The sequence below is a fragment of the Microbacterium mangrovi genome (assembly GCF_000802305.1).
Taxonomy (GTDB): domain Bacteria; phylum Actinomycetota; class Actinomycetes; order Actinomycetales; family Microbacteriaceae; genus Microbacterium; species Microbacterium mangrovi.
Map to the genome: position 1 here is coordinate 171854 of NZ_JTDK01000010.1, position 112810 is coordinate 284663.

Consider the following 112810-nt stretch of genomic DNA (forward strand, 5'->3'; position numbering starts at 1 on the left):
CTGCCTGCGGCTGATCCTGCGCGAGGACACCCCCTCCGAGGGCCGCGTGATCGCGCTGGGACGCGACCTGCGCACGATGTCCACCCGCAAGGTCCCGTACTTCCGCCGCCACATCGGAGCCGTCTTCCAGGACTTCCGGCTCCTTCCGACCAAGACGGTCTCGCAGAACGTCGCCTTCGCGCTGCAGGTGATCGGCGCCTCGCGGCCCTTCATCCAGCAGGCGGTGCCGGAGGCACTGTCGCTGGTCGGACTCACCGGCAAGGGCAAGCGACTGCCGCACGAGCTGTCCGGCGGCGAGCAGCAGCGCGTCGCGATCGCGCGTGCGCTGGTCAATCGTCCTCAGGTGCTCCTCGCCGACGAGCCGACCGGAAACCTGGATCCAGCGACCTCCGCCGACATCATGCAGCTGCTCGCGCGCATCAACCTCGCCGGGACCACGGTGGTCATGGCGACGCACGAGGCGGGATTCGTCGATCAGATGCAGCGCCGCGTGATCGAACTGAGCGAGGGCGTCATGGTGCGCGACGAGAGCCACGGCGGTTATGGCGATCGCCGTCTGCCGGACCTCGCGCCCGGCCCCGAGAAGGGCGTCGAGTCCGTCGCGGCGTTGACCGCCGTGCTCGAACTGCACCGCGAGATCGTCGAGACGGGCGTCGCCGACCTGCCCTTCGCACCCGCACCGGTCCCGGCTTCGCGCCCCGCACCGCAAGCCGATGCGAAGGGTGCCGAGGAGCCTGAGGAAGCCGAGAAGGCACCCGAGGAGCCGGCACCGCGAACGGGGACGATCGAGGTTCAGGATGTCGACGTCGCCGAGCTCGGCCTCGCCGACAAGCTCGGCCTCGGCGACACGGACGACGACGAAGAAGTGGGGCCGACGCGATGAGGGCTGGACTCATCTTCACCGAGGCGCTCTCCGGCCTGCGGCGGAACATCTCGATGGTGATCTCGATCGTGCTGGTCACCTTCGTCTCGCTGACCTTCGTGGGTGCGGCGATCCTCATGCAGGGCCAGATCGGCAAGATGCGCGACTTCTGGACCGGGCGTGCGCAGGTGCAGGTCTCGATGTGCGTGAACGGCGCCCGCGAGGCATCCTGCTCGAGCGGGGCCGCGACGGCCTCCCAGATCGCCGCCGTCAAGAAGCAGCTCGACAGCGCCGCGCTGAAGCCCCTGATCGGCCAGTATCGGTTCGAGACGCCCAAGCAGGCGTACGAGAACGCTCTGAAGCTGCTCGGCAACGACTACCGCGACATCCTCAGCCCCGGCCAGTTCGGGGCGAGCTTCTACATCAACCTGGTCGATCCCGAGAATTCCGCCGTCCTGTCCGAAGCCTTCGCCGGAAAGCCCGGCGTCCAGGGCGTCCAGGATCAGATGAAGCTCCTGCAGCCGTTGTTCTCCGCCCTCACGGTCGCCACGTACATCGCCGTGGGAATCGCCGTGCTGATGCTCATCGCCGCCGTGCTCCTGGTCGGCACCACGATCCGATTGTCGGCCTATGCGCGAAGACGGGAGATCGGCATCATGCGGCTCGTGGGGGCATCGAACAGATTCATCCAGACGCCGTTCATCCTGGAAGGCGTGTTCTCGGCCCTGATCGGATCCGTCCTGGCGTGCGTCGCGGTGTGGGCCACGGTGCAGTTCGGGGTGGGCGGATACCTGGAGCGGCGGGTCGAGTTCGTGACGACCTGGGTAGACACCTCGGACGTGCTGTATGTCATCCCGATCCTCATCGGGCTCGGCGTGCTGCTGGCGGCCGTGTCCGCCGGCTTCGCGATTCGCCGGTGGCTGCGCGCTTGATAGACTGACGGGCTTGCCGCCGTCCGTCCGGGCCACCTGCGGCATCCGACCAAGGAGTGGACCATGCCTCGGGAACGTGGTGAGAAAGTCGTCGCGACAAACCGTCGCGCCCGCCACGAGTACACCATCGAGAAGACGTACGAAGCGGGCCTGGTGCTGACCGGCACCGAGGTGAAGTCGCTGCGGCAGGGCCGTGCGAACCTGTCCGACGGATACGCCTACATCGACGGCGGCCAGGCCTACCTCGATGCCGTGCACATTCCCGAGTACTCGCAGGGCACGTGGACCAACCACTCGTCCAAGCGCACCCGCAAGCTGCTGCTGCACAAGGACGAGATCATCAAGCTGTCGCACGCCGTCTCCGCGGGTGGGTACACGCTCGTGCCGCTGAAGCTGTACTTCTCGGACGGCCGCGCCAAGGTCGAGATCGCGGTGGCGAAGGGCAAGCGCGAGTACGACAAGCGCCAGACGCTGCGCGAGCGCCAGGACAAGCGCGAGGCCGAGCGCGCGATGCGCTCCCGCAACCGGCTGGGGGAGTGAGCGCGGGCTGACTCTCAGCGGGTGGACGCGTCGGCCGGCGCGGCCGGATCGGATGCCGCGGCGTCGCGGAATGCGTCCTTCGGCACGAACACGAGCAGCCCCGCGGCGATGAGGGCGGTGACGCCGCAGACGACCCACACTGTCACGTAACCGGTGAAGGAGCCGGCGGTCGATTGCGTCCCGCCGGTGGCCCCGTGCAGCAGGGCGATGCCGAAGACGCAGGAGGCGATCGCGCCGCCGACGGTCTTGACCGAGTTCGTCAGGCCGGTGGCGACACCGGTCTGGGTCGGCGGAGCGGCGGATGCCGCGGCGGCGGGCAGGGCGGCGACGAGCGCGCCCGACCCGATGCCGACGATGACCATGTTCGTGATGAGCTGGCCGTAGGCGGCGTGGAACGGCAGGAACAGGAGGAACCCGATGCCGACGAGGACGGCTGCGACGATGAGCGCCACGCGGGGCGTGAGCAGTCGTGCGACGGTCGGATAGGTGACAGCCCCGGCGATCATCGCGATGAGGTAGATCCCGATGATGAGCGAGGTCTGGAAGCCGCTCGTGCCGAGGCCGTAGCCGTACACGGCCGGGTCGGTGCGCGCGAAGGTCGACAACGGTGCCTGCGCGCCGAGGACGCTCACTCCGAACAGCCCCGCGGTGAGGAAGACCGGGCCGAGGCTGGGGGAGCGGAACATGCGGACGTCGATGAGGGGGTCCGGCTGGCGCAGCTCCCAGACCGCGAACGGCCACACCAGCAGGATGCCGAGGGCGACCACCGCCCACGAGAACGCGTTCTCGACCCCCGTGATCCGCAGCAGGCTCAGGCCGCCCGTGAGGGCCAGCAGCGCGAGCGAGATCAGCACGAGCCCCACCGTGTCGAGGCGCCCGCCGGTGGGGTTCGGCGACTCGCGCACACCCCACAGCACGACGAAGAAGCAGGCCACGACGGCGAGGGCGGGGATGAGCAGCACCACCGTGAGCGGCAGCACGTCGACGAGCGCCCCGCCGACGAGCGCGCCGATGATCGCGCCGCTTTCGAGGGCCGCGACCAGCAGGCCGGCGGCCTTCGCGGTGATGCCGGAGCGTCCGGGCAGGGACCGGGCACGCGACCAGATGAGCGCGATCTCCAGGGGCAGCCAGACGACGTAGAAGCCCATGAGCGCCCACGCGGCCAGGAAGACCGGGAACGACGACGTGAACGGCAGCACGAGCGCGGCGGCCGCCGTGATCGCGGTCGAGACCAGCAGGATGCGCTTGTGCCCGACCATGTCGCCGAGTTTGGCCAGCGCCGGGACGACCAGTGCCGACAGCATCAGCTGGGTGCCCTCGAGCCAGTTCACGTCGGCGTCGGGGATCTCCAGATGCCGCGCGATGTTCGTCAGCATCGGGGTGTAATACCCCTGGAGGATGCCGCTGGTGAACTCCACGAACGCGAGGAAGCCGACGACGCCGGCGAGGGTGCCGAGGCTGGTGCGCGCTGACATCGGGCTCCTTTGCACGGAAACGGGCCAGGCTACTGTAACCGCTCCAGGAGCGTGCGATGGAATCGGGCACCGCGCTCGAGCTCGGCGATCTCGACGCGTTCGTCCACCCCGTGGATGCTCGCGCGCAGCTGCGCGCTCATCGCGAGCGGCGCGAACCGGTACACCACGGGGCTGAAGCGATGGAAGTGCCGGGAGTCGGACGCCGCCATCATCACGTACGGAACGGCCGTGGCGTCCGGGTGGGATGCCGCCAGCGCCTCCCTCATGAGGGCGAACTGCGCGTTGTCGGTCGGCGACTCCGGTGACGGCTCGTCGCCGTCGACGACCTCGACCGCGATGCTGCGGTCGCTGATGCGCCGCGTGACGCGCTGCACCGTGCCGGCAACGGTCTCGCCCAGTGCCAGGCGCAGGTTGAGCGTCGCGGAGGCCTGCGACGGCAGCACGTTGGCCGCCGTTCCGCCGGACTGCATCGTGGCCGCGACGGTCGTGCGCACCATGGCCGCAGGCTCGCCGCCGAGGGCGGCGAACACGCGCGCCGACACCGCGGGCAGGGCGGCGAGCATCCGGTAGAGCGGCCTGGCCGGGCCCGTGCTGGTCCGCGAGAAGGTGTGCAGCATCCTGCTGACCGCGAGCGGCGTCCGCGGGCGGAAGGTTCCCGGCGTCAGGCGGTCGATGCTGTGCGCCAGAGTGCCGATGGCGGTGCGGGCCGGCGGCGCGGAGGCGTGCCCGCCGGCGCCGCGGGCGCCGAGTCGCAGGGTCAGGGTGCCCTTCTCGCCGACCCCGATCATGGCCGCCGTGCCGGTGACGAACGGGAGCGGGGCATCCACCACGGCGCCGCCCTCGTCGAGGACGAGCCACGGGGTGATGCCGCGCTCGCGGAGAGCGGCTGCGATCGCCTGCGCGCCGCCGCCGTGCGTCTCCTCGTTGCCGCCGAACGACAGGTAGACGTCGCGTGCCGGCACGTGGCCGGCTTCGAGCAGCTGCTCCACGGCCTCGAGCACCACCAGCAGTGGTCCCTTGTCGTCGAGTGCGCCACGCCCGTACACGAACCCGTCGGCGATGCGGCCCTCGAACGGGGGATGCGTCCAGGCGTCCGACGCGTCCACGGGCACGACGTCGTAGTGCGCCATGAGGACGACCGGGTCGGCGTCGGAGTCCCGGCCGGCCCAGCGGTACAGCAGCCCGAAGTCGGTGAGCCGCTCGCGGGTCAGCATCGCGGCGATGCGCGGATACAGCTCGCCGATCAGCTCCACGAACGCCTCGAACGGTGCGCGGCCCCGCTCGTCGACCTCGGCCGACACCGTCGGCAGCTGGATCATGCGGGAAAGTCGCTGCGCCATGGCGTGCTGCACGTCGTTCGTCATCGGGGCCTCCGGCCGTCCACCCTAAGCCACCGGTCGCCGGAATTGCCGCGCGTCGTTCGTCGTTGTAGTCTGTGATGCTCGGGTGCGGATGCTCCCGAGTGGCAACTCCACAGTGTGACAGCGGTCCCTTCATCTGAAGGACACGGGGCTGATCGGTTTCGACAGCGCCTGTGAACCCACGAGAAGCGGGCCGAGGATGCAGGGTTATCTCGTGAACGCTCCCTGCAAACCAATAAGTGCCAACAACAAGCGCACTGACTTCGCCCTCGCTGCGTAAGCGAGCCCGATAGTCCGTCAGGCCGTATGTGATTCCGATACGGATCCTGGCGTCATCTAGGAATCTTGCTGTGTGACGGCGTCTGGACGTCACGCGGGACTCTTCCCAGGCTGGGCCTGTCGACTTGGGTGTCTGTGACAAAGGTCGGGGCCGAGCAGAACGTCTGCACAGACTGCGCCCGGAGAATGCGTGGAATCTCAGCGCTGGACGGGGGTTCGATTCCCCCCAGCTCCACTGGCTTCCAGCCGAACCGCTGTCACGGAAGAGAGCCCCCTCGGAGCCCTGCGAACGCAGGGCTCCGAGGGGGCTCTCTTCGTCGCGGCAGGGTGCCAGCATCCCGGCTCTCGCGCAAGCATCGAGCGTCGCTCGCGGAAATCTTCCTGTCCGGCGGGGCGGATTCTCACGATCCGGACACGACCGGGTCTCGGGGTTGGCTCTTTTGAACCGGGTCCGATTACGCTTCATCGATACCCATGTCTGTGGGCCCCCGAACTCACACCGAGGTGAATCAATGCGAACCCGACGTTTCCTCGTCGCCGCGGCCGGTGCCGCTGCGGCCGCCCTCCTGCTCGCCGGCTGCGTGGACAACACGCCCACCGGCTCGTCCACCGGCGGATCCTCCGCCAGCGGCGCGGCCGTCACGAAGGATGCCGCCCTTTACAACGCCCTCCCGTCCTCGATCAAGTCCTCCGGCGTCCTCGCCGTGGGCATGGACGACACCTACGCTCCGAACGAGTTCAAGGACGCGAACGGCAACCCCACCGGCTGGGAGGTGGACCTCACCAACGCGATCGCCGCGAAGCTGGGGGTCAAGGCCCAGTACAACATCGCCAAGTTCGACAACATCCTCCCGTCGATCACCGGCGGCAAGGACGACATCGGCATGTCGTCGTTCACCGACACCAAAGAGCGCGAGAAGCAGGTCGACTTCGTCAACTACTACTCCGCCGGCATCGCCTGGGCATCGCTCAAGGGCAAGAACGTGAACCCGGACGACGCCTGCGGCCTGAAGGTGGCCGTGCAGTCCACGACCTACGAAGACACCGACGAGGTGCCCGCCAAGTCGAAGGCCTGCACCGCGAAGGGCAAGCCCGCCATCCAGGTCTTCCGCTTCGACGCGCAGGACCAGGCCACCAACGCCGTCATCCTCGGCCAGGTGGATGCCATGAGCGCGGACTCGCCCGTCACCGCGTACGCGATCAAGACGACCGGCGACAAGCTCCAGCCCGCGGGCAAGACCTTCGACGTCGCCCCGTACGGCATCCCGGTCGCCAAGAACTCGCAGCTCACGCCCGTCCTGCAGAAGGCCGTGCAGGCGCTGATCGACGACGGCACCTACGGCAAGATCCTCGACAAGTGGGGTGTCGCCGACGGTGGCGTGAAGACGGCCGAGATCAACCTCGCTTCGAAGAGCTGAGATGTCCTCGTCTGACACGCAGGCCGCCCCGAGCGCCGCGTCGCAGCACGAGGAGGCCGAGCCGATCAAGGCGGTCAAGCTGCGGCATCCGTGGCGGATCATCCTCGCGGTCGTGCTGGTCCTGCTGCTGGTCTGGTTCATCACCGACGCCCTGCATCGCGAGGCCTACGGCTGGCCGTACGTCGCGAAGTTCATCTTCGACCGGCGCATCAGCGCCGCCGCGCTGGTGACGCTCGAGCTGACGGTGCTGTCGATGGTCATCGCGATCATCCTCGGCCTGATCCTCGCGGTCATGAGGATGTCGCCGAACCCGGTCGTGAAGTACATCGCGTGGCTGTACCTGTGGATCTTCCGCGGCACGCCGGTGTACGTGCAGCTGGTGTTCTGGGGCCTGTTCTCGCTGATCTACAAGAACATCTTCGTCGGCGTCCCCTTCACCGACATCGGGCTGAACCTCGACCTCGGCTTCATGACGAACACGTTCATCATCGCCGTCGTCGGCCTGTCGCTGAACGAAGCCGCGTACATGGCGGAGATCGTGCGGGCCGGACTCCTGTCCGTCGACCAGGGCCAGGAGGAGGCGGCCACCGCGCTCGGCATGAGCTGGGGACAGACCATGCGCCGGATCGTGGTGCCGCAGGCGATGCGCGTCATCATCCCGCCGACCGGCAACGAGGTCATCTCGATGCTGAAGACGACCTCCCTGGTCGCGGCGATTCCACTCACGACCGACCTGTACGGTGTGTCGCGCGACATCTCCGCCGTGACGTTCACCCCGATTCCGCTGCTGATCGTCGCGTCCTGCTGGTACCTGCTGGTCACGTCGATCCTGATGATCGGCCAGTACTACCTCGAGAAGCGGTACTCGCGCGGGGTGGGCGACAGGCGTCCTCCGGAAGGACCCAAGCAGCCCGGGACGATCACGGAGACCGTCAAGACCATGCGCAACGCGGAAGGGGGACAGGCATGACCGAGGTGACCCCCATGGTGGAGGCCCAGCAGGTCTCCAAGAGCTACGGCTCCAACCAGGTGCTCAAGAGCATCTCGCTGACCGTGATGCCCGGCGAGGTGCTGTGCCTGGTCGGTCCGTCCGGTTCCGGCAAGTCCACGTTCCTGCGGTGCATCAACCACCTGGAGCGGGTCAACGCCGGCCGGCTCGCGGTCGACGGCAAGCTCGTCGGGTATCGCGAGGCGAACGGCAAGCTCTACGAACTCCACCCGAAGGAGGCGGCGCTGCAGCGACGCGACATCGGGATGGTGTTCCAGCGGTTCAACCTGTTCCCGCACATGACCGCGCTCGAGAACGTCATGGAGGCGCCGGTGCGCGTCAAGGGCGTGGGTCGCGCGCAGGCGAAGCAGCGCGCGCGTGAACTCCTCGAAAGGGTGGGACTGGGCGAGCGGACCGACTACTACCCGGCGCACCTGTCCGGCGGGCAGCAGCAGCGCGTCGCGATCGCCCGGGCTCTCGCGATGGACCCGAAGCTGATGCTGTTCGACGAGCCCACCTCCGCGTTGGACCCGGAACTCGTCGGCGAAGTGCTCGACGTCATGAAGGAGCTCGCACGGACGGGCATGACGATGATCGTGGTCACCCACGAGATGGGCTTCGCCCGCGAGGTGGCCGACGAAGTCGTCTTCATGGACGGCGGCGTCGTCGTCGAGTCCGGAGACCCGAAGGTTGTGCTCACCAACCCGCAGCACGAGCGCACGAAGGCGTTCCTCTCCAAGGTGCTCTGATCGCCGTCGACGATGCCCCGCTCCTTCCTGGGCGGGGCATCGTCGACTCCGGCGGTGCGGCGGCGGTCAGGACGGATCAGCGATGAGCAGGATGCCCTGCTTCGTGCTGGCGACCTTGACCCAGCCGTCGGTGAACAGGTACGTCATCCCGAACCCCTCGTCGTCGGGGTTCAGGATCATGTCTTTGCCGGCCGTGATGTACACGCCTTCGGGCGCGTCGATGCGCCGCCATCCCTGCGACAGGAGCTGTTTCTCGGCCTCTTTCGCCGTCGCGGCGTCGATCGGGCCCCGGCCGAAGACCTCGGCGCGCTCGCTCGACTGGCCGCCCCAGGTGCACTGCAGGCCTTTGGCGACGCGGATGTCGCCGACGTACAACGGCCCCGGCTCAGCGGTCCACCCCGCGGCCGTGAACGCCTTCACGGTCGCCGCGGGGATCATGCCCTCGCAGGTGAGCGCGACGGCCGTCGCGTGGGGAGTGGAGGATGCCGCCGCAGAGGCTGCTCCGGGGTGCTCCTGACCGGGGCCGCCGGTGCATCCCGCGAGGAGCATGCCGGCGGCGAGGAGCAGCGCGACCGCGGCCGATCGGCGCCGGATCATCCGGCCCCCTCGCCGTGCAGCAGGGTCAGATAGGCATCGTGCAGCACACCGTTCGTCGCCAATGACGAGCGGTCGCCGATCGAATCGGTGCCGTCGAACGCGGTGAAGCGTCCGCCGGCCTCGCGCACGATGGCGACGTGGGCCGCGATGTCGTACTCCTTCACGCCGAATTCGGCGACGAACTCGAGGCGCCCCTCGGCCAGCAGCATGTACGGCCACGCGTCGCCGTAGCCCCGATCGCGCCACACGCCGCGGCTGAGGCGGATCAGCGTATCGAGTTCGCCGGCCTCATCCCACTGCTGGATGCTCTGGAAGCTGACGCTCGAGAGGGCGACGTCGTCGACGGCGGAGACGTGGATGCTGCGCGGTGCGCTCTCCCCGGGGACGTTGGTCCACGCGCCGTGCCCGCGCGCCGCCCACCAGCGGCGTCCGATGGACGGCTGGCTGACGATGCCCACGACGGGGACGCCGTCGACGGCCAGGGCGATGAGGGTCGCCCACATGGGGATGCCCTTGAGGTAGTTGGCGGTGCCGTCGATGGGGTCGATGATCCACTGCCGCGCGGTGGAGCCGGTGCTCCCGAACTCCTCACCGAACACACCGTCGCCGGGCCGTTCGGTGAGCAGGATGTCACGGATCGCCCGCTCGGTCGCGAGATCCGCCTCGGTCACGTGCGTGGAATCCGCCTTGGTCCGGATGTCGAGGTCGGGGGCGTCGAAGCGCGCCATCGAGACGGCATCGGCCGCGTCCGCGAGCCGCAGCGCGAGTTGCAGGTCTGCGGCGAGATCGACGGCGACGGAGGGCTCGGCCGCGGATTCGGAGGCTGCGCTGTTCACCCGTCAAGGATATCGGGCGGCCCCGCAGCCCCGATTTCGTGTTGCGCGGATTCTCGGGTAATGTGATCTCTCGGTTCGCGGAACAGCGAACCGAGCACCTCTAGCTCAATCGGCAGAGCAACTGACTCTTAATCAGTGGGTTCTGGGTTCGAGTCCCAGGGGGTGCACCACCAGTGCGAAGGCCCTCGATCCCGTGGAAACACGGTGATCGGGGGCCTTCGTCGTGGCGGCGGGTTCCTCTCGATGTCGGAAGGGCGTGGCAGACTTCGGGCATGCTGCTGCACGAGGTCGTCGCCACGGTGGCCGCGGTCGGGGCGACCCGGTCGCGACGCGTCAAGGTCGACGAGCTCGCCGCACTGCTCGCCCGTCTGGGGCCGGAGGAGGTCACGGCCGCCGTCGGGTTCCTCACCGCGAGCCCCCGCCAGGGCCGGCTGGGCATCGGCTGGCGCAGCCTGACCGACCTCCGGGTCGAGCACGCGACCACCGCGACCCTCACGGTCGCCGAGGTCGATGCGGAGTTCGACCGGCTGGCCGTGGCGTCCGGGCCGGGGTCGGCTGCCGACCGCGCGCGGCTGCTCCACGACCTCGCCCGTCGCGCGACGCCCGACGAGTGGGGCTTCCTGGTGCGGGTCATCCTCGGAGAACTCCGCACCGGTGCGCTGGAGGGCGTGCTCACCGAGGCGGTGGCCCGCGCGGGCGGGCATCCGACCGACGCGGTGCGTCGCGCCGCGATGCTCTCCGGGAGTCTCGCCGAGACGGCACGCATCGCCCTGTTCGAACCGGACGGCGCCCTGCAGGAGGTCGGACTGGAGGTCGGGCGACCCGTGCTGCCGATGCTGGCGGCATCCGCCGCCACCGTCGCGGATGCCGTCGCAGTCACCGGGGAGTCCTCGGTCGAGTTCAAGCTCGACGGGGCACGGATCCAGGTGCACCGCCGCGGCCACGACGTTCGCGTCTTCACCCGGAGTCTCGCCGAGATCACCCATCGTGTGCCCGAGATCGTCGAGATCGTCCGCGGGTTCGATGCCGACTCCGTCATCCTGGACGGAGAGACGCTGGCGCTCGATGCGGACGGCCGCCCGCGGGCGTTCCAAGACACGATGGCGCGTTTCGGGGCGGATGCCGACCGCTCTGTGGTCCTGCGGCCCTGGTTCTTCGACATCCTGCACGTGGACGGGCGCGACCTGATCGACGCGCCCCTGTCGGAGCGCCGGGCGGAGCTGGCCCGGGTGGTCGGTGACAACCTCGTCCCGGCGACGCTCACCGGGCAGCCGGAGGTCGCCGTGGAGTTCTCGCGCGACGCGCTGGCCGCCGGCCACGAAGGCGTCGTCGTGAAGTCGCTCGCCGCTTCGTACGCGGCGGGCCGCCGGGGCTCGGCCTGGATCAAAGTCAAGCCGGTCCTCACCTTCGATCTCGTCGTGCTCGCGGCGGAATGGGGCTCCGGGCGCCGCACCGGGCTGCTGTCGAATCTCCATCTCGGCGCCCTCGACCCGGTCGGGGAGTTCGGGGCGGCCGGCGGCTTCGTCATGGTCGGAAAGACGTTCAAGGGCCTCACCGATGCGCTGCTGCGGTGGCAGACCGAGACGTTCCCGGAGTACGAGACCGGCCGCACCGCCCATGTCGTGCGTCTGCGGCACGAGCTCGTCGTCGAGATCGCCATCGACGGCGTGCAGCGCTCCTCGCGGTATCCGGGCGGCCTCGCCCTGCGGTTCGCGCGGGTCAAGGGGTACCGGCCCGACAAGTCGCCCGCGGAGGCCGACACCATCCAGGCGCTGCGCGCGCTCCTGCCGGCGGGCGACAGCGCATAACGACGCTCGATGCGTGGCATCGGCCACCCGTGGGGCACGAGGGGGTGTCGGGCGTTGTCCGACCCGTCCGCGACGCGTAGCGTCGTGCACGACAGCAAAGGAGTGTCACGTGATCGACAAGCAGGTGCCGGATGCCGCGACCGCGGTGGGCGATATCGGCGAAGGCGCGAGTATCGCCGTCGGGGGTTTCGGGTTGTCCGGCAACCCGATGGGGTTGATCGAGGCGCTGCATGCGCGGGGCGTCGGCGGCCTGTCGATCGTGTCGAACAACTGCGGCGTCGACGACTGGGGTCTCGGCATCCTGCTGGGGTCCGGGCGGATCCGGAAGATGACGTCGTCCTACGTGGGGGAGAACAAGGAGTTCGAGCGGCAGTTCCTGTCGGGAGAGCTCGAAGTGGAGCTGACGCCGCAGGGCACGCTCGCGGAGAAGCTGCGCGCGGGCGGTGCGGGGATCGCGGCCTTCTTCACCCCGACCGGGGTCGGCACGCAGGTCGCCGAGGGCGGCCTGCCGCAGCGGTACGACGGCTCAGGCGGTGTCGCACAGGCATCCGCTGCGAAAGAGGTGCGCACGTTCATGGTCGCGGGCCGGGAGCGGGAGTTCGTGCTCGAAGAGGCGATCGTGACCGACTACGCCCTGGTGCACGCCGCGGTCGGCGACCGCCACGGGAACCTGGTGTTCAACAAGGCCGCCCGCAACTTCAACCCCCTCGCCGCCATGGCGGGGCGCGTCTGCATCGCCCAGGTGGAGCGACTCGTGGAGCCGGGGGAGATCGACGCCGATCGGGTGCATCTTCCCGGCATCTACGTGCACCGGGTCGTCGAGGTCGGCCCCGGGATCGAGAAGCGCATCGAGCGTCGCACCGTGAAGGAGGCCTGAGATGGGACTGTCCCGTACCGAGATGGCTGCCCGCGCCGCCCGCGAGCTCGCGGACGGCGCCTACGTGAACCTGGGTATCGGGCTGCCGACCCTCGTGCCGAACTACGTGCCCGACGGGGTGACGGTGGTGCTGCAGTCCGAGAACGGCATCCTCGGCGTCGGACCGTATCCGGACGAGCAGCACGTGGACCCGGACCTGATCAACGCGGGCAAGGAGACGGTGACGACGCTCCCCGGGAGCGCGTTCTTCGACTCCGCGCTCAGCTTCGGGATGATCCGAGCCGGAAAGATCGACGCCGCCATCCTCGGCGCGATGCAGGTGTCCGCGGCCGGCGATCTCGCGAACTGGATGATCCCGGGAAAGATGGTGAAGGGTCCGGGCGGGGCGATGGACCTGGTCCACGGCGCCGGCACGGTCATCGTGCTGATGGAGCACGTCGCCCGGGACGGCAGCGCGAAGATCGTCGACGAGTGCACCCTGCCGCTGACCGGCAAGGGCGTCGTGGACCGGATCATCACCGACCTCGCCGTCATCGACGTCACCGCCGAAGGACTCGTCCTGGCCGAGCTCGCGCCGGGCGTCACCGTCGCGCAGGTGCAGGCCGCCACCGAGCCGACGCTGGTGATCCCGGAGACCTTTAGGCTGGAGGCATGAACACCGACGACGTCGTCATCGTTGCCGCCGCCCGCACCCCCCAGGGTCGCCTGAAGGGCGCGCTGTCGAGTCTCTCGGCGCCGCAGCTCGGCAGCGCGGCCATTCGAGGCGCGCTCGAGGGCGCCGGCATCCCCGCCGATGCGGTCGATGCCGTGCTGGTCGGACAGGTGCTGCCGGCCGGCTCCGGCCAGAATCCGGCACGTCAGGCGGCGATCGGAGCCGGGCTGCCCTGGAATGTGCACGCCGCGGGCGTCAACAAGGTGTGCCTGTCCGGGCTCACCGCCGTGATCGACGGCGCGCGCATGATCGCCGTGGGCGACGCCCGGGTCGTCGTGGCCGCCGGCATGGAATCGATGTCGCAGGCGCCCCACCTGCTCATGGGCTCGCGCAGCGGCTGGCAGTACGGGTCGGTCGAAGTGCTCGACCACATGGCCTACGACGGACTCACCGATGCGTATGACCGCGAGAGCATGGGCGCCTCGACCGAGCGCCTGAACGAGCGCTACGAGGTCACGCGCGCCGACCAGGACGCCGTGGCCGCGCGATCGCATCAGCGTGCGGCCGCCGCACAGGCCGCCGGCGTCTTCGACGGCGAGATCGTGCCGGTGTCGATCCCGCAGCGCAAGGGCGAGCCCGTCGTCGTGACGGCGGACGAGGGCGTGCGTCCCGAGACCACCGTCGACACGCTGGCCGGGCTGCGGCCGGCGTTCGCCCAGGGAGGGTCCATCACCGCCGGCAACTCGTCGCAGATCTCCGACGGCGCATCGGCCGTCGTCCTCACGACCCGCGCGCACGCCGACGAGCAGGGGTGGCCGGTGCTGGCCGTGGTCGGGGCATCCGGCCAGGTCGCCGGCCCCGACAACTCCCTCCACGCGCAGCCGGCCGGCGCGATCCGCAAAGCGTGCGACAAGGCGGGCATCCGGCCCGGCGACCTCGACTTCGTGGAGATCAACGAAGCCTTCGGCGCCGTGGTGGCGCGGTCGCAGCGTGAACTCGGGCTCAGCGACGACGTCGTCAACATCCACGGCGGAGGCATCGCGGTCGGGCATCCGATCGGGGCTTCGGGCAACCGGCTCGTCGTGCACGCCGTGCACGAGCTGGTGCGGCGCGGGTCGGGTTCGGCCGCCGTCGCGCTGTGCGGCGGAGGCGGACAGGGCGACGCGCTCATCCTCACACGCTGACGCCTTTCGCGGCGCCCGGCCGATGCCGTAGCCTCGGCGCATGAGGATCGCTCCGCTCGCCGAATCCGACCGCGCCGACTGGGAGCCGCTCTGGCAGGGCTATCTGACCTTCTACGAGACCGAGCTGGCCGACGACGTGTCAGATGCGACGTTCGCCCGGCTGGTCGCCGGAGACGGCATGCACGGCGCGCTCGCCCGAGACGACGACGGACGCGCCGTCGGCTTCGTGAACTGGCTGCCGCAGGCATCCACCTGGACGAAGGGCACGTACTGCTACCTGGAGGACCTCTTCGTCGCGCCGGACGTGCGCGGAGGCGGCGTCGGCCGCGCGCTCATCGCACACGTGCGGACCTGGGCGGAGGACGCCGGCTGCGACCAGGTCTACTGGCTGACGGCCGAGACCAACACGCAGGCGCGCAAGCTCTACGACAAGGTCGCAGAGCTCTCCGGATTCGTGCACTACCAGATCACGCTGGCTCCGCACGGGTCGAACTGAGCGGTCAGAGCGCTCCGTCGTCGCCGGCGGCCCGGATCGCACGCTCGGCGAGCACTTCGCGGCGCGTGTCGACGATGGCGCCGACGGTGAGCGCCACCGTGATGCCCCAGCTGAGCCAGATGAGCACGTGGCGCCACGTGAACGGCTGCTCCTCGTCGCGCAGGCCGCGCAGCAGCTCGAGTCCGGTGGTGATCGCCCCGATGAGGCCTGTGCCGAAAACGTACTTGCGCATGTCTTCACGGTAGCGTCTCCCACCCTCGATGGCACGCTTCGGCCGGTGGCCGCCGACCCGCGCGCTAGCCTGGAAGGTGCGCCCCCGACCCGGAGGAGGACAGCGTGAGTCAGGCAGAGTTCGTCATCGTCGCCAACCGATTGCCCGTCGATCGAGACGCGAACGGAGGGTGGCGGACCTCGCCCGGCGGCCTGGTCACCGCGATGGAGCAGGTCATGCGCGGGGTCGACGGCGCGTGGGTCGGATGGCCCGGTCAGCCCGACCTGGACATCGACCCGTTCGACTTCGACGGGATGCGGCTGGTGCCGGTGAAGCTGAGCGCCGAAGACATCGAGCTGTACTACGAAGGCTTCTCGAACGACACCATCTGGCCGCTCTATCACGACGTCATCGCGGCCCCGCGCTACCGTCGTGAATGGTGGAACGCCTACCGGCGCGTCAACCGCCTGTTCGCCACCGCCGCGGCCGACGCGGCCGCGGAAGGTGCGACGGTCTGGGTGCAGGACTACCAGCTGCAGCTCGTCCCGCAGATGCTCCGCGAACTTCGTCCCGATCTGACCATCGGGTACTTCCATCACATTCCGTTCCCGGCATATGGCCTGTTCTCGCAGCTTCCCTGGCGTCGCCAGGTGCTGGAGGGCCTGCTCGGTGCTGATGTGATCGGCTTCCAGCGCGTTGCGGATGCCGGCAACTTCGCCCGCGCCGTGCGGCGGCAGCTGCGGTACGAGACCAAGGCGGGCGTCGTGCGCGTCCCCACCGCGGACGACGAAGCGCGTCCGGCGGTGGTCCGCGCCTTCCCGATCTCGATCGACACCGCGCAGTACGAGGACCTCGCCCGGGACCCGAAGGTGAGAGCGCGTGCGGCGGAGATCCGGGCGAGCCTCGGCAACCCGCGCCACATCCTCCTCGGCGTCGACCGCCTGGACTACACCAAGGGCATCCGGCACCGCATGAAGGCGTTCGGCGAACTCCTCGAAGACGGGCGCCTGAACGTCGAGGACGTCACCCTGGTGCAGGTCGCGAGCCCAAGCCGTGAGCGGGTCGAGACCTACATCCAGCTGCGCGACGAGATCGAGCTCGCCGTCGGCCGCATCAACGGCGACCAGGACACCATGGGGCACACCGCGATCCGGTACCTGCACCAGTCGTTCCCACGCGAGGAGATGGTCGCGCTGTTCCTCGCCGCCGACGTCATGCTCGTCACCGCGCTGCGCGACGGCATGAACCTCGTCGCCAAGGAGTACGTGGCATCCCGCGTCGACAACCGCGGGGTCCTGATCCTCAGCGAGTTCGCCGGGGCCGCCGACGAGCTGGGCAGCGCGGTGCGGATCAATCCCCATGACATCGAGGGCATGAAGGACGCGATCGTGCGCGCGATCGAGATGCCGGCGGCCGAGCAGGGCCGCCGCATGCGGGCGCTGCGCCGGCGCGTGCACGACAACGACGTGCAGGCCTGGTCGCGATCCTTCCTCTCCGCGCTCGAGAAGACCCGCACGTCATGACGGCCGCCGACGACGCACTGCAGCACCTGGCGGCGACGCCCCGGCTTCTCGTCGCCCTGGACTTCGACGGCACGCTTTCGCCGTTCGTCACCGAACCGATGGACGCCCGCATGCTCGGTGTGGCCCGTGATGCCGTCGACGCCCTGGCCGCCGCGCCCGGCACCACGGTGGCGCTCGTGTCCGGACGCGCGCTGCCGGATCTGCGCATCATCGCCGAGCACGACGACGACTCGCCGATCCTCCTCGCCGGGTCGCACGGCGTGGAGTACTGGCTGCCGCAGCGCGGCCGGGTGGTCCCGGACGTGGATGCCGACCACGCCGCCACCCGGGCCGCCGTGATCGCCGCGGCCGAGGAACGCCTCGCCGACCTGCCGGGCATCCGGATCGAGCCGAAGAGCTTCGGGATGGCCGTGCACAGCCGCGGGGCGGATGACCGGGCTGCCGACGACTCGGTGCGGATCGCCGACGAGGTCGTCGGTGAGCTCGCCCCGGACTGGCGTCGCCGGCTGGGGCACAGCGTGGTCGAGTACTCGTTCCGGGACGAAGGAAAGGATGCCGCCATCGCCGTCCTTCGTGCGGAGACGGAGCCGACGGCGGTGCTCTTCGCCGGAGACGACGTGACCGACGAGGATGCGATCGCGGCCCTCGAGCCGGGCGACGTGGGGGTCCGGCTCGGTGCGGGGGATTCGGCGGCGCAGGTGCGGATGCCCGGCATCCCCGAATTCGCGGCCTGGCTCGCGGAGCTCGCGTACCGGCGCTCGGAGTCCCCGCCCGCCGCGCGCCCTCCGGGCGTCGGCGGTCGGGAATAGACTGCCAAGCATGAGTCAGGCCGACGACCCGATCGACATCAAGCCCCGCAGCCGCGTCGTCACCGACGGCATCGAGGCGACGACTTCCCGAGGGATGCTGCGCGGCGTCGGCCTCGGAGACGAGGACTGGGACAAACCCCAGATCGGCATCGCGTCGAGCTGGAACGAGATCACACCGTGCAACCTGAGCCTGGATCGACTGGCCCAGGGCGCGAAGGAGGGCGTGCACGCCGGCGGCGGCTACCCGCTGCAGTTCGGCACGATCTCGGTGTCCGACGGCATCTCGATGGGTCACGAGGGCATGCACTTCTCCCTGGTGTCGCGCGAGGTCATCGCCGACTCCGTCGAGACGGTGGTGATGGCCGAGCGCCTCGACGGCACCGTCCTGCTCGCCGGCTGCGACAAATCGATCCCCGGCATGCTGATGGCCAGTGCGCGCCTGGACCTGTCGAGCGTCTTCCTGTACGCCGGGTCCATCGCACCGGGCTGGGTGAAGCTCTCCGACGGCACCGAGAAGGAGATCACGATCATCGACTCCTTCGAAGGAGTCGGCGCCTGTCTCGCGGGCCGGATGAGCGAGGCCGATCTGAAGCGCATCGAGTGCGCGTTCGCCCCCGGTGAGGGTGCCTGCGGCGGCATGTACACCGCCAACACGATGGCCTCGGTCGCCGAGGCCCTCGGCCTCAGCCTGCCGGGATCGGCGGCGCCGCCGTCGGCCGACCGGCGCCGGGACTACTTCGCCCACCGCTCCGGCGAGGCGGTCGTCAATCTGCTCCGCCAGGGGATCACCACCCGCGACATCCTCACGAAAGAGGCGTTCGAGAACGCGATCGCCCTCGCGATGGCGCTCGGCGGCTCCACAAACGTCGTGCTGCACCTGCTCGCCATCGCCAAGGAGGCCGAGGTCGAGCTGACGCTGCACGACTTCAACCGCATCGGCGACAAGGTCCCGCACGTGGCCGACATGAAGCCGTTCGGGCGCTTCGTGATGAACGACGTGGACCGGCACGGCGGAATCCCCGTCATCATGAAGGCCATGCTCGACGAGGGACTCCTGCACGGCGACGCGCTCACCGTCACCGGCAAGACACTCGCCGAGAACCTGCGCGAGCTCGACCCACTGCCCGTGGACGGCACGGTCATCCACTCGTTCGACGACCCGATCCACGCCACCGGCGGCATCACGATCCTGCACGGCTCGCTCGCTCCCGAGGGTGCGGTCGTGAAGACCGCGGGGTTCGACGCGGCCGTGTTCGAAGGCCCCGCACGCGTCTTCGAGCGCGAGCGCGGCGCGATGGACGCGCTCGAAGCCGGGCGGATCCATGCCGGCGACGTCGTCGTCATCCGCTACGAGGGCCCCAAGGGCGGGCCGGGGATGCGCGAGATGCTCGCCATCACGGCGGCCATCAAGGGCGCCGGGCTCGGCAAAGATGTCCTACTATTGACAGACGGTCGATTCTCAGGCGGCACAACCGGACTGTGCATCGGCCACATAGCACCCGAAGCGGTGGACTCCGGTCCCATCGCATTCGTGCGCGATGGTGATCTGATACGGGTCGATATCGCGGCTCGCACTCTCGACCTACTCGTCGATGAGGCCGAGCTGAGCTCCCGCCGTGAGGGCTGGGAGCCCCTGCCCCCGCGCTATACCCGTGGCGTCCTGGCCAAATACTCCAAGCTCGTGCGCTCCGCTGCGGAGGGCGCGGTCACGGGGTAGCAGCCGACACATACTTCTCATTTCGCCGACCCCCCCTTCGGAGGATTTCTTACCATGCCCGCCGATTCCCCCGTGGCTGTGCCACGACCGCCGTCTCGAACCGCTGCCGCGCCCATGCTCACCGGTGCGCAGGCCGTCGTCCGGTCCCTGGAGCTGCTCGGCGTCACCGACGTGTTCGGCCTGCCGGGCGGCGCGATCATGCCCGTCTACGACCCGCTCATGGATGCCGAGTCGCTGCGCCACATCCTCGTCCGCCACGAGCAGGGTGCCGGTCACGCTGCGCAGGGCTACGCTTCGGCATCCGGCCGCACGGGCGTCGCGATCGCGACCTCCGGCCCGGGTGCGACGAACCTGGTCACGGCGATCGCCGACGCGTACATGGACTCCGTGCCGCTGGTGTGCATCACCGGCCAGGTCTTCTCGACCCTGATGGGCACGGACGCCTTCCAGGAAGCCGACATCGTCGGCATCACCATGCCGATCACGAAGCACTCGTTCCTGGTCAAGCGCGCCGAAGACATCCCGGGCGCGATCGCGGCCGCGTTCGAGATCGCCTCGACCGGCCGGCCGGGTCCCGTCCTCGTGGACATCACGAAGGACGCCCAGCAGACCGAGGCGCCCTTCGTCTGGCCGCCGAAGATCGACCTGCCCGGCTACCGCCCCGTGACGAAGGCCCACGGCAAGCAGATCCAGGCGGCGGCGCAGCTGATCGCCGAGGCCCGCCAGCCCGTGCTCTACGTCGGCGGCGGCGTCATCCGCTCGCACGCGTCCGACGAACTGCGCGAACTCGCCGAGGTCACCGGTGCGCCGGTGGTCACCACGCTCATGGCGCGCGGCGCCTTCCCCGACTCGCACCCGCAGCACCTCGGGATGCCGGGCATGCACGGCACGGTGCCGGCGGTTCTCGCCCTGCAGGAGGCCGACCTCATCGTCGCCCTGGGCGCGCGCTTCGACGACCGCGTCACCGGCAAGGCGTCTCTTTTCGCTCCGAACGCACAGGTCGTGCACGTCGACATCGACCCGGCCGAGATCTCGAAGATCCGGACCGCGGACGTGCCGATCGTCGGTGACCTGCGCGACGTGCTCGTCGACCTGAGTGCGGCCTTCCGCACGGCATCCGCGGGTGTGAAGCCCGACCTCGCCGAGTGGTGGACCCGCCTCGACGGGCTGCGCGCCGAGTTCCCGCTCGGCTACACGCAGCCGACCGACGGCCACATGTCGCCGCAGTACGTGATCCAGCGCATCGGCGAGCTGACCGGCCCGGAGGCGGTCTACGCTGCCGGCGTGGGCCAGCACCAGATGTGGGCCGCGCAGTTCATCAAGTACGAGCGCCCGAACTCCTGGCTGAACTCCGGCGGCGCCGGGACCATGGGATACGCGGTTCCCGCCGCCATGGGCGCCAAGGTCGCCGAGCCCGACCGTGTAGTGTGGGCGATCGACGGTGACGGCTGCTTCCAGATGACCAACCAGGAACTGGCCACCTGCACGATCAACGACATCCCGATCAAGGTCGCGATCATCAACAACTCGTCGCTCGGCATGGTGCGGCAGTGGCAGACCCTGTTCTTCGACGGTCGGCACTCGCACACCGACCTGAACACCGGGCACGGCACGGTGCGGATCCCCGACTTCCTCAAGCTCGCGGAGGCCTACGGCTGCCTGGGTATCCGCGTCGAGCGCGAAGAGGACGTGGATGCCGCCATCAAGCTCGCCCTGGAGACGAACGACCGGCCGGTGGTGATCGACTTCGTGGTGAGCGCCGACGCGATGGTGTGGCCGATGGTGCCGCAGGGCGTCAGCAACAGCTACGTCCAGTACGCCCGCGACCACGCGCCCGCCTTCGACGAGCAGGAGGACTGATCACATGTCGAGTCACGTGCTGAGCCTCCTCGTCGAGGACAAGCCGGGTCTGCTGACCCGTGTCGCGGGCCTGTTCGCTCGTCGCGGCTTCAACATCGAGTCCCTCGCGGTGGGCGTGACGGAGGTCCCCGGGCTCTCTCGCATCACCGTCGTGGTGGACGTCGAGGAGCAGCCGCTCGAACAGGTGACCAAGCAGCTGAACAAGCTGATCAACGTCATCAAGATCGTCGAACTCGAGCCGTCCGCCTCCGTGCAGCGCGAGCACATGCTCGTGAAGGTGCGCGCCGATGCGGCCAACCGCACGAGCGTGCTCGAGATCGTCAACCTCTTCCGGGCGTCCGTCGTCGACTACGCACCCGATGCGCTCGTCGTCGAGGTGACCGGTGACAAGGGCAAGGTCGACGCGCTGCTGCGCGCTCTCGAGCCCTTCGGGATCAAGGAGATCGCCCAGTCGGGCCTTCTCGCGATCGGCCGCGGCGGCAAGAGCATCACCGAGCGCGTCCTGCGCGGCTGACCCCGATTCAGGCTTCCTCGACTCCGGTCGTTGAGCGAGCGAAGCGATACAAGCGACGACAATCAAGGAGAAACACAAGAACATGGCTGAGATCTTCTACGACGACGACGCAGACCTCTCGATCATCCAGGGCAAGAAGGTCGCGATCGTCGGCTACGGGTCGCAGGGCCACGCCCACGCCCAGAACCTGCGCGACTCGGGCGTCCAGGTCGTCATCGGCCTCAAGGAGGGCTCGAAGTCGATCGCGAAGGCACAGGACGAGGGCTTCGAGGTCAAGACCGTCGCCGACGCCGCCGCCTGGGCCGACCTGATCATGATCCTCGCGCCCGACCAGCACCAGCGGTCGATCTACGCGGACTCGATCAAGGACAACCTGACCGAGGGCAAGACGCTCGCGTTCGCGCACGGCTTCAACATCCGTTTCGGCTACATCGAGGCCCCCGAGGGCGTCGACGTCATCCTCGTCGCGCCGAAGGCCCCGGGCCACACGGTGCGTCGCGAGTTCGTCGCCGGTCGCGGCATCCCGGACATCATCGCCGTCGAGAAGGACGCCACCGGCACCGCCTGGGCCACCGCTCTCTCGTACGCGAAGGCGATCGGCGGCACCCGCGCCGGCGTCATCAAGACGACGTTCACCGAAGAGACCGAGACCGACCTGTTCGGCGAGCAGGCCGTGCTGTGCGGCGGTGTCTCCCAGCTCGTCGAGTACGGCTTCGAGACCCTGACTGAGGCGGGCTACCAGCCGCAGATCGCCTACTTCGAGGTGCTGCACGAGCTCAAGCTCATCGTCGACCTCATGTGGGAGGGCGGCATCGCCAAGCAGCGCTGGTCGGTCTCCGACACGGCCGAGTACGGCGACTACGTCTCGGGCCCGCGCGTCATCGACCCGCGCGTCAAGGAGAACATGCAGGCAGTGCTCGCCGACATCCAGTCGGGCGCGTTCGCCAAGCGGTTCATCGACGACCAGGATGCCGGTGCCCCGGAGTTCTACGCGCTGCGCGAGAAGGCCGCCCAGCACCCGATCGAGGGCGTCGGTCGCGACCTGCGCGCGCTCTTCGCGTGGAAGCAGCAGGACGAGGACTACACCGAGGGCTCTGCCGCTCGCTGACCCGCGTCTCGGAGGAGCCCGGCCCCGATTCGGGGCCGGGCTCCTCCGGCGTCCTGGTGGGCGGCGACGCGCGCGTCGGGGCGAATACCGGATGAATACCGCGCGGCGCGCCGCGGATACCGGCCGGCGGGATGGTCGGGACATGAACACTACAACGAACCACCGCGGGGGCACGGCATTCGCCGCTGTGCTTCTCGCCCTCGTCCTTCCGCTCGCCGCCTGCCACCAGACGCGGCCGACGTCGCAGACCGTGTCGTCGAATGACTCGACATCCACTTCGACAGCGAACTCGGCGGCCGACCGCGATTGGCCGGACACCGTCTACCGGAGCAGCAACTACCACCCGGGCGAGAGCTTCGCCCGGTGAAGACCGTGCCGCGAGCGTGGGTCGTCGCACCGCGGGTGCGCGCCCGCGCTCGTTGCGCCGGAGATCACCGCCGGCCACACAGAGTCTGCTGCGACCCAAGGCTCGCGAGGTAAGTCTTCCATTCCTCCGCGGTGAGTTCGCGTCCGGCGAGCCGGCACGCCGCGGCGATCTCCGACTTCGCGTCGAGGCGATGGATGACGACTCCGGCGTCGAGCGGGGCGGTCGCCGCGAGGGTGCCGTCCGAAGACAGCGCGCCGGCGGTGTCCACGGCCGCCGGCATGCCGTCGCCGATCGGCGTGAGCGACCGGGTGTCGATGATCTGCGCTCCACCGTCTCCACTGCCGTACAGCAGTGCGGTGTGGGACGCCTCGGAGACGTCGATCATGAACGAGCCCTCGACACGAGCAATAGTGTGCAGGGACTTCAGTGTGGTGGCGTCGAAGATACCGGAATCGACCGTCGCGACACCGAGCAGTCGCTTGTCGTCCAGGAGCGCGGTGGCCGTGTAGGTGGGCAGCCCGGTGGCGAGACGCCGCCCGGTCCGCCCGTCGAACACGACGGTTTCAAGGGCGTTCGTGGTCATGTTGAACTGTGTGATCGCGACGCGGTGACGCGCGGAGTCGTCGCTGATGGTCACGACGGGTTCTTGCGTCGCGAAGACCGTGCTCGTCGGCACCAGAGTCCGCTCATCGATCACGACGACCCCGGTCGGTTCCGCTGCGTACAGCACCTTCGGATCGCGGGAGCGGGCGACGGGGTAGTTGCCGTCGACGAGTCCGGTCGGGCGCAGCTTTCCGGTTCGCACGTCGAGTGCGAGGTTCACCTGACGTCCATTGAACAGGGTCGGATCAACCGCGTCGACGACGAGCAGAGTGTGGTCGTCCGCCCAGACGGGGCCCTGCAGGATTCCGCGGTACGGGGTGCGAACGTCCTGCGGAATGCGGAAGACGGGCCGATCGGTGTCGACGTTCCAGACGGCGAACTCCTGTTGCACCCCCGGGTTCTGCGCGCGTGATGCCAGGAGCAGCAGATGACCGGACGAGTCGAAGTCGCCGGCGGGCTTGAAGCCCGACGCAATCGCCGTCGAGGCCGGCCCGCTGCCGTCCACGCGCAGGTGCCCGATCGCGGGTGCCAACGCGCTCATGAGTAGCAGTTCTTCGCCATTCCGGGAGAACACGAGATCGCCGCTTGCGCCGAGCTGGTAGTTCGCCGCCGGCATCCGCAGCAAGCCCGTGCGCAGATCCCGGACCTCAATGTGTCCGCGCTCGTCTCCGCAGGTGGCGACGTTCGACTCGGAGGAGGCCGCGCTGCGACTGCACTCTCCGGCGCGGTCGAACGGGTGCCTCCAGAGCTCTGTTCCGGTCGGCGACACCGTGAGGAGTCCGTCGCCGCCCTGGTGGAGAGTCGTCCCGTCGTCCGCCACCGAGACGTAGCGACCGAGGAACCCGGGAGCGTGGATCAAGCGGTGCGAAAGCGTCCGTAGCGTCTGCGGGTCGATGACGTCGATGGATCCGGTGCGCGACGCGAGGACGATGCGGCCTTTCGAGTCGAATGTGGATGCCGCGCTGTCTTCGAACCAGTCCAGCGGCGACAGGTCGTCCCTCGTGCGCACGGTCCCGCGGTCGCGATCGAGCACCACGAGGGGGCCGATGGTCGCCCAGGTGGCGAAGCGCCCATCGGCGCTCAGAGCGACGGTCTCGGCCAGCTCGTTCGGCACGGGGATCGCGCGACCGATCTGCCGTCCGGTGCGCACATCGAAGAACCAGGCACGCTCCGATTTGTCCTTGCCGGTTTGGGCGGTATCCGACCCGTCGAAGTGCTGCAGGATGAGGGCGGTGCTGCCGTCGGCGCTCACTCGCACCCACGGGCGCACCTGGGTGTTCGGGCGCGGCAGTCGGGTGGAGAATGTCCGAAGGCGCTTGCCGCTGTCGAGATCGTCGATCTCGACGTTCACCTGATCCCGCACGACCAGTGCTTGCCGCGTGCCGGGAATCGGCCAGGCGCTGATCCGCCACACGGCGTCTTTGATGTACGTCGGACCGGTGAAGCCGCCGGCGGCCGTGATGGTGCCGGCCAGCGCCGCCCGCGCCCGGGGGTCGTTCGGCCAGCGCTTCACGGCCGCGACCGACATCAAGGCCGCGACATCCCTGTTCGTCGAACGCAGCGCGAGCGAACGGGAGGTGATCGCCTGAATCATCTCCTCTCGCGCCGCGGCTGCTGCCTCCCGTCCCCGCACGGCGGCCACGGCCCCGGCTACCACGGCCAGCACCACGAGGATGGATGCAGCGAAGAGCGCGAGCCGCAGCGTCCGGTTTTGTCGGAGGTCGCGGCGCATCCGGGCTTCGAGCGCGCGCTCGCGATCCTGATGCTTGGACGCGGACTCGTCAACGAAAGCACGCTCGACATCCGTGAGGTCGGGCGTCGTCTGCTCGACCCACTCGCGTGTGAGTGCGAGTCGGGCGCCGCGCAGTAGCTGGTCTTCCGGGCGGCCATCCGCATCCCAGGCTTGCGCGCCGGCCGAGACGGACGCCAGGAGGCGTGCTCCGCGGGCATCCTCTTCGAGCCAGGCATCCAGGCGCGGCCACGCACCGGCGACCGCTTCGTGCGCGATGACGATCGCGTCGTCTTCCGTGGTGACCAGCCGGGCATCCGCCAGGCGGTCCAGCACGGCACGACGGACCGGATCGGAGCGCAACGGCGCGGCCGGCGGATGCCGTCGCAGGGTGGTGCCGTCCCCGTCGCGTGCCACCAGGCGTAGCATCAGGGATCGGCAGATGTGCTGCTCTTCCGGGGCGAGCTGGCGATAGGCGGCCTCTGCGGAGGCAGAGACGGCCCCGGCGATTCCACCGGCCGCCTCGTAGCCCGCGACGGTGAGCGTCGTGCCTTCCCGTCGCGCCCACGTCTCGACGAGGGCGTACGAGGCGAGCGGCAGGGAGGCCGGCCGGCCGGTGACGTCCCGGACGATGACCTCCACGAGTCCGGGCTCGCACCGCAGCCCCGCTCGCCGCGCCGGTCGCTCGATGATCTCGCGATACGCGGCGGGTGCGATCGGGGCGAGTGCATACACGCCTCGCCCGAGTGCCGCGCCGATTTCGGGAAGCGCCGTGGCAGCATCCAGGAAATCCGAACGGACCGTGACGATCAGGATGCCGCCGGACGCCAGGAACTGCGCGCAGACGGCGCAGAAGTCCTCGACTTCCGCGTCGCCTCGCCGGAGCAGCTCTTCGGCCTGGTCGACGAGGATGATCCGGGCCTCGCGGGCGACGGCAGCCCGCAGGGATGCGGAGCCCGCGCCGCTCGGACGGATGACGGCGCACCGGGAGGAGTCGGGGCAGAGGCGCGCGAGCAGACCGGCCTGCGCCAGCGACGACTTTCCCGAGCCCGAGGGGCCGGTGATGGTCAGCACCTCACCCGCACGTACGCGATCGACCAGGAGATCGAGGTCGGGGTCGCGGCCGAAGAACAGCTCCGCGTCGTCGGCGGCGAACGCCGCAAGCCCCCGATACGGGCATTCGGCACTGACCGGGACGGAGACGGGGTCATCCGCAAGTCCGGGATCCTGTCGGAGGATAGCGGCTTCCAGGTCCGTGAGGCGGGCGGTCGGCTCGAGGCCCAGCTCGTCGAGCAGTCGTTCGCGAGCGGTCCGCAGAGTCTCGAGGGCGTCGGCCTGGCGACCGGCGCGGTAGTTCGCCTCGGCGAGAAGAGCCCAGCGCTCCTCGCGGAGACCAGCATCGCGCACGAGCCGATCAGCCTCCGGGACCAGGCGCGCGGCGTCCCGGCCGTGCAGCCGGGACCGCAGCCGTTCCTCCTCGGCGTCCCGCCTGATCTCATCCAGGCGTCGTGCGGCCGCAGCGCCCGGCTCCCAGTCCGCGAGGTCGGGATAGGCCTCGCCGCGCCACAGCGCGAGCGCGCGGTCGTACTCGTCGACCGCCCGATCGAACTCGCCCTGCGCGACGTGGTCGCGGGCGGAGTCCACCAGGCGCTCGAAGCGATTGGCGTCGATGGCGTCCGCGTCCAGAGCGAACACGTACGAGCCGGCACGCGTCGCGATGGCGCCACTGCCCAGGCGTTGACGCAAGCGCGCGATGGCCGTCTTCACCTGCGCCGCCCACGTCTTCGGAGTGTCTTGCGGCCACAGGGCCTCAGCCAGTTCCGCGGGGGACACGGCGGCCCCCTGGCGCACCACGAGGACGGCGAGAGTCGTTCGCTCCCGCGGACTCAGCATCGGCCCGCCGACGTCGAGCGCCCCCAGAACGCGCACCGTCATGACTGGAGTGTCCCGCGCGCCGTGGGCGCGGTCAAGAGTGCCGGCGGCTCGCGCTCCTGCGCTTTTCGTCCTTCGCGGAACGCGCAACCGCTGCGTGAGGAAAAGTTCATCCTCAGATTCTTGTCAGGGAATGTTCAGCATGGTTGCATCGTGGCTCATGGGAGAACACACACCTCACGAACACCACCGCCACGCCGCCGCACCCGAACCCCGTTGGTGCTCCTGCGCGGTCCCCGACGACGTCGAACAAGAGCGACGATCCGGGGTCAGCCGACGCGGGTTCCTCACCGGCGTCAGCGCCGCGAGCGCGCTCGCGGCGGCGGGATGGGCGGCGAGCTCGGACAAGGCGTCGGCAGCCGACTTCAACGGCAAGGGCCCGACCGTGACGATCACGATCATGGGCACGTCCGACATCCACTCGCACGCGGTCAACTGGGACTACTACACGAACGCCGAGTACCACGACGCGGCGGGCAACGCCGTCGGGCTGTCCCGCGTCTCGAGCGTGGTCAATCAGATCCGCAAGGATCGCGGCCGCGACAAGACGCTGCTGTTCGACGCGGGCGACACGATCCAGGGCACCCCGCTCGGCTTCTACTACGCCACCGTCGAGCCGATCACGCAGACCGGGGCCGTCCACCCGATGGCCGCGCAGATGAACGCCATCGGTTACGACGCCGTCGCGCTCGGCAACCACGAGTTCAACTACGGACTCGAGTTCCTCGACAACTGGATCTCGCAGATGAAGGCGCCCGTGCTCGGCGCCAATGCGGTGCACGCCGGCACGAAGGTGCCCGCGTACCGTCCGTACACGATCAAGACGCTCAACCCGCACGGTGCGAAGCCGGTGCGCGTCGGCGTCCTCGGCCTCACCAACCCGGGGATCGTCATCTGGGACAAGGCTCACGTGAGCGGAAAGCTCGAGGTTCTCGACGTCGTCGAGACCGCCAAGCGGTGGGTACCGGTCATGCGCGACGAGGGCGTCGACGTGCTCGTGGTGAGCGTCCACGCCGGCGACACGGGAAAGTCGTCCTACGGACCCGACCTGCCGATCGAGAACGCGGCTGCGCTCATCGCCGAGCAGGTGCCCGGCATCGACGCGATCCTGTTCGGACATGCCCACGTCGACGTCCCCCAGCGTTTCGTCACGAACGCGGTGACGGGCGACACGGTCGTGATGAGCGAGCCGCGGTGCTGGGGCGAGCGCCTCAGCGTGTTCGACATCGGACTGCGGATCGAGAAGGGGCGGTGGAAGGTCGTGTCGAAGTCGTCGACGACGGTGAACACGAACACCGTCGAGGACGACCCGGCTCTCGTCGCCGTGGTGAAGGCCCAGCACGACGCCGTCGTGAAGTACGTGAACAGCCCGGTCGCGACCTCGACCGAGGAGCTGTCGGCGGCGGACTCCTGCTGGAAGGACACCGCCATCCTCGACTACGTCCACAAGGTGCAGACCGACACCGTGATCAAGGCGATCGCGGGTACGCCGCAGGCATCCCTGCCGGTCATCTCGATCGCCGCGCCGTTCAACAGGCAGGCCGTGTTCCCGGCCGGGCAGGTGACGATCCGGGATGTCGCGGGTCTCTACATCTACGACAACACCCTGCTGGCCTCCGTCCTCACCGGAGCCCAGATCAAGGACTACCTCGAGTACTCCGCGCGGTACTTCGCCCAGGTCGCGCCGGGCGCGCCCGTGGATCCCGCCTCCTGGACGAACGCGCTGAGCCTGCCGGACTACAACTACGACCAGCTGTCGGGCGTGACCTACGACATCGACATCTCGCAGCCGGCAGGCTCGCGGATCGTCGACCTCGCCTTCGAGGGCGCCCCGGTGGCGGACGGTCAGCAGTTCGTCGTGGCCGTCAACAACTACCGCCAGTCCGGTGGCGGCAGCTTCCCGCACATCGCGTCGGCGCCGGTCGTCTACAACGCGCAGGTGGCCATCCGCGAGGCGATCGTGGCGTACGCGTCGGCCGCGAAGGTGATCGACCCCGCCGACTTCCACGTCGTGAACTGGCGGCTCGTGCGCGGCGGCACGCCGGTCTTCTGACGCACCGGCGGCATCCCTCGGCGCGCGGGCGTCGAGGGATGCCGCCTCGGCGCCGATCGCGTCCCGTCGTCCGCGTTAGCCTGGGGGAGTGACCCCGGATCCAGACGACGAGGACGCCTTCACCTGGGAGGGGGACGAGCATCCGACGCGCGCGTCGCTGCATCGATCCCCGTCCGCCGATGAAGGCGCCACCACCGGCGCCCCTGTGCGACCTGCCCCGACGCCCGAGCCGAGCGCGCCCCCGGCGCCGGAACCGGCTGACAGCGGCGATGCCTCCGTGCCCGAGGCCGCGACGGCCGAGCGGGAGCCGATGGGCAACGTCGCGCTCGTGGCGTCCGGCATCCTCGGCGGCATCTACCTGCTCTACATCGTCGGATGGATCATCGGGGGCCTGCGGGTCTCGCGCGTCGCCGGGTACCTCGTTTCCACCACGGGGGAGCCGCCGGCGATGTGGGCGAGCGGGAACGTCGTGGGCGTCTGGCTGGCCGCCCTCGCGCCCGCCCTCTGGTTCGCCACCGTCTGGATCGTCTCGCGCCGGTCCCGGCCGTGGGTGCGCTGGGTCTGGCTCGTCGCCGGGGCCGTTCTGCTCGTGCCGTGGCCACTGTTCATGCTGGGGGTGCAGGGATGACCGAACAGGATTCCGCCGTCGCACGACGCGGGAGCGTCATGCCGGTGTGGCTGGTGTTCACGATCGCCGGTGTGCTGGGCCTCTTCTACGCCTTCGTGGTGTGGAACGCGGTCACGCTCCTCGTCTTCCAGGCCGGCGGCCGGCTCGGTTTGAACGGGCTCGGCTGGTTCGTCCTCCTCTTCGCGATCGTGTTCCCGATCGCCGCGTACGCTGGCGCGTTCGCCCTCGGCTGGCGGCGGCGTGCGGGGGAGTTCGTGCTGATCCTCGTGACCGGGCTCGCGCTGGTCGCCTGCTTCTGGCTCAGCATCCTCGCCTACGCGTATGCGTTCGGAGCGGGGCTGCTGGGTTCGTCATAATGCGTCCCCGAGACTTTCCGCGTGACGGAAGTCCTCGGCGCTCACGGTAAGCTGACAGCGTCTCGCCCCCATTGGCGTGCGGCGTGGCATCCCACCCGCATGTGCACTCCAAAGGGGAGACCTGTGTCGAAGCCCGTCGTCCTGCTCGCAGAACAACTCTCGCCCGCCACGATCGATGCGCTCGGTCCCGACTTCGACGTTCGCCACGTCGACGGAACCGACCGCCCAGCGCTCCTCGCGTCGCTCGCCGATGCGGATGCGGTGCTCATCCGGTCGGCGACGCAGATGGATGCCGAGGCCATCGCCGCCTCGAGCCGTCTCAAGGTGATCGCGCGTGCGGGCGTCGGCCTCGACAACGTCGACATCAAGGCGGCCACCACGGCCGGCGTGATGGTCGTCAACGCCCCGACGTCCAACATCATCTCCGCCGCCGAGCTGACCATCGGCCACATCCTGAGCCTTGCCCGTCGCATCCCGGCCGCGCACGCCTCGCTCGCCGGCGGCGCCTGGAAGCGCAGCTCCTACACCGGCACCGAGCTCTACGAGAAGACCGTCGGCATCATCGGCCTCGGCCGGATCGGCGCACTGATCACCGCGCGCCTCCAGGCCTTCGACATGAAGGTCATCGCGTACGACCCGTACGTGACGAGCGCCCGCGCCCAGCAGCTGGGCGTGCAGCTGGTGACGCTGGACGAGCTCCTCGAGCAGTCGGACTTCGTCACGATCCACATGCCGCGCACCCCCGAGACCACCGGCATGATCGGGGCGGAGCAGTTCCGCGCGATGAAGTCGTCCGCGTACGTGGTGAACGTCGCCCGCGGCGGGCTGATCGACGAGGCGGCGCTGCACGACGCGCTGAAGGCCGGCGAGATCGCCGGAGCCGGTCTCGACGTCTTCACCTCCGAGCCGCCGGCCGAGGGCGGCACCGCCCGTGCCCTTCTGGACCTGCCCAACGTCGTGGTGACGCCCCACCTCGGTGCGAGCACCGACGAGGCGCAGGAGAAGGCGGGCATCTCGGTCGCGCGCTCGGTGCGTCTCGCGCTCGGCGGCGAGCTCGTGCCGGATGCCGTCAACGTCGCCGGCGGTGCCATCGACCCGTACGTGCGCCCCGGCATCCCGCTCGTCGAGAAGCTCGGCCAGATCTTCTCCGCGCTCGCCCAGTCGCCGCTCACCAGCCTCGACGTCGAGGTGCACGGCGAGCTGCAGGACTACGACGTGAGCGTGCTCAAGCTCGCCGCGCTGAAGGGCGTCTTCACGAACATCGTCAGCGAGACGGTGTCGTACGTCAACGCCCCGCTCCTGGCCGAGCAGCGCGGAATCGACGTGCGCCTGCTCGTGGACGGCGACAGCCCCGAGTACCGCAACGTCATCACCCTTCGCGGCGCCCTCTCGGACGGCTCGCAGCTGGCGGTCTCCGGCACCCTGACCGGTCCGAAGCAGATCGAGAAGCTCGTCGGCATCAACGACTACGCCGTCGAGCTGCCGATCGAGCAGCACCACATCGTCATGCTGTACACCGACCGGCCGGGCATCGTCGCGGTGTACGGTCAGCGTTTCGGCGAGGCCGGGATCAACATCGCCGGCATGCAGATCGCCCGCGAGACCGCCGGCGGCCAGGCGATGTCGGTTCTGACCGTCGACTCGCCGGTCGATGACGCCCTGCTCGACGAGGTCCGGGTGGCGATCGACGCCGACGTCTTCGCGCAGATCGCGATCACCGAGGACTGACGCAGAGAAACTTTTTCGCGGGGGCTGTCGATTTCGGCAGCCCCCGCACGTCGTTTCGGTGTTCCATGAGAAGCGGGCCGAAGGCACCGCACGACGAAGGAGACCGACATGTCCGACGAGTACCTGATCGTCATCCGCGAACCCGAATGGGATCCCGCGGTGCTGTCAGCCGAGCAGATCGAGATGGACCTCGCGGGGCACCGCGCGTTCCAGGCCGCGGTGGCCGATGCGGGTCAGAAGGTCCTCGCCTCCGCGCCGCTGCGCCCGCAGTCCGAGGCGACCCGCATCACGCCCTCGCAGAGCGGTGCGGTGTTCACCGATGGCCCGTTCGGCGAGACCCGCGAGGTGCTGACCGGGTTCTACACGATCACCGCGGAGTCCGTGGCGCAGGCGCGCGAACTCGCCGCCCTCGTCCCCACCGGCGGGTGGCTCGAGCTGTACCCGGTGATGGAGCTGCCGGGCGCGTGAGGCGCCCTCCCGCCCGGGTGCGCGACCGCGTCGCGATCGGTTGAATGGGGCAGTGAGCTCCGCCATCGAATCCGCGTACCGAGAGGATGCCGGACGCATCCTCGGCGCGGTCGCGCACTACACCGGCGATCTGCAGGCGGCGGAGGACGCCGTCCACGAGGCGTTCCTCCGGGCGCTGGCCCAGGAGCGGGCCGGGACGGTGCTGCGCAATCCGGCCGCGTGGATCACGACGTCGGCGCGCCGCATCGCGGTGGACCAGCTTCGTCGTGCGCAGACAGCGGTGCGGGCGCTCCCGGCGCTGGCCGCGCAGGCACCGGCGGCGGAGGAGACCGACATGTCGGACTTCGTGTTCACGGGCGACGAACGCCTGGAGCTCATCTTGATGATGTGTCATCCGGAGCTCGCCGAGGAGGCGCGCATCGCGCTCGCTCTGCGGTTCGTGTGCGCCGTGCCGACGAGGGATGTCGCGGCGATGCTGCTCGTTCCCGAGGCGACCATGGCCGCCCGGCTCACCCGGGCGAAGAAGCGGCTGCACGACTCGCCCATCCGGTTCGGGATGGACGACGAGGCGGACGTCACGGCGCGGATGCCGGACGCCCTGACGGTGATCTCGCTGGTGTACACGGCCGGGTACGCGGCGCCGGCGGCAGAGACGAGCGGTCGCCTCCGCGCCGACGCGATCGACCTTGCCCGCGATGCGGTGCGCGTGCGGCCCGGAGACCCGGAGGCGTCCGGGCTGCTGGGGCTGCTGCTGCTCACCGAGGCGCGCCAGCCGACCCGTCTGGATCCTTCCGGCGATCTCGTCGAACTCGCCACCGCGAACCGGGCGCTGTGGGATGCCGGTCTCATCCGCGAGGGCCGGGACCGCGCCACCCGTGCGCTGCAGGGCGGCACCGGGCGGTTCGCGCTCATGGCGGGGATCGCGGGGCTTCATGCCACGGCGGCGCGCTGGGACGACACCGACTGGGTCTCCATCGCGCGGCTCTACGACGGTCTCGTCGCGGCCTGGCCGTCGCCGTCGGCGCGTCTGGCCCGGATCGTCGCGCGCGGCTACAGTCCCGACGTCGGTCCCGAAGCCGCCGGAAGCGAGCTCGACGGGGAGCAGGACCTGTTCACGGGTGTCCAGGCCGGGACGGCCTTCGCGGCCCGCGCCGATCTGGCTGCCCGCCGCGGCGACCGTGCCGAAGCCGCGGCGGCATACCGCGAGGCGATCGCGCGGGAATCGGATGCCGCGGTCGTGGCGTTCCTTCGTCGGAGACTGGCCGAGGTCACCAGGTCGTGAGGCCGACCACGCGCTCGATGAGCGTGTCGAGCGCTTCGCCGTGGGGGACCGAGCTCAGCTGTGCATCGCCACCCATCGTGCTGTTGAACGAGAGACCGTCGGCGAGGAGCATCACGAGGTCCAGCGCGAGGGCGTCACGTGTGTGCGGGCGGAGTGCGTCCTCCCACTGCAACCGCACCGTGCGGATGGCGTCTCGCGCGGGCTCAGAGCCCGACTGCGCGAGCCGTGCGACGGCGATCATCGCGCGATCGAGGTTGTCGTCCTCGGCCGCCGATGTGCGCAGGAAGTAGGTGACGGACCCTTCTTCGGCGGACTCGAGTTCGGCGAGGTCGTCGGCGACCAGCTTCAGAAGCCGGTCGACCATCGCCGACTCGAGCGCCTCCTTGGAGGCGAAGTGGTACAGCAGGCCGCCCTTGGAGACCCCCGCCTGGCGGGCGACGGCATCCATCGTCGCGGCGCGGGCGCCCTCATTGCTGAGGATCTGCTCGAACGCATCGAGGACGATCTCACGGGCACGGGGTGGGCGACTCATCCCGTCAAGGCTAGCCCGACCGGGGCGGATCAACGGATCGATGTGATACTGTACCGGCTAGACGGTAAAGAAATGAGCTGATACCCGTGTCCGTCGACACCGCCACACTGCACCTCGCCTCCACAGCCACGACCCCGGCCGCGCCGCAGCGCGTCGGCTGGCGCGGCTGGACGGCCCTGGCCGTGCTCATGCTGCCGGTGCTCCTCGCCTCGGTCGATCACACCGCGTTGAACTTCGCCCTGCCGCAGATCGCCCTCCAGCTGCAGCCGTCGAGCCTGCAGCAGCTGTGGATGGTCGACGTGTACCCGCTCGTGCTGGCGGGGATGCTCGTCACGATGGGCGTGATGGGCGACCGGTTCGGCCGCCGTCGGATGCTGCTCATCGGCGCGACGGGGTTCGCCACGATCTCGGCCCTCGCCGCCTTCGCCCCTTCGGCGGGATGGCTCATCGCCGCGCGCGTCGGCATGGGATTCTTCGGCGCCATGCTGATGCCCTCCACCCTGTCGCTCATCCGGAGCATCTTCACCGATCGCAACCAGCGACGCCTCGCGATCGCGATCTGGGCCGCGGCCTTCTCGGCCGGGGGTGCCCTCGGTCCGGTCGTGGGCGGATTCCTGCTCGCGCATTTCTCCTGGGGATCGGTCTTCCTGCTGGCCGTTCCGGTGCTGATCCCGCTGCTGATCCTCGCGCCGTTCCTCATCCCGGAGAGCCGCGACCCGCGCCCCGGCCGCATCGACGTCCTCAGCATCCTGCTGTCCATGGCGACCATGGTCGGCGTCGTCTACGCGATCAAGGAGATCGCGATCGAGGGCCTCACCGCAGCGAACGTGGGGCTGTTCGCTGCGGGCATCGCGCTCGGAGCGCTGTTCGTCCGGCGCCAGCTGCGTTCGCCCCAGCCGCTGTTCGACGTGCGTCTGTTCACCGTGGGCATGTTCAGCGGCGCGCTGCTGGTGAACCTGCTCAGCGTGGTCGCGTTCATGGGCTTCGAATTCTTCATCGCCCAGCACCTGCAGCTGGTGCTCGGGATGACGCCCCTCGAGTCGGCCTTCGCGCTGCTCCCGGGTGTTCTCGCGATGATGGTCGCGGGCCTCGTCGTCGTCCCCGTCTCGCGCCGGGTGTCGCCGCGGATCCTGCTGCCCATCACCCTGGGCGTCGCGGCCGTCGGCTACGCGCTCATCGCGTTCGTCGCGGGCAATCACGCGCTCGCGCTGCCCGTCGCCGCCTCGATCCTCATCGGCGTGGGCATCGGCATGACCGAGACGATCTCCAACGAGCTCGCCCTGTCCGCCGCGCCCGCCGAGAAGGCGGGCGCCGCGAGTGCGGTCTCCGAGACGGCGTACGAGGTGGGCGCGGTGCTCGGCACGACGATCCTCGGCGGCATCCTGACCGCGATGTACCGCACGGGGCTCGACCTGCCCGCGGGCCTGCCGCAGGATGCCGCGGACCACGCCCGGGACACGCTGGCCGGGGCCCTGCACGCCGCCGATCAGATCGCCGGGCCGGTCGGGGAGGCGCTGCGCGCCGCCGCGGCGTCCGCCTTCGACGCCGGTGTCACGGTGACGGCCGTCATCGGGGCCGCTTTCGTCGTCCTGGCCGCGGTGGTCGCAGCCGTTACGCTGGGAAAGTCGCGCGCGTCCGAGAAGAAGTGACGCGCCTGGAGGCGAGGAGTCCCATGTCGCGTGTCGTGAAGCTGGCCGTCATCCCCGGAGACGGCATCGGGCCCGAGGTCGTGGCCGAGGCCGAGAAGGTGCTGGATGCCGTCACCGCCGGCTCCGCGGTCACGTTCGACAAGACCCGCTTCTCGCTCGGTGCCGCCCGGTACTTCGAGACCGGCGACACGCTCACCGACGCAGACCTCGACGCGATCCGCGCCCACGACGCGATCCTGCTCGGGGCCGTGGGCGGCCAGCCGGGGGACCCGCGCCTGAAGGACGCGAACATCGAGCGCGGTCTGCTGCTGAAGCTCCGCTTCGAGCTCGACCACTACGTGAACCTGCGCCCGTCCAAGCTGTACCCGGCCTTCGGCGGCCCGCTGGCGAACCCGGGCGAGATCGATTTCGTCGTCGTCCGCGAGGGGACCGAGGGTCCGTATGTCGGCAACGGCGGGGCGATCCGCCGTGGCACGCCCCACGAGGTCGCCAACGAGACCTCGGTGAACACCGCCTTCGGCGTGGAACGCGTCGTGCGCTACGCGTTCGGCCTGGCCGAGCGCCGCCGGCAGAAGCTCACGCTGGTGCACAAGACCAACGTGCTCGTGCACGCCGGCGGCATGTGGAAGCGCATCGTCGACGAGGTGGCGCGGGAGCACCCGGACGTGGCCGTAGACTATCTGCACGTCGACGCGGCCACGATCTTCCTGGTCACGAACCCCGGTCGCTTCGACGTGATCGTCACCGACAACCTGTTCGGGGACATCCTCACGGACCTGGCCGGCGCCGTCACCGGTGGCATCGGCCTCGCCGCATCCGGGAACATCAACCCGGAGGCCGCATTCCCGTCGATGTTCGAGCCCGTGCACGGATCGGCGCCCGACATCGCAGGACAGCAGAAGGCAGACCCCACCGCTGCGATCCTCTCGGTCGCACTGCTGCTCGATCATCTCGGGCTGCAGGACGAGGCCGCCGCCGTGACCCGCGCCGTCGAATCCGACATCGCCCAGCGCGGGACCACGGCGCGCACCACCGCTGCCGTCGGCGACGCGATCGTCGCCCGTCTGCAGGCGTAATCTGAGATCACGGCGCCACCGCCGTCGCCTTCGAACCGTCAGGACACGAGAATCATGACCATCGAACTTTCCCTCCAGGCACCGTCCCCCGCGGGTCTCATCTGGCGGGTCACCCGCAACGAGAGCCCCGCCGGCGACGCTGAGCGCGAGGAGATCCTCGCGGAGCCGGGCTTCGGGCAGTACTTCACCGACCACATGGTCGACCTGTGCTGGTCCGAGAAGGGCGGCTGGCACCGGCCGCGCGTGCAGCCGTACGGCCCGATCCCGCTCGACCCCGCCGCCGCCGTGCTGCACTACTCTCAGGAGATCTTCGAGGGGCTCAAGGCCTACCGGCACGACGACGGCTCGGTGTGGACGTTCCGCCCCGACCAGAACGCCGCGCGCCTGCAGCGTTCCGCGCGGCGGCTGGCGCTGCCCGAGCTGCCGACCGACCTGTTCATCGAGTCCATCAAGCAGCTCATCGCGGTCGACGCCCAGTGGGTGCCGAGCAACCCCGAGGAGAGCCTGTACCTGCGGCCGTTCATGTTCGCCAAAGAGGCGTTCCTCGGCGTGCGGGCGGCCAAGAAGGTCGGCTACTACCTCATCGCGAGCCCGGCCGGGGCCTACTTCCCGGGCGGCGTGCAGCCGGTGAACATCTGGCTGTCCACCGAGTACGCGCGGGCCGGCCACGGCGGCACCGGAGCGGCCAAGACCGGCGGCAACTACGCGTCGAGCCTCCTCCCGCAGGCGGAGGCCTACGAGAAGGGATGCCAGCAGGTCCTGTTCCTCGACGGCGAGTACATCGAGGAGCTCGGCGGCATGAACCTCGTGCTCGTCAAGAAGGACGGAACGCTCGTCACTCCGGCATCCGACTCGATCCTCGCCGGCATCACGCTCGCATCGATCCTGCAGCTGGCGAAGGACCGCGGCCTCGCGGTCGAGCAGCGCAAGGTGTCGATCAACGAGTGGCGCGACGGCGCCGCGTCGGGCGACGTCGTGGGCGCGTTCGCCTGCGGCACGGCCGCGGTCGTGGTTCCGATCGGCAAGCTGATGGGCGAAGAGTTCGAGATCGTCCACGAGGGTCCGGAGTCGAGCGAGTTGGCGATGTCTCTGCGCGAGGAGCTCACCGGCATCCAGTACGGCCGCGTCGAAGACCGCCACGGCTGGATGCTGCGCCTGGACGCCTGACTCGTCGCGCCCTGAGCCTGTCGAAGGGCCCTCCCACCCCGGTCGTTGAGCGAGGCGCGCCAGCGCCCTCCCACTCCGGTCGTTGAGCGAGGCGCGCCAGCGCCGAGACGAAACGCAGTGACCCGCCGCGGTCACTGCGTTTCGGCGTATTCCTCGCGTTCCGGGTCATCCGGGTGGCGCAACCAGCCGATACTGAAGAACAGGAAGAATCCGCCGAAGAGAATCGCGCCGATCGCCCACCACAGGTCGCCGAACTTCGTGTCTTGGATCTGCGCCGGTGCGTCGTCGCGATACACAACGGAGACAGTCTCGCCGGTCTTCGGGGGAGAACACCATTCGGAGGAGGGGGCCAGGACCGTTCGCACGTGCGTCCCATTCGCGGCCGTGAACTCGACGATCGGGTCGTAGGCGAAATCACCGCCTGAGCAACCGCCGCGATCGTGGGACTCGCGCGTCTCATACCCAGTGATCGTCGCAACTGTCACCGTGGAACGTGCGTAGTCCACGATCTGCCAGATCAGGCCGACCACCCCGGCGAGAAACACACCCGAACAGAAGACCACGATGACGATCTCCGACACGCGACCCCGCGGCTTTGACATGGTGCGCTCTGCGCCATTTTCCACGTGCTCTCCCCGGTCGGTCGGTCGAGACGAAACGATACCGGTGCTGGATAGGCTGGGCGGGTGAGGATCGCTCGTTTCAGCCACCAGGACGCCATCAAGTACGGCATCGTCGACGACACCGATCTGGTGGTGCTCGCCGGCGACCCCATGTTCGCCGGATTCGACACCACGGGGGATCGCGTGCCGCTGGCGGATGCCGCGCTGCTGGCTCCGGTCATCCCGCGGTCGAAGGTCGTGTGCGTCGGCAAGAACTACCGTGATCACGCCGCCGAGATGGGCAGTGAGGCCCCCGCCGAGCCGCTGCTGTTCCTCAAGCCGAACACCTCGGTGATCGGGCCGGGCGACTCGATCGTGCGCCCGCCGCAGTCGCAGCGGACCGACTTCGAGGGCGAGCTGGCCGTCGTGATCGGCCGCATCACGAAGAACGTCCCCGTCGAGCGCGCGCTCGATCAGGTGTTCGGCTACACGATCGCGAACGACGTCACCGCGCGCGACCTGCAGGCGTCGGATGGCCAGTGGACCCGGGCGAAGGGCTTCGACACGTTCTGCCCGCTCGGGCCGGCCATCGAGACCGAGTTCGACGTGGATGCCGCAACCCTGACGACGCGGGTCGACGGCGAGGTGCGACAGCAGGCGCCGCTGACCGACATGATCCACAGCATCGCCGAGATCATCGCGTACGCCTCCGCCGTGTTCACTCTGCTCCCGGGCGACGTGATCCTCACCGGGACGCCCGCCGGCATCGGGCCGTTCGAGGCGGGGCAGTCCGTCGAGGTCGAGATCACCGGGCTGGGAGTGCTGCGCAACACCGCGCGCAACGCATGAACGCAGACGCCGTCATCGATCCGGGGGCCTTCGACCTCGGCGCGGTGCGGCGTCGCACCCTCTGGGTGCTGTCGATCGGACAGGTGCTCGGCGGACTCGCGTTCGGGGCGACGGTGTCGCTCGGTGCGCTGCTGGCGGCGCGCGTCTCCGGGAGCGACTCCCTCTCCGGCCTGTCGACGGCGGCGATGACCCTCGGCGCGGCGCTGGCCGCGGTCCCCCTGGCCCGACTGGCGCGCGCCCGCGGACGGCGCCCGTCCCTCTCGACCGGGATGCTGGTCGCGCTCGTCGGCGTCGTGCTCGTGGTCCTCTCCGGGGGCGTTATGTCGTTCCCCCTTCTGATCGCGGGCTTCGTGCTGATCGGCAGCGGGCAGGCGGCGAATCTGCAGTCCCGGTTCGCGGCAGTCGACCTCGCGACCGACCGCACCCGCGGACGCGACCTCTCCGTGGTGGTGTGGGCCACCACGATCGGCGCGGTCCTCGGCCCGAATCTCGTCGGCCCGGGGGAGGCCCTCGGCGAGGTGATCGGGATGCCGCGCCTCACCGGGCCGTTCCTGTTCACGGTCGTCGCGCAGCTGCTCGCGATCGGGCTGTACCTGTCGGCCCTGCGCCCGGATCCGCTGCGGCTGGCCGACCGGATCGCCACGGGCGTGGGTGCGGTGAAGTCCGCCGTGATTCACGCCGACCGCCCGCGCGTGGCGCGGTATGCGATCTTCGCCACGGCCGCCGCCCACGGGGTGATGGTGTCGGTCATGGCGATGACGCCGATCCACCTGATGGGGGAGGGCGCCACGATCGAGATCGTCGGCCTCACCGTCTCGCTGCACATCCTCGGGATGTACGGTCTGTCGCCGGTGTTCGGCATCCTCGCCGACCGCATCGGCCGCGTGACGACGATCCTCCTCGGACAGGTGCTGTTCGTCGGGGCCCTGGTCACCGCCGCCCTCGGGCAGATGTCGACGCTCGCCGTGACGGTGGGTCTGATCATGCTGGGCCTGGGCTGGAGCGCCTCCACCGTCGCGGGATCCGCCCTGTTGACCGAAGCGTCGTCCGAGGTCCTGCGCACCCGCCGGCAGGGGCGCAGCGACCTCGCCATGAACCTCGTCGGCAGCATCGGGGCCATCCTCGCCGGTGTCATCCTCACCCGGATCGGCTACGCCGGGCTCGCCTGGTGCGCCCTGGCCATCGTGGTGGTGGTCGCGGCGCTCTCGCCGTTCGGGCGTCACGCGCGCTCCGATGTCGAAGCGTCCGGCGCACCATCCACCTCCGCTTAGAGACGGAAGACCCATGGACGATCACACTCCGAGCGACCTGTGGACCGAGGCCCACGCTGCGGGCTACGACGACGCCGACGACCCGATGTTCGCACCGGCGCGGCTCGAGCGGACGACGACCTTCCTTGCCGATCTCGCAGCAGGCGGGCGCGCCCTCGAGTTCGCGATCGGCACCGGGCGCGTCGCGATCCCGTTGCGTGCCCGCGGGGTGGAGGTCACCGGAATCGAGTACGCCGAGCCGATGGCCGCGCGTCTGCGAGAGAAGGATGCCGGCATCCCGGTGCTCATCGGCGACATGGCGCGGGTGCGGGCACCGGGGGAGTACTCGCTGGTCTACCTCGTCTACAACACAATCGGCAACCTCTTCACGCAGGACGCGCAGGTGGAGTGCTTCCGCAACGCGGCGCGTCATCTGGCTCCGGGCGGCCGTTTCGTCATCGAGGTGGGCGTCCCCGCGGTTCGGTCGATGCCGCCCGGGCAGTCGGCCGTTCCCTTCGACATCTCGGCCGAGCACCTCGGCTTCGACGAGTACGACTTCGTCACCCAGCGCGCGGTGTCGCACCACTACTCGCGGACGTCCGACGGCGCTTTCCGGTATTCGCCGCATCACTACCGGTACGTCTGGCCGAGCGAGCTCGACCTCATGGCGCGACTCGCGGGGCTCGAGTTCGAGGCGCGCTACGCGGACTGGGATCGGTCGCCGTTCACGGCCGAGAGCACATCGCACGTCTCGGTGTGGCGCGCGCCCGGCGCCTAGAATCGAAAGGCTATGGCTACCGTTCATCCTCAGACCACGACCGCTTCCGGCGCCGAGGTCCGCGTCCGCTTCTGCCCGTCGCCGACCGGCCTGCCGCACGTCGGCATGGTGCGCACCGCCCTGTACAACTGGGCCTACGCGCGTCACACCGGCGGCAAGCTGATCTTCCGCGTCGAAGACACCGACGCGGCGCGTGACAGCGAGGAGAGCTACCGCCAGCTCGTCGACGCGCTCACGTGGCTGAAGATCGACTGGGATGAGGGCGTCGAGGTCGGCGGTCCGCACGCACCGTACCGCCAGTCGCAGCGCCACGACATCTACGAAGCCGTTCTCGAGAAGCTGCTTGCGACGGGCCTCGTCTACGAGAGCTACTCGACCGCCGAAGAGATCGATGCGCGCAACGAGGCGGCCGGCCGCGCCAAGCAGCTCGGCTACGACAACTTCGACCGCGACCTCACCGACGAGCAGAAGGCGGCGTTCCGCGCGGAGGGCCGCGAGCCCGCGTACCGGCTGCGCGTGCCGGACGAAGACCTGACGTACGTCGACCTCATCCGCGGCGAGGTGACGTTCCCGGCCGGGTCCTTCCCCGACTTCGTGATCGTCCGCGCCGGCGGCAAGTTCCTCTACACGTTCACGAACCCGGTCGACGACGCGCTGATGGGCGTCACGCACGTCATCCGCGGCGAAGACCTGATGCCCTCGACCGCGCGCCAGCTGTCGCTCTACGACGCGCTCATCAAGGCGGGCGTGACCGGCTTCATGCCCCGCTTCGGCCACATGCCGCTCGTCCTCGGTGAGACCGGCAACAAGAAGCTCTCCAAGCGCGACCCGCAGGCCGACCTGTTCCTGCAGCGCGAGCGCGGCTTCATCCACGAGGGCCTGCTGAACTACCTCGCCCTGCTCGGCTGGTCGATCGGCCCCGACCGCGACGTGTTCTCGCTCGACGAGTTCACGGCCGCGTTCGACATCGCCGACGTGAACCCCAACCCGGCCCGCTTCGACCAGAAGAAGGCCGAGTCGATCAACGGCGACCACATCCGCAAGCTCACCGAGAAGGATTTCGCGGAGCGGATGCTGCCCTACCTCGCCGACGCCGGCGTCTTCGGCGGCGAGCCCACGCACGAGCAGATCGTCCTCGCATTCCGTGCGGCGCCGCTCGTGCAGGAGCGCGTCCAGCTGCTGGGGGAGACGCCGGGGATGCTCGGGTTCCTCTTCACCGACGACGTCACGTACGCGGAGGACGCCCTGAAGTCCCTGCCCGAGAACACCAATGAGGTGCTGGTGGCATCCGTCGGCGCACTCGAGGTCGTCCCTGAGGCGTCGTTCGTTGCGGACGGCATCCAGGAGGCGCTGTCCGGTGCCCTGATCACCCCGGTCGCGGACGGCGGGCTCGGACTGAAGCCGCGCGTCGCGTACGGGCCGCTCCGCGTGGCCCTCAGCGGACGCCGCGTCTCCCCGCCGCTGTTCGAGTCGATGGAGCTGCTCGGCAAGGCGGAGACGATCCGTCGCCTGGGCGCCCTGCTCGACGCGCGCGGCTGACACCTCGGTTTGGCGGACTGGGCGGCGCCGGGTAAAGTAGTTACTCGTGCCGCCCAGTGCGACACGGACCTGGACCGCAAGGTTCAGACATCGGCGATACGCCGGTGGGGTATGGTGTAATTGGCAACACGGCTGATTCTGGTTCAGTTGTTCTTGGTTCGAGTCCAGGTACCCCAGCACTAAAGAACCCTCTGTTTTCTCGCGGAACAGAGGGTTTCATGTTTCTCCGGCGTCTCTCAATCGCTCACTGCGCGCTCGGTGGCGTCTTGCTCCTCGGTGATGTGTACGCGGGTTCCGTTGCGGTCGAAGAGGCTGAGGATCTCGGCGGGCGCGTTGCCGGAGGCGCCGAACCAGTGCGGCGTGCGGGTGTTGAACTCCGCGACCTCTCCCGGGCCGAGGAGGAGATCCTGCCTGCCCACGATGAGCCGCACCTGACCGGTGAGGACGTAGAGCCACTCGGAGCCATCGTGAACGCGGAGGGCGCCGGGTTCGGTCGCGAGGGGCAGGACGACCTTCCATGCCTGGACACCGCCGGGATTGCGTGTGAGCGGGATCACGATCCGCCCGTTGCGGGTTCGTGGTCGCAGCTGCACGCGAGGGTCTCCGAACTCGGGTGCTCCGACCAGGTCGTCCAAGCTGAGCCCATATGCCCTGGCCAAGGGGAACAGCAGCTCCAGAGTCGGCCGCCGAAGTCCGCTTTCCAGACGCGAAATCGTGCTCGAAGACGTGCCCGCCAGCTCCGCAACCTCCGCGAGTGTCAAACCTCGCCGCGTCCGGATCTGCTGCAACCGTGACCCGATCCCGTCCAGTGCCGCACCGAGCTCTTCGTTCGTCCCCATGGGCCCAGTCCACCAAGAGTTTGCAGTTTGTGCAAGATGGTTTGCAGTATCCGCCATTGGTCGAGATGGTGGACTCATGACTCCGGAACAGTTCGATGTCGCGATCATCGGCGGCGGCGCCGCTGGTTTGAGCGCTGCCCTCACCCTGGGACGATCCCGCCGCTCCGTCGTGGTGATCGATGCCGGCATGCCCCGTAATGCCCCCGCCTCTCACATGCACGGCTTCCTCTCGAGGGACGGGTTCCCACCCGCCGAGATGCTGCAACTCGCTCGGAAGGAAGTCGCGGGATACGGGGTTCGTCTCCTGCCCCACGCGGCCACAACCGTGCGCGGGGATGTCGAGAGCGGGTTCGCGATCAGGACGGGCGACAGCATCGAGGTCACCGCACGTCGGATCATCCTCGCCACGGGTGTGGAAGACCGACTCCCCGCAATCCCCGGTGTCCGCGAGGCCTGGGGACGCTTCCTGCTTCACTGCCCGTACTGCCACGGCTATGAGGTTCGCGACCGACCTCTGGCGGTCTTCGGCGGTCTTCCCGGTGCGATTCAATACGCACTCCTGATCCGCGAGTGGACCTCAGACCTCACCTATCTCACCAACGGGGTGACGCCGTCCGATGACGAGTCGCGAACGCTTCGCGCCCGCGGGATCAGCGTCCGAGACGGTCGGATCACTGCGCTGCTCACAGACGGGGACCGATTCGCGGGCGTGCGCCTCGACGACGGCCGGACTGTCGCCGCGGATGCCGTCTTCATGCGCCCCACGTCCCGGCCCCGGACAGAATTCGTCGCCTCCCTCGGTGGGGCGCTCAGTCCGGAAGGATTCGCTCACGTCGACCCCTCAGGGCGGACGACGATCCCTGGCGTGTGGGTCACCGGCAATCTGGTCGATCCCCGGGCCCAGGTCATCACGGCGGCCGGGCACGCCAACGCGGTCGCCATGGACGTCAACTCAGCCCTTGTCGGCGACGACACTCAGACCGCTCTGCTCACCCTCGACTGAACAACGGAAGGACCAACCGCTCATGACCGATTCCCGTCCCGTCGCCCCCCGGCCGCCCAGCCAGCACGAACTGGCCCTGATGATCTGGCTTGCCGTCACGCCGACGCTTCTGGTCATCAACATCGTCCTCGGGCCACTGATCGCCGCTCTGCCCGTCGTGCCGCGCACCATGGTCGTCGTCACCATCGCCGTACCGATCGTCATCTACGGGCTCATGCCCCTCCTGCACAAGCTCCGCCGCCGACTCCATGCGCGACGTGCAGCGCGCTCGTAGCGGCCCGTAATCACCTCTTGAGTTGATTTCAGACAGAAGAGCGCATAGAATCGACCTGACGTTGGGGCCCGAGGGTCCGTTCCTCACGCGATGACGCGCTGAGGGCACATCCGGTCACGTCGAAGGCCCGATCGATCGGGCGCACCGAATGCCGCTTTCACCGTTGAGGTTCCGCTTCCTCGTCATCTCCCTCCTGACCGTGTCGTTCCTCGGCGCGCTCGACAACACCGTCGTGACGACGGCCCTCGCCACCGTCGCCGGGCAGCTCGGCGCACTCGAGCACATGAGCTGGATCGTCGTCGGCTACACGCTCGCCAGCACCGTGCTGCTCCCGGTGTTCGGGAGCCTGGGCGACCGGGTCGGGGCGCGCGGAGTGTTCCTGGCATCCCTCGTCGTGTTCATCGTGTCGTCCGTGGCGTGCGGATTCGCCCACGACTTCGTCTGGCTCATCGTCGCCCGCGTCATCCAGGGCATGAGCTCCGCCGGACTCCAGCTGATGTCGCAGACGATCATCGCCGAGACGACCACCCCGCGTCAGCGGCCCAAATACCTGGCGATCATCGGGGCCGCTTTCCCCATCGCCATCCTCATCGGACCGGTGCTGGGGGGCCTCATCACCGACTACTGGGGCTGGCCGTGGGTCTTCTGGGTGAACGCCCCCGTCGGCATCCTCGCCCTCGCGCTCGCACTGGTCGCGATCCCGCATCTGCCGCGCACCGTGCGCGCCGGCTTCGACGTCGCCGGCGCGGTCACGCTCGCGATCGGCCTCGTCGCGCTCGTGCTCGCCGTCACGTGGATCGGCGTCGACGGCGGCGCGTGCGTCGCCGCCCTCGCGATCTCGGCGATCGGGTTCTCCGCGTTCGTCCTCGTCGAGCTCCGCGCCGCCCAGCCCCTCGTGCCGATCCGCCTCTTCGCCGACCGCACCATGGTCACGGGCACGGCGATCTCTGCGATCGTGGGCATCGGCCTGTTCTCGCTCACCGCGTACCTGCCGACCTACTTCCAGATGGCCTACCGCACCAGTGCGACGGTGTCCGGGTTCGTGCCGATCGCGACGGTGTTCGGGATGCTGGTGAGCAACCTGACCAGCGGCTGGCTGGCCAGTCGCACCGGGCACTACCGCGTGTTCGCCGTCGTCGGCACTGCGCTCGGCGCCACCGGTCTCGGCACGATGGCGCTTCTGCCGCCCGGGTTGCCCCTGTGGGCGCCGATGGCCGTGATGGCGCTCGTCGGCCTCGGGACCGGCGCCTTCATGAGCCTCATCGTCGCCGTGGTGCAGAGCGCGGCCCCGGCATCCGAGACCGGCGCGGTGACTGCGACCGTGAACCTCGTCCGTCAGGTGGGCGCCACCGTCACCACCGCGATCATCGGCACCCTCGTCGGTTTCGGCGTCGCCGCTGCGCTGCCGGCCGGGCTGGATGCCGCCACTCTGACGCCGGCGGTCGTCCATTCCGCCCCGGCCCGCCTCCAGGCCGATGTCGCGTCGATCTACAGCGACGTGTTCGCGCCGATCTTCGGCACCCTCGCCCTCGTCTACGTCGCCGGCATCGTCGCCTCCGTCCTGCTCCCGGCCGGGCGCCTGGCGGATGCCGCGGATGCCGCCCCCGAACCCACCGAACCCGTCGCCGTCTGAGCGCCAGAACAGGAGCCGTCATGTCCCCGAATCCCACGATCGCCGTCGTCGGCAGCGGCCCGATCGGCTCCGCGTACGCGCGCCTGCTGCTCGAGGAAGTGCCGGACGCCCGGGTCGTCATGTTCGAGGCCGGGCCGCAGCTGACCCCGCGCCCCGGCGCCAGCGTGCGCAACATCGCCGACCCGGACGAGAAGAGCCGCGCCCGCGAGATGTCGCAGGGACCCCAGGCCGGGGCGTTCCGCGAGTCCCTCGGCCTGCCCGCGGGCGCCGTCGTGGAGGGCATGTTCACCGCCCGCCAGGGAACCTTCCTGCTCGACTTCGGGGGAGACGGCTCCGCCCACGCTGCGACGTTCCCGGCGGTCGCGGCCGCGACGAACGTCGGCGGGCAGGGCGCGCACTGGACCTGCGCGACGCCGGCCCCCGCCTTCAGCGAGAAGGTCCGCTTCATCCCCGACGCGGAGTGGGACGACCTCATCGCCACTGCCCGCCGTCTGCTGCACGTGCAGGATGCCGCGTTCTCCGACTCGCCCATCGGCGCGGCGATCCGGTCGCTGCTGAACGACGAGTTCGGCGCCGAGCTCCCCGAGGGATACGGGGTCGGCACCCTCCCGGTGGCCGGCGACCCACAACCGGACGGCACGATGGTGTGGGCCGGCGCCGACGTCGTGCTCGGCCCCCTCATCGAGCCCGGATCGCCGGAGGCGGCCCGATTCGAGCTGCGCGACCTCACACTGGTGCGCCGCATCGAGCACGAGGACGGCGCCGTCACCGGAGTCATGGTCGAGGACCTCCGCACCCGCGAGACGGCCTTCGTCCCGGCCGACCTCGTGGTGGTGGCCGCCGACGCGTTCCGGTCGCCCCAGCTGCTGTGGGCATCCGGCATCCGGCCCGCCGCCCTGGGTCGCTACCTCACCGAGCACCACGTCGTGATCAGCACGGTCGCGCTGGACGGCGACCGGATGAGCGCCCTCGTGGGCGACGACCAGCTCGCCGCAGAACTCGCGCGACGCGCGCAGCACGCCGCCGATCCGGTCGCCGCGGTCAACCGCATCCCGTTCTCGGAGCCGGACCATCCCTTCTCGCTGCAGGTGATGTACGCCGAGAACCCGCCGTTCGCACTCGATCCGGCGCACCCGGCCGCGGGCAACCGCTGGGGGTACGTGAACATGGGCTACGGGGTGCGGAAGCTCCCGCGGGTCGAGGACGGCGTCACCTTCGACGACGACGAACCCGACTACCGCGGATTCCCGAACATGACGATCGAGTACGCGCTCACGGATGCCGAGAACACCGAGATCGCGGACGCCACCGCCCACCTGCGTCGCGCCGGGGGAGCGCTGGGCACCTTCGTCGCCGAGCCCCGCCTGCTTCCGAACGGTTCGAGCCTGCACTACATGGGCACCATGCGCATGGGCGAGACCGACGACGGCACCTCGGTCGCCGACCCGTATTCGCGGGTGTGGGGCACCGAGAACCTCATCGTCGGCGGCAACGCCCTGATCCCGACCGCCAACACCATGAACCCCACGCTGATGAGCGTCGCGATCGCCGTGCGCGGGGCGCGCCGGGCCGCGGCCGAACTCGCGGAGCGGTTCGCGGCCGCCGCGGCATCCCACTGAACGAACGGACGACCATGCTCGAAGAACAACTCATCCAGGCCGCCGGCTTCCGCAACGTCGGCGACGACGCCGGGGCTCCCACCGGCTTCCAGCTGCGCATCCGCAGCCCCTACTACCGAGGACTCTGGGGCAGTCTCATCGACAAGCCCACGGTGACGGTGGACGGCGAGGTGTTCGACGGCGCCGGCATCCGGTGGACCCTGCCGACCGGCGACTACAGCTTCGCCGAGCTGCAGGCATCCGTCGATGCGCGCTGGCCGATGGATGCCCCGGCGGTGCTCACCGTGCCCAGAGCCGGCGGACTCGCCCCCGGCATCCACGACGTCACGCTCGAGCTGCGCCTGCGGATGTCGTACATCCCCGAGGAGCTGCAGCCCTCGATCTGGACCACCACGCGAAAGGCGGTGATCGTCAAGTGACCGCCCACGACCTGCCGTTCGGCCTCGGCGTCTCCCTGTACAGCTACACCGAGGACCTCGGTGTGACCATGACCGTCGAGGACTGCATCGAGGACGTCGCCGACCTCGGCGCCACCGGCCTCGAGATCCTCGGCGAAGGACACATCGCCGACTACCCGAATCCGTCCTCCGCGTGGATCGACGCCTGGTTCGCCCGCAACGAGCGCCTCGGCCTCACCCCGACGCTGTACGGATCGTGGATCGACACCCGCCGGTTCCCGGGGCGCGGGATGACCGCAACCGAGGGTGCCGCACAGCTCGAACTCGACCTGCGGCTGGCCGCACAGCTCGGATTCTCGTTCGTCCGGCCGAAGATCGGCGTCATCACCGGAGACCTCCAGGTCGACCCGATCTGGCAGGAGGCCGTCGAGCGCAACCTCGAGCTGGCAGAAGATCTCAGCATCGTGATCTGCCCGGAGATCCACTGGCCGACCGTCATCAAGTCGCCGGTGGTCGAGGAGTACCTGGAGTTCAAGGATCGCACCGGCACGTCGCAGTTCGGCCTCCTCATCGACACCGGCGTGTTCGACGTGCAGCGGTACAGCCGCCGCGGCGGCAGCGCGTCGTTCCGGATGGGCGACGGCACCGCGCGTCCGCCGGAGGTGCCGTTCGTGCCGGTCGCAGACCTCGCCGAGGTGATGGAGCACACCGTCTACTTCCAGGCGAAGTTCTACGAGATCGAAGACGACGGAACCGACCTCTACATTCCGTGGCGGCAGATCCTCGACGTCGCGCTGGATGCCGGCTACACCGGCTGGTTCTCCAGCGAATACGAGGGGCACCACGAGCCGTACCGGGCCGCCGACCAGTTGCGCCGCCAGCACGCGCTCCTGCGATCGATCGCCGCCGAACGCGCGGCCGCACCCGCGAGCCGGAGCTGACGGCCCAGAACAGGCGATTGGCCCAGAACAGCAGGGTTCCGGCGGATTCTGCCTGTTCTGGGCCAACTGCCTGTTTACGGCCCGCGAGGACCCCTCCTCGGGTGTCAACTTCCGCGCCGGGCCACGCAGAAATTGGCACCTGAACCAGCCTCCAGTGGGCTCGGATGTGCCGTCGCGTGACATCACCGCACCGATTAGTGGGCATCACGCAAACTTAGGTACAAAACAAACATAGGACTGTTAGCGTGGATTCAACCCCACGACGAGAGTGAGCGACGATGCCCAACGGACTCATCGACGACGCGAGCCTGCGCGTCCACCCGGAGGGCGCCGCGATCGCCCTGACGATCCCGTGGTACCGGAGCCTCTGGCTCTCGTCGGTCACCACGATCCGGCTCACGATCGACGGGGTCGACGTCCCCGAGGCGGACCTCGCCTTCGAACTCGACGGAGTCCGGTACGCGATCGGCGACCTCCCGGGACAGAGCGACGTGCTCTGGGACCTGCAGACGCACCCGCTGCTCGTGGTGCGGCGCGACCAGGCGATCGCGCTCGGCGAGACGCATGATGTCGTGATCCACGGCGAGCTGCGCCTCCCGTACATGCAGATCGCGCCGGGGCTGGACGGCGGCCCCGGAGTCTACGTGCCGAACATCGTGCACCAGGCGCTCACCCTGACGGCGACCGATCGGGATGCCCCGCTGCCCGTGCTCGAGACCGGCATCGCAGCGCCGCCCCCGACGACCGAGGCGGATCCGTTCCGGCTCGGCCTCACCCTGTACTCGGCCAGCGCGGAGTTCCGCGCCGGATGGTTCGACTTCGACGGACTCCTCGACCGGGTCGCCGAGCTCGGCATCGGCCCCGGGATCGAGATCGTCGCCTCGCAGATGGTGCCGACGTATCCCGTCGTGTCCGACGAGTTCGCCCGCACGTGGCGGGACGCGTTCGACCGGCACGGATTCGATGCCAGCTCGTTCGGGGCGAACCTCGACATGGGCAAGCGGCGCGACCGTGACATGACACCCGACGAGGAGTTCGAGTTCAGCGAGCTCATGTTCCGCGGCGCGAAGAAGCTGGGCTTCCCGCTCGTGCGCATCCAGTCCGCGAAGCCCGAACTGCTGCGGCGTCTGCTGCCGGTCGCGGAGCGGCTCGGCCTGAAGCTCGCGTACGAGATCCACGCGCCCCTGGGCCCGAACGCCGAGCCGATCCTGCGTGTGCGTGAAACGTACGCCGAGCTCGACTCGCCGCTTCTGGGGTTCGTCGCCGACTTCTCCTCGACCATGCACGCCATGTCGCCGACGCTGCTGCGCGCCGTGCGCCGTGCCGGGCTCGACGACGAGGCCATCGACACCCTGCAGCGGATCTGGTCGACGGATGCCCCGATGCGTGAGCGCCAGGAGGAGTTCATCGGGTACCTCCGCTCGCGCGACTTCGACCCCGGACGCCTCGGCTCGTTCGCGCACTTGGCGTTCAACATGCACGGGCACGTCGACCCTCGCGAATGGGCCGACATCATGCCGCAGATCCTGCACGTGCACGCCAAGTTCTACGACATCGACGAGCACGGGCAGGAGCCTGCGATCGACTACCCCGAGCTCGTGCGGGTCTTCGTGGAGGGCGGCTACCGCGGCTACTGGTCCAGCGAGTGGGAAGGACACGCGTTCGCCGAACTCGGCGAGGTCGACCCGCTGGTGCTGGTGCGCAGGCAGCACGATCTGATCCGCCGCTCGATGCGAGCCGCGCAGCCGATGTGACCCCGTGACCCGAGGAGACGAGCGATGACCGACGCCCCCGACCTCTCACCACGCTGGCGCATCCACGGCGACCGCTTGATCCACTGCGACGCCCCCGCGCTGCTGCTCGGCGGGCAGCTGCACAACTCGACGTCATCGAGCATCCAGGGCATCGCGGACGGCTTCCGTCACGCGCGGGATGTCGGCGCGAACACCGTGATCGCTCCGGTGTGCTGGGATCTCAGTGAGCCGGTCGAAGGCCACCGCGACTTCTCGCTCGTCGGAGAGATGCTCGCGCGGGCCGAGGCACTCGACCTGCGGATCGTGCTGCTGTGGTTCGGTGCGTTCAAGAATGCCGCGTCGACGTATGCGCCCCGCTGGGTGCGTGCCGACCCCACTCGCTTCCCACGGGCGCGCGTCGAAGCCCGTGTCCGGCAGGCTTTCACGTACGACGGCGCCATGCCGAAGCCTGTGCTGAGCGTGTTCTCGCCGGAGCTGCGCGAGGCGGATGCCCGCGCCTTCGAGTCGCTGCTGGCGTTCGTCGCGGCCCATCCGCTGCGCGACCGCGTCGCGATGGTCCAGGTCGAGAACGAGGTGGGCCTGCTCGCGGACAGTCGTGACCGATCGTCGGTCGCCGAGCGCGCATGGTCCGACCCGGTGCCGGCGGCGTTCGTGGAGTTCTTGCACGCGACGGCATCCGGATCCGTCGCAGGACGCCTGTGGCGGGATGCCGGGTCGCCGGCAGCCGGCACGTGGTCGGAGATGCTCGGCGAGGGGTGGGAGGCGGAGGAGGTCTTCATGGCTTGGGCGTTCGCGTCGTACGCCGAGGCCCTCGCCCGTCGCGGCGCCGCTGTCTGGCCGGTCCCGATGTACGCGAATGCCTGGCTGGGCCCGCAGCCGGGGCAAGAACGCGCGGGCCAGTATCCGAGCGGTGGTCCGGGCACCCGCGTGCGGGACGTCTGGCGCGCGACGGCGCCGAGCCTGCAGATGATCAGCCCGGATATCTACATCGACGATGCGGCATCCGTCCTCGGGACGTACGCGTTCCCCGACAATCCGCTCTTCGTCCCGGAGTGCCGCCCGCGTGCCGGCGACCTCGTGCTCACGCTCGCCCGTGGGGCGCTCGGTTGGTCGGCGTTCGGGATCGACGATCTCCGCACAGGCAGTCAGGTCTCGCGGCTGCTCGAGCAGCTCACGCAGATCGGCAAGATCGTGACCACTTCACAGGCCGAGGGGCGCATCGCAGCGGTCGTCCTCGAACCGGGTGTGGAGTCCGCCGAGATCGAGCTCGGCGGCGTGCGCCTGGTTGCACGCGGCACACGGGAACTCTTCGCGCGGATGCTGCTCGATGCGGGCGTCGCGCATCTTCCGCCCGCCCCCGACCTGCCCGACGAAACCGTGGACGGTGCCCGCATACGCGCCCCGCACGACACGCGTCCGTTCGCGCTCGTCATCTCCGGACCGGATGACACGTTCCTGATCGTCGGCGAGGGCCTCACCCTCGACTTCTTCGACGACGCCGGCTCTGTCGAGATCGACGCGGTCGTCGAGGGGAGTTTCGCCGGGGGAACGTGGATGCCGGGCCGTGCGCTGAACGGCGACGAACGCCTCGAGCTGCTGCCGACGGATCGAGTCGGCGCGGTGCGGATCCGCCTCCTGCGTTTCGGGTAACCAGTGCCTCCCCCCGAGCAGCTCCTCCTCGAGTGCGTCTTCGAGGAATGTGAAGCCGCTACAGTTCTGCTGCCATCGCATCCGGCGACGGTCACCATCGAGTCGCCGGACGTTACGCGTGGGCGCCGGATTCCACGATCCGGCCGGCTTCGGCGAACAGCGCCCGCATCCACTGGTGCTCGGGGTCGTTGCCGTGCACCGGATGCCACCACAGTGCGTTGACGATGGGCGTCGGGGTGAACGGAAGCTGCACGGACCGAACCGCGGCGGCCCGCTCGGCGAGCGGCAGCAGCGACGAGTGGATGATGCCCACCCGCGACGTGCCCGCGATGAAGTGCGGGATCGCGAGGAAGCTCTCCACGACGACCTCGACGTCGGGTTCGATCCCGAGCTGCTGCACCTGACGCTCCGCCGAGGTGAACGCGGAGCGGCTCTGGTAATTCATCACCCACGGCAGGTGCGACATCTGGTCGCGGGACAGCGCGTCGCCCACCTCGTCGTTGGACGTGGCCACGATCGCGACCCATTCGTCCTGCCAGACGTCCACGAACGGCAGGTCCGTGAGGAAGCCGTGCGGGATGACCATGCCGTCGACCGCGCGGAGCCGGTTCGCCGCATCCTCCACGACGGCGGGATTGTGCAGCATGAACCGGAAGTGCACGCCCGGCGCACGCTCGGCGGCGAGTTCGGACACGACCCGGCCGATGGTGGTGAATCCGTAGTCGGAGCCGTAGATCGAGAACTCGCGGACGGACTCCGCCGGGTCCCACTCCGCCTGGCTCTCGAACACGCGCCGGGCCGCCTCGAGGGCGGTCGTGGTGTGGTCGGCGAGCCGCAGCGCGAGCGGCGTCAGCTCGTACGTGTTTCCCCGGCGGGCGAGGATCGGATCGCCGAAGTGCGTGCGCAGGCGCGCGAGGGCTGCGCTCAGTGCGGGCTGACTCAGATGGAGGCGTTCGGCGGCCCGGGTCACGCTCCGCTCCGTGAGCAGCGCATTGAGGGAGACGAGCAGATTCAGGTCGAGACGGGACAGCAGCAGATGATCGGCCACTTCAGCGTGATCCTTCGGGTGGGGGCGGCTGGTGGAGTCACTCTATCAGCCGCGGTGATGCGGGCTATCGTCGAGCCGCCGATGAAAAAGCCTGGTCAACTAGGCTATTGGGACCCTCGACAGTGGTTATGTCTGATATCGAGAAGACTTATGTGTGTTTTCGGCCCATGGGTGCGATAGTTGACCCACAGCACGGTCGCTCAACGAACGAGTCACCGACAACGAAGTCAGAAGGGCTGGACATGACACAGCATCTCCGTACGCGGATGCGGATCGGCATGCTCGCCGCCCCGCTCGTCGCGGGTTCCCTCATCCTCGCCGGCTGCTCGGGCGGCAGCAGCGCGGCCGGCGGCAAGGAGCCGCAGACCATCTCGTACGCGTTCGGCGCGACCAACGACCAGGACAAGGCCGCCTACACGAGCCTCGCCCAGGGGTACGAGAAGACGCACAAGGGCGTGACCATCACCACGCAGAACCTGCCGGGCCAGAACTACGGCAGTGCGCTCGCGACGCGGGTGCAGGGCGGCAACGCCCCCGACACGTTCAACGCCGAGGGCGGCATCGGACAACCCCACTCGATCATCCCGTGGGCCAAGGCCGGACTCCTCCTGCCGCTCAGCAGCGACATCGAGAAGCAGCTGCCGGCGTCGCAGAAGGACCTGTGGGTCTACAACGGCAAGGCGTATGGCGTGCCGCTGGGCAGCCAGGCGAACGGCGTCATCTACAACGACGAACTGGCCAAGTCCGTCGGCGTGAACATCGACGCGTCCACGAGCCTTGACGACATCATCGCGCAGTGCGGTGCGGCGCGGGCGAAGGGCAAGTCGATCTACGGCCTGGCGGGCGCGGCGCCGCCCAACACCGCGTTCCTCGCGGTCGGCCTCGCGACCTCGACGGTGTACGGTCCCGACAAGGACTGGAACCAGAAGCGCGCCGCCGGCAAGGTCACCTTCGCGGGAACGCAGGGATGGCATGACGCGCTCGCCGCCATCAAGAAGATGTTCGACGCGAAGTGCTTCCAGGACGGGGCGGAGAGCGCCGGCTTCGACGCCCTCACCAACGGGGCGTCCCAGGGCAAGATCCTCGGATTCTTCGCCCCGAGCGGCGCGGCCAAGCAGATCATGGATGCCGCCGGCGGTCACGTGAAGCTGGTCATCCAGCCCATCGCGGCACCCGCGGGAACCAAGACGTATCTCTCGCTCTCGGCCGACCAGTCCGTCGCGGCCAGTGCGAAGACGAAGAGCCCCAAGCTCGCCACCGACTTCCTCCGGTACATCCTGTCGGGCGAGGGGCAGCAGGCGTACTCGGCCTTGATCGGCACCATCCCCATCAACACTTCCGCCTCGACGAAGCTGCTTCCGCAGTACGCCCCGGTCAAGGACCTCATCACCAACGACGACGTCCGCGGCTACCCGCCCACCTCGTGGTCGAACGCGAAGGTCTACGCCGACCTCGGCAGCGGCGTGCAGGGCATCCTGACCGGTCAGATGACCGTCGACCAGGTGCTCAAGCAGATGGACGCCGACTGGGGTTGATCCGGATTCCCGGTGGCCGGTCCTCGTGGCCGGCCACCGGCATGGAAGACAGGAACGAAGCGATGGCAACTCAGTTGATGACAGAGACGGAAGCGGTCACGACCGCCGGTTCAGGCAGACGCATCTCCCGCCGCACTCCGCGCACGCGGTCGTACCACGTGCGACTCGGCTCGCTGTGGTGGGCGCTCCCGGCTCTCGTGCTGATGCTGCTGGTGATCTACGTCTCCACCGTCGCCGGCGGCTTCTTCGCGTTCACGAACTGGACGGGCATCGGCAGCTTCGACTTCGTCGGCATCCAGAACTTCGTCAAGATCTTCCAGACGCCCGAGCTGATCGGGTCGCTGTGGAACACGCTGTTCCTCGCGTTCGGCTTCGTCGTGTTCACGAACATCTTCGGCTTGCTGTTCGCGCTCGCGCTGAACCGCGGGCTGAAGTCCCGCTACCTGCTGCGCACGCTGGTGTTCCTTCCGGTCGTGGTCAGCCCGATCGCGGTCGCCTACATCTGGAAGTTCATCTTCGACTACAACGGGCCACTCAACCAGTTCCTGGCCGGGCTCGGGATGCCGAAGGTCAACTGGCTCGCGAGCCCGACTCTCGCGATCTGGTGCGTGCTGGTGGTGATGGTCTGGCAGAACATCGGCTTCGTCATGGTGATCTACCTCGCTGGGCTCGCGACCGTGCCGGTCGAGCTGGAAGAGGCGGGTGCCCTCGACGGGGCCGGGGCCTTCCGGCGGTTCCGGTACGTCGTGCTCCCGATGATCCGCCCCTCCGTCGTGATCGCGACGACCCTGACCCTCGTCCAGGGGCTGCGGGTGTTCGACCAGGTCATGGCACTCACCGGCGGTGGGCCGGCCGGTGCCACCCAGACCCTGGCCCTGGAGGTCTACGAACAGGCCTTCACCTACCAGCAGTTCGGCTTCGGCGCCGCCCTCGCGCTGGTGCTGAGCCTGCTGATCCTCTTCTTCTCCGTCGTCCAGCAGTGGGCGACCCGCGAACGCTCCGCCGTGGAGGTGTGACCCGTGTTCCGCTACACCAAGAAGACGCTGACCGTCGAGATCATCACGATCATCGCCACGGTGATCCTGCTGCTTCCGTTCTGGATCCTGCTGATGGGCTCGTTCAAGACGCTGCCCGACATCCTGAACACGGCGGCGGTGGCCCCGCCGACCCATCCGACGATCGACAACTTCGTGCAGCTGCTCTCGCCGGCATCCGACTCCTCGGGCAACATCTGGGCGGGTCTGCTGTGGAGCGCGGTGATCACGGCGGGCAGCATCCTGCTGCTGGTCGTCCTCGGCTCGCTCGCCGCGTACGCGATCGCCCGGTCGACCAGCCGATGGAGCCGCCGCGCGTTCTACCTCTTCCTCGTGGCGATCATCCTGCCCACGCAGCTGGGCACCCTGCCCCTGTACATCGGCGCGCGCGACGTGGGGCTGGTCGGCAACCCGTGGGGCATGATCCTCATCTACACGGGGATGCTCCTGCCGCTGTCGGTGTTCCTGTACGCGAACTTCTTCCGCAACCTCGGCCTCGACTACGAGGAGGCCGCCGTCATCGACGGCGCCAACCGGTACCAGGTGTTCTGGCGGATCGTGTTCCCGCTCATGTCGCCGGCGACCGGCACCGTGGCGATCCTCGCGGGTCTCATCGTCTGGAACGACTTCTTCACGTCGCTGATCTTCCTCAACGGCACCGCGTACCAGACGCTGCCGGTCGTGATGTACAGCTACGTCGGCTCGCTGGTGTCGCAGTGGAACCTGATCTTCGCGGTCGTTATCGTGTCGATGATCCCGATCCTTGCGTTCTATGCCTTCGCGCAGAAGAAGTTCATCCAGGGCTACGCCGGCGGACTCAAGGGCTGATCCGGGATGACCGTCTCCGCCCGCACCGCCGCCGACCTCGGCGACGGTCGATTCCGCAACCCCGTCCTGCCCGGCGACCGGCCCGATCCGAGCGTGCTGCGCGTCGGCGACGAGTACTTCCTGACGTATTCGTCGTTCGACGCGGCACCCGGTCTTCCGATCTGGCGCTCACCCGATCTCGTGAACTGGACGTTCGTGACGTGCGCTCTCGCGAAGCCGTTGAGCACCGTCTTCGCGCCCGATTTCGTCGAGCACGACGGCCGGTACTACATCTACATCCCGTTCATCCCCAGTGCCTGGTCGGACGCGATCGACTCGCCGCAGGTGTGGGTCATCCACGCGGATGCCCCCGAGGGTCCGTGGAGCGAACCCGTCTCCACGGGAGTGTCCGGGGCGATCGACCCCGGCCACATCGTCGGCGAGGACGGCGAGCGCTACCTGTTCGTCAGCGGCATCCGACGCTGCCGGCTGGATGCCGCGGGGCTGCGGGCGGTCACCGAACTCGAGCCCGCCTACGACGGCTGGTGCTACCCGGACGAATGGGTCACCGAGGCCTACGCGCTGGAAGGCCCGAAGCTCTTCCGCCGCGGCGACTGGTTCTATCTCGTCAGCGCGGTCGGCGGCACCGGAGGCCCCGCGACGGGGCACATGGTGATCGTCGCCCGGTCGCGGTCGGTGCTCGGACCGTGGGAGAACGCCCCGGCCAACCCGATCGCGCGCACCTGGACGGCCGACGAGACGTGGTGGTCCCGTGGGCACGCGACGATTCTGCCGGGGCCCGGCGACGAGTGGCACATGGTGTCGCACGGATACGAGAACGGATACCGCACCCTGGGCCGTCAGGCGCTCCTGGAGCCGATCGAGTGGACTGAGGACGGCTGGCCGATCGCTCCCGCACGCGATGTCGGTGCGGTCCAGGCGAAGCCGGGGCCGCGCACCGCTCCGGTCGCCGTGCCGGCGCCGTCCGACGACTTCACCGAGCCCGCCTGGGGTGAGCGCTGGGTGTTCGACAACCCGGGTCGTGACGAGGCCGCACGCGCGAGCTTCGCGGAGGGCCTGGCCCTGCGCGGCAAGGGAACCGGGCCGGCCGACTCGTCACCGCTGACGACGTGGTCGATGGACCGCGCGTATGAGGTGGAGGTCGAACTGGAGGTCGACGGCGCCGCCCAGGGCGGCCTGCTGCTGTACTTCAACGACCGGCTGTTCTACGGGATGGGCTGGGACGGTGCGGAGATGCACAGCTATGCGGGCGGCATCCGCACGCACTGGCGTGAGCCGTCGCAACCGGGCAGCAGCATTCACCTGCGTCTGCGCAACGACCATCACATCGTCACGGGCTGGCATCGCGCCCCCGGAGCCGAGTGGGTCCGGCACGGCGTCCGCTACGACACCTCCGGGGCTCACTCCGCGACGATCAACGACCTGAAGAGCCTGCGGCCGGCACTGTTCGCGGCCGGCGACGGTGGCGTCGTGTTCCGAAGGTTCCGGTACCGCGCGCTGCCCACGGAGACGGTCGCATGAGCATCGACATCGAAGAACTCCTCGGCCGGATGACGTGGCCCCAGAAGCTGCTGCAGCTGCAGATCGTGTGGCGGCAGGATGCCGCGGAGCGCGACGCCCTCGTGCGCCGCGGACTCGGCTCCACTTTCTGGCCGCCGAGCGCGGCGGAGGCGGATGCGCTGCAACGGATCGCCGTGGAGGAGACCGAGCTCGGCATCCCGCTGCTCATCGGGCTGGATGTCGTGCACGGGCAGTTCACGATCTTTCCGACCCCGCTCGCCCAGGCGGCGAGCTTCGACCCGCAGACCGCCGTCGACGATGCGCGCGTCTCGGCGATCGAGGCCCGCTCGCACGGCGTGAACTGGACGTTCTCGCCGATGGTGGACGTCACCCGCGACCCGCGGTGGGGGCGCGTCGTCGAAGGATTCGGCGAAGACGTGCACCTGTCGTCCGTGTTCACTGCGGCGAAGGTGCGGGGGTACCAGGGCGACGGTCCTGCCGCGGGCGACAGCGTCGCCGCCTGCCTGAAGCATTTCGTCGCGTACGGTGCGGCGGAGGCGGGGCGGGACTACAACACCGCCGATGTCTCGGATCGGCGGCTGCGCGAGACATACCTGGAGACCTTCCGCATCGGCGTCGAGGCCGGCGCCGTCACCGTGATGGCATCCTTCAACTCGCTGAACGGGCACCCCATGCACGGCAACCATGCGCTGCTGACCGGTGTGCTCAAGCGGGAGTGGGGATTCGACGGGGTCGTGGTGGGGGATGCCGACGGCGTCGCCCAGCTGGTCGATCACGGAGTCGCGCCGGATGAGCGGGCGGCGGTCGCGCTGGCCCTGGAATCCGGAATCGACATCGTGATGGGCGGAACGCTCCTCGTCGACGGGGCCGGCATCCCGCTGCTCACCCCCGCCGACGTCTCACCCGAACGCATCGACGACGCGGTGCGACGCGTGCTGCGCCTCAAGGATCGCCTGGGACTGTTCGCCGCCCCGTCCGCCGATCCCGCATCCGCTGTGGGGACGACGCCCGCGCACCGCGAACTCGCCCGGCGCGCGGCGGAGCGCTGCCCCGTGCTGCTGACCAACGGCGGGTCTCTGCCGCTCCCGGCGACGGGCCGCATCCTCCTCGCCGGGCCGTACGCGCGGAGCCTCGATCACCTCGGCGCCTGGGTGCAGCACTTCGCGACGCCCGCCGACCAGAGCCTCGCGGAGGCGCTCGCACGCCGGCTGCCGGACGTCGCCTGGGACGTCGCGGACGGACCGGATTTCTTCACCGTCTCCGACGGGCAGATCCGTGACCTCGTCGCGCGGGCGGACGCCGCCGACCTCGTCGTCCTCGCTCTCGGGGAGCCGAGCCGGCTCTCCGGCGAGGCGGCATCCCGCGCGGACATCACGCTGCCCGATGCGCAGCGTCGCGTCATCCACGCGCTCGCCGACGCCGGCGCACGCGTCGTCGTCGTGCTGGCCACCGGGCGCCCCCTCGTCGTCGAGGACTGGGTCGACCGCGTCGACGCCGTGCTGTGCACGTGGCACCTCGGCGTCGAGGGTCCCGCCGCCATCGCCGCGACGCTTTCCGGCGCAGTGAATCCGGGCGGCCGGGTGCCGATGACCTTCCCGCGAGCGGTCGGACAGGTGCCGATCCATCACGATCACGAACGGACCGGACGTCCGCCGCGGACCGGCGGCGGACTGGTCGGATCGCCCGCGTCGTTCGTCGACCCCGTCACCGGCTTCGCCGGGCCGAACAACACCGACGACCACTACACCTCGAAGTTCCTCGACCTGCCGCTCGGGCCGCGGTTCGACTTCGGACACGGGCTCAGCTACACGACGTTCGCCCTCGACGACCTGACCGTCTCAGCTGACGCGATCACGATCGGGGAACTGCGCGAGGGCAGCGCAGAGGTTGCGGTGACGGTGCGCAACACCGGCGATCGGGCGGGCGATGACGTGCTGATGCTGTTCGTCACCGACGAGGTCGCGTCCGTGGCCCAGCCGGTGCGGCGGCTGCGCGGATTCCGGCGCATCCCGCTGGCGGCGGGCGGGTCCGCCCGGGTCGCGTTCCGGCTCGACGCGACGGACCTCGAGTTCTGGGCGGACGGGTCACGGCGCCTCCTCGAGCCCGGAGATTTCACCCTGACGGTGAGCGACGGCACCTCGTCGCTCACCACGCGACTGGAACTGACAGCGTGCGCGCGATCGGAGGCATCCGCATGACCCTGGACCGACTGCGCGAGGCCGTCGCCGGCGACGTCCCGAACGCGATCATGCCGCTGTTCTGGCAGAAGGGCGGACCCGTCGAGGTGGTGCGCACCGAGATGGAGCGGATCGGGGATGCCGGCATCGGCGCCGTGATCCTGGAGGCGCGTCCGCATCCGGAGTTCCTCGAGGACGGCTGGTGGCGCGACGTCGACGCCGTGCTCGAGATCGCCCGCAGGCGCGGCATGAAGGTGTGGTTCTTCGACGACGACACGTTCCCGACCGGTCACGCCGGGGGAGCGGTCGCCTCGGCTCCGCCGAACCTGCGCCGGCGCTTCCTCACCGAGCGGCACACGGACGTCGTCGGTCCGGCGTGCGGGGCATCCCTGCTCGTCGAGCGCACGATGTTCTTCGGACCGGCGGCTTCTCTCGATCCCGGGCGTCTGCTGCGCGTTCTCGCCTACCCCCGTGCAGAGGACTCCGACACGCTCGTCGGTGATGCGATCGACCTCACCGACCGGATCGTGGACGGGGTCGTGCACTGGGACGTGCCGGACGGCTGGTGGCGGGTGTTCTTCGTCAGCGAGACGACCGATGGGGCAAGCGCTCCGCACACCGATCACATCGACTACCTGAACCCGGCATCCACCCGGCTGCTCCTCGATGCGGTGCACGAGCAGATCCACGCCCGGTACGCCGACGAGTTCGGCACCACCATCGCCGGGTTCTTCAGCGACGAGCCCGGCTTCTACAACGACCCGGACACCTTCGACTTCGGGTCGGCGCTCGGCAAGGCGGTGCCGCTGCCGTGGAACGAGCACGTCGCCGCGGCGCTCTCCGCCGCGCTCGGCGAGGACTGCCTCCCGGTGGTGCCGCTGTTGTGGGCGCCGGCCGAGGGCGCCGAGCGCCGCGTCCGCTCCGCCTACATGGACGTCGTCTCGCGGCTGTACTCGGATGGCTTCAGCCGGCAGCTGGGTGACTGGTGCCACGCGCACGACGTCGAGTACATCGGGCATGTCATCGAGGACAACGGCGCGCACGCGCGCCTCGGCCCCGGCGCCGGACACTACTTCCGAGCCATGGCCGGGCAGGACATGGCCGGTGTCGACATCATCGGCGGGCAGGTCGTGCCGGGATTCTCCCGCGGACCCTTCGCGAACATGGCGGGAGCCGCCGACGGGGAGTTCTTCCACTTCGGACTCGCGAAGCTCGCCTCCTCCGCCGCGCACCTCGATCCGCGCAAGGCGGGCCGGTCGATGTGCGAGACGATCGGCGCCTCCGGCTGGTACGCCGGGCTGCGCCTGTTCACCTGGCTGACCAATCACCTGCTCGTGCGCGGCGTGACGCACGTCGTGCCGCACGCGTTCTCGCCGGCGCCCTTCCCCGACCTGGACTGCCCGCCGCACTTCTACGCGCACGGAAAGAATCCGCAGTACCGGTACCAGCACCTGCTGAGCGAGTACACGAATCGCCTCAGTCACCTGCTGCAGGGGGGCGTCCACGTCGCGCCGTTCGCGGTGCTCTACCATGCGGATGCGGAATGGCTGGGGGCAGCCCAGCCGTGCGAGCGGCCGCTGCGGGTGCTGATGGAGGCCCAGCTGGATGCCGACATCGTCCCCGGCGACGCGCTGCCGCAGGCTCGGGCCGCCGGGGCGGCCTTCACGCTCGGGGAGGAGACGTACGACGCCCTCGTCGTGCCGGGTAGCGACTTTCTGCCGTCCTCCGTCGCGCGGGAGCTGCTGCGCCTGGACGAAGCGGGGATCCCGGTGGTCTTCGTGGACCGGGTGCCGCGCGTGCACGGCGGGCCCGCGACCGATCTCACCGACCGTTTCCGGGCCGTGCCGCTGGCCGAGCTGGCCGAGGTCGCGGCCTCGCTGACGTCCCGTGCGGTGCGGGTCGCGGCATCCGCACCCGGGCTGCGAGCCTACCGCCGCGACCTCGGGGCCGTGGACGTGGTGATGCTGATGAACGAGTCCACCCGCGAGCGCGTCTGCACCACACTCACGGTGCCGCGGGCCGGCGCGGTGATCGCGTTCGACGCCGTCACCGGCACCTGCCGCCGGGTGCCGTTCTCGACCGAGACGACGGCCGGGACGGCGGTGCCCCTCGACCTCGCGCCGGGGGAGGCATCCGTCCTCCTCGTCGGAGACCCGGTGGCCTGGCGCGATCTTCCGGTCGAGGCTGCGGCCGTCGCCGGTGCGCCCGTCGTCGTGGCCGCCGACTGGACGGTGGCGACGGCGACCGCCCAGCAGTACCCGGTCTTCACGCCCTGGCGATCGCTGGACGACCTGGTCCCGCTCGATCGTCCCGAACTCCTGCCGCGCTTCAGCGGCACGATCCGGTACACGTCGACGGTGGCGCCGGACCGGCTCGACGGCGCGTTCGTGCTCGATCTCGGTGAGGTGCACGAGATCGCCCAGGTGACGGTCAACGGCGCCGACCTCGGCACCCGCATCGCCCCGCCGTACCGCTTCACCATCCCGGACGGACTGCTCACGACCTCCAGCACCCTCGAGGTGGAGGTCACGAACACGCTCGTCAAGGCGCACCCCGACTTCTTCTCGGCGTTCGCCCAACAGGAGCCGACGGGCCTGCTCGGACCCGTCACGATCGCGCCGCTGCAGCGCGCCACCCCCGACCAACCGATGCCCTGACGCTTCGTCAGGCTCAGGGACCGAAAGAAGAAGACATGTATCAGCTCGCACCCAATATCGAACTGCTCTTCACCGAAGCCGGTGACTACCATGACCGCGTGCGTGCGGCCGCGGCAGCCGGATTCGACGCCGTGGAGATGTGGGGTCCGACCGGCGTCGACGCCCCCGCGACGCCCAAGGACCTCGCGGCGCTGAAGGCCGCGCTCGACGAGACCGGGACGGTCCTCACCGCCCAGCTGGCCGAGCCGCGCACCCAGTTCATGATCCCGCCGTGGGACCACTCGGAGTTCTACCGCAAGCTCGACGAGGGGGTCGCGATCGCCCAGCAGCTCGGCTGCCCGCGCATCGTCGTCGGAAGCGGCACCGGTTTCGGGGGCTGGAAGCGCCAGGTGCAGCTCGACAAGCTCGTCGAGATCTACCAGAAGGCGATCGCGCAGATCGACGGCTCCGGCATCACACTCGCCCTGGAACCGGTCAACGTGCGCGTGGACCACCCCGGATCGCTGCTGGACCGCACCGCCGAGGCCGTGTACGTCGCGCGCGGCGTCGACTCGCCCTTCTTCGGCGTGCTGTACGACATCTACCACTCGGCCGTGGAGGGGGAGGACATGGCCGCCGAACTGGCGGGCGCGGGCGACCTGATCGCGTACGTGCAGCTGGCCGACGCCCCCGGCCGCGGCGAGCCCGGCTCCGGATCGCTGGACTGGACCGAGCGGCTCGGCATCCTGCGCGCGGCCGGCTACGACGGCCCGATCGGGCTGGAGTACTACCCGACGCAGGAGTCTGCGGCATCCGTCGCGCTCATCCGCGAACTGGCCGTGACGGCATGAGAATGCACCGCTATCCGGAGTCCGTCGACGTCGTCATCGTCGGCAGCGGACCGACCGGTGCCGCCTACGCGCGCATCCTCAGCGAGCGCGCGCCGCAGGCCACCGTGGCCATGTTCGAGGTCGGCCCGATCGTCTCCGACCCGCCCGGCGCGCACGTGAAGAACATCGAGGATGCCGCCGCCCGCGCGCAGGCGCAGGAACGATCCGAGGGCCCCGGCGCGGGGGAGGAGACGGTCGCGTCCCCGGGCGCCGTCAAGGCCGGGACCCGCATGGCGCGGCCGGGAACCTACCTGCTGCCCGACGGCTACGCGTTCCCCGGCGAGGACGGGATGCCGGTGGCCGCCTTCTCCAGCAACGTCGGCGGCATGGGAGCCCACTGGACGGGCGCGTGTCCGCGACCCGGCGAGAGCGAGCGCATCGCGTTCCTGCCCGACCTCGACGAACTGCTCGACGAGGGCGACCGCCTGCTGGGGGTCACCACCGACGCGTTCGACGGCGCTCCCTTCACCGGTCTCGTGCGCGAGCGCCTGGCCGGTGCGGTGGACGACGGCCGTGCGCCGCACCGGCGCGTGCAGCGCATGCCGCTGGCCGTGCACCGCCGCGACGACGGACGCCTGGTGTGGTCGGGGTCGGACGTGGTGTTCGGCGACGTCACCCGGGCGAACCCGAACTTCTCGCTCTACGACGACTCCCTCGTCGCGCGCGTCCTCGTCGAGGACGGCCGCGCCGTCGGGGTCGAGGTGCGCGACCGGCGCACCCGGCACTCGCACACGGTCCGCGCGCGCTTCGTGGTGGTCGCGGCCGACGCCCTGCGCACGCCGCAGGTGCTGTGGGCGTCGGGCATTCGGCCCGCCGCGCTCGGCCGCATGCTCAACGACCAGTCCCAGGTCGTCTTCGCCGCGCGCATCCGGGATGCCGCGCCCGTGGCCGCGGCGTCCGGTCCGGCGGGTCAGTCCGACGAGCACGCGGTCGTGGGCGGCGCGATCAGCGAGCAGAGCGGGGTGAGCTGGGTGCCCTACACGGACGCCGAGCCGTGGCACGGACAGATCATGCAGCTGGATGCCTCTCCGGTGCCGCTGGCCGAGGACGACCCGGCGGTGCCGGGTTCGATCGTGGGTCTCGGGCTGTTCACCGCGAAGGACCTGCAGTGGGACGACCGCGTCGCGTTCTCGGACACCGAGACCGATACCTACGGGATGCCGGCCATGGCGATCCACTACCGGCTCACGGAGCACGACCACGCCGTGCTGGACCGCGCCCGCGCCGAGATCGTGCGTCTCGGACGCGCCGTCGGAGAACCCCTCGACGAGCGACCGTTCACCATGCCGCTCGGCGCCTCGCTGCACTACCAGGGAAGCGTCCGGATGGGGGAGACCGACGACGGCCGGAGCGTCTGCGGACCCGACTGCGAGGTGTGGGACGTCCCCGGCCTGTTCGTCGCGGGCAACGGGGTCATCCCGACCGCGACAGCCTGCAACCCGACTCTGACCAGCGTCGCGCTCGCCGTGCGCGGAGCGGGTCGGATCGCCGAAGACTTGCTTAAGCAGGAAACCGACATTAGTATGTTTGAAACAGAACGAAGTGGTTCAAGGAGGTCGGGATGATCCCGGATCGCATCATCGAGCAGGGCACGCTCACCATCGACGGCGCACGCGCCGCAGTCGAGGTGCGGATCCCCTGGTACCGCGCCCTGCCGGCATCCTGCATCGCCGGCGCGACCCTCGCCGTCGACGGCGTCGCGGCGCCGGCCGCATCGCTGCGGTGGGAGCTCAACGGCCGCACGTTCACGTTCGCCGAGCTGGCGACGAACACCGAGGAGTGGTGGTTCCCGCTCGACTCGTGCGTGCTCTCCGGCGACCTGCCGGTCACGGCCGGCGGCGACCACGAGGTGAGCGTCGGGCTGACCCTCTACATCCCGTACATCATCATCGGCGACGGCGAGGTGCTCCACATCGAGGAGCACGACACCAAGACCATGACCGCACGAGAGGCGGTGGCCGCATGACCGGCACGACCCTGCGCCCTGAGCCTGTCGAAGGGCAGCCCGCCGGCGCGCCCATCCAGGGCGTCACGCTCTACAGCTTCACGCGCGCCTTCCATGGTCGCGAGTACGACCTCGAAGGCCTCGTCCGCAAGGTCGCCGCCTCCGGCTACGGCCCCGGGCTGGAGATCATCGGATTCTCCAGCTTCCGCGGGTTCCCGACGATCGACGACGCGTTCGCCGGCTGGTTCCGCGATCTCGTCGCGGAGACGGGCCTCGTCACGACGTCGCTGGCGATCAACGCCGACATCGGCATCCACCGCGATCGCCTGCTGAACCAGGACGAACTCATCGAGTACATGCGCCGGCAGATCGAAGCGGCGGCGAAGCTCGGCTTCCCGATCGCGCGCGTGCAGATCTCCATCGAGCCCGACTCGATGGAGGCCCTCGCCCCGGTCGCCGAGAAGTACGGCGTGACCCTCGCTCTCGAGGTGCACGCCGACCAGTACGCGTCGCATCCGCGCATCCTCGCGCTGCGCGACCGGTACGAGAAGGTCGGCTCGCCGTTCCTCGGATTCACGATGGACTGGGGCGCCACGACCGTCGGCTTCGCGCCGTCGCTCGTCGAGGCCTACCGGCGCCGCGGCGCGTCGGAGGACCTGCTCGGCAAGGTCGTCGCCCTGTGGGACGAGTTCTTCCAAGCCGGGCCGCCCGCCGACCAGGCCGATCACGGGCAGCGCTTCGGCCGGTTCATCGCGCTCGGCGCGCAGAACGGCCGCCCCGACCTCGGGATCGACTTCGCCATCAACGGGACCGGCCTGTTCGGCCCGGCGCGCGTTTCCGACTGGCTCGAGATCATGCCGTGGATCAAGCACGTGCACGGCAAGTTCTTCGGCATCGACGAGCGCGGCGAAGAGCCCTCGGTGCCGGTGCGCGACCTCATCCGCCTCCTCGTCGAGAACGGCTACAACGGCGCGATCTCGAGCGAATACGAGGGGTGGCACTGGAACCACTGGCAGTCGCCGTTCGAGATCATCGCGGGCGAGCAGGCCGTGCAGCGCTCCGCCGCGCAGGACGCCGGCTCGGCGATGACGACGGATGCGGATGCCTCGCGCCGGCAGCTGGCCGCGTGGCTCCCGGCCCGCACCGGAGCGTCCGCATGACGCTGCGCGTCGCGATGATCGGCCATGGCTTCATGGGCGCCGCCCACTCGGTCGGGTGGCGACAGGCGCCACGCGTGTTCGACCTGCCGGACGACGTCGAGATGGCGGTCGTGGTCGGTCGAGACGCGGAGGCCGCCGCGAGTGCCGCGGTGCGCTGGGGCTGGGCCGCGTCGGCGACCGACTGGCGGGAGGTGATCGCCCGCGACGACATCGACCTCGTCGACATCGTCACCCCGGGCGACTCCCACGCCGAGATCGCGATCGCCGCGCTGGATGCCGGCAAGCACGTGCTGTGCGAGAAGCCGCTGGCGAACACCGTCGCGGAGGCGGAGGCGATGGCGGACGCCGCCGCCCGCGCGCACGAGCGCGGGATCCGGGCGATGGTCGGTTTCACCTACCGTCGTGTGCCGGCGGTGACGCTGCTGCGCGACCTCATCGCGGACGGCCGGGTCGGACGCGTGCAGCAGGTGCGGACCGCGTACCGGCAGGACTGGCTGGTGGACCCGCAGGTTCCGCTCGCCTGGCGGCTCCAGAAGGAGCGCGCCGGCTCGGGCGCGCTCGGCGACATCGGCGCGCACATCGTCGACCTGACCCGGTTCGTCACCGGGCAGGACGTCACGGCGGTGTCGGGCACGATCGAGACGATTGTGAAGCAGCGTCCGCTCTCCGGCACCGGCGCTCTGAGCCTGTCGAAGGGCCTCGCCGGCACCGCCGCCGACGGATTCGGCGAGGTCACGGTCGATGACGCCGCGATCTTCACCGGCCGCCTCGCCGACGGCGCCCTCGTCTCGTTCGAGGCGACGCGTTTCGCGACCGGCCGCAAGAACGCTCTCACCATCGAGGTGTCCGGCGACCGCGGCGCCCTCGCGTGGGACCTCGAACGTCTCAACGAACTGCAGTACTACGACCGCACCGCGCCGGATGCGGTGCAGGGCTTCACGACGATCCTCGTCACCGAACCCGTGCACCCGTACGTGGCCGCGTGGTGGCCCGCCGGGCACATGCTGGGCTACGAGCACGGCTTCACCCACCAGGTGGTCGACCTCGTTACCGCGATCCACGACGGCACCGACCCGCGTCCCTCGTTCGCCGACGGTCTGGCCGTGCAGCAGGTACTAACGGCGGTCGAGGCCAGCGCCGCGGCGTCGTCGGCGTGGACCGGCGTGGTCGGCACCCGGGCCGAGGCGGTCCGCAGCAACGACAACCACGAAGGATGAGGAACAGAAATGGAACCCAACGGAATCGCCGGCACCGGCATCCGGCTCGGGACGACGCTCTACTCGATGACGAGCGAGTTCGCCGCCGGCCTGTACACGCCTGAGACGCTCATCGCGGCGGTCGCCGAGAACGGCATCGGGCCCGGCGTCGAATTCAACATCGCGCAACTGCTGCGAACGTATCCGGACGTCGACGCGGACTTCGTGAAACTCTGGTTCGACACGCTCGAGAAGTACGAACTCGAGCCGAGCGCCGTGGGCACGAACCTCGACATGGGTCGCCGCAAGGACCGCGACATGACGCCCGACGAGGAGCACGACTTCCTCGCCCGGCAGCTGAAGACCGCGCACACGCTCGGGTTCACACGGGTGGTCATCCGCTCGGCCGGCCGCGAGCTGCTGCGCTCGCTGCTGCCGCTGGCCGAACGCTACGACCAGCGCCTCGGCTTCGAGATCCACGCGCCGCAGGGACCGAACGATCCCAAGGTGCTCGGCATCCGCGAACTGTACGAGGAGCTCGGCAGCGACCGGCTCGGCTTCACGGCCGACTTCTCCTCGACGATGCACAGTCTCTCGCCGACGCTGCTCGCCCAGCTCGCGAAGATGGGCATGGACGAGAAGCACTTCGCCGTGATGGACGAGATCTGGCACGAGCCGACGCCCATGCACGTGCGAAACCAGAAGTTCGAGGACTACCTGACCGGTGAGGGCGTCGACCCGCTGAGGTTCGGGCCGTTCACCCGCCTCGCGTTCAACATGCACGGCCTGGTGCCGCCTGCGGAGTGGCTCGACATCATGCCGCAGATCTTCCACGTCCACGCCAAGTTCTACGACATCGGCGCCGACGGCGAGGAGCCCGCCATGGACATCCCGCGCATCGTGCGCCAGTTCGTCGAGGGCGGCTACCGCGGGTTCCTGTCGAGCGAATGGGAGGGTCACGCCTTCCAGGACCTCGGCGAGGCCGACCCCATCGACCTGGTGAAGAAGCAGCACGCGCTCATGCGCGGCGCGATCGAGGATGCCGTGCGCGAGAAGGAGGCTGCGAATGTCTGACACGAGCATCGCCGAGGCATCCCTCGCCGACCTGCTGGCCGAGGTCGCCCGCTTGCGCGAGGAGCTGGCCAACCACCCCTACAGCCCCTCGTCCGTGCAGAAGCTCGAGCCGGTCCCGCCCGTGCCGCACGACTCATTCACCGACACGTTCGCGTAAGGAAGCGCCATGGCCACTCACAACTCCCTCTTCTCCGAGAAGGACGTCACCCGACGCCCGGACGGCATCGCGGTCTCGGTCCAGCTGCCCTGGTACCGGAGCCTGTGGCTGTCCGCGGTCGACGGGGTGGATGCCACCGTCAACGGCATCGCCATCCCGCGCGAGCGCCTGCGCTTCGAGCTGGGCGGTCGTTCGTACCGCATCGAGGAGCTTCCCGAGCAGTGGGACACGCTGTGGTTCGTCGCCGACCGGCCGGATGTCGTCATCGCTCTTGACGATGTGCCCGAGGCCGGGGATAGGCTCCTGGTCGAGGTCGTGCTGACCATGCGCCTGCTGTACATGCAGATCATGCCCGGAACCGACGGCGGGCCGGGACGGTACGTCACCAACCGTGTTCCCGTCGAGCGAGAGGTGGTGCTCGCATGAGCCGCCCGATCACCCTGTTCACCGGCCAGTGGGCCGATCTGCCGTTCGAGGAGGTCGCTCGCCTCGCCGGCGAGTGGGGCTACGACGGACTGGAGATCGCCTGCTGGGGCGACCACATCGACGTGTCGCGGTGGGATGACGAGGAGTACGTGCAGTCCCGGCTCGACATCCTTGAGCGCAACGGCCTCAAGGTCTGGACGATCTCGAACCACCTGGCCGGACAGGCGGTGTGCGACGATCCGATCGATGCGCGGCACCGCGACATCCTGAACGACCGCGTCTGGGGCGACGGTGACCCCGAGGGCGTCCGGCAACGCGCGGCGGAGGAGCTCAAGGACACCGCACGGTTCGCCGCGAAGCTCGGTGTGAAGACGGTCACCGGCTTCACCGGGTCGTCGATCTGGAAGGCGGTGGCGATGTTCCCGCCGGCATCCGACGAGTGGATCGCCGCCGGCTATCAGGACTTCGCCGACCGGTTCCATCCGATCCTCGACGTGTTCGAGGAGGTCGGAGTGCGGTTCGCGCTGGAGGTGCATCCGTCGGAGATCGCGTACGACTACTGGACGGCGAAGGCGACCCTGGACGCGATCGGACACCGGAAGAGCTTCGGGATCAACTTCGACCCGTCGCACTTCATGTGGCAGCAGCTCGACCCGGTGGCATTCGTGCTCGACTTCGCCGACCGCATCTTCCACGTGCACGTGAAGGAGTCCGTGACCAACCTCGACGGACGCAACGGGGTGCTCGGTTCGCACCTGCCGTGGGCGAATCCGCGCCGCGGATGGACATTCGTGTCCACCGGGCACGGGGAGGTGCCGTGGGAGCCCGTCTTCCGCGCGCTGAACTTCATCGGCTACACCGGCCCGACCTCGGTCGAGTGGGAGGATGCCGGCATGGACCGCCTGCAGGGCGCCCCCGAAGCGATCGCGTTCGTGCGGAAGCTGAACGCGATCACTCCGCCCGCCGCCACCTTCGACGCGGCCTTCTCGACCAAGTAGGCCCGCGAAGGGACTCAGTCAGGCCGCCTTGACGCCCTCGATGGTGGGGCGGCCGCTGGCGAACCAGCGGGGGAGGGACACCTCGAACAGCTCCTCGATGGCGAGTTCGGCGGCGCCGCGGAGCGGCTCCGACTCGTCTTTGAGGGAGCTCACGATCGCAAGATCGCGGGTGGCCAGCGGCAGCGAGAGCTCGTAGACGCGCTGGCGGACTTCGGCGAGGTAGATCTCCCCGGCGCCGGCCATCGCCCCGCCGATGACGATGACACCCGGGTTGAACATGTTCACGAGGGCGGCGACGGATTCTCCGACCAGTCGCGCCGAACGCTGCACGAGGGAGATCGCGAGGGCGTCTCCGTCGATCGCCGCGAGCGTCAGGACCTCCGGAGTGATCGGCTCGCCGTTCTGCCGACGCGCGGCCAGGGCGCCGGTCGCTCCGTCGGCGATCGCCTGGTCGGCATCCCGCACCATCGCCCAGCCGCCGGCCTCCGCCTCGAGGCATCCGACCTTGCCGCAGCGGCACAGCACTTCGGAGTCCCGGACGCGCACGTGCCCGATGTCGCCGGCGGCGCCGTTGGCGCCGCGATGCAGGTGCCCGCGCGAGAGCAGCCCGGCACCGATGCCGCTGCCGACCTTGCAGTAGATGAGGTCGACCGTGTCAGCGCGCCGGTGGACGCGCTCGGCGAGGGCGAGGATGTTGCTGTCGTTGTCGACCCAGACGGGGGCGTCGAAGCGCTGCTCGAACCGTCGTCGCACGTTGAATCCGTTCCATCCAGGCATGATCGGAGGCGCGACCAGTGCGCCGCTCTCGTAGTCGACCGGGCCGGGAACGCCGACGGCGACGGCCCAGATCGGGCGATCGTCGACCTGAGCGAGGAGTTCCTCGACGAGCGCGATGGCCGCGTCGAGGGTCTCGGCGGGACCGCGCACGATGTCCCAGGCGCGGTGGGCGTGCGAGAGGATCTCGCCGTCGAGGGTCGCGAGGCCCACGCGGATGTGGAGAGCGCCCAGAGCACAGGTCACGATGTACGCCTGGCCCGCGTCGAACTCGAGGGTGCGCGGGGCGCGGCCGCCCGACGAAGGACCGTACTCGCCGTCCTTCAGGAATCCCATCTCGATCGCCGCCTCGACGCGCTGGGTCACCACTCCGCGCCCGAGACCGGTCAGCCGGCCGATCTCCGGGCGGGTGGATGCCTCGCCGGTGCGCACCAGATTGACGATGCGCAGCAGGCTCGTCACTTCATCGGTCTGTGCGCCGAAACGCAGCGCGGACTCTTTGGCCATGGTTGATTCTGACACAACGATGCGTGCGAAGCGGGTGAACTGCGCGCACTATTCCCCGGATCGTGGCACCTTCCAACCGATTGCGTCCTAAGTGGGCTCGAGTGGGCATCAATGTGCGTGATGCGCGAGATAGCCGACCGGGTCTTCCCTGATGTCCACCGGCCGCGGAAAAGTGGAGGGAGAAGAGGATGCCGTGCATCCGTCACGAAGGGATCGAAGATGATCAAGCTGCTCTCCCACCTCTCGTACGTCGCGATCACGACGCCGGACGTCGAGGCATCCGTCGCGTTCTACGTCGACCGGGTCGGACTCACCGTCGTCGACCGCGTGGACGGCGCCGTCTACCTGCGCTGCTGGGGCGACCACTACGCCTACTCGGTCGTGGTGCTCCCCGGCGACGAGCCGTCGCTGGCGACGATGGCGTGGCGGACGACGAGCCCCGAGGCGCTCGACGAGGCCGTCCGGCGTCTCGAGGATGCGGGTGTCCAGGGCGACTGGTCCGAGGTGCACAAGATCGGTCGGGCGTATACCTTCACCGGCCCGTGGGGGCACCCGATGACCCTGCACTGGGATGTCACGCGCCACGTGGCCGAGCCGGGTGCGGCATCCCTGTACCCGGACCGGCCGGCGAAGCGCAGCACCGTGGCCGGTGCTCCTCGGCAGCTCGATCACGTGACGATCGCGGCGAGCGACGTGGATGCCTTCGCCGCCTGGTACAACGACGTGCTCGGATTCCGCATCATGGCACGCACTCTTCTCGACGAGGCGCCGATCTCGGTGTTCAGCGTCCTGACGACGAACGAGAAGTCGCACGACCTCGGGGTCGTCCTCGACGGCTCCACCCGGCCCGGGCGCGTCAACCACTTCGCGTTCTGGGTCGACACCCGGGAGGAGCTGCTGATCGCCGCCGACACGCTCATGGAGCACGGCGTGCCGATCGAGTACGGCCCGTCGATCCACGGGATCGGCGAGCAGAACTTCCTCTACTACCGCGAGCCGTCGACGCTGCGCATCGAGCTGAACACCGGCGGCTACCGCAACTACGTTCCCGACTGGGAGCCGAACACCTGGACGCCGTCGATGGGGTCGAACAACTTCTACCGCAACGGCGCCATGCCGATGTCGATGACCGAGTCGTTCCCCGCCGCCGACGGCCCGAGTGCCACCGAGGAGGGCGTGCCCGACGAGATCCGGGATGCGCTGCTGAACCCGTACGCCGTGCACGGGCGGGGGTGACGGTCGCGGGCTTCAGGATCGAGTCCCCGCGCCGCGGGGTGTCCCGGCGTGCACGGATCCCTCCCATCCGCGCACGCCGGCCCCGCGGCATCCGGCACGCGCTTAGGCTCGTGGCAGAGCCCGAACCGATCAGGAGTTCCGTCATGCCCATCGCCACCCTGAACCCCTTCACCGGCCAGGTCGAGCGCACCTTCGAACCCCACTCCGACGCCGAGGTCGACGAGCGCATCGCGCGTGCCGACGCCGCCTTCCGCGAGCTGCGCGGCACCTCGTTCGCGAACCGCGCGGAATGGATGCTGCGCGCCGCCGATCTGCTCGAGAACGACGTCGAGGAGTGCGCCCGCCTCATCACGATCGAGATGGGCCGCCCGATCGCCGCCGCCCGCGCCGAGGTGCACAAGTGCGCCAAGGGCATGCGCTACTACGCAGCGCACGCCGAGGAGTTCCTCGCCCCCGAGACTCTCGCCGATCCCTCGACCGTGAACGCCTCCCGTGCGGGTACCCGCTACGCCCCGATCGGGGTCGTGCTCGCGGTCATGCCGTGGAACTACCCGCTCTGGCAGGTACTGCGCTTCGCCGCCCCGGCGCTCATGGCGGGCAACGCGGGTCTGCTCAAGCATGCGTCGAACGTGCCGCAGTCCGCCCTCTACCTGGACACGCTGTTCACGCGTGCCGGGTTCCCGCAGGGGGCGTTCCAGACCCTGCTGATCCCGGCGTCCGGCGTCGAGCGCGTGCTTCGCGACCCGCGCGTCAAGGCGGCGACGCTCACCGGCTCCGAGCCGGCCGGCCGCTCGCTCGGCTCGATCGCCGGCAGCGAGGTCAAGCACGTCGTGCTCGAACTCGGCGGCTCGGACCCGTTCGTCGTGATGCCCTCGGCCGACCTGGATCGGGCCGTGGAGGTCGCGGTGACCGCGCGCAACCAGAACAACGGCCAGTCCTGCATCGCGGCCAAGCGCTTCATCGTGCACGCGGACGTCTTCGACGAGTTCACCCGCCTGTTCGCCCAGCGCGTGGCCGCACTGAAGGTGGGCGACCCGCTGGACGAGTCCACCGAGGTGGGCCCGCTGGCGACCGAGTCCGGCCGCGACGAGCTGGAGCAGCAGGTGGCGGATGCCGTCGCCAAGGGCGCCACGGTGCTTGCCGGCGGCACGGTGCCCGACCGCGACGGGTGGTTCTACGAGCCGACCGTGCTGACGGGCGTCACCCCCGAGATGCGGCTGTACGCCGAGGAGGCGTTCGGGCCGGTGGCGACGGTCTACCGGGTCCGGGATCGCGAGGAGGCCCTCGCGATCGCCAACGGCACCACGTTCGGGCTGAGCTCGGCGATCTGGACGAACGACGCCGACGAGGAGGAGTGGTTCACCGGGAACCTGGACGCCGGGGCCGTGTTCGTGAACGGCATGACCGTGTCGTTCCCCGAACTGCCGTTCGGCGGGGTCAAGGACTCCGGCGTGGGGCGCGAACTCGCCGCCGCCGGCATCCGCGAGTTCTGCAACCTCAAGACGGTCTGGAAGGCCTGATCAGGCCGGGGCATCCTCATCCGCGAACTCGACCTTCTCGGCGACGCGGACGAGCGTCGAGATGAGCCAGCGCAGCGCCGGATCGTCGTTGCGGGACGGATGCCAGTACGCCGACTCGACCAGCACCGGCAGCGGCAGGGGGATCCGTGCGATCGCAAGGCCGAGCTCGTCGGCGTAGAGCTCGGCCGCGCGCGCCGGGACGAACCCGAACATCTCGGTCCCGGCTACCGTGAACGGGACCGGCAGGAAGCCGGGCACGGTGCGGCGCACGCGTGGGCTTATGCCGGATGCCGCGAGCACATCGTCCGCATACAGCGACACCCCGTTCGCCAACGACACGCGGACGTACGACAGCGTGGCCAGATCCTCCATCGACAGGCGCCCGTCGACCAGGCGCGGATTGTCGGCACTGACCACGCAGACCATGGAGTCCGAGAACAGCGCCTGGTGCTTGCCGGGCACCCCCACCTGCTGCGCGGCGACGACCACGTCGTCACGCAGCAGATCGATCGGCTCGACCTCGTACAGCGGACTGAACTCGATCGAGGTCCGGGGCGCCTCCCGCTCGAGCACCTCCAGGAGCGGCGCGGTCATGACCGACAGGGCGTAGTCGGATGCCGACAGCCGGAAGCGCCGATCGCTCGTGGCCGGATCGAACTGCGGGCGAAGGTTGAGGGTGCGGTCGATCTGCGCCATCGCGGCGGCGACGACCGGCTGCAGGGCGACCGCTTTCGGAGTCAGCTCCGAGACGCGGCCGGAACGGATCAGCAGCTGGTCGTCCAGCAGCGTGCGCAGCTTGGCGACCGCCACGCTGACTGTCGGCTGCGTGGTGCCCAGCGTCTCTGCGGCCCGGGTGAGGTTGCGTTCGGTCAGCACGGCGTCGAGCACGACGAGCAGGTTGAGATCGATGTCGCGCAGATCGTTCACCCGGGGCCCCTTCGCTGTCCCGGCCAGCTTACGGGGGCGGTCCTCACCGGTGGCCGCTGCCGGCTCAGAGACGGTCGGCACCGTACGTCCGGCGGGCGGCGGGCACGCGATGGTCCGGGCTCACCGTCTCGACGATGCGGTTGCGGATCGAGCCCAGGCCCTGCACCGACATCGTCACGACGTCGCCGACCTGCAGCGGTGGGATGACGAGCTCTCCGCCGGCTCGCGCCCAGCGTTCGGACAATGCCCCCTGGGAGGCGGTGCCGGTGGCGAGCACGTCGCCCGCGCCCACCCACGCATCGCGCGAGGCGTGCACGAGCATCTCCTCGAACGACCAGGACATGTTTCGCAGGTTGTCGGTGCCGACCACCTCGCCGTTGACGGCGACCGACATCTCCAGTGCGTAGCGGTCGCCCTCGCGGTACGGCTCCAGTTCGTCCGGAGTGGTGATCCAGGGGCCGAGGGTGTTCGCGAAGTCCTTGCCCTTGGCGGGGCCGAGACCCACGCGCATCTCGTCCGCCTGGATGTCGCGGGCGCTCCAGTCGTTGAGGATCGTGAAGCCGGCGATGTGCTCGTGCGCCTCGTCGAGGGGCACGTCCCGCACGGTGTGCTCGACGATCATCGCCACCTCCAGCTCGAAGTCGAGCCTGCGCGTTCCCGGTGGCATCGGGATGTCGGCGCCGGTGGGCACCACCGACCACGGGTTCATGAACAGGAACGCCGGCGCCTCGTACCACTGCGGCGGCACGCCGCCGTCGCCGGGTTCGTTCTTCTTCATGCCGGCGATGTGCGCCTCGAACACGAGGAAGTCCCGCATCGCCCGCGGCTGCACGGGCACCGCGAAGACGGCCTGTTCCAGCGGCAGCCGTTGCTGCTTCCCGGCGCGCACCAGCAGGTCGCGGCGGAGCTGGTCGGGGCCGGTCAGCAGGTCGAGGATGCCCGGGTCGCCCGGGATGTCCTGGACGCGCCCGTGCTGGATGCGGCCGGTGTGCACGATCCCGTTGGGGCCGACGTACCGTGCCAACTGCACCACGTCAGAAATCCAGCGTCTCGGAGAAGTCCCGCTGCCGGGTCTCCAGGGCCGGGATCGCCTGACCGAGCGCCCATTTCTCGAAGTGCGGGGACGTGCCGTGGGCTGTGAAGGCGTCCTCGTCGGCGTACACCTCGAAGATGCGGAAGACGCGCGGCTCCTCCGGATTCCAGTGCGCCTGGTAGTACAGGTTTCCGGGCTCCGCGCGCGACGCGGGGGAGAGCTCGGCGAGCGCCGAACGCACGGTGTCCTCGAAGCCGGGCTTGGCGGTCCAGGTGGCGCTGCAGACGAAAGCCATGGTGGGTCCTCTGTTCTGGAAGGGGTCGGTCAGTCGTCGATGAGGGCGACCGCGCGGGTCCAGCCCGCGGAGGCGCCGCGCACCTTCGTGGGGAAGCATGCGACGGTGAAACCGGTGGCGGGCACCTGGTCGAGGTGCTGGAGCTTCTCGATCTGGCAGTAGCCGACCTCGGCACCGGCCTTGTGCCCCTCCCACACGACCGACGGGTCGCCGGTCTCCTCGAACACGCGCCGGTTGATGCTGACGGGGAGGTCCCAGCCCCAGGCGTCGGTGCCGACGACGCGCACGCCCTGGCCGGTCAGGTGCAGGGTGGCGTCACGGCCGAAGCCGATGCCGGTGTCGATGTAGTCGTCGCGGCCGTAGGCATCCGCCGCGACCGTGTGGGCGAGCACGATGTCCAGCGGCTGCAGCCGGTAGCCGATGCGCTCCAGTTCCGCGTCGATGTCGGCGGGCGTGACGAGGTGTCCGCTCGGCAGATGCCGCAGGTCGAGTTTGACCCCGGGGCGGAAGAACCAGTCGAGGGGCACCTCGTCGATCGTCCAGGCGCACTCGCCGCCGTTCATCGTCGGGTGGTAGTGCCAGGGAGCATCCACGTGGGTCCCGGCATGCGTCGTGATGGTGACGGTCTCGGCGGCGAGGCCCTGCCCGTCGGGCAGCTGGTCGGGCCGGATGCCGTACATGGCGTTCATGTCGGCGAGACCGGCCTGATGGTCCTTGTACTCGATCCTGGGGCGCAGGAAGGGCGGGTCCACGGGGATGACGTCGTCCAGTGGCATGGACAGGTCGATGAAGCGCATCTGGATCCTCAGTCGTGCCGGACGGCGATCTGCTCGGGCTCGAGCTGCACGGCCCAGCCCTCGATCGTGCCGGCGTTCTCGTACTCCTCGATCTGCAGGATCTGGCGGCCGCGCTGGACCGTCTGCTGCATGCCGGAGGTGACGAACGCGTACAGGTTCAGCCAGGCCGACTCCTCGAAGGCGATGCCCTCCAGCACCAGCACGTTCGCGTCGACGACGGCGCGGGCATGGGCCGCGCTGCGGGGCGACGTGGTGGTGACCGCTCTCGCGCCGTTGACCTTGTTCGCGGCGACGACACCGGCGGCGGCCTCGTCGACGACGAGCACGCCGAACGCGTCGACACCGGCATCCTGATCGTCGACGACGGCCCGGCCGGTTCGGATCGCGAACACCGGGTAGTCGTCGCCGGGGTCGAGGGCGTCGGCGCCGTGCCAGACGACGTCGAAGCCGGATGCCGTGGCCCGGGCCTGCAGGGTGCGGCCGAGCTCGTAGCCGCCGTGATCGGCGGCGAGATGGATGCGGGTCATGAGGTGCTCCGTGCTTTCTGCCGTGGGGGGTCCGCGTCACACCGGGGGTGCGACGAAAAGGCCCTTGTCGATGTCGTTGAACGATTCGCGGGCGACCAGTTCGCTCATCTCGGCGGCGGTGCCCCACTGGTCCTGGGTGGAGAGGTCGCTGATGTCGTGGCGGTGGGGCTCCCACGACTCGTCGTCGACCATCGACAGCTCGGTGGTGTACTCGATCGTGTTGCCGGCGGGGTCGAGAAAGTACGCGAAGGTGTTGTCGCCGGCGTTGTGCCGGCCCGGGCCCCACACCATGCGGGCGCCGGAGCGCAGGATCTTGCCGGCCCCGCGCATCCACTCCTCGATGCCGCGCATCTCGAACGACAGATGGTGCAGCGAGTGGTGCGGACCCATCGCCACGGCGATGGAGTGGTGGGTGGGATTGCAGCGCAGGAAGTGCATCATCTCGGTGCCGTCCGGGCGAACCAGCGAGTCCGAGATCGTGAAGTCGAGGTGGTCGACGTACCACTGCGCCGTGCGGTTCAGGTCGGCGGAGTTGAAGACCAGGTGGGAGAGCTTCGCCGGAATCGGCTCGCGCTCGCGGATCTTGCGGGGCGTGCGGGTCTCGTACCCCGTGGAGAACTCCAGCACGCGGCCGTCGCCATCGAACACGCGGAATCCGTAGCCGCCGCTGTAGCCGGTCAGCTCCTGCGGCTCGTGCACGAACTGCACGTCTTCCGCGTGCAGCTTGTCGGCGAGCGCGTGGATGTCGGCACGGCTGCGCACGGCGAAGCCGGCCAGGTCGATGCGCTTGTCGGCCCTGCGCAGACGCAGGATGAACGGCTCGGACGACGCCTCGGCGGCCAGATGGCTCAGGCCGTCCTGCGCGTGCACCTCGGTCAGGCCCCAGTGGTTCACGAAGAAGTCGCGCTCCACGGCGAAGTCCGGCACGGCAAGGGCGGCGTAGCGCAGGTGCGAGACGAGGCGTTCGGTCATCATCGGCCTTCTTTCATCGGGGGCGACTCCCCGAGGGTAGGCATGGCCCCGGTCCCGGGGCCATGCGATGGCCGGATACCATGCATCTGTGGTCGGCGGCGAGACGGATCTGAACCTGATGGTGGCGCTGCGCGCGCTGCTCGAGGAGACCAACGTCACCCGTGCGGGCGAGCGGATCGGGGTGGGGCAGTCCACGATGTCGACGGCACTCGCCCGGCTGCGCACGGTCTTCCACGACGAGCTGCTGGTGCGCGTCGGCCGCGATTTCGAGCTGACGCCGCTGGCCCGCCAGATCCTCCCGCAGGTGCAGCTCACGCTGCCCCTCGTGGCGCAGGCGCTCGGGCAGGATTCCTTCGATCCGGGCACGAGCACCCGCACGTTCACGTTCCAGGTGACCGATTTCGGCGTGCTCGAGCTGCGCTCCCTGTTCGACCTCGCGCAGGCGGAGGCTCCCGGCGTGCGCGTCGACTTCCAGCGCCTTCCGTCCGAGCCGACGGATGCCGAGCACGACCTGCTCGCCCATGATTTCGTCGTCGCGGCCCCGGGCATCGGAATCGAGGGCGAGAGCATCGAGGTGTTCCGCGACGAATACGTGGTCGTCGCAGACCGCGACAATCCCGTCGTCGCCGGCGGTGCCATCTCGCTCGACGACTTCGCGGCGAGCCCGTTCATCCGCACCGACTTCGGCCGCGCGCACATGACGCCCGCCGAGCGGCGGATGCACGAGCTGCGCATCTTCCCCGAGGTCCGGGTGACGACCTCGACGCTGCTGTCGATCCCGCTCATCGTGGGCGGCACGGACCTCATCGGCGTGGTGCCGAGCCGGCTCGTGCGGCGCAACGAGGCCGTCACCCGCACGATCGCCGTGCCCACGCCGTTCGAGACGACCGAGCTCATCCAGCGGCTGTGGTGGCATCCCGCCCACACCCACGACGACGCCCACGCCTGGATGCGCGGCCTTGCGCGGCGCTGGGCGGATGCCGGACGCGGCGAACCCCGATGACAGGCATCGTGCGGCCCGCATACTGACCGGACGGTTCTGCCTCTAACGTCGATCCTGCACCCGCGCATCCCGTTCGCGCGTGCAGATCGGAGACGATGATGTCTGTTCGCAACGTGCTGGTCGTCGGCGGCGGGTTCACCGGGCTGACCGCCGCCATCGCGCTCGCCCAGCGGGACGTGAAGGTCACGCTCGTGGACAAGGCACCCGCCTGGGCGCGGGTCGGGCACGGCCTCACCATCCAGGGCAACGCCCTTCGCGCCTTCAGGGAGCTCGGCATCCTCGACGAGGTGCTCGCCAAGAGCCACCCCGAGGACGACGGAATCACCCTGTTCTTCGCGGACGGCCGCGTCATGGCGCCGATGCACACGCCCCGCACCGGGGGCGACGACCTGCCGCCGACCATCGGCGCGCTGCGTCCGGACCTGCACGAGATCCTCGTCGCCAAGGCCGAGTCGCTGGGCGTGGAGATCCGTCTCGGCCTGGAGATGACGTCGTTCGAGAACAACGAGGACGCCACGGCCACCTCTGTGCTTTCCGACGGCACCACGGAGACCTGGGACCTCATCATCGTCGCCGAGGGCATCAAGTCGCCGACGCGCCCGAAGCTCGGCATCACCGCGGACCGCGCCCCGTCCGGCCTCGGCATCTGGCGGGCCGTCACCTCGCGCACGCCCGAGATGAAGGGCGGCATGGCGTTCCCGTTCACCGGCGACGGCGCGCTCAAGGTCGGCTACACGCCGGTGAGCGAAGACCAGTGCTACATCTTCGTGCTGTGCCGGCCCGAGCGCCCCGACAACGGGCTGCCGGACTGGCAGGAGGTCAAGCGGCTGATGGCCGACTTCCACGGGGAGTTCGACTACCTGCGCGAATCCATCGACGAGTCGACGTTCCTGAACTTCCAGCAGATCGAGTGGATCTTCGTCGACGCTCCCTGGCACCGCGGGCGGGTCCTGCTGCTCGGTGAGGCCGTGCACGCCGTTCCGCCCCTGATCGCGCAGGGCGCGGCGATGTGCATCGAGGATGCCGTGGTGCTCGCCGAGACGATCACGCCGGCGGGCGACCTCGAGCAGCAGCTCGCCGGCTTCTACGCCCGGCGCATCCCGCGGATCAAGGGCGTCGTGGATGCCTCCCTCCAGCTGGCCGAGTGGGAGACCCACCCCGGGACTCCCGGCGCCGACCCCGGCCGCGTGATGGGCCAGGCCCTGGCCGCGCTGGTGCCGGCGCCGTGACGACCCATTCGGTCCCCGGGCCTGTCGAGCGGTTCCGCGTGCCGCGACGCATCGTCACCGGGCACGACGACTCCGGCGCCTCGATCGTCGTCGACGACGGTCCGGTGCCGGTGAGCCGCGTGCTTCCGGACGACGGCGTCGCGTTCCACGAGGTGTGGGCGACCGACACCGCGCCCGCCGTGATCCGCGCCGGCGCCGAGGACCCGACGGTCCCCACGCCCTCTCCAGCCGCCGCTGGCGCGGCGCCCGGAGCCTCGGGGCGCGTGGGCCCAGGCGCGATCACGGTTCCGCCGTCCGCGCACGGCACGCGCATCCGCATCAACGAGTTCCTTCCCGGCCACCTCGACGAGCACGGGCGCCAGTCGCCGGTGCATCGCACCGAGTCGATCGACTACGGCATCGTGCTCGACGGCGAGATCACCCTGATCCTCGACCAGAGCGAGGTCACCGCCCGCGCCGGCGACATCGTGGTGCAGCGGGGCACCGACCACGCCTGGGCGAACCGGACGGACACCGTCGCGCGGGTGGCGTTCGTGCTCGTCGGCGGGGAATTCGGGCCCGATCTGGTCAGCGTGCTGCCGGCCGACGTGCACGACGGCCTCATGCGCCGCGGGCCGCGGGACTGAGCGGGGGACGACATGGAAGACGGGTTCAGCGGACGCGACGAATCGGGCATCCGGCTGCCGGGGCTTTCCGGCGGTCTGTTCGTCGTCACCGGCGCCGCCGGAGGGCAGGGACTGCAGGAGGCGCTGCTGCTCGCCGAGAACGGCGCGCACGTCATCGCCGCCGACCTGCCCGACGAGGCGCGCGAGCTGCGGGATGCCGCTACCGACTTGGCCGGCACGGTCGACTACCGACGGCTCGATGTGACCGATGAGGATGCCTGGGCCGAGCTGGTCGCGACGCTCGACGGCCGCCCGGTGAAGGGTCTGGTGAACAACGCCGGGGTCACCCACCGGGTGCGGATCGGCGGCATCGACCGGGCCGACTGGGACAGAGTGCTCGCGGTGAACGCGACCGGTGCGATGCTCGGCATCCAGGCGCTGCTGCCGCTCATGGGGGCGGGGTCGTCGATCGTGAACATCGGCTCCGCCGCCGGGGTGAGCGGCCACTATACGGCCGCCTACACGACGAGCAAGTGGGCGCTGCGCGGGCTCACTCATTCGTGCGTCACCGAACTCGGTCCTCGCGGCATCCGCGTCAACCTCGTGCATCCCGGCTACGTCGAGACCGAGATGACCGCGAGCGCCCCGCCCGCCTTCCGCGACGCCAACGTCCGCGTCGCGCCCCTGCACCGCGCCGGGCGGCCGGACGAAGTCGCCGCCGTGGTGGCGTTCCTGCTGTCGGATGCCGCCTCCTTCGTCACCGGCGCCGAGATCGGCGTCGACGGCGGCCAGCTGCTCTCCGGCGTCTCCACCGTCCTGTCCGACGCCGTCCGTCCCCCCACCACCCCCGGTCGTTGAGCCGGCGCGGCGAGACGAAACGATCCCCCCGAGGAGCAAACCCATGTACATGTATTTCCCCACCAACTACGTCTGGAGCATGTCGGTCGTCGCGACCCTCAACAACGGGGGCCTCATCGACGACGTCGACAAGGCGTCGCGGCCGGTCCTGCAGGCCTCCGAGCAGGGGGACGACGTCGGCACCGAGCTGCTGTACGGGTCCTGGCAGGCGGTCGCCGACCGCATCCTGGCGTCGGCTGAAGAGGACGTGGCACGCGGGTGGAAGCACGGCGCTGCGGAGAAGTACTACCGCGCGGCGCTGTACACCTCACAGGCGGAGCGCCTGCAGTCGCCCAAATGGGAGGGTCGCAAGGCCGCGTACCAGAAGTCGATCGACCTGCTCCTCACGCACGTGGAACTGGGCGGGGTGCCCCTGACCGTCGTCGACATCCCGTACACGGGCGACGACGCTCCGGCGGGCTCGGCTCTGCCCGGCTATTTCCTCCGCGCACCGGGGGAGGGGCCGCACCCGCTCGTCGTGATGTGGAACGGCCTCGACTCCACCAAGGAGATGATGTACACGTCCGGTTTTCCGCAGCAGCTCGCCGAGCGCGGCATCTCGACCCTGATGATGGATCCGCCCGGATCGGGGGAGGCGCTGCGCATGCGCGACCTGCGCGCCCGCTACGACACCGAGGTGTGGGCGGCATCCACCCTCGACTGGGTCGAGGAGCACGCCGCCGAGCTCGACGTCGACCCGGCCCGGGTCGGCCTCGTCGGCTGGTCGCTGGGCGGGTACTACGTGCCCCGGGCGGCCGCGTTCGAGAAGCGCATCGCGCTGGCGGTGGCATGGGGCGCCAACTACGACTGGGCCGCCGTGCAGGAGGCGCGTCGGCGCCGCGAGGGCGAGAACCCGGTGCCGCACTACTGGGACCACGTCCACTGGGTCTTCGGCGCGGAGGACGACGGAGACTTCCGCGCGAAGACGAAGAACATGCGCCTGGAGGGGGTCGTCGAGAACATCACGGTGCCGTTCCTCGTGACGCATGGCATCGGCGACCGGCAGATCCCCGTCGAATACGCGCACAAGCAGTACGAGGCCGCCGTGAACTCGCCCAAGCGCGAGCTGCGCATCTTCACGCAGGAGGAGGGCGGCGCCGAGCACATCGGCATCGACAACATGCCCTACGTCGGCCAGTTCACCGCCGACTGGGTCGCCGAGACCTTCGCCGAGCTGGCGGAGGCGTGACGTGAGGATCGCACGCTGGGCCCACGGGAACACCGTCGCCGAAGGTTTCGTCATCGACGACCGGGTGGTGCCGTTTCCGGACGGTCTCTCCGTCGCCGACGTGCTCGCGCAGGGCCTCGCCGCAGCCCACGAGTTGCATGACCGCGCCCTGAGCGAGCACTCCCGCGCCCTGAGCCCGTCGAAGGGCAGCACCCCCGGCATCCCGCTCGCGGACGTGCGCCTGCTCGCCCCTGTCGTGCCGGCATCCATCCGCGACTTCGTGGCTTTCGAGGAGCACGTCGAAGGTGTCAGCGCGGGCGTGGAGGGCAAGAGCGATGTCGCCGCCGAATGGTATGAGGCGCCGACGTTCTACTTCACGAACCCGCACACCGTCCTCGGGCCGGGTGAACCCGTCGCGCCGCCAGTGACCGCCCGCCTCGACTTCGAGCTCGAGGTCGCCGTCGTCGTCGGCGCCGCGCCGGGCGTGGGCGAGTCGAACCTGACCGCGGAGGATGCCGCATCCGTCGTGTTCGGCTACACGATCATGAACGACTGGTCGGCGCGCGACCTGCAGGCGCGCGAGATGAAGGTGCGCCTGGGACCGGCGAAGGGCAAGGACTTCGGGATGAGCCTCGGTCCCTGGATCGTCACCGCCGACGAGCTGGCTCCGTTCCTGGACGACGACGGGTTCCTCGCGATCCGCGCCGAGGCGTTCATCAACGATGACCTCATCGGCGAGGATCTGATCTCGAACATGGGGTGGCCCCTGCCCGAACTCGTCGCCTACGCGTCGCGCAACTCCCGGGTGGTGCCGGGAGACGTCCTGGGTTCGGGCACGGTCGGCAACGGCGGATGCCTCGGCGAGCTGTGGGGGCGCAACGGGGCGCTCACCCCGCGGCCGCTGGCCGAAGGGGATGTCGTCCGGCTCGTGATCGAGGGGATCGGCGAATTGAGCGCCGCGGTCGGCCCGGCGGTGACCGCTCCCGAGGTGCCGCGCGCCCGGGTCCGCCCCCGCGCACGGCGCCGCGCCGGCACGGCGTGAGAGGCTCCGGCTCGCATCGACGGGGGATCAGCGATCGGCCTGTCGCCTCAGCACGATCGCGGCGGGGAACCTCCCGATCACGCGATCGAACGGCGCCCTGGCGAGGTCGGCTGCCTCGCCGGGGTCGATGATGCGCGGTTCCGTCAGAACGACATCGCGTCCGTTCCGGCGCAGTGATGCGCCGGCATCCGCCATGACGTTGCGGGCCCAGTTCGTGTTGCGGCCCCAGGGGAGCCCGATCAGGATGATCGCGGCATCCCGCGTCGGCACGATCGCGATCGGCGTCTCGTAGGCCGTGCCGCTGCGCCGGCCACGGTGGCGGATGAGCGCCCAGAGCGGGACGCCGCGACGCCCCGCCAGGGCCTTCGCCAGCGGCGCCGTCATCCTCACGAGGCGGCGCGGTGGGCCTCCCGGACGACGAGGAGGCGGCGTCTTCGAGGTCTGCATGTCGTTGTTCACACCGGTAAGACGGCTCAGACGGGCCGGATGTGACGTCGTGATCCGAACGGGGCTTGCGTCACATCCGCCCGTGCTGGATCGTCGTGTTGACATGACGGAATTCGAGCAGCTGTGGACCACCTACCGATCGCTGGTGCGCGACGTCGCCTACCGGGTCCTCGGCTCGGTCGCGGAGGCCGAAGACGTCACCCAGGAGACCTATCTTCGGCTGCTGGCCCGCGGCGACGATCCCCTCGACGAACCGCGCGCGTGGCTGGTCACTGTCGCCTCCCGTCTCGCGATCGACCGGCTGCGCGCGCACGAGCACTCCCGGCGGGCCTATGTCGGTCCCTGGCTGCCGGAGCCCGTCGTCACCGATGAGCGGACGCTGCCGGAAGACCGAGTCACACTCGATGACTCGGTCCGGATGGCGTTGCTCGTCGTGCTGGAACAGCTCACCCCCGCCGAGCGGACGGCCTTCCTGCTCCACGACGTGTTCGATCTCGGATTCGATCGCGTCGGGGAGGTGATCGGAGTCTCGCCGACCGCGGCGCGGCAGTCGGCATCCCGCGCCCGCAGACGCATCGCCGACCACGGAAGCGCCCGGTTCGCCGTCGACCCGGCAACCGCACGCCGTCTGACCGAACGCTTCGCGGCGGCCGCCTCCGACGGCGACCTCGACGGCCTCGTCGCGGTGCTCGCGTCCGACGTGCGCGGGCATTTCGACTCCGGTGGGAGCATTCCCGAGGCGCCGCTGGGCGTCACTGTCGGCGCGGGCGCCGTGGCCCGGCAGCTCCTGGCATCCGTCGGCGGTCTCGGGCTGGAATTCGCACCGGCCGAGGTCAACGGATGCCCCGGCGTCATCGCCCGCCGCCGCGGGCGGATCATCTCCGTCCTCGCCCTCGAGTTCGCCGACGATCGGATCAGCTTCATCCACGGCATCGGAAACCCCCGCAAACTCGCGCACCTCAACTGACCGGCAGTGTCGGTGCGGGCGGGTGTGCGTGGAAAACCCCTGGTCCTCACGAGCACGGGCGGATATCCTCGCATCATGGCGGAGAGACTGGTCGAGAAGCTCGCCGGGTCGGTTCCCTCGTGGGGCGCCCGCATCGCATATGCAGACAAGACGACGGTCGGCGGACAGGAAATCGTGCCGGTCGCCGTGGTCGCCTTCGGGTTCGGCGCCGGGGAGGGGTCCGGCGACCTGCCCGTGACCGAGAAGTTCCCGCAGGGCAAGGGAGAAGGAGCGGGCGGTGGCGGAGGAGGACTCGCGCTGCCGATCGGCGCGTATGTCCCGGGCGCCGACGGCGCGGTCTTCAGACCCAATGCGATCGCGCTCGTGCTCGCGGTCACACCGATCGTCATGAGTGTCGCCGCAGCCATCGCCGGCACCGCCGCGGCGCGGAGCGCCGTCAAGCTCTTCCGCTGAGGGGCCCGGCGACGTCCTCGACGTCCGTTTGACATCCTCCCGCGTCGGACGCGCGCGCCCGGGAACCATCCGATCCTGCCGCCGCTCCGAATCCTTCCTGAGCGGCGCCTGCCGCCAGGAAGAAGGAGAGAGCAATGCGCACGTCCCCCAACCGTCTCGTCGCCGTCATCTTCGGCGCCGTCTATCTTCTGGTCGGTCTGCTCGGATTCACCGTGACCGGCGGAGTGACCTTCCTCGCGACCAAGGGCGGCATGCTGCTCGGCCTGTTCATGGTGAACCCGTTCCACAACGTCGCGCACCTCCTCATCGGCGCGGCGCTGCTGATCTTCGGACTCGTCTCGGTGAAGGCGGCGAAGATCACCAACACCGTCATCGGAGCCGCATACCTGCTGCTCGGGATCGCCGGGTTCTTTCTCGTCGGCACGGCGGTCAACGTCCTGGCCCTGAACACGTTCGACCACTTCCTGCACCTCGCCAGCGCGATCCTGCTGCTGGCGGTCGGCCTCGGTGCCGAGCGGGAGCGCGACCCGCGCGTCGCGCTCAGCTGATCGGGAGCGCGATGCGCACGTCATCGCGCAGCTGGCCGGCGCTGTTCGCCTGGGGCGCCGGCCTGCTGCACATCGCGCTCGCGGCGGAGGCCGGCCGAGCGGCCGCCGCACTCGGGATGCTCGCCGCGGCAGCCCTGCTCCTGCAGGGTGCGGGCGAGCTGGCGTGGGGGATCGCCGCACTCGTCCGCGGTCGCCCGGTCGCCCCGCGCACGGCCCTCGTGGGCGCGGTGACCGGGCTGACGCTCGCTGCGTCGGCGATCCCCGCCGGGGGATCGCCGATCGCCGTCGCCGCGGTCGTTCTGCTGCTCGTCCCGGCGGCGGTCCTGACCTGGACGGCGAAGGAGGTCAGGAGGTCCCGTCCTCGATCCTGGGGGCAGCCGGTGGGAATGGTCGTGGGCGCGGTCCTCGTGGCGGCGCTGATCACCCCGGCGCTGTCGACGACCGTCGGCGGTGGCCACGGCCACCTCGACATGGCCTCGGTCGACCCGCACGCGGGGCACTGAGTCGCGAGGTCAGGCAGAGCCCCGTGCTGCGGCTCCATCCGCGCGTCGGGCCTCGTCGAGCGCCTCATCCGCCCACTGCACCTGCTGCGGCGTGCCCCAGCGCACCGCGGCATCCTTCGCCTTCTCGAACGCGACGAGCGCTTCGCGGGGCCGGCCGTCGTCGAGCTCGGCCCAGCCGCGGTTGTTGAACAGCGCCACCCGCCAGCGCAGCGTGCGCGGCTCGTCGGTCCCATCGAGTACCGACAGCGCCTGGTCGGTCCAGCTCGCCGCGTGTGCCGGGTCGGCGATCGCCAGCATGTGCAGCGCGTCCACCTCCAGGAAGACCAGGCCCGCGGATGCGGCGAGCGCGGCCGCCTCCCGGAACAGCGGCACCGCAGCGTGCGGTTCGTCCGCCGAATTGCGGAGGCGTCCGCGCTCCAGCGCGACGCGCGTCCGCACCACAGCAGAGCGGTCGCTGATCGCGTCGAGCACGGCATCCGCGTCGTCGGAACGCTTCTGCAGCCCCAGGGCGCGGGCGCGCTGCGTCTCGAGCTCGGAACGCTCGGGCTCAGTGGCGTCGGCCGCAGCGACGGCGAAGCGCTCCGCGGATGCGGCCGGGTCATCGAAGTTCCACAACTCATCGAGTCGGGTCTGCGAAAGTGGCATGCCCGCATCGTATGCGGGCCGTCGGCCGGCCGGCCTACCGGCGGTCGGATCATCCCCGCCGGGCCTCGGCGCCGTACCTCACGGCCTGCCATCCGATACGACATCCGCTCCGAAGAGTTGGCATCGATGCCGGTGCCGCGTCCGCGGCCGCACGACGCCGGCCCGAGGATCGTCACACCACCGGAGGCCGTGGATCCCGAAAGGGGATTGTCCATGCAAGTGTCAGAAGTTCGGCGCACGCGCCGGATCGGCGTCATCGCCTCGCTCTTCACCGGGGTGCTCGTCGCCTCCCTCTCCATCGCCGGCGCCGCGTTCGCCAGCGGCTCCACCGTGCACCCCGTCTCGTCGGCGCAGACGCCGGCCTGGACCGACGGGAAGACCGTGACCGTGCAGTACGCGCAGAACTTCTTCTGCGACACGGCCGTCGCCTCCAACGCCCCGAGCGGGTGCGAGGTCGGCACGGATGCCACGCGGGGACCGGTCGCGAACGCGGACCGCTCGACGCTCTACGTTCTGGTGCCCCTGTTCAGCAATCCGGTTCCGGCACCGATGTGCGCGGTCGCCTCGTGCCCGAACCACCCGCTGAACATCGACCTCTCACGGATCGCGGGTGCCCTCGGCGCCGCGCCGGGAGCGGTCGGAGACGTCGCGCTGCCCGCCCACAGCCACATCCTGGACGGCGCCGCCGGCGGCTGGTGGGACGTGAAGATCGTCGCCGTCACGAACGAGAGCGCCTGGGCGAAGCTCGCCGCAGGCAAGTCCGAGGCCGTGATGAACAGTCTCATCGCCGATCCGTCCAGCGGAGTGCTCGGGCCGATCCCGACGAACATGTACCTGTTCTTCAACGTCGTCGGTTCTCACCGCTGAAAAGGGTCGACCATGTCCATCCACGTCATCCCCCGCGACATCGCACCGACAGCGGCATCCGTGCCGTCGCGCGGCGCCCCGTCGCGGGGGCGGGTCGCGCTCCTCCTGTGCATCGCGGCTGTCGCTCTCATGCTCGCGGGCGGGTTCCTCCCGTGGGTGTCGGTGTACCGCGGCCTCACCGCGGTGGGCGGCTTCGCGCTCGACGGGGGATTCCTCGCGTTCGTCGTGCTGGTCGTCGTCGCGCTGGTCTTCGTTCTGTCCCGACACGGCGGCGGACGCATCCTGCGGCCGATCGCGGTCGTCGGCGCCGGCGCGGTCGTCGCGGACAGCCTTTACAGCGCCTGGCGGATCTCCGAATTCGTCCGGAGCCCCGGGCCGGCGGGCGCCCTGATCGAACCCACGATCGGTCCGGGACCGGTCGTGTTCGGCGTCGCCGGTGCCGCGTTGCTGGCCGGAGCGGTCCTCGCGCCGGCGGCGCGCGGCCGCCTCGGCACCGGGGGAGCGCTCCGCGTGGCCCTGGCCGTGCTGCTGCTGGCGGCCGGGGTCATCCACCTGGTCCTCACGCCCGAGCATCTCGGGGTCTCGCCGGTGCTCGGTCTCGGGTTCCTCGCCGCGGGGGTCGCACAGGTGACCTTCGCCGGCCTGGCGGTCGGTGCATCCGGCCGGGCCGAGTCTCTCGTGACCTTCGCGATCGTCGTGGTGAATGTGGCGTTGATCGTCCTCTACGCCTACGCCGTGGTGATCGGTCTGCCGTTCGAATCGGGTCATGCCGACGAGGGCGGATGGCGAATCGGAGCCGGGGAGCCGGTGGATCTGAGGGGCGGCCTCGACTTCATCGCCGAGGTGGCGGCGGTGGTGATCGCCGCCGTCCTGGCGCTCAGCCCTCGTCGTCGATCAGTTCCAGGAGCGATCTGAGCGCGTCGCGGATCTCGGTGTGGTCGTACTGGCCGGCCCGGCTCTCGCCGGAGATCACCCCGGAGCGGTGGACGCGCCGGAAGTCTCCGTACGGGAAGGAGTACGCCTGCTTCGTCTCACCGTTCTCGTCGCGGTCGATGCCGAGGTGCCAATGGGCGAACTGCGTCCACCCCTCGCGGTCGATGAAGCGATTCTCGTCATCGGCGCTGGGGGCGGCCTCGGACCAGTCGTCCCGTTCGTCGCGGACCACCTTTCCGTCGCGCACGAGCGAACGTGCGTGCCGGAGGGCGGCCTGGTTCAGTTCGATAGCCATGCTCGGACCGTACGGACGGCATCGGCCCGGGACGAAGGGGGTTGACTCACGCCGGCTCCGTGCTAGCGGTACGGTGCCTTCGGTCAGCCGGCATCCGGCTTCGGCGGCGTCATGTACCACTCCACGAATTGCCGGGCACGGCCGTCGGGGGCGAAGCGGATCTCCCAGAGGTTCGAGTAGGACCCTTCATCGCCGTAGTCGACCGACCCCTTCACGATGCCGAGGTGCTCGTCTTCGATCAGCACGCTCAGATCGATCTTCGGCTCGGTGCCCTCGTCGCGCCCCCACATCGCGAGGATCGCGTCGATGCCGCGCGCGGGCGCGGGATCGTCGGGACGGAACCGGTATTCGGCATCGTCGGTGAAGATCGCGCGCACGTCGGCGGGGTCGTTCGAGCGCCAGGCGCGGAGGTATCCGTCCAACCATCGCTGTGTCTGTGACATGGCTCTTCTGTAGCACGGGGTCCCGACATCCACACGCGTGCCGGATGCCGATCGTGCCAGGATCGGAGCATGGTCGGCCGGACGAAGCGCTACACGGCGCTCGGCAGCTCGTTCGCCGCAGGCCCCGGCATCCTGCCGCTGGTCGATCCGATCGCCGGCCGCTCGGGCCGCAACTACCCGCATGTGGTCGCCGAGGCCCTCGGTCTCGACCTCACCGACCTCACCGTCTCGGGTGCCACCACGGCGACGATCCTCGACACCCCGCATCGGACGCCGTTCGGACGGGTCTATCCACCGCAGCTGCAGGGGCTGCGCTCGGATGCCGACCTCGTCACGGTCACGGCCGGCGGCAACGACCTCGGCTACCTCGGCGGGATGCTGTTCACGGCCTGGGACCGCACGGATCCCGGCGGAATCTTCCTGCAGACCGCCGACCCGGACTTCGCGCACGCGGCCCCGGAGCCCTCGGATGCCGCCGTCCGCCGCGCCGTGTCCGGTCTGCTCGAGATCGTGCAGCGCGTCAGACGCCGCGCGCCCGCCGCCCGCGTCGTGCTGGTGGACTACCTCGCGATCATCGGGGCGGAGACGCGCCCGGCACCCGGCGTGCCGTTCGAGACGGCCGAGATCGAGCTGTTCGGGCGCATCCAGACCGCGCTCGAGGCCGTCTTCGCGACGGCGGCGGAACTGGCCGGCGTGGAGCTCGTTCGCGCATCCGGCATCAGCAGAGCACACGCTCTGGGTTCCGCGGAGCCCTGGGTGAACCCGTTCGTCTCGAATCCGGCGCGCACGATCGCGTCCTTCCATCCGAACGCGGCGGGGATGGCGGCCGTCGCGGCCGAGCTCGCACGCGCGATCGGCTGAGGGGTCAGCGGAGCAGCCGGCCGTCCGTGCCGCGCGGTCGGACGGCGTGCTCGCTGAGGATCGAGATCCTGTTGAACGCGTTGATGGTCACCGACACCCACTCGGCCGCGGCGAACACATCGTCGCCGAGCAGGTGTCGCGCCCCCCACAGGTCGGCGCGGGCGTCTTCGGTGAGCGGAAGCATGGTCGCCGCCTCCGCGATCGCGAGCACGGCGCGCTCGCGGTCGGTGTAGAGGTCCGACTCCCGCCAGGCGGCCAGCATGTCGAGCTTCTGCTGCGCGATGCCCGCGGCGCGCGCCTCCCGGCAGTGCAGGTCGAGGCAGAAGGCGCAGCCGTTCAGCTGCGAGGCGCGCACCTTGATGTACTCCGCCTCGACCTTCGTGAGCCCCAGGTCTTCGGCTCCGGCGGCGACGGTGGCCGAATACGCCTGCGCCGCCTTCCAGATCTCGGGAGCGGACTTGTCGAGGTACGGGCGCATGACGCTCCTCACGGCGTTCGGACGTGTCAGAGCATCGTACCGGGCGGCGGTCGCGCAGACGGCCGCCACGATACGATGAAGCGCTCGAGCCGAGCACGCATCCCGCCGGGATGAGGTCACGAAAGGATGCCGCCATGGTCGAGCGCTCCACGCTCGCGGGCATCCCGCCGTGGACCATGGGCGTCGCCTCGATGTTCCTCATCCAGCTGTGCAACGCGCTCTCCACCGGGCTCATCGCGAGCGTCGGACCCGCCGGGACGGCGTGGCTGCGCCTCGCCCTCGGGGCGATCGTGTTCGTGCTGATCGCCCGCCCGCCGCTGCGGCTCATCCGCCGCGCCGACGTTCCGGCACTCCTCGGCCTCGGGATCGCGACCGGTGCCATGGTGGCGGGCCTCCTCGCGGCGATGGAGCGGATCCCGCTCGGCACCGCCGTCGCGATCGAGTTCCTCGGCCCGCTGACGGTCGCCGCCGTGCGCAGCAGGAACAGGCGGATGCTGGTGTGGCCCGTGCTGGCGCTCGCCGGCGTGCTGCTGCTCACCCAGCCCTGGCAGGGTGGCGTCGACCCGTGGGGCATCCTGTTCGCCGTCGTCGCCGGCACCGGGTGGGGTGTGTACATCATCCTCACCCAGCGAGTGGGGGACCGCTTCTCCGGGATCACCGGTCTGTCGATCACGTTCCCGATCGCCGCGGTCGTGGTCGCCTTCGTCGGGGTTCCGCAGGTCGCCGGCAACCTCGGCCTTCCCACGCTGCTGCTGGCCGCGGGGCTGGCGCTGATGTCGCCGGTGGTGCCGTTCGGTCTCGAGATGCTGGCCCTCCGGCGCATGACGCACACGGCCTTCGGCACCTTGATGGCGCTCGAGCCGGCGATCGGGGTGCTCTTGGGGCTGGTGCTGCTGCAGCAGGTGCCCACGTGGATCCAGGTGATCGGCGTCGTGCTGGTGGTCGCCGCCGGCGCCGGAGCACAGCGCGGCGGCATCCGGCGTCCGTCCTCGAACGGCGTCACGGCAGGACTCGACGTCCCCCACGAGTAGGGTGAGGCGGGTGCCCGACCAAACCGCCACCCGACGTCGCAGTGGCTGGCCGGTCGCCGCACTGAGCCTGGGCACGCTGCTGAACCCGCTCAACTCGTCCATGATCGCGGTGGCTCTCGTGCCCCTGCAGCACGACCTCGGCGTCGACGTGACCACGGTCACCTGGGTCGTGACGTCGTTCTACCTCGCCTCGGCCGCCGGGCAGCCGCTCATGGGCCGGCTCGGCGACCGGTTCGGGCCGCGTCGGCTCTTCCTCTTCGGGATGATCGTGGTGGTCGTGGCGTGCGTGCTCACGCCGTTCACCGACACGCTCGCGGGTGTCTGCGCCGGGCGCGTCCTGCTGGCGATCGGCACCGCGACCGCGTTCCCCTCCGCGATCTCGATGCTGCGCTCGATCGCGGCGACATCCGGCGCGGGATCGGCGCGCCTCCTCGGGCGGATCCAGATCGCCAACACGTCGGGCGCGGCGATCGGCCCGGTCGTCGGCGGCATCCTGGTCACGCTGCTCGGGTGGCAGGCGATCTTCTGGATCAACGTCCCACTGGCTGCCGTTACCTTCGTCGGCGTGCTGCTGCTGGCTCCACCGGATCCGGACCGCGAGCCGACCCCCCTTCGCCGGACGCTCACCGAGAGCGACATCCCCGGCATCCTGCTGTTCATCGCGATGCTGACCTCGCTGCTCGTCTTCCTCCTGGAGCTGCCGCGGGAGGCGATGTGGTGGCTGCTGCCGGCCTTCGCCGCGGCGGCGGGGCTGTTCGTGTGGCGGGAGCTGCGCGCTGCGCACCCCTTCCTCGATCTGAGGATGCTGGCCGGCAACCGCACCCTGATGCTCGTCTACCTGTGCTTCGCGATCTTCAGCGTGGTGTACTACTCGGCGTTCTTCGGTCTGCCGCAGTACCTGCAGGAGGGTGCCGGCTATCCGGCGAGCGCGGCGGGGCTGCTCATGTTCCCGCTCGCCGCCGTCACGATCGTCGTGACGCCGCTCGCCGCGCGTGCCATCGAGCGGTTCGGTCTGCGGCCGACGCTGGTGACCGGGGCGATCACGCTCGTCGTGGGCGCCGCCCTGCTCGCCCTCGCCGCGGTCGATACGGCGCCGTGGCTGGTGCTGGTGGTCACGGCAGCGCTCGGCATCCCGTACTGCGTGGTCAGCATCGCCATGAACCAGGCCCTCTACGCGGCGGCGCGGCCGGAGGACGCCGGCGTCGCCGCGGGCATCTACCAGACGTCCCGATACCTCGGCGCGATCGTGGCCACGACGATCCTCGGCCTGCTGTTCAGCACCGGTCAGACGCCCGGCAACTGGCTGATCGTCGTCGGGGTCGCGACGGCGCTCGCCGTCGTCCATCTCGGCATCCTCGTCACCGTCCGCCCGCAGCGGCGCACGGCGTCCTGACGGGTCAGATGTCGCGCTCGCGGGCGCGGTCCCAGGGCCGCGCCCAGCCGGTCGACTCGAGGATGTCGTCGAGCAGCATGGCGGTGAACCCCCACACGATCGTGCCGTGCACGTCGAACGCGGGTCCGCGGAACGCCCGGTCGCCGCGCCGGAAGACCGACGTGAACCGGTTGCCGGGATCGAGCAGCTGAGCCAGCGGCACGCGGGCGACGGCGGCCGTCTCGGCGGCATCCACCGCGGTCACCGCGGAGGGCACCCGCCACCAGCCGACGACGGGGGTGACCACGTGGTCGCTCGCCGGAAGCGTGCGCTCGGCGAGCGACCCGAGCACCTCGACGCCGCTCGGGTCGAGACCGGTCTCCTCCACGGCCTCGCGCAGGGCCGTGGCCACCGCGTCGGCGTCCCCGGGCTCGCGCCCGCCGCCGGGAAAGGACACCTGACCGGGGTGGGACCCGAGCGTCGCGGCGCGCAGCTGGAGCACCACGTCGAGTTCGTCCGGACCGAGGGGCGTGGCCTCGCCGGCGCCGGCGACGGCGCCGAACAAGATCAGGACCGCTGCCTCGCGGGGTTGCCGCGGCGGCGGGAGGAGGCGCGCGAAACGCCAGGGGATGCCGGCATCCACGGTGCGCTGCAAGGTCTGCCGCGCGTCCTCGGATGCGCTCACGGGCGAGGTGGTCGATGTCACGGGGCCTCCGTCTGAAGGATACGGGGCATCGCGTGCCGGCGGGTCGTCCCGGGGGTGCCGGGTGCGGCGGCCGGCCTCGCCGGGCGCGGCCGCCGCACGCGGATGAGCCTCAGGACGCGTCGGCGGGGGTGCACTCGTACAGCCCGGAGACCCCGGCGTCCGTCACGGCGGTGCAGTTCTTCGTCACCCAGGCCCGGATCTGCGCGGAGGTGCCCTGGGAGCTGCTGCCGCCCATGCCGCCGCCGGTGCCCGAGGCGAGCACATATCGGACGTCGCCGTCTGCCACGAGCTTCTGGAACCCGGCGAGCGTCGGGACCGGATCGCTGCCGCTGAACCCGCCGATCGGCAGGACGGAGCCGCCGTCCGTCTGCAGGATGATCCCCGCGGCCGTCTGCGCGCCGAACACCGCGACGAGGTACTTCGCGCTTCCCTGGTGCTGCTTCAGGTAGGCGAGGGTCGTCGAGTCGAGGCTGGTGCCGAGGCCGCCCGTGCGGCCGCCGCCCGGACCGCCCGCGGCGGTGCCGGTGCCGGGCAGGCCCTGGGGTGCGGACCCGCCGCCGTTGCCGCCCGCGGTGCTGCCGGGGCCGCCCCCGGGCATGCCTTGGGGTGCGGACCCGCCGCCGGTGGCGCCCGGGCCTCCCTGGCCGCCCTGGCCGAACGATCCGCCTTGACCACCAGGTCCGCCTTGGCCGCCGGGTCCGCCCTGACCGCCCCGGCCGCCGCCCATGTCCGACACGCCGCCGGCGACCGGGTTGATCGAACTCGGGTTCGCGATCGTCGTAGCCGACCACACCGCCGGGGTGAGCAGCATCCCGGTTGCGGCGAGGACCGCCGTCAGGGTCTGGATCGCACGGACCCGCGATCCGCGCACAATCAGGACGATGCCGCCGGCGGCGATCACGCACTGCACGAGCGCGACGACGATCGTGTACCCGCCGGAGATGACGCCGACGATCAGAGCGGTCGCCGCGGCCGTCGCAACCAGGGCGATCTGCGGCCAACGCATGCCGCGGGTGCGGGCGATGCCGAATGCGACGCCGACCGCGAGGGCCATCGGCACGGCGAGTGCAGCCGTGTAGAACTGGTGCATCCCGGCCACCGCCGAGAACATGCCGAGGAAGGTGACGAGCCAGGCGCCCACGAACACGGTCATCGGCGGGCGCCACCGCAGCACCGCCAGCACGACGACACCGAGCAGTGCCGCGGGGATGAGCCAGGCCACCTGCCCGGCCAGCTCGGAGTTGAACAGCCGCAGCACGCCGGGGTCGCCCGAGAACGGGGGAGTGAACGAGTTGTACGCCGCCTGGTCGCTCGTGCTCGATCCGAAGCGCCCGAGCGCGTTGTATCCGAACACCATCTCCCACGGGTTGTTGTGGATCGTGCTGCCGATGTACGGCCGGGAGGATGCCGGGATCAGCGCGACGATCACGATCCACGCCACGGAGACGACCGCACTCGTGATGCCGGCTACGACGGTCTGCCAGATCTTGCGCGCCCACGGCTGCTTCGTGCACAGCCAGGCGGCCGCCAGCGCGGGCCAGACCGCCCAGGCCTCGATCATGTACATCTGGAACGACAGGGCGATGAACAGGCCGGTGATCATCAGCCAGCCGAAGCGCATCCCGGTGAAGGCCCTGACGGCGGCCCACGCCGTGAGCGCGAGGCCGAGCACGAAGAAGGTCTCGGGCTGGTTCGAACGCGAGACCGCGATGAGGATGGGGGTCGTCGCGACGATCGCGCCGGCGATCAGACCCGCAGTGGGCCCGGCGAGGCGCTTCGCGGCGAAGGCCACCAGGAGCGCCGAGACCACGGCGGCCACCGCGTTGGGCACGATGATCGTGAAGGTCGAGAAGCCGAAGAGCTTGACGAACAGTGCCGGCACCCAGAACGATCCGGGGATCTTGTCGAGCGTGACGGTGCCGGCGGGATCGAAGGCGCCGAAGAAGAAGTTCGACCAGCTCTTGCTCATCGACAGGGCGATCGAGGCGTAGTAGTCCGACTGCGAGCCGGACCAGATGCCCCACGTGGTCAGTGCGGTCGTGAGGATGCCGAGGACGACGAGCCCCGTGTTCCAGCCGGTCCAGCGCCGGAGACGGGCGGCGGACGACGGATCGGCGACGGGGGTCGCGGCCGGCGCGGGTGGAGGAGTGGCGAGCGCTGTCATGACTCCGAGTCAAGGACGGCGATCGATGCGGGGCATCGGATGACGCTATGTGCCGGCTATGTCCCCTTCGATCTCCGCGGCGGCATCCGCGGCGAGTCGCGCGTACAGCGGATCGTCGTCGGACTGCTGCAGCAGCACGCTCAGCGCGGCGGCCCACGCGCGGGCGCGGGTCCAGGTCGCCGCGTCGTAGCGCCCGTCCAGAGCCCTCCGGAACGCCGCGCGTCCGTCCTCGTCGAAGGTCAGCCAGGCGGTGGCGAGGTCCGAGGCCGGGTCGCCGGCGGTCAGGTCGCCGAAGTCGATCAGGGCGACGAGTTCGGCATTCCGCGCGATGATGTTCCCGGGATGCAGGTCGCCGTGGATCCAGACGGGATCGCCGTCCCAGGGTGGCGCCGCGAGGCCGCGTCGCCACGCCCGGTGCAGGGCGTCGAGAGTGGCGGGCGAACTCCGCCCGGACGCGTGCGCCGAAGCGAACCGCTCCTCGACGACCGGCGCGCGCTCGACCAGAGGGACGCCGCGCACCGGGTTGCGCGGATAACCCGGTGCGGCCGGCCGATGGACGGCGGCCACGCCCGCCGCGAGCCGCTCGGCCCAGCCGCTGCGCGTCTCCCGGGGGATGCCGATTCCCGGCGTGCCGTCGAACCAGGGCACGACCGACCACGACCACGGGTACCCGGCATCCGGCCTCCCGTGGACGAGTGGAACGGGGCTGCCGAGACCGGCATCGCGGAGGCGGTCGGCGATCGGATGCAGGAACCGATGCTCGTTGACGGTGAGGTCGGCGGCCGCGGCCCGCCGGGGGAGCCGGGCGGCATGGCGGTCGCCGATCCGCCAGACGCTGCAGTCCCACCCCTCGTCGACGTGGGCGATCCGGCTGCCGGGGGAGATGAGGTCGGAGGCCTGCGTCTCCACGAGCCGGCGGACCAGCGTGTGGTCGATGTGCACCTCGGCGGCGGGCTTGACGGCCACGGCCGCCGCGTCAGGCGTCGAGGGAATCGCCGGGGTCGAGCGCGGCGAACGTTCCGCCGCCCTGCTCGACGCACCATGCCAGGCGCGCGCGTCCCATGGTCAGCCCGGCGGGTGACAGCGTCTGCTCGTGGGCGCTGAAGGCGCGCTCCGGCGCGACCTCGAGGACGAAGTCCATGGCCTCGCCGATCTTCAGCCACGGCGCGCCCACGGGTGCGGCGAGCACGGGGACGCGTCCGCCGTTCTCGAGCGTCGGCACGGCGTACGAATCACCCGGGTAGTAGAGGGTCTCGTTCACGAGCACGCCGACGTTGTCGACGACGGGGATCGAGGAGTGGATGACGGCGTGACGCCCGCCGAAGAACCGGAGGGTGAAGGGTCCGGCGGTCTGCGTGTCGCCGGGGGCGACGACCGTCACGTCGAAGTCGGCGGCCGCCGTGGCGACGCCCTGCGGCCCGAAGATCGGGATGTCGCCGGCGGCAGCGCGGATGGCGCGGAGGTGCTCGGGCGTCCAGTGGTCCGGGTGCTCGTGGGTGATGACCACCGCGACGGCACGGGACACGTCGGGAAGCTGGGCGGTGAAGGAACCCGGATCCACGACGAGGGAGGCGTCCGCCTCGTCGATCACCAGCAGGGCGTGGTCGTACTTGGTCACTCGCATGGGTCGAGTCAACCCGCTCGACACGCCCGGGGGCAAGCGCTGAGGGGCCTCGATTTGTCCATGCCGCGTGCGGCATGCCATACTCGAATGGTTGCGCAAGCGGCCCCATCGTATAGCGGCCTAGTACGCCGCCCTCTCACGGCGGTAACGCGGGTTCGAATCCCGCTGGGGTCACCAACACAAACACGAAGAGCTCACCCATGCGGGTGGGCTCTTCGTGTTTCGTCGGCGGGGACGTCCCGCGCGCCGTCCACGCGGGTGACCGACGCGCGCGATGATGAGTGGATGTCACAGCCGACGGACGCCGCGCGTCGCTTTCCCACCGGGGTGTTCGTCGCGTGTCTGCTGATCGCGGCCGCCGTCGCGGGGTTCGGGCTCTTCATCGTGGGGCATCCCTCGTGGTCTGCGATCGAGGTGGACGTCGTGCGCGCCGTCAACGCGGCGCACTTCCCGGCGATGGATGCCGTGGCCCTGACGATCAACTGGCTCTTCGGCCCCGGCGGGGTGTTCGTCGGCGTCGCGCTGGTGGTCGCGGTCTTCACCCTGACGCGCTCGGCGTGGTCCGCCACCCGCGCGGCACTCCTCCTGATGCTGCCGTGGGCGGTCGCCGCCCTGATGAAGCGCTTCGTCGGGCGCATGCGCCCGGACCCGTCGCTGATGACCCACCTGCTCATCCCCAGTCCGAGGTCCCTGAGCTATCCCAGCGGCCACACGGCGTTCGCCGCCGCCCTCGTCTGCGCGGTGGTGCTGTCGATCGCGGTCCGGCGTGCGCGGCGCACGACCGCTGTGATCGGCGCCGTGCTGGTGCTTCTGGTCGGCTACTCGCGGGTGTATCTCGGCGTGCACTATCCGTCCGACACGATCGCGTCGATGATCGCGGTCCCGGCTCTGTCTCTGGCGTGCGCCCTGCTGCTCGCCGCGTCAGGCGTGTTCCGTCGCGCCCCGTTCATCGGTTCGCGCGCCGCGGCGGTGCCGCTCCGGTAGGCTGGTCGCACACGCAGGGAGTATCCCGTAAACGCGCGTCCGTCATCACGAGCATTCGCTCCGGGCACGCACCGCCGAGGCGGGGGAGAGACTGACGGACCCACGGTCGACCCTGCGAAAGGACCCCATGGATTTCGTCATCCCCGTCTGGTTCGAGATCACCTCGATGATCGTGCTGGTCGCGATCCTCCTCGGCGACCTGCTGCTGATCCTCAAGCGCCCGCACATCCCGTCGATGAAGGAATCGACGCTCTGGGTCGTGTTCTATGTCGCCCTCGCACTGATCTTCGCGGGGCTCCTGTATGCGGCGACGCAGAGCACGGATGCCGCCACGCAGTTCATCGCCGGATGGCTCACCGAGTACAGCCTCTCGATCGACAACCTGTTCGTCTTCGTGCTGCTGATGACCCAGTTCGCGGTGCCCCGCCGCTACCAGCAGGAGGTGCTGATGGTGGGCATCATCATCGCGCTCGTGCTGCGCGGCATCTTCATCATGCTCGGCGCCGCCCTCATCGAGAACTTCAGCTGGATCTTCTACATCTTCGGGCTGTTCCTGGTCTACACGGCCTGGCGCCAGGCCTTCCCCGGCAAGGAGGAGGACGACGCGAAGACCGAGACCGGGATCGTGCGGTTCCTGCGGCGCTTCATCGACATCAGCGACGAGTACGACGGCGCGAAGCTGCGCACGACGGTCAAGGGCAAGAAGATCTGGACGCCCATGATCCTGGTGTTCGTCGCGATCGGATTCACCGACCTGATCTTCGCCATCGACTCGATCCCGGCGATCTTCGGCATCACGCACAGCGCCTTCATCGTGTTCACCGCGAACCTGTTCGCCCTGATGGGGCTGCGGCAGCTGTACTTCCTGCTGGGCGGACTCCTCGATCGCCTCCGGTACCTCCACTACGGCATCGCGTTCATCCTCGCGTTCATCGGGGTGAAGCTGTTCCTGCACGCCCTGCACGTCAACGAACTGCCGTTCATCAACGGCGGCGAGCCGGTCGAGGGCGCACCGGAGATCTCGACGGCGATGTCCCTGGGCGTCATCGTCCTCTCGATGGTCGTCGCCGCAGTGGCGAGCGTCCTCGCGGCGCGCAAGGAGAAGCGGGATGAGACGCAGAAGGAGGTCGCTCCCTGAACGCCTGGTATTCTGACGGAATGCGGATCGCTCGCCTCCTTCTTAGCGGCCGCGACGGGGCCTCGCTCTGAGCCCTTCCCCGTCGCGGAGTCTCTCGCGGGCCCACCCACATCTGGGGCCACTGCCCTTCCTGAGGAGAACGACACACCCATGAGCACTGCGCACGCTGCGACCGAGTCCGAGGGAACGGTCATCCCCGACCGCCCCCGCACGCTCGCCGAGAAGGTCTGGGACGACCACGTGGTCGTCAAGGGCGAAGACGGCCAGCCCGACCTCATCTACATCGATCTGCACCTGGTGCACGAGGTGACCAGCCCCCAGGCGTTCGACGGCCTGCGCGCCGAGAACCGCCCGGTGCGCCGCCTCGACCTCACCATCGCGACCGAGGACCACAACACCCCGACGCTCGAGATCACCAAGCCCATCGCCGACCTCACGAGCCGGACGCAGATCGAGACGCTTCGTCGCAACGCCGCGGAATTCGGTGTGCGCCTGCACTCGCTCGGCGACAAGGAGCAGGGCATCGTCCACGTGGTGGGGCCGCAGCTGGGTCTCACGATGCCGGGCATCACCGTGGTCTGCGGCGACAGCCACACGTCGACCCACGGCGCCTTCGGGGCCATGGCGTTCGGCATCGGCACCAGCGAGGTCGAGCACGTGCTGGCCACCCAGACGCTGCCCCTGAAGCCGTTCAAGACGATGGCGATCACGGTCGACGGCGAACTGCGCCCCGGCGTGACCGCGAAAGACATCATCCTGGCCGTCATCGCCAAGATCGGCACCAACGGCGGGCAGGGCTACGTCCTCGAGTACCGCGGCAGCGCCATCCGCTCCCTCTCGATGGAGGGGCGCATGACCATGTGCAACATGTCGATCGAGGCCGGCGCCCGGGCGGGCATGGTCGCCCCCGACGACACCACGTTCGAGTACCTCAAGGGGCGTCCGCACGCCCCGCAGGGCCAGGACTGGGACGACGCGGTCGCGTACTGGCGCACGCTGCCCAGCGACGAAGGCGCCGTGTACGACGCCGAGATCTTCCTCGACGCCGCCGAGCTCGAGCCGTTCGTCACGTGGGGCACCAACCCCGGCCAGGGCGTCTCGCTCTCCCAGTCGGTCCCCGCACCGGACGACTTCGCCGACGCCAACGACCGGGCCGCCGCCGAGCGCGCGCTCGAGTACATGGACCTCACGCCGGGCACCCCGATGAAGGACATCCCCGTGGATGCCGTCTTCATGGGCTCGTGCACCAACAGCCGCATCGAGGACCTGCGTGCGTTCGCCTCGATCATCCAGGGCCGCACGAAGGCCGACGGCGTGCGCGTCATGGTCGTGCCGGGATCGGCCCGGGTGCGCCTGGAGGCCGAGGCCGAAGGCCTCGACAAGGTCTTCACCGACTTCGGGGCGGAGTGGCGCTTCGCCGGATGCTCCATGTGCCTCGGCATGAACCCCGACCAGCTCGCCCCGGGCGAGCGCTGCGCGTCCACCTCGAACCGCAACTTCGAGGGCCGCCAGGGCAAGGGCGGCCGCACCCACCTGGTGTCGCCGCTGGTCGCCGCCGCGACCGCGGTGCGCGGCACCCTGTCCAGCCCGAGCGACCTGGAGGCCTGACATGGAGAAGTTCACCACGCACACCGGTGTCGCCGTTCCGCTGCGCCGCTCGGCCGTCGACACCGACCAGATCATCCCGGCGGTCTACCTGAAGCGGGTCACCAAGACCGGTTTCGAGGACGCCCTGTTCGCCAATTGGCGCCAGGACCCGGACTTCATCCTCAACCAGCAGCCGTACGCGCGCGGCTCGGTGCTGATCGCCGGTCCCGACTTCGGCACCGGCTCGAGCCGCGAACACGCCGTGTGGGCTCTGCGCGACTACGGCTTCAAGGCGGTGCTGAGCCCCAAGTTCGCGGACATCTTCCGCGGGAACGCGGGCAAACAGGGTCTCGTGACCGGTGTCGTGTCCGACGCCGACGTCGAGCGACTCTGGACCGCGATCGAGGCGAACCCGGGCGTGGAGGCGACCATCGACCTCGAGGCGCGCGAAGCCGCTGTCGGCGACATCCGGGTTCCATTCGAGATCGACGATTACACTAGGTGGCGGCTGCTCGAAGGGCTCGACGACATCGGCCTGACGCTCCGCAACGAAGACAAGATCGCGGAGTTCGAAGCACGCCGTGAAAACTGGCGGCCGCGTACCCTGCCGGTTCCGCCCGTGACCGCTTCCTGAATCCGACATAGTGAGGCAGACTGCATGACACTCCTGAACGACATCGTTTCCGCAGACGGTCGCAAGGGAGGGTCGGGCGAGACCCTCGCCATCCGCGGCGGCCGGCCGCTGCGCGGACGCGTCGAGGTGAAGGGGGCGAAGAACCTCGTCACCAAGGCGATGGTGGCCGCGATCCTCGGCGAGAGCCCGAGCATCCTGCGCGACGTGCCCGACATCAGCGACGTCGCCGTCGTGCGGTCGCTCCTCGAGGTGCACGGCGTGCACGTCACGGATGCCGATGAGCCCGGCGCATTCGTGCTCGACCCGGCGGAGGTCGAGTCGGCGCACTTCGAGGAGATCGACGCGCACGCCGGTGCCTCCCGCATCCCGATCCTGTTCTGCGGACCGCTGCTGCACCGCCTGGGTCAGGCGTTCATCCCCGACCTCGGCGGATGCCGCATCGGCGACCGCCCGATCGACTTCCACCTCGATGCCCTCCGCAAGTTCGGCGCGGTGGTCGAGAAGCTGCCCAGCGGCATCCGCCTCTCCGCACCGAACGGCCTGCACGGCGCCAACATCCATCTTCCGTACCCGAGCGTCGGCGCCACCGAGCAGGTGCTGCTGACCGCGGTGCGGGCGGCCGGTGTGACGGAGCTGCGCAACGCCGCCATCGAGCCCGAGATCATGGACCTGATCGCGGTGCTGCAGAAGATGGGCGCGATCATCTCCTACGAGCCCAACCGCGTCATCCTCATCGAGGGCGTCGACCGGCTCCGCGGCTACGACCACCGCGCGATCTTCGATCGCAACGAGGCGGCCAGCTGGGCGTGCGCGGCGCTCGCGACCGACGGCGAGATCTTCGTCGGCGGCGCGAAGCAGCAGGAGATGCTCACGTTCCTGAACGTGGTGCGCAAGGTCGGCGGCGACTTCGAGATCCACGAGGACGGCATCCTCTTCCGCCGCGGCGGCGAGCTCAAGCCCGTCATCGTCGAGACCGACGTGCACCCCGGGTTCATGACCGACTGGCAGCAGCCGCTCATCGTGGCGCTCACCCAGGCCACCGGCGAGTCCATCGTGCATGAGACGGTCTACGAGAACCGGTTCGGGTTCACGCAGGCGCTCGTGCAGATGGGCGCGGACATCGTGGTGCACCCGCACGGACTCCAGGAGGGTCCCCGGCGGGTGCCGCGTCGCAACCTCGAGCAGGCGGCGGTCATCAACGGCCCGACCCCGCTGCACGGCGCCGACATCACCGTGCCCGACCTCCGCGGCGGCTACAGCCATGTCATCGCGGCGCTCACCGCCGAGGGGGAGTCGATCGTGCGCAACGTGGGCATCATCAGCCGCGGTTACGAGAAGCTGTTCGACAAGCTCGCAGCCCTCGGCGCCGACTTCGACGTCCTCGGGTGACGCCGGTGTCCCGCTCGCTGCGCGCCTCGGAGGAGAAGACCCGTCCGAGCGTCTTCTGGGTGCTGGCCGCGGTGGTGGTGCCGATCATCGGCATCTTCACGCGCGTCCGGGTGATCGGCGCCGAGAAGCTTCCGCGCGAGGGGGCGTACGTCCTGGCTCCCAACCATCACAGCGAAATCGATCCCCTGATCGTCGCCCTCGCGGTGTGGCGGGCCGGGCGCGCGCCGCGCTTCATGGCGAAGGAGAGCCTGTTCAAGGTGCCGGTGCTCGGCTGGGCGCTGCGCGCCACGGGCATGGTTCCGGTGGCGCGGGCGACGACCGCCGCCGCCGCTCGGCAGACGATCGCCACGTCACGCGAGCTGGTGCAGCACGGCCGCGGCGTCATCGTGTACCCCGAGGGCACGCTCACGCGCGACCCCGACCTCTGGCCGATGCGCGGCAAGAGCGGTGCCGTGCGGCTCGCGATGATCGGCGACATCCCGCTGATCCCGATGGCGCAGTGGGGCGCGCAGGAGCTCCTGCCGCGCTACGGCAAGCTGAGCCTGTGGCCGCTGCGCAAGCGCATGACCGTGGTGATCGGCGACGCGGTCGACCTGTCCGCGTACCGGTCCGCGCCGAAGACCCCGGCAGCCCTGGCCGAGGCCACGACCCTCGTCATGGACGCCATCGCCGAACTGCTGTCGGGCATCCGCGGCATCCCCGCTCCCAAGGAGCGCTGGGATCCTGCCGCGCACGGCCAGAAAGAGACGGGCCGGCTTGACTCCTAGGCATGAACCCCTGCCGCGGGTCGTGGTTCTCGGCGCAGGCAGCTGGGGCACCACCTTCGGCAAGATCCTCGCCGACGGAGGCGCGGACGTGGTGATGTGGGCCCGTCGGCCCGAACTCGCGCACGAGATCAACGAGGCCAAGCGCAACAGCAAGTATCTGCCGGGCATCAACCTGCCGCGCACCATGACCGCGACCTCGAGCCTCAAAGAGGCGCTCGACGGCGCGGAGCAGATCTACCTCTCGATCCCCAGCCAGCAGGTGCGGACGAGCCTCAAGCCCCTGCGGCCGCTCATCGCCTCGTCGGATGCCCCGATCGTCTCCCTCATGAAGGGCGTGGAGCGGCGCACCGGCCTGCGGATGAGTCAGGTCATCGAGCAGGAGCTGCGCTGCGACCCGGGACGAGTCGCCGTCGCATCCGGACCGAACCTCGCGCTGGAGATCGCGCGCGAGCAGCCGACCGCCGCGGTCATCTCGTCGGTGAGCCAGGAGACCGCGGATGCCGTCGCCCGCCGGGCGCGCAACACGTACTTCCGCACGTTCGTGAACACCGATGTCATCGGAACCGAGTTCGGCGGGGTCCTGAAGAACCTGATCGCGGTGGCCATCGGAATCGTGGACGGCGTCGGGTACGGCGAGAACACGAAGGCATCCATCGTCACGCGCGGCCTCGTGGAGATGACCGACTTCGCCGTCGCGCAGGGCGCACACCCCGAGACGCTGCAGGGACTGGCGGGGCTGGGCGACCTGATCGCGACGTGCCAGTCGCCACTCAGCCGCAACAACACCGCCGGGCGCCTGCTCGGTCAGGGGTACAGCTTCCAGGACGTGGTCAAGCGCATGGAGCAGACGGCGGAGGGGCTGGCCTCGGTCGCCCCCATCCTGCAGCTGGCCCGCGCGGCGGGTGTGCACATGCCGATCGTCGAGCAGGTCAAGATGGTGCTCGACGGCACGATGAACCCGCGGGACATCGCCCCGCATCTGACGACGGACGACGACACCCCGCAGGGGGAGAGGACGCAGAATGGACAAGCCGGTGGTGGCGGTGCTCTTTGGAGGTCGCTCCAGCGAACACTCGATCAGCTCCGCAACAGCGGGAGGCGTGCTCCGCGCGATTGACCGCGAGCGGTTCCGCGTCGTCCCGGTCGGCCTCACCCGCGAGGGCGCGTTCGTCCTCGAGGAGGACGACCCGGCGAAGTTCGCGCTCGACCCGGCGCACATGCCCGAGGTCGTCGACAACGGCACGCGCGTCATCTGGCCGGAGGCATCCGGCGTGCGTGACCTCCGCGTCCGCGAGGTCGACGGCACGGTGCGCACGATCGGGCCGCTCGATGTGGTGCTGCCCATCCTGCACGGCGCGCACGGCGAGGACGGCACGATCCAGGGCTTCTTCGACACCCTGGAGGTGCCGTACGCCGGCGGCGGCGTGCTCGACTCTGCGGTCTGCATGGACAAGCACTTCATGAAGGTGGCTCTGCAGGCGGCCGGTGTCGCGGTGTCCGACTGGGTCACCGTGCGGCGAGGCATCAGCACCGAGGAGGCCGCGGCCCGGGCGTCGCGCCTGCCGCTGCCGTGGTTCGTGAAGCCCGCTCGCGCCGGCTCGAGCGTGGGCGTCTCGAAGGTGCACGACCTGTCCGAGTTGGATGCCGCACTGCAGGTGGCCTTCGCGGAGGACGACAAGGTGCTCATCGAGGAGGGCATCGCCGGCCGGGAGGTCGAAGTCGGTGTGCTGGAGACGCCCGGTGCCGAGGCGCGCGTCTCGCTCCCGGGCGAGATCGTGCTCACGACGCGCGAGTTCTACGACTTCGAAGGCAAGTACCTGGGCGGCGACGGAGTCGAGGTCGTCTGCCCGGCGGCGCTCACCGACGCCGAGATCCAGGCGGTGCAGCGGGCGGCGCTGCAGGCGTTCGAGGCCGTGGACGGCCAGGGTCTCGCACGGGTGGACTTCTTCGTGACCGAGTCGGGCCCGGTGGTCAACGAGCTCAACACGATGCCCGGCTTCACGCCGATCTCGATGTTCCCCAAGTGCTGGATCGCATCGGGGATGACCTATTCCGACCTGATCTCCGACCTCATCGACACGGCCCTCAGCCGCGCCGGCGTTCCCGTTCTCAGCCGAGCCTGACGCGTCCGCGCGGCGGCGTCAGCTGTTCGTCGCGGGGTTCGTGCACTGCGCGGTCTGCCTGGTGTCCTGCGCGACGAGCCGGCCCACCGTGTCGAGCACCTCGTTCGGGTCGACGCCGCTGCCGGCGCTGCTGTCGAGGAACAGCTGGACGGCCGGCGTGCGACCGTACGTCGTCACGGTGAGCTTGGGCGTCTTGGAGGAGTCGACGATCCAGTCGACGCCGCCGATGCTCACGCACTTGAGTGTCGTGGGGCCGGGCGGGGTGACGCCGCACGCGAGGATGATGGTGGCCGGGTTGCCCCAGGCCGCGGTCGACTGCGCGTCGGTCCAGCGCCGGTCCTGCCCGCCGAGCGTGCCGCCGGACAGGGCGGTGAGGTCGGTCATCACCTCGGCGCAGCGCGGGTCGTCGGCGTGCGGGGGCGGGTTCAGTGAGATCGTCGCGGCGCATCCGGCGAGACCTGCCGCCAGCACCACCGCCCCGACGACGGACGCGGAGATGCGCAGGGCGCGACGGGAACGGGCCGAGGGGCGCAGGGAGGTCACCGATCCAGCGTACGGCGCGGTCGGCTGAGACACCGCCGAGTGGACCGACCGGCGCAGCGAGCCGACGCGGGCCCGATACGGTGGAATCCATGACCGCAACCGATCCGACCGTGGGCGAGCTCTCCGAGGGGCAGGTGCTGGAGGCGATCCTGCGGCAGATCGGGCCGTCGTCGGCCGAGGTCGGGCCCGGTGACGACGCCGCCGTGCTGCCCGCTCCCGGGGAGCGGATCGTCGCCACCGTGGACACCCTCGTGCACGGGCCGGACTTCCGTCTGGCATGGTCCGGCGGCTACGACCTCGGATGGAAGTCGGCGGCGGTGAACCTCGCCGACGTCGCCGCGATGGGGGCTCGCCCGACGGCGCTGCTGGTCGCCCTCGCGATGCCGGATTCCACCCCGCTCTCGTTCGTGACCGCGCTCGCGGCGGGCCTTCGTGCCGGCTGTGAGGCTCTGGCGCCGGGGTGCGCGGTCGAAGGCGGCGATCTCACGGTGTCCGACACCCTGACGATCGCGGTCACCGCGCTGGGTGTGCTCGACGGCATCCCGCCGGTGCGCCGTGACGGTGCACGCGAGGGGGACGTCGTCGCGGTCGCGGGTGAGACGGGTCTCGCTGCGCGAGGGCTCGGCATCCTCTTCGACCGCTTCCGCGATGCCCACGGAGCGCCCGTGCCGGTGGATGTCGCGGCGCTCCGGCCGGGCGAGGCCGACGCGATCACGGCGCAGCTGCGGCCGACGCCGCCGATCGGTCTCGGACCGATCGCGGCCCGCGCGGGGGCTTCCGCCATGATGGACGTCTCGGACGGGCTGGCGCTGGATGCCCGTCGCATGGCGTCGGCATCCGCCGTCACCATCGACCTCTCGTCCGCGTCGATCGGCGGCGACCTCGCCGTGGCCCTGGCCGGCGGCGAGGATCACGCCCTGCTCGCGACGTTTCCGCCGGACGCGCCGCTGCCCCCGGGGTTCCGCGCGATCGGGACGGTGCGCGCGGCGCAGCCCGGCGGGCCCCTGCATGTGGACGGCCGTCCGTTCGACGATCGGGCGGGCTGGGACCCCTATCAGGACTGGGATTCCGAGCGCGGCTGAGGCTCGGCCGGAAACCGGTACCACCGGATCGCGGTGTCCCCGTAGCGCTTCGTGCGCTCGGCGACCCACTCGGCGGGCACCTCGGGGTCGGTCGAGCGTGCTGCACGCTCCACCACGATGAGCGCGTCCGGCGCGAGGGACGGCTCGAGGGCGGTCAGCACCCGGGCCAGTTCGCCGTCGCCGAGGTCGTAGGGCGGATCGAGGAACACCAGGTCGAACGGCCCGTGCGCCGTCGCCACGTAGGTGCCCACCGACTGCCGGTGGACGCGCACCGCGGACGCCGGGACCGCTCCGCCCATCGCCTTGAGCACCCGGGCGGCGTTGGCCCGGGTGAGCTTCTCGGCGCCCGGCGCCTGCTCGACGAGGTCCGCGGAGGCAGCGCCGCGGCTCAGCGCCTCGAGGCCCAGGGCGCCGGTGCCCGCGTAGAGGTCCGCGACGCGCGCTCCGTGGAGCGCATCGGCGGACTCGAGGGCGGCGAACAGCGACTCCCGGACGCGGTCGCTCGTGGGCCGGGTGCCGCTCGAGGGGGCGGCGAGCACGGAGCCGCCGGCGCGGCCGGCGATGATGCGGGGCACATCTCCACCCTACAAACGTCGATGTCCGACGCGCCGCCTAGACTTGGCGCATGTCGTCGCACGGTCTCGAGTCCCGGCTGACCGACATCATCGGTGCCCGCAGCGCGGGCGCGCTGGAGCGAGCGTTCGACATGCACACGGCGGGCGACCTGCTCGCGCACTATCCGCGTCGCTACGCCGATCGCGGCGAGCTCACCCCGATCTCATCGCTGGTCGTCGGGGAGCAGGTGACGATCGTCGCCCAGGTGCGCTCCGTGCAGCAGCGGCCGATGCGAAACCGGTCCGGCAGCCTGCTCGAGGTGTCGATCACCGACGGGCGCGGCGAGCTCAAGATCACGTTCTTCAACCAGGCCTGGCGTGCCGCCGAGCTCGCCCACGGGCGCCAGGGCATCTTCTCCGGCAAGGTGGGCGAGTACAAGGGCGGAAAACAGCTGTCGCACCCCGACTATCAGCTGTTCGACGATGCCGATGCGGCCCTGGCCACCGCCGAGGCGCACGAACACGAGCCGATCCCGATCTATCCCGCGACCTCCACGGTGTCGAGTTGGCAATTGCAGAAGTTCGTCGGCATGGCGCTGGACGGACTCGGCGACGTGCCCGACCCGCTGCCGGAGGACGTGCGGATCCGCGACGGACTGCTGACCGCCCGCGAAGCGCTGGAGCGGATCCACCGACCCGACTTCGCCGACCAGGTGCCGGTCGCGCAGCAGACCCTGCGGATGCATGAGGCCCTCGTCCTGCAGACCGCGCTGCTCCAGCAGCGGTCGCTGGTGCGCGCACTGTCGGCCACCAAGCGCCCGGCCGGAGCCCTGCTGGCTCGATTCGATGCGGCGATGCCGTTCACCCTCACGCCCGACCAGCAGTCGGTGGGCGATCAGATCGCGTCGGACCTCGTGGGGGACTGGCCGATGAACCGGCTGGTCCAGGGCGAGGTCGGCTCGGGCAAGACCCTGGTGGCGCTGCGGGCGATGCTGCAGGTCGCGGATGCCGGCGGACAGA

At 69.9% G+C, this 112810-nt stretch carries 109 protein-coding genes, 3 tRNA genes and 1 other RNA gene (2 of these 113 cut by a window edge); 85 read left to right on the forward strand and 28 right to left on the reverse strand.

The window, feature by feature from the left end:
• The 3 genes from ftsE to smpB all read left to right on the forward strand — a co-directional run.
• Positions 1-883 carry the 3' portion of a cell division ATP-binding protein FtsE gene (gene ftsE / locus LK09_RS11535; RefSeq protein WP_039399383.1) on the forward strand. The gene continues 131 nt to the left of window position 1, outside the view, so 883 of the gene's 1014 nt are visible here — the last part of the coding sequence; its start codon lies off the left edge, out of view; its stop codon occupies positions 881-883.
• Positions 880-1794: a permease-like cell division protein FtsX gene (gene ftsX / locus LK09_RS11540; RefSeq protein ID WP_039399385.1), complete on the forward strand. Its 915-nt coding sequence runs from the start codon at positions 880-882 to the stop codon at positions 1792-1794. The genes ftsE and ftsX overlap by 4 nt, the downstream gene beginning before the upstream one ends.
• A 63-nt stretch (positions 1795-1857) precedes the next feature.
• Complete coding sequence (smpB, locus tag LK09_RS11545; protein WP_039399387.1) at positions 1858-2334, forward strand: SsrA-binding protein SmpB; 477 nt, start codon at positions 1858-1860, stop codon at positions 2332-2334.
• Between the two features lie 14 nt (positions 2335-2348).
• Here smpB and LK09_RS11550 read toward each other — a convergent pair whose 3' ends face one another.
• Together LK09_RS11550 and LK09_RS11555 are read right to left on the reverse strand one after the other, a co-directional pair.
• The gene (locus LK09_RS11550; RefSeq protein ID WP_039399389.1) at positions 2349-3809 is read right to left on the reverse strand and encodes an MFS transporter; all 1461 of its coding nucleotides are present in this window, start codon (positions 3807-3809) and stop codon (positions 2349-2351) included.
• A gap of 29 nt (positions 3810-3838) precedes the next feature.
• Positions 3839-5173 carry a M20/M25/M40 family metallo-hydrolase gene (locus LK09_RS11555; protein ID WP_052226689.1) on the reverse strand — a complete coding sequence of 445 codons (1335 nt, stop codon included), beginning with the start codon at positions 5171-5173 and terminating at the stop codon, positions 3839-3841.
• Between the two features lie 144 nt (positions 5174-5317).
• On the opposite strand from LK09_RS11555, the gene ssrA reads away from it, so the two are divergent.
• The 4 genes from ssrA (at position 5318) to LK09_RS11570 (ending at position 8604) form a co-directional block, all read left to right on the forward strand.
• Positions 5318-5687: a transfer-messenger RNA gene (gene ssrA, locus LK09_RS21155) on the forward strand.
• A 274-nt stretch (positions 5688-5961) separates the two neighbouring features.
• Positions 5962-6867: an ABC transporter substrate-binding protein gene (locus LK09_RS11560; RefSeq protein ID WP_039399391.1), complete on the forward strand. Its 906-nt coding sequence runs from the start codon at positions 5962-5964 to the stop codon at positions 6865-6867.
• A gap of 1 nt (position 6868) precedes the next feature.
• On the forward strand, positions 6869-7837 hold the full coding sequence (locus tag LK09_RS11565) for an amino acid ABC transporter permease (RefSeq protein ID WP_082008212.1): 969 nt from the start codon (positions 6869-6871) through the stop codon (positions 7835-7837).
• Positions 7834-8604: an amino acid ABC transporter ATP-binding protein gene (locus LK09_RS11570; RefSeq protein ID WP_039399393.1), complete on the forward strand. Its 771-nt coding sequence runs from the start codon at positions 7834-7836 to the stop codon at positions 8602-8604. Before LK09_RS11565 ends, LK09_RS11570 begins: the two co-directional genes overlap by 4 nt.
• A 66-nt stretch (positions 8605-8670) precedes the next feature.
• On the opposite strand, the gene LK09_RS11575 is transcribed toward LK09_RS11570, so the two are convergent.
• Positions 8671-9201 carry a hypothetical protein gene (locus LK09_RS11575; protein ID WP_039399395.1) on the reverse strand — a complete coding sequence of 177 codons (531 nt, stop codon included), beginning with the start codon at positions 9199-9201 and terminating at the stop codon, positions 8671-8673.
• Positions 9198-10037 carry an inositol monophosphatase family protein gene (locus tag LK09_RS11580; RefSeq protein ID WP_039399397.1) on the reverse strand — a complete coding sequence of 280 codons (840 nt, stop codon included), beginning with the start codon at positions 10035-10037 and terminating at the stop codon, positions 9198-9200. The genes LK09_RS11575 and LK09_RS11580 overlap by 4 nt, the downstream gene beginning before the upstream one ends.
• Positions 10038-10131: 94 nt before the next feature.
• Here LK09_RS11580 and LK09_RS11585 point away from each other — a divergent pair.
• The 6 genes from LK09_RS11585 to LK09_RS11610 all read left to right on the forward strand — a co-directional run bounded on the left by LK09_RS11585 (position 10132) and on the right by LK09_RS11610 (position 15054).
• Positions 10132-10207, forward strand: a tRNA-Lys gene (locus tag LK09_RS11585).
• A gap of 102 nt (positions 10208-10309) precedes the next feature.
• A complete protein-coding gene (locus tag LK09_RS11590) occupies positions 10310-11845 on the forward strand; it encodes an ATP-dependent DNA ligase (protein WP_039399399.1) in 1536 nt (511 codons plus the stop codon).
• 109 nt (positions 11846-11954) lie between these two features.
• Entirely contained in the window at positions 11955-12722 is a 768-nt protein-coding gene (locus LK09_RS11595; protein ID WP_039399401.1) for a CoA transferase subunit A, read from the forward strand.
• A 1-nt stretch (position 12723) separates the two neighbouring features.
• A complete protein-coding gene (locus LK09_RS11600; RefSeq protein WP_197061035.1) occupies positions 12724-13377 on the forward strand; it encodes a 3-oxoacid CoA-transferase subunit B in 654 nt (217 codons plus the stop codon).
• Positions 13374-14558 (forward strand): acetyl-CoA C-acetyltransferase, encoded by a 1185-nt coding sequence (locus tag LK09_RS11605; RefSeq protein ID WP_039399403.1) that lies wholly within the window; start codon positions 13374-13376, stop codon positions 14556-14558. The genes LK09_RS11600 and LK09_RS11605 overlap by 4 nt, the downstream gene beginning before the upstream one ends.
• A gap of 40 nt (positions 14559-14598) precedes the next feature.
• A complete protein-coding gene (locus tag LK09_RS11610) occupies positions 14599-15054 on the forward strand; it encodes a GNAT family N-acetyltransferase (RefSeq protein ID WP_039399404.1) in 456 nt (151 codons plus the stop codon).
• Between the two features lie 4 nt (positions 15055-15058).
• Here the strand turns inward: LK09_RS11610 and LK09_RS11615 are convergent, their stop codons facing one another.
• Complete coding sequence (locus LK09_RS11615; protein WP_052226690.1) at positions 15059-15286, reverse strand: hypothetical protein; 228 nt, start codon at positions 15284-15286, stop codon at positions 15059-15061.
• A 104-nt stretch (positions 15287-15390) separates the two neighbouring features.
• Between LK09_RS11615 and LK09_RS11620 the strand changes: the two genes are divergently transcribed.
• From LK09_RS11620 to LK09_RS11650, 7 genes are all read left to right on the forward strand, one after another.
• Positions 15391-16788 carry an alpha,alpha-trehalose-phosphate synthase (UDP-forming) gene (locus LK09_RS11620; protein ID WP_039399406.1) on the forward strand — a complete coding sequence of 466 codons (1398 nt, stop codon included), beginning with the start codon at positions 15391-15393 and terminating at the stop codon, positions 16786-16788.
• On the forward strand, positions 16785-17597 hold the full coding sequence (otsB, locus tag LK09_RS11625) for a trehalose-phosphatase (protein ID WP_039399407.1): 813 nt from the start codon (positions 16785-16787) through the stop codon (positions 17595-17597). Before LK09_RS11620 ends, otsB begins: the two co-directional genes overlap by 4 nt.
• A gap of 10 nt (positions 17598-17607) precedes the next feature.
• On the forward strand, positions 17608-19314 hold the full coding sequence (gene ilvD, locus LK09_RS11630) for a dihydroxy-acid dehydratase (RefSeq protein WP_039399409.1): 1707 nt from the start codon (positions 17608-17610) through the stop codon (positions 19312-19314).
• Positions 19315-19368: 54 nt separating this feature from the next.
• Positions 19369-21174 (forward strand): acetolactate synthase large subunit, encoded by a 1806-nt coding sequence (locus LK09_RS11635; RefSeq protein ID WP_039399411.1) that lies wholly within the window; start codon positions 19369-19371, stop codon positions 21172-21174.
• A 4-nt stretch (positions 21175-21178) separates the two neighbouring features.
• On the forward strand, positions 21179-21688 hold the full coding sequence (gene ilvN, locus LK09_RS11640) for an acetolactate synthase small subunit (protein WP_039399413.1): 510 nt from the start codon (positions 21179-21181) through the stop codon (positions 21686-21688).
• An 82-nt stretch (positions 21689-21770) separates the two neighbouring features.
• A complete protein-coding gene (gene ilvC, locus LK09_RS11645; protein ID WP_039399415.1) occupies positions 21771-22796 on the forward strand; it encodes a ketol-acid reductoisomerase in 1026 nt (341 codons plus the stop codon).
• Positions 22797-22938: 142 nt separating this feature from the next.
• Positions 22939-23163, forward strand: coding sequence for a hypothetical protein (locus LK09_RS11650; RefSeq protein WP_156138753.1), 225 nt, complete (start codon positions 22939-22941; stop codon positions 23161-23163).
• 64 nt (positions 23164-23227) lie between these two features.
• On the opposite strand, the gene LK09_RS11655 is transcribed toward LK09_RS11650, so the two are convergent.
• The gene (locus LK09_RS11655; RefSeq protein WP_039399419.1) at positions 23228-27430 is read right to left on the reverse strand and encodes an nSTAND1 domain-containing NTPase; all 4203 of its coding nucleotides are present in this window, start codon (positions 27428-27430) and stop codon (positions 23228-23230) included.
• Positions 27431-27587: 157 nt separating this feature from the next.
• Here LK09_RS11655 and LK09_RS11660 point away from each other — a divergent pair, with 157 nt between their 5' ends.
• From LK09_RS11660 to LK09_RS11685, 6 genes are all read left to right on the forward strand, one after another.
• Positions 27588-29480 (forward strand): bifunctional metallophosphatase/5'-nucleotidase, encoded by a 1893-nt coding sequence (locus LK09_RS11660; RefSeq protein ID WP_082008229.1) that lies wholly within the window; start codon positions 27588-27590, stop codon positions 29478-29480.
• 88 nt (positions 29481-29568) lie between these two features.
• Complete coding sequence (locus LK09_RS11665; RefSeq protein WP_039399421.1) at positions 29569-30108, forward strand: hypothetical protein; 540 nt, start codon at positions 29569-29571, stop codon at positions 30106-30108.
• Positions 30105-30464 (forward strand): hypothetical protein, encoded by a 360-nt coding sequence (locus LK09_RS11670; protein WP_039399423.1) that lies wholly within the window; start codon positions 30105-30107, stop codon positions 30462-30464. The genes LK09_RS11665 and LK09_RS11670 overlap by 4 nt, the downstream gene beginning before the upstream one ends.
• Positions 30465-30587: 123 nt before the next feature.
• Positions 30588-32192: a phosphoglycerate dehydrogenase gene (gene serA / locus LK09_RS11675; RefSeq protein ID WP_039399425.1), complete on the forward strand. Its 1605-nt coding sequence runs from the start codon at positions 30588-30590 to the stop codon at positions 32190-32192.
• 108 nt (positions 32193-32300) lie between these two features.
• On the forward strand, positions 32301-32660 hold the full coding sequence (locus LK09_RS11680) for a YciI family protein (RefSeq protein ID WP_052226692.1): 360 nt from the start codon (positions 32301-32303) through the stop codon (positions 32658-32660).
• A gap of 52 nt (positions 32661-32712) precedes the next feature.
• A complete protein-coding gene (locus tag LK09_RS11685) occupies positions 32713-33942 on the forward strand; it encodes an RNA polymerase sigma factor (protein ID WP_052226693.1) in 1230 nt (409 codons plus the stop codon).
• On the opposite strand, the gene LK09_RS11690 is transcribed toward LK09_RS11685, so the two are convergent.
• Entirely contained in the window at positions 33929-34474 is a 546-nt protein-coding gene (locus tag LK09_RS11690) for a TetR/AcrR family transcriptional regulator (RefSeq protein ID WP_039399427.1), read from the reverse strand. The two genes, LK09_RS11685 and LK09_RS11690, sit on opposite strands and share 14 nt — an antisense overlap.
• A gap of 86 nt (positions 34475-34560) precedes the next feature.
• Between LK09_RS11690 and LK09_RS11695 the strand changes: the two genes are divergently transcribed.
• The 3 genes from LK09_RS11695 to LK09_RS11705 are packed head-to-tail and all read left to right on the forward strand — an operon-like array spanning position 34561 to position 38366.
• Entirely contained in the window at positions 34561-36123 is a 1563-nt protein-coding gene (locus LK09_RS11695) for an MFS transporter (protein ID WP_231563019.1), read from the forward strand.
• Positions 36124-36146: 23 nt separating this feature from the next.
• The gene (locus LK09_RS11700) at positions 36147-37199 is read left to right on the forward strand and encodes a 3-isopropylmalate dehydrogenase (RefSeq protein ID WP_039399429.1); all 1053 of its coding nucleotides are present in this window, start codon (positions 36147-36149) and stop codon (positions 37197-37199) included.
• Between the two features lie 54 nt (positions 37200-37253).
• Positions 37254-38366 carry a branched-chain amino acid aminotransferase gene (locus LK09_RS11705; protein ID WP_039399432.1) on the forward strand — a complete coding sequence of 371 codons (1113 nt, stop codon included), beginning with the start codon at positions 37254-37256 and terminating at the stop codon, positions 38364-38366.
• Between the two features lie 131 nt (positions 38367-38497).
• Here the strand turns inward: LK09_RS11705 and LK09_RS11710 are convergent, their stop codons facing one another.
• A complete protein-coding gene (locus LK09_RS11710) occupies positions 38498-38947 on the reverse strand; it encodes a DUF3592 domain-containing protein (protein WP_156138754.1) in 450 nt (149 codons plus the stop codon).
• 105 nt (positions 38948-39052) lie between these two features.
• On the opposite strand from LK09_RS11710, the gene LK09_RS11715 reads away from it, so the two are divergent.
• The 5 genes from LK09_RS11715 to LK09_RS11735 all read left to right on the forward strand — a co-directional run bounded on the left by LK09_RS11715 (position 39053) and on the right by LK09_RS11735 (position 43561).
• Complete coding sequence (locus LK09_RS11715; protein ID WP_039399436.1) at positions 39053-39817, forward strand: fumarylacetoacetate hydrolase family protein; 765 nt, start codon at positions 39053-39055, stop codon at positions 39815-39817.
• The gene (locus LK09_RS11720) at positions 39814-41088 is read left to right on the forward strand and encodes an MFS transporter (RefSeq protein ID WP_052226694.1); all 1275 of its coding nucleotides are present in this window, start codon (positions 39814-39816) and stop codon (positions 41086-41088) included. The genes LK09_RS11715 and LK09_RS11720 overlap by 4 nt, the downstream gene beginning before the upstream one ends.
• Positions 41089-41101: 13 nt before the next feature.
• Positions 41102-41845, forward strand: coding sequence for a class I SAM-dependent DNA methyltransferase (locus LK09_RS11725; RefSeq protein ID WP_039399438.1), 744 nt, complete (start codon positions 41102-41104; stop codon positions 41843-41845).
• Positions 41846-41857: 12 nt separating this feature from the next.
• Positions 41858-43384, forward strand: coding sequence for a glutamate--tRNA ligase (gltX, locus tag LK09_RS11730; RefSeq protein ID WP_039399439.1), 1527 nt, complete (start codon positions 41858-41860; stop codon positions 43382-43384).
• Between the two features lie 105 nt (positions 43385-43489).
• Positions 43490-43561, forward strand: a tRNA-Gln gene (locus tag LK09_RS11735).
• Positions 43562-43620: 59 nt separating this feature from the next.
• Here the strand turns inward: LK09_RS11735 and LK09_RS11740 are convergent.
• The gene (locus LK09_RS11740; RefSeq protein WP_331454269.1) at positions 43621-44412 is read right to left on the reverse strand and encodes a helix-turn-helix domain-containing protein; all 792 of its coding nucleotides are present in this window, start codon (positions 44410-44412) and stop codon (positions 43621-43623) included.
• On the opposite strand from LK09_RS11740, the gene LK09_RS11745 reads away from it, so the two are divergent.
• From LK09_RS11745 to LK09_RS11780, 8 genes are all read left to right on the forward strand, one after another.
• On the forward strand, positions 44300-45226 hold the full coding sequence (locus LK09_RS11745) for an NAD(P)/FAD-dependent oxidoreductase (protein WP_039399443.1): 927 nt from the start codon (positions 44300-44302) through the stop codon (positions 45224-45226). The genes LK09_RS11740 and LK09_RS11745 overlap by 113 nt on opposite strands.
• 22 nt (positions 45227-45248) lie before the next feature.
• Positions 45249-45500: a hypothetical protein gene (locus LK09_RS11750; protein ID WP_039399445.1), complete on the forward strand. Its 252-nt coding sequence runs from the start codon at positions 45249-45251 to the stop codon at positions 45498-45500.
• A 148-nt stretch (positions 45501-45648) separates the two neighbouring features.
• On the forward strand, positions 45649-47133 hold the full coding sequence (locus LK09_RS11755) for an MFS transporter (RefSeq protein ID WP_039399447.1): 1485 nt from the start codon (positions 45649-45651) through the stop codon (positions 47131-47133).
• A gap of 20 nt (positions 47134-47153) precedes the next feature.
• A complete protein-coding gene (locus LK09_RS11760; protein WP_039399449.1) occupies positions 47154-48752 on the forward strand; it encodes a GMC oxidoreductase in 1599 nt (532 codons plus the stop codon).
• 14 nt (positions 48753-48766) lie between these two features.
• A complete protein-coding gene (locus LK09_RS21980) occupies positions 48767-49171 on the forward strand; it encodes a C-glycoside deglycosidase beta subunit domain-containing protein (protein ID WP_039399451.1) in 405 nt (134 codons plus the stop codon).
• Complete coding sequence (locus tag LK09_RS11770) at positions 49168-50091, forward strand: sugar phosphate isomerase/epimerase family protein (protein WP_231563020.1); 924 nt, start codon at positions 49168-49170, stop codon at positions 50089-50091. Before LK09_RS21980 ends, LK09_RS11770 begins: the two co-directional genes overlap by 4 nt.
• 278 nt (positions 50092-50369) lie before the next feature.
• A complete protein-coding gene (locus LK09_RS11775; protein ID WP_039399453.1) occupies positions 50370-51845 on the forward strand; it encodes a C-glycoside deglycosidase beta subunit domain-containing protein in 1476 nt (491 codons plus the stop codon).
• A 24-nt stretch (positions 51846-51869) separates the two neighbouring features.
• Complete coding sequence (locus LK09_RS11780; protein ID WP_039399455.1) at positions 51870-53495, forward strand: DUF5597 domain-containing protein; 1626 nt, start codon at positions 51870-51872, stop codon at positions 53493-53495.
• Positions 53496-53607: 112 nt separating this feature from the next.
• Here the strand turns inward: LK09_RS11780 and LK09_RS11785 are convergent, their stop codons facing one another.
• Positions 53608-54543: a LysR family transcriptional regulator gene (locus tag LK09_RS11785; protein ID WP_039399457.1), complete on the reverse strand. Its 936-nt coding sequence runs from the start codon at positions 54541-54543 to the stop codon at positions 53608-53610.
• A gap of 242 nt (positions 54544-54785) precedes the next feature.
• Here LK09_RS11785 and LK09_RS11790 point away from each other — a divergent pair, with 242 nt between their 5' ends.
• The 15 genes from LK09_RS11790 to LK09_RS11855 all read left to right on the forward strand — a co-directional run bounded on the left by LK09_RS11790 (position 54786) and on the right by LK09_RS11855 (position 72120).
• Positions 54786-56078: an ABC transporter substrate-binding protein gene (locus LK09_RS11790; protein ID WP_197061037.1), complete on the forward strand. Its 1293-nt coding sequence runs from the start codon at positions 54786-54788 to the stop codon at positions 56076-56078.
• A gap of 77 nt (positions 56079-56155) precedes the next feature.
• On the forward strand, positions 56156-57094 hold the full coding sequence (locus LK09_RS11795; protein ID WP_231563021.1) for a carbohydrate ABC transporter permease: 939 nt from the start codon (positions 56156-56158) through the stop codon (positions 57092-57094).
• Positions 57095-57097: 3 nt separating this feature from the next.
• Complete coding sequence (locus tag LK09_RS11800) at positions 57098-57940, forward strand: carbohydrate ABC transporter permease (protein ID WP_039399463.1); 843 nt, start codon at positions 57098-57100, stop codon at positions 57938-57940.
• Between the two features lie 6 nt (positions 57941-57946).
• Positions 57947-59461 carry a family 43 glycosylhydrolase gene (locus tag LK09_RS11805; protein ID WP_039399465.1) on the forward strand — a complete coding sequence of 505 codons (1515 nt, stop codon included), beginning with the start codon at positions 57947-57949 and terminating at the stop codon, positions 59459-59461.
• Positions 59458-61659: a glycoside hydrolase family 3 N-terminal domain-containing protein gene (locus LK09_RS11810; RefSeq protein WP_039399467.1), complete on the forward strand. Its 2202-nt coding sequence runs from the start codon at positions 59458-59460 to the stop codon at positions 61657-61659. Before LK09_RS11805 ends, LK09_RS11810 begins: the two co-directional genes overlap by 4 nt.
• Complete coding sequence (locus LK09_RS11815) at positions 61656-64295, forward strand: glycosyl hydrolase family 2 protein (protein WP_039399757.1); 2640 nt, start codon at positions 61656-61658, stop codon at positions 64293-64295. Before LK09_RS11810 ends, LK09_RS11815 begins: the two co-directional genes overlap by 4 nt.
• Before the next feature lie 35 nt (positions 64296-64330).
• Complete coding sequence (locus LK09_RS11820) at positions 64331-65125, forward strand: TIM barrel protein (RefSeq protein ID WP_039399469.1); 795 nt, start codon at positions 64331-64333, stop codon at positions 65123-65125.
• Complete coding sequence (locus LK09_RS11825; protein WP_039399471.1) at positions 65122-66729, forward strand: GMC oxidoreductase; 1608 nt, start codon at positions 65122-65124, stop codon at positions 66727-66729. The genes LK09_RS11820 and LK09_RS11825 overlap by 4 nt, the downstream gene beginning before the upstream one ends.
• On the forward strand, positions 66726-67130 hold the full coding sequence (locus LK09_RS11830; protein ID WP_039399473.1) for a C-glycoside deglycosidase beta subunit domain-containing protein: 405 nt from the start codon (positions 66726-66728) through the stop codon (positions 67128-67130). Before LK09_RS11825 ends, LK09_RS11830 begins: the two co-directional genes overlap by 4 nt.
• Positions 67127-68269 (forward strand): sugar phosphate isomerase/epimerase family protein, encoded by a 1143-nt coding sequence (locus LK09_RS11835; protein ID WP_052226696.1) that lies wholly within the window; start codon positions 67127-67129, stop codon positions 68267-68269. The genes LK09_RS11830 and LK09_RS11835 overlap by 4 nt, the downstream gene beginning before the upstream one ends.
• Positions 68266-69486 carry a Gfo/Idh/MocA family protein gene (locus LK09_RS11840; protein ID WP_231563022.1) on the forward strand — a complete coding sequence of 407 codons (1221 nt, stop codon included), beginning with the start codon at positions 68266-68268 and terminating at the stop codon, positions 69484-69486. The genes LK09_RS11835 and LK09_RS11840 overlap by 4 nt, the downstream gene beginning before the upstream one ends.
• A 9-nt stretch (positions 69487-69495) precedes the next feature.
• Positions 69496-70539, forward strand: coding sequence for a sugar phosphate isomerase/epimerase family protein (locus LK09_RS11845; RefSeq protein ID WP_039399475.1), 1044 nt, complete (start codon positions 69496-69498; stop codon positions 70537-70539).
• Positions 70532-70696 carry a hypothetical protein gene (locus LK09_RS21985; RefSeq protein WP_231563023.1) on the forward strand — a complete coding sequence of 55 codons (165 nt, stop codon included), beginning with the start codon at positions 70532-70534 and terminating at the stop codon, positions 70694-70696. The genes LK09_RS11845 and LK09_RS21985 overlap by 8 nt, the downstream gene beginning before the upstream one ends.
• A gap of 9 nt (positions 70697-70705) precedes the next feature.
• Complete coding sequence (locus LK09_RS11850) at positions 70706-71122, forward strand: C-glycoside deglycosidase beta subunit domain-containing protein (protein WP_039399477.1); 417 nt, start codon at positions 70706-70708, stop codon at positions 71120-71122.
• Positions 71119-72120: a sugar phosphate isomerase/epimerase family protein gene (locus LK09_RS11855; RefSeq protein WP_039399479.1), complete on the forward strand. Its 1002-nt coding sequence runs from the start codon at positions 71119-71121 to the stop codon at positions 72118-72120. Before LK09_RS11850 ends, LK09_RS11855 begins: the two co-directional genes overlap by 4 nt.
• Positions 72121-72138: 18 nt before the next feature.
• Here the strand turns inward: LK09_RS11855 and LK09_RS11860 are convergent, their stop codons facing one another.
• Complete coding sequence (locus LK09_RS11860) at positions 72139-73401, reverse strand: ROK family protein (RefSeq protein WP_052226697.1); 1263 nt, start codon at positions 73399-73401, stop codon at positions 72139-72141.
• Positions 73402-73620: 219 nt separating this feature from the next.
• Between LK09_RS11860 and LK09_RS11865 the strand changes: the two genes are divergently transcribed.
• Both LK09_RS11865 and LK09_RS11870 read left to right on the forward strand, forming a co-directional pair.
• Positions 73621-74637: a VOC family protein gene (locus tag LK09_RS11865; RefSeq protein WP_039399481.1), complete on the forward strand. Its 1017-nt coding sequence runs from the start codon at positions 73621-73623 to the stop codon at positions 74635-74637.
• Between the two features lie 143 nt (positions 74638-74780).
• Positions 74781-76157 (forward strand): NADP-dependent succinic semialdehyde dehydrogenase, encoded by a 1377-nt coding sequence (locus tag LK09_RS11870; protein ID WP_039399482.1) that lies wholly within the window; start codon positions 74781-74783, stop codon positions 76155-76157.
• Here LK09_RS11870 and LK09_RS11875 read toward each other — a convergent pair whose 3' ends face one another.
• The 6 genes from LK09_RS11875 to LK09_RS11900 all read right to left on the reverse strand — a co-directional run bounded on the left by LK09_RS11875 (position 76158) and on the right by LK09_RS11900 (position 80708).
• On the reverse strand, positions 76158-77084 hold the full coding sequence (locus LK09_RS11875) for a LysR family transcriptional regulator (RefSeq protein WP_052226698.1): 927 nt from the start codon (positions 77082-77084) through the stop codon (positions 76158-76160).
• A 64-nt stretch (positions 77085-77148) separates the two neighbouring features.
• Entirely contained in the window at positions 77149-78117 is a 969-nt protein-coding gene (locus tag LK09_RS11880; protein WP_197061038.1) for a fumarylacetoacetate hydrolase family protein, read from the reverse strand.
• Between the two features lies 1 nt (position 78118).
• Positions 78119-78412 carry a putative quinol monooxygenase gene (locus LK09_RS11885; protein WP_039399484.1) on the reverse strand — a complete coding sequence of 98 codons (294 nt, stop codon included), beginning with the start codon at positions 78410-78412 and terminating at the stop codon, positions 78119-78121.
• Positions 78413-78441: 29 nt separating this feature from the next.
• A complete protein-coding gene (locus LK09_RS11890) occupies positions 78442-79209 on the reverse strand; it encodes a cyclase family protein (protein WP_039399486.1) in 768 nt (255 codons plus the stop codon).
• 8 nt (positions 79210-79217) lie between these two features.
• Positions 79218-79736, reverse strand: a complete 519-nt coding sequence (locus tag LK09_RS11895; RefSeq protein ID WP_052226699.1) for an RpiB/LacA/LacB family sugar-phosphate isomerase — start codon at positions 79734-79736, stop codon at positions 79218-79220.
• A gap of 36 nt (positions 79737-79772) precedes the next feature.
• Positions 79773-80708 (reverse strand): VOC family protein, encoded by a 936-nt coding sequence (locus LK09_RS11900; protein WP_039399771.1) that lies wholly within the window; start codon positions 80706-80708, stop codon positions 79773-79775.
• An 88-nt stretch (positions 80709-80796) separates the two neighbouring features.
• On the opposite strand from LK09_RS11900, the gene LK09_RS11905 reads away from it, so the two are divergent.
• From LK09_RS11905 to LK09_RS11930, 6 genes are all read left to right on the forward strand, one after another.
• Entirely contained in the window at positions 80797-81711 is a 915-nt protein-coding gene (locus tag LK09_RS11905) for a LysR family transcriptional regulator (RefSeq protein WP_197061039.1), read from the forward strand.
• A gap of 98 nt (positions 81712-81809) precedes the next feature.
• Positions 81810-82940 (forward strand): FAD-dependent oxidoreductase, encoded by a 1131-nt coding sequence (locus LK09_RS11910; protein WP_039399488.1) that lies wholly within the window; start codon positions 81810-81812, stop codon positions 82938-82940.
• Positions 82937-83566 carry a cupin domain-containing protein gene (locus LK09_RS11915; protein ID WP_197061040.1) on the forward strand — a complete coding sequence of 210 codons (630 nt, stop codon included), beginning with the start codon at positions 82937-82939 and terminating at the stop codon, positions 83564-83566. Before LK09_RS11910 ends, LK09_RS11915 begins: the two co-directional genes overlap by 4 nt.
• A gap of 12 nt (positions 83567-83578) precedes the next feature.
• Positions 83579-84403 (forward strand): SDR family NAD(P)-dependent oxidoreductase, encoded by an 825-nt coding sequence (locus LK09_RS11920; RefSeq protein ID WP_052226701.1) that lies wholly within the window; start codon positions 83579-83581, stop codon positions 84401-84403.
• Positions 84404-84446: 43 nt separating this feature from the next.
• Entirely contained in the window at positions 84447-85631 is a 1185-nt protein-coding gene (locus tag LK09_RS11925; protein WP_039399492.1) for an alpha/beta hydrolase family protein, read from the forward strand.
• Between the two features lies 1 nt (position 85632).
• Positions 85633-86652 carry a fumarylacetoacetate hydrolase family protein gene (locus LK09_RS11930; protein WP_039399494.1) on the forward strand — a complete coding sequence of 340 codons (1020 nt, stop codon included), beginning with the start codon at positions 85633-85635 and terminating at the stop codon, positions 86650-86652.
• Between the two features lie 27 nt (positions 86653-86679).
• Here the strand turns inward: LK09_RS11930 and LK09_RS11935 are convergent, their stop codons facing one another.
• Positions 86680-87036, reverse strand: a complete 357-nt coding sequence (locus tag LK09_RS11935; RefSeq protein ID WP_052226702.1) for a nitroreductase family deazaflavin-dependent oxidoreductase — start codon at positions 87034-87036, stop codon at positions 86680-86682.
• Positions 87037-87202: 166 nt separating this feature from the next.
• Between LK09_RS11935 and LK09_RS11940 the strand changes: the two genes are divergently transcribed.
• The 4 genes from LK09_RS11940 (at position 87203) to LK09_RS11955 (ending at position 89570) form a co-directional block, all read left to right on the forward strand.
• Positions 87203-88066 carry a sigma-70 family RNA polymerase sigma factor gene (locus LK09_RS11940; RefSeq protein ID WP_039399496.1) on the forward strand — a complete coding sequence of 288 codons (864 nt, stop codon included), beginning with the start codon at positions 87203-87205 and terminating at the stop codon, positions 88064-88066.
• Between the two features lie 75 nt (positions 88067-88141).
• Entirely contained in the window at positions 88142-88519 is a 378-nt protein-coding gene (locus tag LK09_RS11945) for a hypothetical protein (protein ID WP_039399498.1), read from the forward strand.
• A 134-nt stretch (positions 88520-88653) separates the two neighbouring features.
• On the forward strand, positions 88654-89067 hold the full coding sequence (locus LK09_RS11950; protein ID WP_039399500.1) for a DUF4383 domain-containing protein: 414 nt from the start codon (positions 88654-88656) through the stop codon (positions 89065-89067).
• 11 nt (positions 89068-89078) lie between these two features.
• Entirely contained in the window at positions 89079-89570 is a 492-nt protein-coding gene (locus LK09_RS11955; RefSeq protein WP_039399502.1) for a hypothetical protein, read from the forward strand.
• A gap of 9 nt (positions 89571-89579) precedes the next feature.
• Here the strand turns inward: LK09_RS11955 and LK09_RS11960 are convergent, their stop codons facing one another.
• Positions 89580-90215, reverse strand: a complete 636-nt coding sequence (locus tag LK09_RS11960) for a hypothetical protein (protein ID WP_039399503.1) — start codon at positions 90213-90215, stop codon at positions 89580-89582.
• A 213-nt stretch (positions 90216-90428) separates the two neighbouring features.
• Here LK09_RS11960 and LK09_RS11965 point away from each other — a divergent pair, with 213 nt between their 5' ends.
• Positions 90429-91082 carry a hypothetical protein gene (locus LK09_RS11965; protein WP_156138756.1) on the forward strand — a complete coding sequence of 218 codons (654 nt, stop codon included), beginning with the start codon at positions 90429-90431 and terminating at the stop codon, positions 91080-91082.
• Positions 91083-91094: 12 nt separating this feature from the next.
• Positions 91095-91997, forward strand: coding sequence for a hypothetical protein (locus tag LK09_RS11970; RefSeq protein WP_039399505.1), 903 nt, complete (start codon positions 91095-91097; stop codon positions 91995-91997).
• On the opposite strand, the gene LK09_RS11975 is transcribed toward LK09_RS11970, so the two are convergent.
• Both LK09_RS11975 and LK09_RS21490 read right to left on the reverse strand, forming a co-directional pair.
• Entirely contained in the window at positions 91960-92310 is a 351-nt protein-coding gene (locus LK09_RS11975; protein ID WP_039399507.1) for a hypothetical protein, read from the reverse strand. The two genes, LK09_RS11970 and LK09_RS11975, sit on opposite strands and share 38 nt — an antisense overlap.
• An 83-nt stretch (positions 92311-92393) precedes the next feature.
• A complete protein-coding gene (locus tag LK09_RS21490; protein WP_039399510.1) occupies positions 92394-92753 on the reverse strand; it encodes a nuclear transport factor 2 family protein in 360 nt (119 codons plus the stop codon).
• Between the two features lie 69 nt (positions 92754-92822).
• Between LK09_RS21490 and LK09_RS11985 the strand changes: the two genes are divergently transcribed.
• The gene (locus LK09_RS11985; RefSeq protein WP_039399512.1) at positions 92823-93614 is read left to right on the forward strand and encodes an SGNH/GDSL hydrolase family protein; all 792 of its coding nucleotides are present in this window, start codon (positions 92823-92825) and stop codon (positions 93612-93614) included.
• A gap of 4 nt (positions 93615-93618) precedes the next feature.
• Here the strand turns inward: LK09_RS11985 and LK09_RS11990 are convergent, their stop codons facing one another.
• Positions 93619-94092 carry a carboxymuconolactone decarboxylase family protein gene (locus LK09_RS11990; RefSeq protein WP_039399782.1) on the reverse strand — a complete coding sequence of 158 codons (474 nt, stop codon included), beginning with the start codon at positions 94090-94092 and terminating at the stop codon, positions 93619-93621.
• Between the two features lie 134 nt (positions 94093-94226).
• Between LK09_RS11990 and LK09_RS11995 the strand changes: the two genes are divergently transcribed.
• Together LK09_RS11995 and LK09_RS12000 are read left to right on the forward strand one after the other, a co-directional pair.
• The gene (locus tag LK09_RS11995) at positions 94227-95123 is read left to right on the forward strand and encodes an EamA family transporter (RefSeq protein WP_039399514.1); all 897 of its coding nucleotides are present in this window, start codon (positions 94227-94229) and stop codon (positions 95121-95123) included.
• A gap of 10 nt (positions 95124-95133) precedes the next feature.
• Positions 95134-96516 (forward strand): MFS transporter, encoded by a 1383-nt coding sequence (locus LK09_RS12000; protein ID WP_039399515.1) that lies wholly within the window; start codon positions 95134-95136, stop codon positions 96514-96516.
• A 4-nt stretch (positions 96517-96520) separates the two neighbouring features.
• Here LK09_RS12000 and LK09_RS12005 read toward each other — a convergent pair whose 3' ends face one another.
• From LK09_RS12005 to LK09_RS12020, 4 genes are all read right to left on the reverse strand, one after another.
• Positions 96521-97201, reverse strand: coding sequence for an NUDIX hydrolase (locus LK09_RS12005; RefSeq protein WP_156138759.1), 681 nt, complete (start codon positions 97199-97201; stop codon positions 96521-96523).
• A gap of 109 nt (positions 97202-97310) precedes the next feature.
• Positions 97311-99365 carry an ArnT family glycosyltransferase gene (locus LK09_RS22135; protein WP_039399516.1) on the reverse strand — a complete coding sequence of 685 codons (2055 nt, stop codon included), beginning with the start codon at positions 99363-99365 and terminating at the stop codon, positions 97311-97313.
• A 45-nt stretch (positions 99366-99410) separates the two neighbouring features.
• Positions 99411-100331 (reverse strand): phosphotransferase, encoded by a 921-nt coding sequence (locus LK09_RS12015; protein ID WP_039399517.1) that lies wholly within the window; start codon positions 100329-100331, stop codon positions 99411-99413.
• A 10-nt stretch (positions 100332-100341) separates the two neighbouring features.
• Entirely contained in the window at positions 100342-100989 is a 648-nt protein-coding gene (locus LK09_RS12020) for an MBL fold metallo-hydrolase (RefSeq protein ID WP_039399518.1), read from the reverse strand.
• Positions 100990-101090: 101 nt separating this feature from the next.
• On the opposite strand from LK09_RS12020, the gene LK09_RS12025 reads away from it, so the two are divergent.
• From LK09_RS12025 to LK09_RS12065, 9 genes are all read left to right on the forward strand, one after another.
• Positions 101091-101166, forward strand: a tRNA-Glu gene (locus LK09_RS12025).
• A 108-nt stretch (positions 101167-101274) separates the two neighbouring features.
• Complete coding sequence (locus LK09_RS20770; protein WP_052226704.1) at positions 101275-101973, forward strand: phosphatase PAP2 family protein; 699 nt, start codon at positions 101275-101277, stop codon at positions 101971-101973.
• 127 nt (positions 101974-102100) lie between these two features.
• A complete protein-coding gene (locus LK09_RS12035) occupies positions 102101-103111 on the forward strand; it encodes a TerC/Alx family metal homeostasis membrane protein (RefSeq protein WP_039399520.1) in 1011 nt (336 codons plus the stop codon).
• 150 nt (positions 103112-103261) lie between these two features.
• Complete coding sequence (leuC, locus tag LK09_RS12040) at positions 103262-104719, forward strand: 3-isopropylmalate dehydratase large subunit (RefSeq protein WP_052226705.1); 1458 nt, start codon at positions 103262-103264, stop codon at positions 104717-104719.
• A gap of 1 nt (position 104720) precedes the next feature.
• Positions 104721-105332, forward strand: coding sequence for a 3-isopropylmalate dehydratase small subunit (gene leuD, locus LK09_RS12045; RefSeq protein ID WP_039399522.1), 612 nt, complete (start codon positions 104721-104723; stop codon positions 105330-105332).
• Between the two features lie 24 nt (positions 105333-105356).
• Positions 105357-106721, forward strand: a complete 1365-nt coding sequence (gene murA, locus LK09_RS12050) for a UDP-N-acetylglucosamine 1-carboxyvinyltransferase (protein ID WP_039399524.1) — start codon at positions 105357-105359, stop codon at positions 106719-106721.
• Positions 106718-107488, forward strand: a complete 771-nt coding sequence (locus LK09_RS12055) for a lysophospholipid acyltransferase family protein (protein WP_039399525.1) — start codon at positions 106718-106720, stop codon at positions 107486-107488. Before murA ends, LK09_RS12055 begins: the two co-directional genes overlap by 4 nt.
• Before the next feature lie 22 nt (positions 107489-107510).
• Complete coding sequence (locus LK09_RS12060; protein WP_407939167.1) at positions 107511-108605, forward strand: NAD(P)H-dependent glycerol-3-phosphate dehydrogenase; 1095 nt, start codon at positions 107511-107513, stop codon at positions 108603-108605.
• Positions 108511-109611: a D-alanine--D-alanine ligase family protein gene (locus LK09_RS12065; protein WP_039399529.1), complete on the forward strand. Its 1101-nt coding sequence runs from the start codon at positions 108511-108513 to the stop codon at positions 109609-109611. The genes LK09_RS12060 and LK09_RS12065 overlap by 95 nt, the downstream gene beginning before the upstream one ends.
• 18 nt (positions 109612-109629) lie before the next feature.
• Here the strand turns inward: LK09_RS12065 and LK09_RS12070 are convergent, their stop codons facing one another.
• A complete protein-coding gene (locus LK09_RS12070) occupies positions 109630-110154 on the reverse strand; it encodes a DUF3515 family protein (RefSeq protein WP_231563024.1) in 525 nt (174 codons plus the stop codon).
• A gap of 89 nt (positions 110155-110243) precedes the next feature.
• Here LK09_RS12070 and thiL point away from each other — a divergent pair, with 89 nt between their 5' ends.
• Positions 110244-111236, forward strand: coding sequence for a thiamine-phosphate kinase (gene thiL / locus LK09_RS12075; protein WP_039399531.1), 993 nt, complete (start codon positions 110244-110246; stop codon positions 111234-111236).
• Here the strand turns inward: thiL and rsmD are convergent.
• A complete protein-coding gene (gene rsmD, locus LK09_RS12080) occupies positions 111209-111811 on the reverse strand; it encodes a 16S rRNA (guanine(966)-N(2))-methyltransferase RsmD (RefSeq protein ID WP_039399532.1) in 603 nt (200 codons plus the stop codon). The two genes, thiL and rsmD, sit on opposite strands and share 28 nt — an antisense overlap.
• Positions 111812-111861: 50 nt before the next feature.
• Between rsmD and LK09_RS12085 the strand changes: the two genes are divergently transcribed.
• Positions 111862-112810 carry the beginning of an ATP-dependent DNA helicase RecG gene (locus LK09_RS12085; RefSeq protein ID WP_039399533.1) on the forward strand. 1214 nt of this gene lie beyond the right edge of the window, so the window shows 949 of its 2163 coding nt (coding positions 1-949); its start codon is at positions 111862-111864; its stop codon lies off the right edge, out of view.

What these genes read in the sequence shown, in the direction of transcription:
- ftsX (WP_039399385.1), top strand. Translation starts at nt 880, where the DNA reads ATGAGGGCTGGACTCATCTTCACCGAGGCGCTCTCCGGCCTGCGGCGG.
- smpB (WP_039399387.1), top strand. Translation starts at nt 1,858, where the DNA reads ATGCCTCGGGAACGTGGTGAGAAAGTCGTCGCGACAAACCGTCGCGCC.
- LK09_RS11550 (WP_039399389.1), bottom strand. Translation starts at nt 3,809, where the DNA reads ATGTCAGCGCGCACCAGCCTCGGCACCCTCGCCGGCGTCGTCGGCTTC.
- LK09_RS11555 (WP_052226689.1), bottom strand. Translation starts at nt 5,173, where the DNA reads ATGACGAACGACGTGCAGCACGCCATGGCGCAGCGACTTTCCCGCATG.
- LK09_RS11560 (WP_039399391.1), top strand. Translation starts at nt 5,962, where the DNA reads ATGCGAACCCGACGTTTCCTCGTCGCCGCGGCCGGTGCCGCTGCGGCC.
- LK09_RS11565 (WP_082008212.1), top strand. Translation starts at nt 6,869, where the DNA reads ATGTCCTCGTCTGACACGCAGGCCGCCCCGAGCGCCGCGTCGCAGCAC.
- LK09_RS11570 (WP_039399393.1), top strand. Translation starts at nt 7,834, where the DNA reads ATGACCGAGGTGACCCCCATGGTGGAGGCCCAGCAGGTCTCCAAGAGC.
- LK09_RS11575 (WP_039399395.1), bottom strand. Translation starts at nt 9,201, where the DNA reads ATGATCCGGCGCCGATCGGCCGCGGTCGCGCTGCTCCTCGCCGCCGGC.
- LK09_RS11590 (WP_039399399.1), top strand. Translation starts at nt 10,310, where the DNA reads ATGCTGCTGCACGAGGTCGTCGCCACGGTGGCCGCGGTCGGGGCGACC.
- LK09_RS11600 (WP_197061035.1), top strand. Translation starts at nt 12,724, where the DNA reads ATGGGACTGTCCCGTACCGAGATGGCTGCCCGCGCCGCCCGCGAGCTC.
- LK09_RS11605 (WP_039399403.1), top strand. Translation starts at nt 13,374, where the DNA reads ATGAACACCGACGACGTCGTCATCGTTGCCGCCGCCCGCACCCCCCAG.
- LK09_RS11610 (WP_039399404.1), top strand. Translation starts at nt 14,599, where the DNA reads ATGAGGATCGCTCCGCTCGCCGAATCCGACCGCGCCGACTGGGAGCCG.
- LK09_RS11615 (WP_052226690.1), bottom strand. Translation starts at nt 15,286, where the DNA reads ATGCGCAAGTACGTTTTCGGCACAGGCCTCATCGGGGCGATCACCACC.
- otsB (WP_039399407.1), top strand. Translation starts at nt 16,785, where the DNA reads ATGACGGCCGCCGACGACGCACTGCAGCACCTGGCGGCGACGCCCCGG.
- ilvD (WP_039399409.1), top strand. Translation starts at nt 17,608, where the DNA reads ATGAGTCAGGCCGACGACCCGATCGACATCAAGCCCCGCAGCCGCGTC.
- LK09_RS11635 (WP_039399411.1), top strand. Translation starts at nt 19,369, where the DNA reads ATGCCCGCCGATTCCCCCGTGGCTGTGCCACGACCGCCGTCTCGAACC.
- ilvN (WP_039399413.1), top strand. Translation starts at nt 21,179, where the DNA reads ATGTCGAGTCACGTGCTGAGCCTCCTCGTCGAGGACAAGCCGGGTCTG.
- ilvC (WP_039399415.1), top strand. Translation starts at nt 21,771, where the DNA reads ATGGCTGAGATCTTCTACGACGACGACGCAGACCTCTCGATCATCCAG.
- LK09_RS11650 (WP_156138753.1), top strand. Translation starts at nt 22,939, where the DNA reads ATGAACACTACAACGAACCACCGCGGGGGCACGGCATTCGCCGCTGTG.
- LK09_RS11655 (WP_039399419.1), bottom strand. Translation starts at nt 27,430, where the DNA reads ATGACGGTGCGCGTTCTGGGGGCGCTCGACGTCGGCGGGCCGATGCTG.
- LK09_RS11660 (WP_082008229.1), top strand. Translation starts at nt 27,588, where the DNA reads ATGGGAGAACACACACCTCACGAACACCACCGCCACGCCGCCGCACCC.
- LK09_RS11670 (WP_039399423.1), top strand. Translation starts at nt 30,105, where the DNA reads ATGACCGAACAGGATTCCGCCGTCGCACGACGCGGGAGCGTCATGCCG.
- LK09_RS11680 (WP_052226692.1), top strand. Translation starts at nt 32,301, where the DNA reads ATGTCCGACGAGTACCTGATCGTCATCCGCGAACCCGAATGGGATCCC.
- LK09_RS11690 (WP_039399427.1), bottom strand. Translation starts at nt 34,474, where the DNA reads ATGAGTCGCCCACCCCGTGCCCGTGAGATCGTCCTCGATGCGTTCGAG.
- LK09_RS11700 (WP_039399429.1), top strand. Translation starts at nt 36,147, where the DNA reads ATGTCGCGTGTCGTGAAGCTGGCCGTCATCCCCGGAGACGGCATCGGG.
- LK09_RS11705 (WP_039399432.1), top strand. Translation starts at nt 37,254, where the DNA reads ATGACCATCGAACTTTCCCTCCAGGCACCGTCCCCCGCGGGTCTCATC.
- LK09_RS11720 (WP_052226694.1), top strand. Translation starts at nt 39,814, where the DNA reads ATGAACGCAGACGCCGTCATCGATCCGGGGGCCTTCGACCTCGGCGCG.
- LK09_RS11725 (WP_039399438.1), top strand. Translation starts at nt 41,102, where the DNA reads ATGGACGATCACACTCCGAGCGACCTGTGGACCGAGGCCCACGCTGCG.
- gltX (WP_039399439.1), top strand. Translation starts at nt 41,858, where the DNA reads ATGGCTACCGTTCATCCTCAGACCACGACCGCTTCCGGCGCCGAGGTC.
- LK09_RS11745 (WP_039399443.1), top strand. Translation starts at nt 44,300, where the DNA reads ATGACTCCGGAACAGTTCGATGTCGCGATCATCGGCGGCGGCGCCGCT.
- LK09_RS11740 (WP_331454269.1), bottom strand. Translation starts at nt 44,412, where the DNA reads ATGCCGGCATCGATCACCACGACGGAGCGGCGGGATCGTCCCAGGGTG.
- LK09_RS11750 (WP_039399445.1), top strand. Translation starts at nt 45,249, where the DNA reads ATGACCGATTCCCGTCCCGTCGCCCCCCGGCCGCCCAGCCAGCACGAA.
- LK09_RS11755 (WP_039399447.1), top strand. Translation starts at nt 45,649, where the DNA reads ATGCCGCTTTCACCGTTGAGGTTCCGCTTCCTCGTCATCTCCCTCCTG.
- LK09_RS11760 (WP_039399449.1), top strand. Translation starts at nt 47,154, where the DNA reads ATGTCCCCGAATCCCACGATCGCCGTCGTCGGCAGCGGCCCGATCGGC.
- LK09_RS21980 (WP_039399451.1), top strand. Translation starts at nt 48,767, where the DNA reads ATGCTCGAAGAACAACTCATCCAGGCCGCCGGCTTCCGCAACGTCGGC.
- LK09_RS11775 (WP_039399453.1), top strand. Translation starts at nt 50,370, where the DNA reads ATGCCCAACGGACTCATCGACGACGCGAGCCTGCGCGTCCACCCGGAG.
- LK09_RS11780 (WP_039399455.1), top strand. Translation starts at nt 51,870, where the DNA reads ATGACCGACGCCCCCGACCTCTCACCACGCTGGCGCATCCACGGCGAC.
- LK09_RS11790 (WP_197061037.1), top strand. Translation starts at nt 54,786, where the DNA reads ATGACACAGCATCTCCGTACGCGGATGCGGATCGGCATGCTCGCCGCC.
- LK09_RS11795 (WP_231563021.1), top strand. Translation starts at nt 56,156, where the DNA reads ATGACAGAGACGGAAGCGGTCACGACCGCCGGTTCAGGCAGACGCATC.
- LK09_RS11805 (WP_039399465.1), top strand. Translation starts at nt 57,947, where the DNA reads ATGACCGTCTCCGCCCGCACCGCCGCCGACCTCGGCGACGGTCGATTC.
- LK09_RS11810 (WP_039399467.1), top strand. Translation starts at nt 59,458, where the DNA reads ATGAGCATCGACATCGAAGAACTCCTCGGCCGGATGACGTGGCCCCAG.
- LK09_RS11815 (WP_039399757.1), top strand. Translation starts at nt 61,656, where the DNA reads ATGACCCTGGACCGACTGCGCGAGGCCGTCGCCGGCGACGTCCCGAAC.
- LK09_RS11820 (WP_039399469.1), top strand. Translation starts at nt 64,331, where the DNA reads ATGTATCAGCTCGCACCCAATATCGAACTGCTCTTCACCGAAGCCGGT.
- LK09_RS11825 (WP_039399471.1), top strand. Translation starts at nt 65,122, where the DNA reads ATGAGAATGCACCGCTATCCGGAGTCCGTCGACGTCGTCATCGTCGGC.
- LK09_RS11830 (WP_039399473.1), top strand. Translation starts at nt 66,726, where the DNA reads ATGATCCCGGATCGCATCATCGAGCAGGGCACGCTCACCATCGACGGC.
- LK09_RS11835 (WP_052226696.1), top strand. Translation starts at nt 67,127, where the DNA reads ATGACCGGCACGACCCTGCGCCCTGAGCCTGTCGAAGGGCAGCCCGCC.
- LK09_RS11840 (WP_231563022.1), top strand. Translation starts at nt 68,266, where the DNA reads ATGACGCTGCGCGTCGCGATGATCGGCCATGGCTTCATGGGCGCCGCC.
- LK09_RS11845 (WP_039399475.1), top strand. Translation starts at nt 69,496, where the DNA reads ATGGAACCCAACGGAATCGCCGGCACCGGCATCCGGCTCGGGACGACG.
- LK09_RS21985 (WP_231563023.1), top strand. Translation starts at nt 70,532, where the DNA reads ATGTCTGACACGAGCATCGCCGAGGCATCCCTCGCCGACCTGCTGGCC.
- LK09_RS11850 (WP_039399477.1), top strand. Translation starts at nt 70,706, where the DNA reads ATGGCCACTCACAACTCCCTCTTCTCCGAGAAGGACGTCACCCGACGC.
- LK09_RS11855 (WP_039399479.1), top strand. Translation starts at nt 71,119, where the DNA reads ATGAGCCGCCCGATCACCCTGTTCACCGGCCAGTGGGCCGATCTGCCG.
- LK09_RS11860 (WP_052226697.1), bottom strand. Translation starts at nt 73,401, where the DNA reads ATGGCCAAAGAGTCCGCGCTGCGTTTCGGCGCACAGACCGATGAAGTG.
- LK09_RS11865 (WP_039399481.1), top strand. Translation starts at nt 73,621, where the DNA reads ATGATCAAGCTGCTCTCCCACCTCTCGTACGTCGCGATCACGACGCCG.
- LK09_RS11870 (WP_039399482.1), top strand. Translation starts at nt 74,781, where the DNA reads ATGCCCATCGCCACCCTGAACCCCTTCACCGGCCAGGTCGAGCGCACC.
- LK09_RS11885 (WP_039399484.1), bottom strand. Translation starts at nt 78,412, where the DNA reads ATGGCTTTCGTCTGCAGCGCCACCTGGACCGCCAAGCCCGGCTTCGAG.
- LK09_RS11890 (WP_039399486.1), bottom strand. Translation starts at nt 79,209, where the DNA reads ATGCGCTTCATCGACCTGTCCATGCCACTGGACGACGTCATCCCCGTG.
- LK09_RS11895 (WP_052226699.1), bottom strand. Translation starts at nt 79,736, where the DNA reads ATGACCCGCATCCATCTCGCCGCCGATCACGGCGGCTACGAGCTCGGC.
- LK09_RS11900 (WP_039399771.1), bottom strand. Translation starts at nt 80,708, where the DNA reads ATGACCGAACGCCTCGTCTCGCACCTGCGCTACGCCGCCCTTGCCGTG.
- LK09_RS11910 (WP_039399488.1), top strand. Translation starts at nt 81,810, where the DNA reads ATGTCTGTTCGCAACGTGCTGGTCGTCGGCGGCGGGTTCACCGGGCTG.
- LK09_RS11920 (WP_052226701.1), top strand. Translation starts at nt 83,579, where the DNA reads ATGGAAGACGGGTTCAGCGGACGCGACGAATCGGGCATCCGGCTGCCG.
- LK09_RS11925 (WP_039399492.1), top strand. Translation starts at nt 84,447, where the DNA reads ATGTACATGTATTTCCCCACCAACTACGTCTGGAGCATGTCGGTCGTC.
- LK09_RS11935 (WP_052226702.1), bottom strand. Translation starts at nt 87,036, where the DNA reads ATGACGGCGCCGCTGGCGAAGGCCCTGGCGGGGCGTCGCGGCGTCCCG.
- LK09_RS11940 (WP_039399496.1), top strand. Translation starts at nt 87,203, where the DNA reads ATGACGGAATTCGAGCAGCTGTGGACCACCTACCGATCGCTGGTGCGC.
- LK09_RS11945 (WP_039399498.1), top strand. Translation starts at nt 88,142, where the DNA reads ATGGCGGAGAGACTGGTCGAGAAGCTCGCCGGGTCGGTTCCCTCGTGG.
- LK09_RS11950 (WP_039399500.1), top strand. Translation starts at nt 88,654, where the DNA reads ATGCGCACGTCCCCCAACCGTCTCGTCGCCGTCATCTTCGGCGCCGTC.
- LK09_RS11955 (WP_039399502.1), top strand. Translation starts at nt 89,079, where the DNA reads ATGCGCACGTCATCGCGCAGCTGGCCGGCGCTGTTCGCCTGGGGCGCC.
- LK09_RS11960 (WP_039399503.1), bottom strand. Translation starts at nt 90,215, where the DNA reads ATGCCACTTTCGCAGACCCGACTCGATGAGTTGTGGAACTTCGATGAC.
- LK09_RS11965 (WP_156138756.1), top strand. Translation starts at nt 90,429, where the DNA reads ATGCAAGTGTCAGAAGTTCGGCGCACGCGCCGGATCGGCGTCATCGCC.
- LK09_RS11970 (WP_039399505.1), top strand. Translation starts at nt 91,095, where the DNA reads ATGTCCATCCACGTCATCCCCCGCGACATCGCACCGACAGCGGCATCC.
- LK09_RS11975 (WP_039399507.1), bottom strand. Translation starts at nt 92,310, where the DNA reads ATGGCTATCGAACTGAACCAGGCCGCCCTCCGGCACGCACGTTCGCTC.
- LK09_RS21490 (WP_039399510.1), bottom strand. Translation starts at nt 92,753, where the DNA reads ATGTCACAGACACAGCGATGGTTGGACGGATACCTCCGCGCCTGGCGC.
- LK09_RS11985 (WP_039399512.1), top strand. Translation starts at nt 92,823, where the DNA reads ATGGTCGGCCGGACGAAGCGCTACACGGCGCTCGGCAGCTCGTTCGCC.
- LK09_RS11990 (WP_039399782.1), bottom strand. Translation starts at nt 94,092, where the DNA reads ATGCGCCCGTACCTCGACAAGTCCGCTCCCGAGATCTGGAAGGCGGCG.
- LK09_RS11995 (WP_039399514.1), top strand. Translation starts at nt 94,227, where the DNA reads ATGGTCGAGCGCTCCACGCTCGCGGGCATCCCGCCGTGGACCATGGGC.
- LK09_RS22135 (WP_039399516.1), bottom strand. Translation starts at nt 99,365, where the DNA reads ATGACAGCGCTCGCCACTCCTCCACCCGCGCCGGCCGCGACCCCCGTC.
- LK09_RS12020 (WP_039399518.1), bottom strand. Translation starts at nt 100,989, where the DNA reads ATGCGAGTGACCAAGTACGACCACGCCCTGCTGGTGATCGACGAGGCG.
- LK09_RS20770 (WP_052226704.1), top strand. Translation starts at nt 101,275, where the DNA reads ATGTCACAGCCGACGGACGCCGCGCGTCGCTTTCCCACCGGGGTGTTC.
- LK09_RS12035 (WP_039399520.1), top strand. Translation starts at nt 102,101, where the DNA reads ATGGATTTCGTCATCCCCGTCTGGTTCGAGATCACCTCGATGATCGTG.
- leuC (WP_052226705.1), top strand. Translation starts at nt 103,262, where the DNA reads ATGAGCACTGCGCACGCTGCGACCGAGTCCGAGGGAACGGTCATCCCC.
- leuD (WP_039399522.1), top strand. Translation starts at nt 104,721, where the DNA reads ATGGAGAAGTTCACCACGCACACCGGTGTCGCCGTTCCGCTGCGCCGC.
- murA (WP_039399524.1), top strand. Translation starts at nt 105,357, where the DNA reads ATGACACTCCTGAACGACATCGTTTCCGCAGACGGTCGCAAGGGAGGG.
- LK09_RS12065 (WP_039399529.1), top strand. Translation starts at nt 108,511, where the DNA reads ATGGACAAGCCGGTGGTGGCGGTGCTCTTTGGAGGTCGCTCCAGCGAA.
- thiL (WP_039399531.1), top strand. Translation starts at nt 110,244, where the DNA reads ATGACCGCAACCGATCCGACCGTGGGCGAGCTCTCCGAGGGGCAGGTG.